Genomic DNA, 115343 nt, shown 5'->3' with positions numbered 1-115343 from the left:
GCCTGCTGGCCGGCGTCAGCATGGACAGCCTGACCGCGACCGGCCAGATTCTGTGGCGGTTGGGGATGCAGCCCGGCGGGCTCGGCGTCGTGCCGGGCATGAGCGTCTATCCGGTCATTCCATGGTTTGGCATCATGTGTCTGGGCTACGGACTGGGGCCGATTTTCGCTATGGAAGACTTGTCGCGCCGCCGCGCCATCACCCTGCTGGCGGCGGGGCTGATCCTGCTGTTCCTGATCCTGCGCCTGCCCAATCTCTATGGCGAGCCGCAAGCCTGGGCGTGGCAGGCCAATCCCGGCCTGATGCTGATGGATATTCTGAAAGTCTCGAAATATCCGCCGTCGCTCGATTACACCCTGATCACGCTGGGTCTGGCCATGTGCCTTCTGCTGGCCCTGACGCATCTGCCAAAGCTGTTTCAGGCACCGCTGCTGGCCTTCGGGCGCACGCCCTTTCTGACCTATCTGCTGCACATCTATATGGTGCATGTGGCGGCCATTCTGGTCGGTTTGGCGCAAGGCATACCGCCGGCGCATTTCACCAATTTCCTCGGTGATCCGTCGCGTCTGGCGGCCGATGCCTATGGCCTGACCCTGCCGGCGGTCTATGGCGTCTGGCTGGCCATTCTGGTGCTGCTCTATCCGATATCGAACGCCTATGCGCGTTACCGGATGCGTCACCGGAATTGGTGGCTGAGCTATCTCTGAGAAAAAAGCCACTTCCCAACCTTCTCCCTCTTAATCGAGTCGGAGAAGAAAGGAACTAAGCCTTCCATAAGGGAATTGTTGAGAAAAGTAGCTGTCAATTTGTTACTTCATCATAAAGGTAAAGTGTAACGGGACAAATTTGCTCATGCGCCCAGCTAGTAGCTTCACTTACGGATATGCTGTCACGGCTATCACACTGAACATAAGATTCTAATTGTTCATTGCCGACTTCAGCCTGATCAGAATTTGGGCACGCATTATCATGCCACACGGCTTCAATAACAGCTTGGACACTTTTCCAGCGATATTTCCGCATACGGTGATCTATAATATTGGCAATCACCGTCGAGTTATGGGTGCAGGGACTTGTCCCTGCGACTTATCCTTTGATAGCGTCGATGATCGAATTGACCACCGACTTGACCTGATCGGCGTCATCGCCTTCCGCCATGACGCGGATCAGGGGTTCGGTGCCGGAGGGGCGCACCAGCACGCGGCCGGTGCCTTTCAGGGCCTCTTCGCCGGCCTTGATCGCCTGTTTGACGCTGTCCAGTTCCATCGGGTTGGCGCCGGTATATTTCACATTTTTCAGAAGTTGCGGTACGGTGTCGAACTGCTTGCCGAGTTCGCTCATCGGCTTTTGCTGCTCGACCAGCACGGCCAGCACCTGCAGGGCCGCCATCAGGCCATCGCCGGTGGTGGCGTGATCGTGCAGGATGACGTGACCGGATTGTTCGCCGCCGAGATTGAAGCCGCCTTCGCGCATCTTTTCCATGACATAGCGATCGCCCACCTTGGCGCGTTCCAGCTTGAGGCCCTGCTTGTCCATGAAGCGCTCGAGGCCGAGGTTCGACATGACGGTGGCGACGAGGCCGCCGCCCTTGAGCAGGCCCTTCTTCGCCCAGTTACCGGCGATGATGGCCATGATCTGGTCGCCGTCGACGATGGTGCCGTTTTCGTCGCAGATCACAAGCCGGTCAGCGTCGCCATCGAGCGCGATGCCGATATCGGCGCGCAGTTCCTTAACCTTCTGCGCCATGGCGGCGGGCTGGGTGGAGCCGCACTTTTCATTGATGTTGATGCCATCGGGCGTGACGCCGATCGGGAAGACCTCGGCGCCCAGTTCGTATAGGGCCAGCGGGGCCACCTTGTAGGCGGCGCCATTGGCGCAATCGAGCACGATGCGCAGGCCGTTCAGGGTCAGGTGGCGGGGGAAGGTGGCCTTGGTGATTTCGACATAGCGCCACTGGGCGTCATCGACACGAGCGACGCGGCCGAGCTTGGCCGGATCGGCGACGCCGGACAGGATATTGCCATCCATGCGGGCTTCGATGGCCAGCTCGACGTCATCGGAGAGCTTGTAGCCATCGGGGCCGAAGAGTTTAATGCCATTGTCGGCGAAGGCGTTATGCGAGGCCGAGATCATGACGCCGAGGTCGGCGCGCATCGAGCGGGTCATCATCGCCACGCCGGGCGTCGGCAGGGGGCCGAACAGGCGCACATCCATGCCCACGCTCGTGAAGCCGGCCACCAGAGCCGGCTCGATCATATAGCCCGACAGGCGGGTGTCCTTGCCGATGACGACCAGATGGCGGCGGTCACTGTCCGACATGAACATCTTGCCGGCGGCCATGCCGACGCGGTAGGCGACCTCGGCGGTCATCGGGAAGGTGTTGGCCTGACCGCGGATGCCGTCGGTGCCGAAATATTTGCGGGTCTGGGTCATGGCGGACATGTGGGTGGCCATCTCTTCGTTGCGGTTGCGGATAGGGTTGTAGCCGTAAAGCGACATGGCCTGGCGGTAGTCGGCGATCTTTTGCGTGACGAGGGCGATAAAGGCGGCTTCCAGCTTATCGACGGTTTCCGGGCGCGGCGCCTTGGTGGAGCCGTTCATGGCGCGGAAAATGCTGCTCTGGGCGATGGAGGCGGCCTCCGCCACGTCCTTGATCGAAATGCCCGAGGCGTTGACCGCGCTCTGCAGTTTCTCCCATTTGCTCTCGATCATATCCGCTCCTTTTTCGCTCTGTCGCGTGTTCCATAGGCCGATGAAGGGCATTTTGCAATTAATTTATTGCATAATGCGACTGGCAATCATCTGTCGGCGTTAAAATTTTGCATCATTTGGTGCGCAAACTGTAAATATGATAGGTTAATGAGCGCTTTATGGCGAATTTGGCGCGTGTGACGGCAATTTTTAGTAATACCATTTTATAGCAATTCAATTTAAAACGTGCTATTTCAAAATCGCAAATTGCCGAAGCTGGCGAAAAGGAACCTGTCTCATGTGCGGAATCATCGGTATTATCGGCCGCGAACCTGTCGCCCCGCGTCTGTTGGAATCCTTGCGGCGCCTTGAGTATCGCGGTTACGATTCCGCCGGCATCGCCGTACAGACGGAGGCAGGGCCTGAGCGCCGCCGCGCCGCCGGCAAGATCCGCAATCTCGAAGCGGTCATCGCCGAGCAGCCGGTCGCGGGCACGACCGGCATCGGCCACACACGCTGGGCCACGCACGGCGCGCCGACCGTCGCCAACGCCCACCCGCACAGCTATGGCAAGGTGACGCTCGTCCATAACGGCATCATCGAGAACTATGCCGAACTGAAGGCCGGCCTGAAAGCGCAGGGGCAGGTGTTTGAATCCGACACCGATACCGAGGTCATCGCCCATCTGCTTGATAGCGCCCTGCAATCCGGCCTGAAACTGAAAGACGCCTTCAAGTCGGTGCTCTATCAGCTTCACGGCGCCTATGCCCTGGCGGTGCTGGTCAGCGGCGAATCTGACACTCTGCTCGGCGCCCGTCGTGGATCGCCGCTCGTTATTGGCTGGGGCGAGGATGAAATGTATCTCGGTTCCGACGCTCTAGCGGTCGGGCCTTTCACCCAGCGCGTCACCTATCTTGAAGAAGGTGACTGGGTGATCCTGCATAAGGCTTCGGCCGAGGTGCGCGATGCCGGCGGTTTTCTGGTCAATCGCCCCATCGTCACGGTTTCGGCCTCCGCCGCGCTCGTCGAAAAGGGGTCTTTCCGTCACTTCATGGAAAAGGAAGTGCATGAGCAGCCGGAAAGCTGCCAGCGCACTTTTTCCGCCTATCTCGATCCGGTGGCGCAATCGGTGCGCGCCGATATCAAGGCCGGTATCGATTTTTCCAAGATCACACGCCTCCAGATCATCGCCTGCGGCACCGCCTACTATGCCGGCTCGATCGCCCGCTATGCCTTTGAGAAGATCGCCGGCCTGCCGGTCGATGTCGAGGTCGCGTCAGAATTCCGTTATCGCACCCCGGCCATGACGCCGGGCACGCTGGCCATCGCCGTGTCGCAATCGGGCGAAACCGCCGATACCCTGGCGGCCTTGCGCTGGTGCAAGGATCAGGGCTTGATGACCGCCGCCGTGGTCAATGTCCACACCTCGACCATGGCGCGCGAGGCCGATCTTCTGTGGCCCACCCATGCCGGTCCGGAAATCGGCGTCGCCTCGACCAAGGCCTTCACCGCCCAGCTCTCGGCCCTGTTGTCACTGGTCGTTTGCGCGGCCGCCCAGCGCGGTCGCATCACGAAGGCGCAGGAAGCCCATTACGTCCAGACCCTGCTCGAATCCCCGGGCCTGATCGCCGAAGCCCTGGGCATGAACGCCGACATCGTGCGCATGACCTATGAGCTGTCGAAGGCGCGCGATGTCATCTATCTCGGCCGCGGCGACATGTACCCGCTGGCGCTCGAAGGCGCGCTTAAGCTCAAGGAGATCAGCTATATTCACGCCGAGGGCTATGCCGCCGGCGAACTGAAGCATGGTCCCATCGCCCTGATCGACGAAAAGACGCCGGTGGTGGTCATCGCCCCCGATGACGACCTGTTCGAAAAGACGGCCTCCAATGTGCAGGAAGTGGCGGCGCGCGGCGGCCGTGTCATCATGATCACCAATGTGCCGGGCAAGGTGCCGACCCTGTCCGGCGACGCGGCCAAGTCGCTGAAGGTGATCAAGGCGCCCGACTGTGATCCGTTTATCGCCGCGCTGGTTTATTCCGTGCCGATCCAGCTACTGGCCTATCATACCGCTGTCCATAAGGGCACCGATGTCGACCAGCCGCGCAATCTCGCCAAGTCGGTGACCGTAGAATAGGAAAGCCTTGCAGCCTATAGGGCGCGATGCCTTGAATTATGCCTGAAGTCGATGTACTCAGCCCCACGAAGTGGAGTTAACGGTTCATGGCCAGAGGGCGTGCCGAATGGAAGCAGGCTTTGGATATCAAGCCTCGCCTCGGAAAGATTTTCGGCGGGCTTGAGGCCAGAGCGCCGTCTTTGACGCGCGCTATCCGCTATTATTCCCTGACCGAAACCTTGCCGCCTGGGCAAAGCTTTGAGCATACAGGCCGACCGATGCGGCTCGATCAGCCGGTCTATGCGCCGACCTTCAAGACCTTGATGGTCAACAATGTCGAGAGCTACAATCCGGGTGTGGCGGCCGATGCCGTCATGCTCGACACGGCGATCCTGGAAAACGTCCGCCTGGTGGGCCATACCCTGTTTCCGATCCGCAGCGAGACAGCCCGGATTGTCAGCGACAAAGCCGACAGTATTCCCTGGGGTATCACCTATCCGTCGCTGTCTTTCAAACCGCCGGTGCCTGTGGCAGGGCTGGTGACGGCGATTCCACGGATCAAGAACTATTACCACCTGATGGTCGATTATGTGATGCCGGTCATGGCGGCCTTGCTGCGTCACCCTGACCGTCTTTCTGGCCCGGTTACCTTCGTGGTCAATCATGACTATCCCATGCTTGATGTCCTGATCGGAACCCTGCGCGAGCAAGGCATTGAAGCGCGGCTGATGAAGGTCGGCGATGGCGATACGGTGATGGCCGCGCGCTATCTATGGGCCAAGTCTAAGGCCTATCACACCGAACACGCCTATGCTTTCCGCGATGAACTGCGGCTGCTGTCGGAGGCCGTCGCGCGCAAGACCGCCCATATCAAGGTGCCGGACAAGGTGTTTATTCCCCGCTCCAGAACCCGCCTGCGCAATCTGCTCAATCAGTCGGAATTGCAGGCGGCGCTTGCGACCAGAGGCTTCGCGGCATGGGAGCTGGAATGGTCGCGCCCCCTGGAGCAGATTGCGCTTTTCCAGCGCGCCGGCCAGATCGTTTCGGTGCATGGCGCCGGCCTGACCAACCTGATGTGGGGTGAGGGAGGTCATATAGTTGAGATCTTCCCGAACGACGCACGCAAGACAACCTATCTGCACATGGCGTCGCAAAACGGCTGGACCTATGACTATGTTCTGGGATCGGATGAGGCCGCGCGGCAGAATTTCAGCGTAACCGTCGATGAGGTGCTGACGAAGATCGGTTAAGACGGCAGGACGCGCACGCGGTCGCTGCTAACCGGCATGGTGCGCGCCACGATATCGGTTTCCCTTATGAAGGTGCGGAATTCCAGACCGCGTTCGCGCAGGATACCGCCGAGGGCGCTGGCACTGAGGCATGGTCATCTTTCGGCGGGCGTAAAAACTCAGTAGCGGTCAGTTTACAAACGGTTGAGTTCGGAAATTTTCCGACATTTGTGCAAAATATTCCGAAAAAAATGGCCCTGATGGGATGACAAACGAAACGTGATGCGCCATATGACGCTTCCCATCCCTCCTGTCATAAGGCCCCTTGTTCGTCATGCGTGACTTTTACCGTATCCGCCGCCTGCCTCCCTATGTCTTCGAAGAAGTCAACAAGGTGAAGGCGCGTCTGCGAGCGGAAGGCGTCGACATCATCGACTTCGGCATGGGCAATCCTGACATGGCCACCGCGCCGCATATCGTCGATAAGCTGATCGAGACGGTCAAGAAGCCTAAGACGCATGGTTACAGCGTGTCGAAGGGCGTGCAGGGCCTGCGCAAGGCCATGGCCGGTTATTATGACCGCCGTTATGGCGTCAAGCTCAATCCGGATACCGAGGTGGTCGCCACCCTGGGCTCCAAGGAAGGCTTCGCCAATCTCGCCATGGCCATCACGGCGCCGGGTGACACGATCATCTGCCCCAATCCGGCCTATCCGATCCATGCCTTCGGCTTCCTGATGGCCGGCGGTGTTATCCGCCATGTGCCGGCGCTGTCCCCCGAACAATATCTTTCGGGCATCGAGAAGGCCGTCAAGCATTCGGTGCCGACTCCCTCGGTCATGATCGTCTCCTATCCGTCAAACCCGACGGCGCAATGGGTCGATCTTGATTTCTACAAGGAGGTCATCCGTATCGCCAAAAAGCACGACCTGATCGTGCTCAGCGATATCGCCTATTCGGAAATCTATTTTGAGGACAACCCGCCGCCGTCGATCCTTCAGGTCGAAGGCGCCATCGAACGCTCTGTCGAGATCAATTCGCTGTCAAAGACCTACGCCATGGCCGGCTGGCGCGTCGGCATGGTGGTCGGCAATGCCCAGATCTGCGCCGCGCTCGCCCGCGTGAAGTCCTATCTCGATTACGGCGGGTTTGCCCCCATCCAGGTGGCCGCCGCCGCCGCGCTCAATGGCCCGCAGGACAATGTTGCCGAGATCCGCGCCACCTACAAGTCACGTCGTGACGTGCTGATCGATTCCATGAAGCGCGCCGGCTGGGATATCCCCGCGCCGCCGGCTTCGATGTTTGCCTGGGCCAAGATCCCGCCGAAGTTCGAACACATGGGCTCGATCGAATTCGCCAAGTTGTTGATCGAGGAAGCCCACGTCGCCGTGGCGCCCGGTCTGGGATTCGGTGAATACGGTGAAGGCTATGTCCGCCTCGGACTGGTCGAAAATGAGAACCGTATCCGTCAGGCGGCGCGCAATGTGAAGAAGCTGCTCCTGCCGAACGCCAAACGCGTCAGCACGGCGGAATAGATTCGGCTGCCGCGCGAACCGTCCTTATAAAAATGTGATCGCAACCGGGGACAAGGCTGTCATCCTTGTTTTTAGCGACTTTGTGGTCACAAAGCGGCCATTACAGGTTAAGAATGTGTTTATAGGTTTTGACTCTGCCGCCGTAATGGGGTTCATTATATCCATTGTGCAATGCACATTTTTTGCAGAAGCCTGACATTGTGGCCGGGTTCTTGCATCGATTTCCGAAGACGGAATGCCTAGCTTAAGGGTCAGGCGTAACTTATGAGGTGCAGGCGTGGTCAGTTTAGAGTTTGATTTAAATACCGATTCCGAGCAGGATGCCTTCTTCGGTGCCTTTTTCAAATTTGTCGAAGCTGCCTCCATCGCCGATACCGATTCCATCTCCGTGCGTTCCGATCCCATGGGCGATCACCAGATCAAGGTGGTCACCTTCGAGGACGCCTCCCAGGCTGATCGGTTTCAATCCTACTGGTCGCAACGCCGCAAGTGGCTTGGACTGTAGCTTTCTGCCCTGAAAGCCGATAGGCTTTTAGCCTCTTCTCCATAGCGAATCGTTTGTCATGCTGGGCCTGAGGCACATCCCTTTAAAATATCGCCTGCCGCTTATTCATGGCTGGCTAAACGGGCTTTCCCGCCTGAAATCCTCGTGCTGGACCAAGGCTGCGGACAGTGCGCCCAAGTCGGGTGATTTCGTCGTCTCCGCTTTTTTCAATGAAACCATCGGCATCGCCCAGGGCGGCCGTTTGTCGGCGCAAGGTTTCAAGGCCGGCGGATACGATATCATCGAAGATGATCTGCGCGACTGTTTCGACCAGTTCGTCTTCGGCGGCGCCCCTTTGCCGGGCAAGGGCGGGGTGTGGTATATCCACGCCAATGCCCCCGAGGTTCTGGTCGCGCTGATGGCGCATGATTATGTCACCTGGGCCGATCGTTACCGCATCGCCTACTGGGCTTGGGAAACGCCCAAGGCGCCGGCAAGCTGGATCTTCGCCGCCGAGTATCTGCATGAAGTCTGGGTGCCGAGCCGTTTTGTGCAAGAGGCCATGATCGCCACCTTCACGGAAGCGAACCGTGCCGATCTCATTCCGCGCCTGCGCATCATGCCGCATCCTGTGCCCACGCCGCCCCCGATGCGTCATGAGATGGCGCGGCAGAGGTTTGGTCTGCAGGATGGGGTCTGCGAAGTGCTCAGCCTGTTCGACACCAAGTCGTCGGCCGTGCGCAAAAATCCGTGGGGTGTGCTCGAAGCGTGGCAGCAGGCCTTCCCCGAACCATCGGCCACGGCGCGCCTGACGCTGAAGGTCAGCGATCCCGTTAGCGATCGCAGCTCGGCCGATAAACTGCTGGCCCTGGTCTCGACGCGCAACGATATCCGCCTGACCAATGAGCGCCTCAATGAGCGCGACATGGAGGCCTTTATCGGCGCCTTCGATGTGCTGATATCCTTGCACCGCTCTGAGGGTTTCGGCCTGACCCTGGCAGAGGCCATGGCGGCGGGCGTGGCGGTCATCGCCACCGGCTGGTCGGGCAACTGCGATTTCATGACGGCGGAAAATTCAAGGCTCGTGCCCTCAACCCTGGTGCCGGTGTATGATCCGGAAGGGGGCTATACCCTCGTCAAGGGCGATCCGGCGCAGGTGTGGGCCGAACCCGACGCCCCTGCAGCGGCCTCCGATCTGCGTGATCTGGCGGCCGATCCGGATCTGCGCCGGAAACTCAGTGCGGCGGCGGTGCAGTCTGTCCGGGCCCTGCATATCCCCTGGCGCCGCGAGGCGCTGGCCGCATTGCCGTTCAACGCCTGGCTCTAGGCGGCCCGTACAGTTGTCAAAAAATCAAGCGCGGTCGCTTTCAGGGCCTGGGTCTGTTCTGACAGTTGCCTGACCTCGCTCAGCGCGTCCTGGGCCTGTTGCCCGGTCTGGCCCGCCGTGGCGCTGACCTCATCAACCGCGCCGCTGATATCGGATGTCGAGGTCGCAACCTCAGCGGTCGAGCGCGAAATCTCACCGACCGCGGCAGTCTGCTGTCCTACCGACTGCGAGATTGTACCGGAAATATCACGCAGTCCTATAACCATGCCGGCAATGGCCGTCATCGCTGCGGCGGCATGGTCGGTCGCCGCCTGAACCGCTTTTACCTGCTGGCGTATTTCTTCAGTCGCGTGGGCAGTCTGTTGCGCCAGTGCCTTAACTTCGGTCGCCACCACGCTGAAGCCTCGGCCCGCTTCGCCAGCCCGCGCGGCTTCTATCGTGGCGTTCAAGGCCAGGAGATTGGTTTGTGAGGTAATTCGGTTGATCAATTCGATGGTGGCGCCGATACGGCTGGCCGCACTATTCATTTCCGCGACGCAGGTGGTGGTTTCCTCGGCCTTGGCGGCGGCGGCTTCGGCGGCTTCGGCGGCGCGTTCGGCCTGGTCGGCTATGGCGCTGGAAGAGGTCGCCATTTCTTCGGTGGCGCCCGCGACAGACTGGACATTTCCGCTGGTCGTTTCCATCGCATGCGCCACGTCCTGGCTCCGGCTGCGCGTCTGTTCGGCCTGTACGCTCAGTTCGGCCGCCGTAGCGCCCAGGTTTTGCGTCGAGTGATTGAGGCCGTCGATAATCTTGAGCACGGACGTCTCGAAATGATTGGCCATATCAAGCATCGCTGCGCGGCGGGTGTTGATGCCGTCTTCCTCAAGGCGATGCTGCATCAGGCGCATCTCTTCGGTTTCGCTTAAATTGTTGCGGAAGGCGATGAGTGTTTGCACAATGATGCCTGTTTCATGGCGATCCGCCTGATAGGGAATGTCGCTGACCGGCTCGCCCTTGGCCAGCTTTTGCATCAGTCCTGACAGAATCGTCAGGCGGCGTGACAGGCCGGACGCTATGATGGTGGTCAAAGCAAGGGCTATGGCCAGTACGGCTATGGCTATGCCCAGCTCGGTCCACATCTTGTGCGTTTCCTTGGCTGCGCGCCGTTCGAGCATGGTCTCAAGGTCACTGTTTCCCAGTTTGAAAAACAGATTGGCGGCCTCCACGACATGACTGTAAGTGTCCGGGGCTGGCGAAGTCTGAAGCTGCTTTGAGGCCTGAATCAGGGCATCCAGGGCGGCTTGTGTTTTCGGCGCAAGCGTTTTCGCCTTGCCGTATGACCCTGATTTTTCCGCGGAGGCTTTCAGATCAGCGGTCGCGTTCATCAGCGTGATAAGAGACATGCTGTGCGCTGTATCTCCGGCGGCGGCGGCATGGGTAGCGAACACCTGGTGGGCATCAGACAGCAGAGCTGGCAATTTTACGACGACGGCGTCCATCATGTAAAAGCTGTCAAGATCCGGATCGAGGATCAGGCCGGATTGGTCACCAATTTTCCCAATAAGAACCTGTGTCTGCGCCAGTAACGGTGCGCCTTTGAGGCCAGAAAGGCTGTTTGTATCGGTGTCGCTGAGAAATTGAGGCTTTGCGGAGGCCAGATCATGGGGCATCGTGCCATCCATGTCCTCGTTTCTGGCGCCCGCCATGAAGACAGGCCAAAGCGAAGTCAGGTCGTGGGCGCCGCCTATTTCCGCCCGCGCAAAGTCAATCGTAGCCTGGTGGGTTCGGCAAAGCATGTAGCCGGTAAAGAGAACCGGCAAAACCATCAGCACGCTCACCATGCGCATGCGTCCGCTGATACTGATGCGCTGATTGATCACATCCCAAAATTGTCCGGCGTGCACAAACAACCCCATGTATTTATTGCGCTTTTAATGTATCTGCGTTACTGAAATGGGCCCCAACTCATTAATAGGCCATTAAAAATTAGCCGTGCGCCAGAATTTTCATATACTTTATCTATGGAATATTTTTTTTCAGAAACTCTCTGATGGGGCGCTGAATTGGCAAGTCGAAACCTGTGCCAACAGGCTATGGCTTGACTCTCACGGGCTTTTCCGTCAAAGAACCGCTCACATCCGCGCACCTCTTCGCGCCCTATCATGAAACCCTTCACCATCACGACCTTTCCTGACCAGGAATAACGAGGATGAGAAGGCTCCCCGACAGCGCGTGGCGCCCTCGGGGGTTTTTTGTTTTTGTGGTTTGGCCTGAAAATGCGCAGACTTAATGAAGGTTCTGGTTCATGTTCGACAGCTTAAACGACCGTCTTTCCGGTTTGTTTGACCGCCTCAGCGGCCGCGGCGTCCTTTCGGAAAAGGATGTCGACGAGGCCCTGCGCGAAGTGCGCGTCGCCTTGCTGGAAGCCGACGTGGCACTGCCGGTCGTCCGCCAGTTCATGACGCGCGCCAAGGAAATGGCCACCGGCGAAGCGGTCATCAAGGCCGTTCGTCCCGCCGACCAGGTGGTCAAGATCGTCTATGACGGCTTGATCGAGATGCTGGGTGGCGAAGAGCCGGAGCCGATCAATCTCGCCGCCGTGCCGCCCGTCGTCATCCTGATGGCCGGTCTGCAAGGCTCGGGCAAGACCACCACCTCGGCCAAGCTGGCCCTGCGCCTGACCAAGTTCGATCGCAAGAAGGTCATGATGGCCTCGCTCGATACGCGCCGTCCGGCCGCCATGGAGCAGCTCAAGTTGCTCGGCGAACAGGTCGATGTCGCCGTCCTGCCGATCGTCGCCGGCCAGAGCGCTGTCGAGATCGCACGCCGCGCGCTGCAATCGGCCAAGCTGCAGGGCTTCGACGTCCTGATCCTCGATACCGCCGGCCGCACCACGCTCGATGAAGCGATGATGGACGAAGCGGCCGAGATCGCCAAGCTCGCCAAGCCGACCGAAACCTTCCTCGTCGCCGACAGCCTCACCGGACAGGACGCCGTGCGCACCGCCAGCGCCTTCCATGAGCGCCTGCCGCTGACCGGCCTGATCCTGACCCGCGCCGATGGCGATGGTCGCGGCGGCGCCATGCTGTCGATGCGCGCCGTCACCGGCCTGCCGATCAAGTATCTCGGCGCCGGCGAAAAGGTTGATGCGCTCGATGTCTTCGATGCCCGCCGTATCGCCGGCCGTATCCTCGGTCAGGGCGATGTCGTCGCGCTGGTCGAAAAGGCGTCGCAGGAACTCGACGTCGCCAAGGCCGAGGCCATGGCGAAGAAGATGGCCAAGGGCCAGTTCGATCTCGACGATCTGGCCGATCAGTTGCGCCAGATGAAGAAGATGGGCGGCATGTCGGGCATTATGGGCCTGTTGCCGGGCGTCCAGAAGGTCAAGAAACAGATCGAGGAATCGAACCTGAACGACAAGGTGTTCGATCGCCAGGTGGCCATCATCACCTCGATGACCAAGCTGGAGCGCAAAAAGCCGGACCTGCTCAACGCTTCGCGTAAGCGCCGTATCGCCGCCGGTTCGGGCGTCGAGGTGCAGGAAATCAACCGTCTCCTGAAGCAGCATCGCCAGATGGCCGATACCTTCAAGATGATGTCGCGTTCCAATGGCCGTGGCCAGATGGGCGCGATGGCGAAAATGTTCGGGATGGGTGCTGGTGGCGCGCAGCCCAACATGGCCGAACTGGCCAAGAAGATGGGCGCCAATCCGCAGGCCGGCCCGGGTGGTAATCCGCTGGCGGGCCTCAACCCGGCGCTCGATCTCGAAAAACTGAAATCTCTTGGCGGCGGCAAATTGCCTAATTTAGGCGGTTCTGGCGCCACTCCTCCATCGGGCCTGTTCGGCGGCCTTCCCGGTTTACCGGGCGCAAAGCCGTTCGACCCCACAAAGAAATAACTCTTTTAACTCTAGGATACTGAAATGCTTAAGATTCGTCTGTCCCGCGGTGGCTCCAAGAAGCGCCCTTACTACACCATCGTCATCGCTGATGCGACCGCCGCCCGCGACGGCAAGTTCATCGAAAAGGTCGGCACCTACAATCCGATGCTGCCGAAGGACGCCCAGCGCGTTACGCTCAAGGTTGAGCGCATCGCCGAGTGGCTCAAGAAGGGCGCCCAGCCGACCGACCGCGTTGCGCGCTTCCTTAGCCAAGAAGGCCTCGTGAAGTGGGAACACGGCAACAACCCGCAAAAGGCTGTTCCGGGCAAGAAGGCGCAAGAGCGCGCCGCTGAACGCGCCCAGCGCGAACAGGACCGTATCGACGCCGAAGCCGCTGCCAAGGCTGAAGCTGAAGAAGCCAAGGCTGCCGCCAAGGCCGAAGCCGAAGCCGCCAAGAACGCGCCTGTGGCTGAAGAAGCCCCGGCTGAAGAGGCTCCGGCCGCTGAAGCGGCCGCCGAAGAGCAACCCGCTTCGGAATAAGGCGCGCGTTTTCGCAGACATGTTGAAGGGTCAGGATTTGCGTCCTGACCCTTTTTCTATATAGGAACGGATATGACCAAACCTGACCTGATCTTCGTTGCGCAAGTGAGCGCCGCCAATGGCCTTAACGGTGAGTTCAAGCTGCTGAGCTTTATGGACGATCCGTTCAGCGTGCTGGAATACAGCCCCCTGCTCAATGACAAGGGGGAGCCGGCCCTGGTCATCACCAAGGCACGCGAACAAAAGGGCGCGCTGATCGTCAAGGCCGAGGGCGTGCCCGATCGCACCGCCGCCGACAAGATCAAGGGGCTCAAGCTCTATATCGATCGCGCTGAACTGCCCGCGCCGGACGAGGACGAATATTACATCACCGACCTGATCGGCATGAAGGTCTTCGATCAGGCCGGAGCCGAAATCGGCCGCGTGATGAATGTCGATAATTTCGGCGCCGGCGACCTGCTCGATATCCACCCGCTCGAAGGACCGAACTTCTACCTCTTGTTCACCCTGGACAATGTGCCGGAAGTCCTCCTGGCCGAACGCCGGATGGTGGTGGATCTCACCGGCGTTTAGTTACGCATGCCAAATCAGGCATGAATCCCGCCTGAGAGTTCGATGCGCTGGCCATTGATCCAGCCGGCCTCATCCGATACCAGCATGGCCACCGCGCCGCCGATATCGTCCGGCAGACCTACGCGACCCAGCGGCGTTTGGCTGGCGATGGCGGCGTTGAGATGGGCGTCGTCACGCACGCGACCGCCGCCAAAATCGGTGGCGATGGCGCCCGGCGCGATCGAATTGACACGAATACGGCGTGCGCCCAGTTCCACCGCCTGATAGCGCGTCAGCACATCGATGGCGCCTTTCATGGCGGCGTAAGCCGAAGAGCCGGGATAGCTGAAGCGCGCCAGACCCGACGATACATTCAGGATCGCGCCTCCGTCATGGATCAGCGGCAGCAGTTTCTGCGTGAGGAAGAAGACGCCCTTGAAGTGCAGGTTCATCACCTCGTCGAACTGCGCCTCTGTCGTCTCAGCAAAGGGCGCATAAAGGCCCGTGCCGGCGTTGTTGATCAGGACGTCGAAGCGGTCGCGGCCCCAGGTGGTTTGCAGCGCTTCGCGCACCTGCCCGGTAAAGGCATCGAAGCCACCCGTGACGCCGGCATCGAGTTGCAGGGCCACGGCCTTGCGGCCCATAGGCTTCAGTTCATCGATCAGACTGTCGGCCTCGTCCTTGCGCGTGCGGTAGGCGAAGATAATGTCTGTGCCCCTCGCGGCGAGATGTTGGGCCATGTTGCGGCCGAGGCCGCGGCTGCCGCCGGTGATGAGTGCGATTTTCATAGGTATCTCCTTGTTTGATGGACACGGTTTACTGTTTTCCGAAAAGGCGATAAACATCGCAATGTGACCTGACTGTTCGGATAATGTGAACAATGAATCGCCTCGAAGCCATGACCGCCTTTGTCCGCGTCGCCGAACTGAGCAGCTTCACGGCGGCGGCGCAGTCGCTCGGCCTGCCGAAATCGAGCGCCTCGGCCGCGGTCAGCCAGCTTGAGGCGCATCTCAAAATCCAGCTTTTCCACCGCACCACGCGACGCGTTCAGCTTACCCAGGATGGGCAGGCCTATTATGAGCGTTGCCGCGAGGTTCTGGCCGAACTTGACGAACTGGGCGCCATGTTCGAGCGCACGCAAGGGACGCTGACGGGCACCTTGCGCGTCGATATGGTGGTCAGTATGGCACGCGATTTTCTGGTGCCGCGCCTGCCGGAATTCCTAGGTCAGCATCCGGGGATCGCGATCGAACTGTCGTGCACCGACCGGCGCGTCGATGTGGTGGCGGAAGGCTTCGACTGCGTCATCCGCGTCGGCGCCTTAAGCGATTCGGCCCTGATGTCGCGTCCGCTTGGCGTGATGCGTATGGGCAATTACGCCAGCTCGGCCTATCTGTCGCGCCATGGCGAACCGAAGACGCTCGATGATCTGAACGGCCATCACCTGATCCACTATGCCCAGACACTCGGTGCGCGGCCCTATGGTTTTGAGTACCGTAGCGGCGATGATTACCAGGTGGTGGATATGCCGGGGCGGATCACGGTGAACAATACCGAAGCCTTCAGCAGCGCCGCCCTGGCGGGCCTCGGCATTTTCCAGTCGCCGCGCACCGCCAACCGGCCCCATGTCGCTGAGGGGCGGCTGGTGGAGATCTTACCGGCCTATGAAGCCGAGCCCCTGCCGGTGTCGATGATCTATCCGCGCCGTCGCCATCAGGCGCGCCGCGTCCGCGCCTTCATGGACTGGGTGGTCGAGATCATGCGCGATTATCTGGACTGAGCCCGGCAAGAAAGTTGATCCACAGATTACACAGATTGCACAGATTTCATAGACATAAGCAGGGGCTGGAGGCATGGGTTTATAGAGGCGCGAAGCGCCATCTGTGCTTATCTGGCTTATCTGTGGGTAGCTTCTAAAACCTGCATATGGACTAAAGCCTTAGGCAGTGCGATGCTGGCGCAACCACTACAAAAAGCCACATGATGAAACGCCCCACCTCCTTCGATATCGCAGCGCTTGCCGGCGTCTCCCAGGCCACCGTGTCGCGGGCGCTTTCGGGCGCCGCCTCGGTCAGCGAAGCGGTGCGCCAGCGCGTTTTTGATGCCGCCACCCAGCTCAACTACACCGTCGATATCAATGCGCGAAAGCTGCGCTCCAAGAAGATCAACACCATCGCCGTGCTGGTCTCCGAAGACTTCGACCAATCCGACAACCGCATCAATCCCTTCTTCCTGCCGCTGATCGGCTCCATCCTCGACTACGCCAATTCCAAGGGCGTTGATGTGCTGATGTCGCTGCAAAAGGCCGATGCCGACTGGGGCGCCGACTATGGTTTTTCGCGCCGCGCCGATGGTATCATCTTCCTCGGTTATCGCGATTTCGAATCCTATCTGCGCCGGGTCGCCGTGCTGCAGCAGGTGGGTGAGCCGTGGGTGGTGTTCGGGCCGGTCATGCCGAAAACGCCGAACCTCTTCATCGGCTCACAAAATCAGGAGGGTGCCCATTCGGCGGTCGAGCACCTCATCAAACTGGGCCGCAAGCGCATCGTGTTTCTGGGCGAGGCCTCGGAGCATCATTCCGAGTTTTTCGAAAGGTTCAGAGGCTATCGGCGTGCGCATGTCGAGGCCGGCCTGACACCCGATCCGGCGCTCGCGATCGATTGCTTTATCTCACGCGAAGAAGGCGCTGCGGCGATCGAACGTCTGCTCGATGAAGGCGTTCAGTTCGACGCCGTTTTCGCGGTCACCGACCTCCTGGCCATCGGCGCGATCCAGAGCCTGCAAAAGCGCGGCCTGCATGTGCCGAAGGACGTGTCGGTGATGGGTTTCGACGACCTGTGGGCCTGCACCTGCATCAACCCCACGCTCTCGACCGTGCGGCAGGACACCACGACAGCGGCCCGGGTTCTGGTCGATACGCTCGCGGCCCTGATCGACAATGAGCCGGTGGAGATGACGCGCATACCGACGCAACTTGTCATCCGCGAATCCTGCGGGGGCTAGTACCAAACGTCATGAGTCAGAGGTCATGACGCTTGGCTAGGGCGCAGAAAGGGGAGCCCCTGTGAGGCTCCCCTTAAATGCGGCTGCCTAGAAGGTGTAGTGGCCGCCGACCGCCAGCACCATGGCGCTGGCATCGTTCAGCTCACCCTTGATCAGCACCGGCGTCTGGACGGGGGTGCCGGCATAGGCGGCGGTGGTGTAGTTGAGCTGGCTCTTGTCGAAGGCGACATAGGTCAGGGCGGCGTCGATGGCGAAGTTCGGCGTCATCTGGTAGGTGGTGCCGACAGCGTAATCGATGCGGTTGGCATCGGGCACGCGGGCGTCGCGGTGACCGTCGCGGGTCGGGGTCTGGTCATACTGGACACCGGCGCGGACCGTCCATTTCGGGTCGATGACATAATCACCGCCGACCGCGAAGCTGACCGTATCGCGGTAGTCTTCCGGAATGGCCTGCGAAACCGGCGCGCTGATCTTGATGGTGTCGAACTCGCTCCAGCCGAAGCTGATCGCCTGGGCATGGAGGGCCAGCTTGTCGGTGGCCTGAACCGTGACGCCGAGCATGGTCTGCGACGGCGTGCTGAAGGTGGCCGAAAGGCCATCAATCGTGGTGTTGGACGTCGCAATCGGGTCCAGCAGACCGGAGATCTTCAGGTTGCCGTTCAGTTCGTGCTTGATGGCGGATTTGTAGCTTAAGCCCACCGTAACGTTCTTGTGCTGCGCCTGAGCGCCCAGCGTATAGCCGTAGTCCCAGCCGTCGCCTTCGAGCACCTGCGCGCCATCGGGCAGGGCGGCGCTGAGGTTCGGCAGGGCATTGCCGAGTGTGGCCTTGGTGTATTCGGCATTGAGGCCGACGCCGACGCTCAGCCAGTCATTGACCTTGTAGGCGATGGTCGGCTGGATATCGACCGTGGTCAGGCGGGTCTTGTCGGCGTTGTAACGCGCCCAGCTATCGGCGTCGTAATTGGTCTCGAACGAGAATGGCGAGGTGACGGTGACGCCGATGGCGACGCGGTCATTGAGCGGCATCGAGAACGAGCCGCTGGGCAGGACGCCGTTGGCGATGGGATCTTTCGACACCGGATTGCCGCCGACCGCGGCGGGCGCCTGGCGGGGGCGCACGATGACCGAGCCGGTGTCATCGACGCTGCCCTTGGGCGCGATATAGGCGGCGCCGAAGCTCAGGTCCTTGGTGGTCGAGCCTGCGATGGCAGCCGGGTTCCACCACAGGGCGTCGGAGCCTTTGGCGGTGACGGCGCCGGAATAGGCGTTGCCGGCCTGCTTGGCCGAAAGGTCCTGGAGGTAGAAGCCAGCCGCCTGAGCGGAGGGGGTGAGGCCGGACATGAGGGCGAGCGCCGACGCAGCCGCAAGGGCTGTGATTTTGAGGGATTGCATATGCGTTACTCCTGTACGAATTCCACTGCTTACGATCTGGACGTGTCGCGGTGGGAATTCGGGGGGAGGAATTCCACGGCGCGTCCGGCGTTTCTATGACGCGGATTGAACGGTATTTTCTCACTTGCCTGACGGGCGCGTCAAGATATTTGTTGACGCGCATGTCAACTTTTCGTGTAGAAGTGTAAAATTGACATTCTTGTCAGGGCAAGGTTACGTAGACGTCAAATCCGGGCCGCGGGGCCTTTGTGCGCAAAAGCCAACAGACCCGCCGCCCGCAAGGCAACAAAGTGGAGGACGGCCATGATTCGTAAGATTTTACTGGTGAGCGCTGTGGCGCTATGGGCCGGTTCGGCGATCGCCGCCGAGCCGATCGAGGGTAACTGGAAGACCGAGGCCGGCGATACCGCCCGCATCGCGCCTTGCCCGGAAGGGTTTTGTATCACCCTGGTCAACGGCAAGTACGCCAACAAGCAGATCGGCCATATGAAGGGCAATGGGGGGCTTTATAACGGCCAGATCACCGATCCGAAGGACGACAAGACCTATGAGGGTTCGGCGGCGGTGAGCGGTGGCCAGCTCAAATTGCAAGGCTGCGTGCTGAAGGTGTTCTGCAAGTCGCAGGTCTGGACGCGCCTGTAGGCGGGGACGCGATCCCTGCACCCCTGTGTTGGACGTGCTTTTGGCCCCTGCCGCGATCTGCGGGAGGGGCTTTTTAGGTTTTGGGGTTTGGGATGTCTTATCCTCCCCTGACTTATCGGGGGAGGTGGCCAGCTTGTCCGGCCCGGAGGGGGCTCTGTTCTTACTACTGGGCTGCCCCCTCCGTCTCAACGCGCTACGCTTGCTCGACACCTCCTCCGATAAATCAGGGGAAGATTATGTTAAGATGGCTCTGTATCGGTTTCGGTGGCGCGGGCTTCGAGATAGGCCTGAAAAATATCATTGGCGCGCTTTTCGAGATCGAGCGCGGCGAGGGCTTCGGGCGACAGCCGTTAGGCCTCTTCCTCCGTCGCGTCGTCGATCTCTTCCTCGTCATAACTATAGACGAAAGGCACTTCATCCATGGCGGTTTGCGCGGGTTGCGGCATCGCTTGAGGCGGCCTGGCCATGCGCGCCTCGAAAGCGCTGATGGCGTCACGCAGAGGCTTGCTGGGCGTATAAACGACCGGGCTGGTCACCTGTGGCAGATGTGTAGATGTGGCGCTGACCTTGCTGTAAATCTGGACCAGCATCCGGTCGGCGGCCGTGATGGTGCGCAGGGTGCGCTCGCTGTCGACGGCATTTTTCGGCATAGGCAGTGCTTCGCCGGCTTCCAGCACGCGATCGGCAAAGGCGCGCAGACGCTCCCGGCGCTGTTCGAGCGGTGTCAGGCCGGCGGCGATGTCCTGTGACGTATCCATCCCACAATGATGCGGGCGTTTTTCGGCGCCAGAAAGAACGGTATCCACAGATGACACAGATATCCTTGATCATGTCACGCTACCGAAAGCGCAACGGTATCAACCGCTATGACGCTGCAAAGCAAGAAACCCCACCACCAACGCGCAAGCGCGTCGGTCCCCCTCCCCGGTAAGCGGGGAGGTACAAAGTGAGGCGGTGCCGCGCGCGTGGTCGCGTATCCGGGTCAAGGGTGCCTCGCACCCTTGCACCTTGGCCTTAAAAATTTTGGGGCCATTCCTCTTGCGACTTCGTACACATAACCCATATCGGCTACAGCTTTCAGGCATCCTTCTTACCAAGGGGGCTTGAAAAAGCATCCACTTTCATCTTAACGGGGATGGACATTCGCGGCGCTTGCCTCACATAAGGCCGCACCAGACCATTCGCCTTAACGGAGCAGACTTAAACCCATGGCTAAAATTATCGGTATCGACTTAGGCACGACCAACTCCTGCGTGGCCATCATGGACGGCAAGGCCCCCAAGGTCATCGAAAACGCCGAGGGCGTGCGCACCACGCCGTCCGTCGTCGCCATCGTTGACGACAGCGAGCGCCTGATCGGCCAGCCCGCCAAGCGTCAGGCTGTCACCAATCCCGGCAACACCCTTTTCGCCATCAAGCGCCTGATCGGCCGCAACTATACTGACCCGATGGTGCAGAAGGACAAGGGCATGGTCCCTTACGAAATCACCAAGGGTCCTTCGGGCGACGCCTGGGTCAAGGCCCACGGCAAGGATTACTCGCCGCAGCAGATCTCGGCCTTCATTCTCATGAAGATGAAGGAAGACGCCGAAGCCTATCTCGGTGAAACCGTTACCCAAGCCGTCATCACGGTGCCGGCCTACTTCAACGACGCCCAGCGTCAGGCCACCAAGGACGCCGGCAAGATCGCCGGTCTGGAAGTGCTGCGCATCATCAACGAGCCGACCGCGGCCGCTCTGGCCTACGGTTTGGACAAGAACGACGGCAAGAAGATCGCCGTGTACGATCTCGGCGGCGGTACGTTCGACGTCTCGGTTCTGGAAATCGGCGACGGCGTGTTTGAAGTGAAGTCGACCAACGGCGACACGTTCCTGGGCGGTGAAGACTTCGACATGCGCGTCGTGGATTACCTCGCCGACGAGTTCAAGAAGGAAAACGGCGTCGATCTGCGTTCCGACAAGCTGGCCCTGCAACGCCTCAAGGAAGAGGCGGAAAAGGCCAAGAAGGAACTGTCGACCGTCGCGCAATACGACCTGAACCTGCCGTTTATCTCGATGAACGCTTCGGGCCCGCTGCACCTGAACCTCAAGCTGACCCGCGCCAAGCTGGAAAGCCTCGTGGAAGACCTGATCGCCAAGACCATCGGGCCTTGCCAGCAGGCGCTGAAAGACGCCGGCCTGAAGGCCTCGGATATCGATGAAGTCATCCTGGTCGGCGGTATGACCCGCATGCCCAAGGTGGTCGACGCCGTGAAGACCTTCTTCGGCCGCGAACCCCACAAGGGCGTCAACCCTGACGAAGTCGTCGCACTCGGCGCCGCCATTCAGGCCGGCGTGCTGCAAGGCGACGTCAAGGACGTGCTGCTGCTCGACGTGACCCCGCTGACGCTCGGCATAGAAACGCTGGGTGGCGTGTTCACCCCGCTGATCGAGCGCAACACCACGATCCCTACCAAGAAGTCGCAGACCTTCTCGACCGCCGACGACAACCAGTCGGCCGTGACGATCCGCGTCTTCCAGGGCGAGCGCCCGATGGCCGCCGATAACAAGACCCTGGGCCAGTTCGACCTGGTTGGCATCCCGCCCGCGCCGCGCGGCGTGCCGCAGATCGAAGTGACCTTCGACATCGACGCCAACGGTATCGTCAACGTCCACGCCAAAGACAAGGCGACCAACAAGGAGCACTCGATCCGCATTCAGGCCAATGGCGGCCTGTCGGATGCCGATATCGAGGAAATGATCAAGACCGCCGAAGCCAACAAGGGCGAAGACGAGAAGCGTAAGCAACTCATCGAAGCCCGTAACCAGGCCGACGCCCTGATCCACTCGACGGAAAAGGCGCTGAAGGACTTTGGCGCCAAGGTGGGTGCGGAAGACAAGACGGCGATCGAGACGGCTCTGGCCGATCTCAAGACCGCCAAGGACGGCGAAGACGCCGACGACATCAAGGCGAAGCACCAGACCCTGCTGACCGCCTCGATGAAGCTCGGTGAAGCCATGTACGCCCAGCAGGGCGAAGAGGGCGGCGAAGAGCCGACCGGCACGGCTGAAGACGACGGTGTGGTCGATGCCGACTTCGAGGAAGTCGACGGCGACGACCACAAGCGGGGCTAAGACCCTGTATGCGCGCGCCATGGCCATCTGATGATTGCCCAAAGGATAGCATGGCGCCGCGCCTCACGGACGAAGAGGCGGCAAGGTTTGACTCCTTGCCGCCTTTCGGCCACAAAACCTTCCTGACATTGACAGATGAGGCCGCCACGCCGCGAGAGCGATGCGTTATGGGCCTGCCATCGGGGCGAGTTGTATGAGCAAGCGTGACTATTACGAAGTGCTGGGCGTTGAGCGCACGGTCGATGAGGTTATCCTCAAATCGGCTTTCCGCAAGAAGGCCATGGAGCACCATCCCGATCGCAATCAGGGCGACAGCGGGGCCGAAGCGCGTTTCAAGGAAGTCAATGAAGCCTATAGCGTGCTGTCGGACGCCCAGAAGCGCGCCGCCTATGACCGCTTTGGCCACGAGGGCGTAAACGGTCAGCAGGGCGGCTTTGGCGGCGGATTCGGCGGCGGGGCGCAAGGGTTCTCGAACGTCGAGGACATCTTCTCCGAAATGTTTGGCGATATCTTCGGCCAGCAGCAGCGCCGTGGGCCGCAGGGCGCGCAGCGCGGGCCCGATGTACGCGCCGATTATGAAATCACGCTGGAGCAGGCCTATAAGGGCGCGGATGTCGAGCTCGATATCCCCACCACCATGACCTGCGAAGTCTGCCATGGCGCAGGCGCCAAGCCCGGCACCAAGCCCGTCACATGCTCGACCTGCGGCGGTCAGGGCCGTGTGCGCGCCTCGAACGGCTTCTTCGCCGTGGAGCGCACCTGCCCGACCTGTAACGGTCAGGGTCAGATGATCAAGGATCCCTGCACCAACTGTAACGGTCATGGTCAGGTGCGTCAGAACAAAACCCTCAAGGTCCGCATCCCGGCCGGCGTCGATGACGGCGCGCGCATCCTGCTCAAGGGTGAGGGTCAGGCCGGCCATAAGGGCGGTCCCAAGGGCGACCTCTATATCTTCCTCACCGTGGCCGATCACGAGATCTTCGAGCGCGATGGCGCCGATCTGCACTGCTCGATCCCGGTGCCGATGACCAAGGCCATTCTTGGTGGTGATCTCGAAGTGCCCTGCCTGATGGGCGGCGAAAACTGCGATGGCCAGTGCAAGCTGCAGATCGCGGTGCCCGAAGGCGCGCAGACCGGCCATAAGGTCAAGCTCAAGGGCCGCGGCATGCCGGTGCTCAATTCCAAGCACAAGGGCGATCTGATCGTTGAGCTGTTCATCGAGACGCCAAAGCACCTGACGGCCCGCCAGAAGGAGCTGATGAAGGAATTCGCCACCCTGGCCGAAGAGCAGTCCTATGCCCAGTCGCAAGGCTTTATGCATAAGGCCAAGCGTTTCTGGGAAGATATCACCGGCGCCAACGCCTAAGGGTGCGAGGCACCCTTAACCCGGAATCGCGGTAGAGTTTGGAAGTCCCGTCGGCGTTCAACTGGCGGGATTTTCTATTTTATACCTCCCTGGCTACGCCGTTGTCTTTTCTCGACGGGGTGAACTGTCTTCGCTTCCCCTCTCCCCTCTCCCCTCTCCCGGCTCCCGTCCTCTCCCCATGGTCATGGGGAGAGGGGAAGATTGAGAGCATTTCGCTAGGGCCTTGGTTAGCAATTCGGCGGTTGACCTCACGCAGCCTTATGCCTATTCGGGAAAGACCTCCTTCACGCACAAGGCCTGCTCATGTCCGCGACTACACGTTTTGCCATCAATGGCGCCAAAGGCCGCATGGGTCAGGCCGTCGGGCGTGTGCTGGATGAAACCGGGCAGACCGTGTCCGCGCGTTTCGAGCAGGGCGACATGTTCGACCTCACCCGCTCGGACGTGGTGATCGACTTCTCGACGCCGGAAGCGTCGCTGGCGCTGTGCGAGGCCTGCGCCAGCGAGGGCCTCAGCCGTCCGCGCCCCATCGTGCAGGTCATCGGTTCGACCGGGTTCACGCCGGAGCAGCAGGATCGGCTGGCGCTCTATGCCGACGAGGTGGTCATGATCCAGTCCGGCAATTTCTCGCTGGGCGTCAACCTGATGATCGGTTTGCTCAAGCAGGCCAGCGCCCGCCTGAACGCCAAAGACTGGGACATCGAAGTCCTTGAAGGCCACCACAAGCGCAAGGTCGATGCGCCTTCGGGCACGGCCCTGATGCTCGGCGAGGCCACGGCCTACGGGCGCGGCGTCAATCTGAAGGACGTCAAGGTGGCGGCGCGCGATGGCATTATCGGTGCGCGCAAGGACGGTGATATCGGTTTCTCGGTCATTCGTGGCGGCGGCATTGTCGGGGAGCACTCTGTGCTGTTCGCCTCGGAAGACGAGATCATCACCTTCTCGCACAGCGCCCGCGACCGCACGCTGTTCGCGCGCGGCGCGGTGCAGGCCGCCCAGTGGGGCCGCAAGCAGAAGCCCGGCATTTATGATATGCAGGATGTGCTTGGGTTTTAAGCGTCTGGCCTACAAGCCAGAATCATTGTCGCCAGAGGCTTAGACAGTGACGCCCCAGTAAACTGGGGCGGTCTAAGGGGATGATTAATGGGCGCCTTTAGCGGCGCCGAGCTTCATGGCCGCTTTCAGGCTGCCGAGCACGCCGATCATGCCGTAGGCGAAGACATAGAGCAGAAACATCTGCGCCACGGCGCCGATATGGCGGAAATCGGGGTAGTTCGGCTGGCTGCCATTGATCAGCGGCAGGAAGATGTTGAAAGCCATCACGATCAGCAGGGCCAGAGCCGCTTTCAGCGCATAGCGATCGGATTTGGGCTGCAGCAGACCGATCAGGATGGCCACGATCAGGATGGGCAAGGGGTTGACGTCGGCCAGGGCTTCACGAAAACCATCGCTCACGCCAACCAGAAACTGCCAGATATCGTTCATAGGGTATCCTTCATCTTAACAATAAGGGTACGCACTCCGCCGGGAATGGCGATACTGACGCCTAGAATGGTTAACTGAATATCAAAAAACCATGTGGTTTTGGCGCGCGATATGGCCCGTCACACCGGTTTGTGGCCATTTGGCCTGGGCAGGGCCAGCGAAAGGGTCAGCTTGATCAGGCCCATAGCGCGGATCACCACATAGCTGAGTGCGAACAGCATCACCAACTGCATTTCGACCTCGAGCTGGCTGAGGTCGGGCCAGATCGCCTGATAACCCAGCGCCATCGGCAAAAGCGCGGTCACGATGACGGCCGGTATCAGTGCCACGAACGCAAGATGAAACGCCGAGCTTCGTCTGGGCTGGATCATGCCAAGGACGAGGCTGATGAGGAGCACAGGCAGCGGATTGAGGCCGATCATCGCCGCTTGGCCCGCGTCCCACATCGCCCAGAGAAACTGTGTAAAATCACCCATCGGTGTCACCTTTGCAAAAGTATCGTTCAGCTCGGTTCCATTAAAGGCTTGAAGTCTGAACCTCTTTTGAGGTTTCCGTTCACGTCCGGTTCAGGCGTGGTCATTCCGTGTACGTTTGCAAGCACGGTGCAGCGCTTCGCGTTTCTCGCAAAGTGGAAATGTGTCTCTGGGGATCACAGATGTGTGTTTTCAGGCGAGTGTCGCTCGCCTGATGCGGTAGTCCCGAGCGCAATCCGATAAAGTGTGCAGCACTTTTCGGAATAATTGCGCGTCAAACAAAAAGCGAGAGCGCCGATCTGATACAATCAGATCGGAACACGCTCTAGCGCCCGGTGGAGCCGAAGCCGCCTTCGCCGCGCGCCGTGGTCTCCAGGGCGTCCGGCGTCTCCCACACGATGCGGGCGTGTTGCGCCACGATCATCTGGGCGATGCGGTCGCCGCGGCGGATGACGAAATCTTCCGAACCCAGATTGACCAGAATGACGCCGACCTCGCCGCGATAATCGCTGTCGACGGTGCCGGGTGAATTGAGGCAGGTGATGCCGAACTTCAGCGCCAGACCCGAACGCGGCCGTACCTGCACCTCATAGCCCTGTGGCACCGACATCGTCAGGCCGGTCGGCACAAGCGCGCGGCCCATCGGCTTCAGCGTGATCTCGTCGCCTTCGGGGATAGCGGCGCGCAGGTCGAGACCGGCCGAGCCTTCGGTTTCATAGGCGGGCAGGGCCAGGCCCACGGCGTGCGGGAGTTGGAGAACGTGGGCGGTAACGGTCATGAGATGCGCTTTTGAATATAGGTGCTGAGGAAATCGGCGATATCGGCCTTGGTCTGACCGGCGATCGGGGTGAATCCGTCGAGATCGACGAGGGTGGCGGCGTTGCTGTTGCTGCCAAAGACGCCGGTGGAGACATCATTGGCCACGATGGCGTCGCAGCCCTTGGAAGCCAGCTTGGCCTTGGCGTAGTCTTCCAGCTTCTGCGTTTCGGCGGCGAAACCGATGACGAGACGCGGGCGCAGATCGAGATGCTTCGACACGGCTTCGAGGATGTCGGGGTTCTTGACGAAGGTGATCGACAGCTCGTTGTCGGTGGTCTTCTTCTGCTTTTCCGAGGCGATATCCTTGGCGCGCCAGTCGGCCACCGCCGCCACGCCCACGAACACATCACAGGGAAGCTGGGCGTGGACGGCGTCGAACATGTCCTGCGCCGTATCGACATCGAGGCGCGTCACGCCGACCGGCGTCGGCAGCGCCACTGGGCCGGAGATCAGGGTGACGTCGGCACCATCGCGCACCAGCTTCTCGGCGATGGCATAGCCCTGCCTGCCGGAGGAACGATTGGTTAGGCCGCGCACCGGATCGAGCGGTTCAAAGGTAGGGCCGGCGGTGATGACCACCTTTTTGCCAGCCAAAGGCCCATCGACCCCGCCGGTGATATGGAACTGGATGGCGGCCAGGATCGCTTCCGGCTCGCTCATGCGGCCAAGGCCAAATTCGCCGCACGCCATGTCGCCTTCATTGGGGCCGGTGAAGAGGACGCCGTCACCTTTGAGGGTTTCCAGATTACGCTGGGTGGCGGCGTGGTGCCACATGCGCACATTCATGGCCGGGGCCAGCAGGACGCGCTTGTCGGTGGCGAGGAGCAGGGTTGAGGCCAGATCGCTGGCGAGGCCTTGCGCCTGCTTGGCCATCATGTCGGCGGTGGCGGGGGCCACGACGACCAGATCGGCCTGACGCGACAGCATGATATGACCCATTTCGGTCTCGTCGGTGAGATCGAACAGGTCGGTATAGACCTTGTCGCCGGAAAGGGCGGCGGCGGTCAGGGGCGTGATAAATTCGTGCGCCGCTTTTGTGAGTACGACGCGCACATTGAGACCGGCCTTCTTGATCAGGCGGATCAGTTCGAGCGATTTATAGGCCCCGATGCCCCCGCCGATGATCAGTAATATGCGCTTCATGACAAATCTCCGATTTGCCAAAAACCGAATTTTATGCGCTCAGAAGCCGCGCGGGCTCGCCGCGACGGCGGCGGCGGGCAGTCGCCCTTGCCAAAGCACAAAGACGCAGAGTCTTTATGCTTTGGAAGCAAATACAAGCGCATGGCAAATCCTTTAAACTCAGTTGGCCTTGTGCCATAGGTAAGCGGCGCGAAGCAAGGGGACAAGGTGTGCGGGGGATAAGACTTCTACTCGGTTTGCTGGGACTGATCGGGCTTGTGGCCTGCGATGCCGGTCCGTCGGCGGTTTTGCCCGATGGCGCCGGCAAGGCCCCCGCCGAGCGGGTGCAGACGGGTAAAAAGCCGGTCTGGGCGGGCGCCGATAAGTCGGTTGAGCAGGCCTCGATGCCGATGGTCGATGATTCGGCGCCGGTGGTGGGCGCGGCCCTGCCGATCGCCGCGGATCGCGCCCGGATCACGGACAGCCACTATGGCGACTGGCCGTTATGGTCGAAGAACCGCAAATATTCGGCCGACGAAAACGCCCATTATCATTTCGAGAAGCATGGCCCGGAGTTTTCGGCCAAGTCCTATCCGGATTACATGGCCATGGTGCATGGCTTCATCCATAGCCCGCCGCCGGGCACACAGACTCTGAAGCGGACCAATGGCGATACCTTGTTTTACGAGCCGAAGGGCAATGTCTTTGCGGTGATGACGAAGCAAGGCGCGCCGCGCACCCTGTTCAGGCCGGATAACGGCGCGGCCTATTGGCAGAAGCAGAAACAGATCGAAAGCGAGCGCCGCACACCGAGGCGTGACGGGTATTAAGTGTCGGAACCAACAATTTCCCCCTCTCCCCTCGTGAGGGGAGAGGACGGGAGCCGAGCAAGGCGAAGGCGACCGGGTGAGGGCTTTCCCATGCAAGCCCCTCACCCCGGCATTCTGCGGCTTCGCCTTGCCTGCCGCCCTCTCCCCATAGGCATGGGGAGAGGGGAAGAAAGTCATACGGTTCAGGTTTTTGGCGATAGCGGTAGCGTGATTAACCTGAATGTCGGTGTCATCTGTGGATCAACTCACGGACCTTCGCGTGCGTTCTGACGTCGGAAGGAAGGTATCCACAGATGACACAGATGTTCTTGGACGCTTCACGCTACCGCTATCGCCAGAGACTGGTTCGGGCTGAATTTTTATGCCGCTCCGCTAAAGGGAGGGATAAGAAAAAGTCTAGCGCACGGCCAGCCAGATGATCACCGCCAGCGAGATCACCGAGACGACCAGTGCGATCAGACCGAAGGTGCGCCCCTGCGCGGCCACCATTTTCAGCGCCGCCAGTTCCACGGCTTCGCGGTTGGCAGGCGCGTTGTACTCGTCGTCATCGGTGCGCAGGCGGCTGATCAGCTTTTCAACGATACGGCGGGTCTGGACCACCGGCGACAGTTCGCGCGAAATCCAGTCCTTGACCACCGGACGGGCGGCTTCCCACAGATCGTGTTCGGGATAGATTCGGCGCGCCACACCCTCGACCGACACCATGGTCTTTTGCAGCAACACCAGTTCGGGGCGCAGGTGCATATCAAACTGCGCCGTGATTTCGAACAACTGGGTCAGCAGGCGGCCCATCGAGACCTCGGTGGCCTTCTGGCCCAGCACCGGCTCCCCGACGGCGCGCAGGGCCTGCGCGAAACTATCGACATTGTGGTGGCGCGGCACATAACCGGCCTCGAAATGGACCTCGGCGACGCGCTTGTAGTCGCGGCGCAGGAAGCCCCACAGCATTTCCGCCAGATATCGGCGCTCCTTGGGGCGCAGACGGCCGATGATGCCGAAATCGATGGCGGTGATCTGTGCCGGCGCGCTGACGAACAGATTGCCTTCGTGCAGATCGGCGTGGAAGGCGCCGTGATCGAGGGCCTGACTGAGGAAGGCGCGGATCAGGTTGTCGGCCAGTTCCTTGTGGGCGAGGCCGGGCAGGGTCAGGGCTTCGGGACGGCTGAGTGGCGTGCCCTGCGCCCACTCGGTGACCAGAACGCGACGCGACACCTGATGCCACACCACCTTCGGCGCGCTCATCCAGGGCTCGGTATTGATGATCTTGCCGATCTCGTCGCAGGCCGAAGCTTCGAGACGCAGGTCGAGTTCGAGCAGCAGCGACTGCGCCACGGTATCGACGAAAGCGACCGGTTCCAGCCGGCGCGTCGACGGGAAGAAGAAGACGACCATGCTGGCGGCCAGCACCATCATGTCGATGTCGGAGGCGATGACCGTCTCGATATCGGGGCGCAGGATCTTGACCGCGACCTTGCGGCCATCGAGCAGAACCGCTTCGTGCGCCTGGGCGATCGAGGCCGAACCCAGCACATCGCCGAAATGGCTGAAAATGGCGTCGACCGGCTTGCCGAGCGATTCGACCACGCTGGCCTCCGCCACCGATTGCGGGAAGGGGGGCAGGTTGTCCTTCAGGTGGGCCAGATCGATGATGAACTGCTGTCCGAAGATATCGCCGCGCGTCGAAAGCACCTGGCCGAGCTTGATAAAGGCGGGCCCCAACTGCTGCAGGGCGATGGCGTAGCGCTCACCGGGGCGAAGGTTGGTTTTTCTGGCGAACATAGACCGCAATAGACCGGCGAAGGCGCGCGGCACAGGCGGCAGCAGGTGCGCCGTTTCCTTCGGTAACAGGGCGTCATAACGCAGCAGGACAAGGCCCGTGCGGAACATGCGCAGCCATGAGTTCAGACCCGACAAGCTGTTATGCCCAGCCTTCATGCAGGGCGCAGACCCCGCCGGAGAAGTTGGTATAGCGGGTGGCGCGGAAACCGGCCTTGTCCATCAGGCCCTTGAAGGTATCCTGATCGGGGAAGCGCTGGATCGACTCGACGAGGTACTGGTAGCTGTCGCGGTCCTTCGCCACCAGTTCGCCCATGAAGGGGATGACCTTGAACGAATAGGTTTCGTAGATTTTCGATATCACCGACGAGGTCGGGTGCGAGAATTCGAGGCAGAAGAAGCGGCCGCCCGGCTTGAGGACGCGTTTGGCTTCATTGAGCGCGACCTGCACATCGGCGACGTTACGGATGCCGAACGAGATGATGTAGGCGTCGATCGTATTGTCATCGATCGCAAGGTTCATGGCGTCACCGACCGACCACGAGATTTCCGGCTCATCGAGGTGTTGCTTCGCCGACTTTTCACGGCCGGCCATGATCATGGCCTCGTTATAGTCGATGATGCGGATCTCGGCGTCCTTGGCCGCATAGCCGCGTGACAGACGACGGGCCTTGGCGGCGCGCGCCAGTTTGGCGAGGCGGCGGGCGATATCGCCGGTGCCGCCGGCGCAATCGATGATGACCTCACCCGGTTGCGGATTGAGACGGGCGCAGGCCGCGTCCTTCCACAGGTGGTGGACCCCGCCCGACATGACGTCGTTCATCAGGTCGTAGCTTGAGGCGACATTTTTGAAAACATCATGGACCATCGCCACCTTTTCGCGGGCGTCGACATCCTTGAAACCAAAGGGGGAGGTGGCGTGTTGGGTCATGACGGGCTTTGTAGCCCGAAAAGGATAAATTTGCGAAGGGGAAAAGTGTTTAAGCCGCGGGCAAAATGTCGCGTTGCGAAATGAATTTGCGCTGTCGAGTTAGGGGTGAAGGGGCGGTGCCCCTTCAAATTTTCCCATCGGCCTTGTCGGCGACGCGGCGGAACGGACCCTTGTAGTTCGGATTGGCCCGGCGGCGGCGGTCGGGGCCGACATAGTTGGCCGATTTCACCCAGCCGCGCTCGTTATTGATCACGCTGCGCATCCGGTCGATCAGGGCGCGCGCGGTCAGGGGTTTGGCCACGAACTCGTTGACGCCGGCATCGCGCGCCTCGATCACGCGGCGGCGGTCGGTGTGGCCGGTCATCATGATAATGGGGACGTAGGGGTTGGGGCTGTCGGTGCCGCGGCGCACCAGCTTGGTGAATTCGATGCCGTCGAGCTGTTCCATCATCAGGTCGAGGATGATGACGTCGGGTCGCCAGTCGCGCACGATTTCCAGCGCGTCAATACCATCGGAGGCTTCACGGATCTGGGTGATGCCTATCGACCGCAGCATGGTGCCGACAATAACCCGCATGTAGTGGTTGTCGTCAACCACAAGCACCATTACGCGTGCAAATTGGCTCAAGGCTCATACTCTCCAGCGGGCATGGCTTACCAGTATGCGGTATTGGATATAGATATCGCCCCCGCCGGTAAGCATCTCTTATACAGAATCACTATCCTTATTTGTGCAATTCACAAAACTAAAGATTGATCTTTGCCGCAATCTGCTCTTGATTCGCCGCTGATGAAGATGAGCAGGGTCGCGATACCCTAATAGCAGGCGGGGAATATTTTCCATGATCGACTGGCACAACCGGACCCTCATCGCGGGCGCCGCAGCGGTATTGATTGCCGGTTTCGGCATCGGCTTCCTGACCGATCATGCGCTCAGCAGCAATGCCAAGCACAAGGCCGAGGCGGCGGCCTCCGGCGAGGTCGGCAAGCCGGCCACCGGCCTGTTCGGCAAGCTGCGCGACAAAAACGCCCCGCGCGCCGGTGATGCGCGCCCGGCCGGCTTTGCCGTCTGGCACCAGAACCTGGACACCAGCGGCCCGTCGCCCAAGGCCTGCGTCGAATTCTCAAAGCCGCTCGATCCGGCCAAGCCCTATGGCGACTATGTCGTTGTCTCGCCCGCCCTGCCCAACGCGCCGGCCGTTTCGGTGAAGGACGCCACTCTGTGCGTTTCCGGTCTTGATTTCGTCGATCGCCGCATCACCCTGCTGAAGGGCCTGCCCGGCAAGGGCAATGACGAACTGAAAGCCAATGCCGATCTCGATTTCAGCTTCGGCGAGAAGCCGCCCTATGTCGGCTTTGCCGGCAATGGCGTTATCCTGCCGCGTGAGGAAGCCGATGGCGTGGCGGTCGAAACCGTCAATGTGTCGGCCCTGGCGTTCGAGGTCTGGCATGTATCTGACCGCAACTTGGTGAGAAAGTCGGTCTCCGCCCCCGATCCGGTGGCCGAGGGCGAATACGATTATGCCTATGGTGACGATGCCGCCGACGATATCGGCGTCAAGATCTGGACCGGCAAGGTGGCGGTGAAGACCGGCAATGGCGAACGCGTCACGACCGTGTTCCCGCTCGGCGCGGTGCTGAAAACACTGAACGCCGGCGCCTATGTCATCAAGGTGCGCGACGCTTCGGGTGGCCGCGACAAGAAGAGCGACGATGAGCCGGCGCAGGCCCGTCGCTGGGTGCTCTATACCGACATGGCCCTGACCACGTACAAGGGGCAAAATGGCCTTGACGTCGTGGTGCGCTCGCTGAAAACGGCCAAGCCGCTGTCGGGCGTCAAGGTCGATCTCGTGGCCACCAACGGCGATACGCTCGGCGAAGTGCGCTCCGGCGTCGATGGTCGTGCCAGCTTCAACGGCGCTTTGCTCAAGGGCAAGGACGCCCTGACGCCCAAGATGATCATGGCCTATGGCGGTGCCGATGATTTTACCGCCGTCGATCTCGACCGTTCGCCGATGGACCTGACCTCGCACGGCGTCGGCGGGCGCAGTGAAGCGGGCGAAACCGGCACCGGCCGCGCCAACGCCACCGGCGTCGATTCCTACATGTACAGCGACCGCGGCATCTATCGCCCCGGCGAAACCGTGCGCCTGGTCGCCATGGTGCGCGATCCGGAAGGCAAGGCGATCAAGGACCGCAAGGGCTTTATCGTCGTCACCCGGCCTTCGGGCGTGGAAGCCTTCCGTTTCAGCTTCGAGAAGACGCCGCTCGGCTTTGCCAGCGTCAATGTCAACCTGCCGAAATCGGCGCCGCGCGGCCAGTGGGCGGCGCGTGTCGAACTGGTCGGCATGGACGAACCGGCGGGCTCGACGAGCTTCGCGGTCGAGGATTTCGCGCCGCAGCGTCTGGGCGTTGATATCAAGGCCGACGCCACCAAACCTTTGCTCTCGGCCGGCGAAACCCGTCCGGTGACCGTGGCGGCGCGCTATCTCTATGGCGCCATCGGTTCCGGCCTGCAGGTGACCGGCGAGGCGCGCATCCGCGCTGACGGCAACCCGTTCCCGAAATTTACCGATTACAGCTTCGGTGACGAAACCAAGCCCTACGAAGAGAAATATGTCGATCTGCCGGCCACCACGACCGATGGCCAGGGCAATGCGCTCTTCCCGTTCGATGCGGCCTTGGCGGGTGATACCACCGAGCCCCTGACCGTGCTCCTGACCGCGTCGGTCTTTGAGCCCGGCGGGCGTCCGGTGCGCGAAAGCCAGACCCTGCGCATCAAGACCGCGCCGCTCTATCTCGGCGTCAAGGTCGATCAGAAGGACGGCTCGTGGAAGGATGCGCCGCGCATGGCCTTCAACATCATCGGCCTGACGCCGCAGGGCGACAAGCGCGCCGTCAAGGGCGCCACCGTCAAGCTGATTTCGGAAATCTGGGATTACGACTGGTATATTTCCGATGGCAAATGGAACTGGCGCTCGACCCACCGCGACGTGGTGGTCTCGACCAAGGCCTATGATCTCAACGCCAATACCGGCGCGTCGTTTGAGCGCAATCTCGACTGGGGCGATTACCGCCTTGAGGTCGAGGTGCCGGGACAGGCCAAGACGGTCACGCGCTTCTCGTCGGGCTGGGGCTCGACGCAGAAGGGCACGGATGCGCCCGATTTTGTCCGCATCACCACGGGCAACAAGAGCTATAATCAGGGCGATACGGTCGAGGTGACGCTGAAGGGCCCCTATAAGGGTGAGGCGCAGATCGCCGTCGCCACCGATCATCTGATCGATCTCAAGACGGTCTCCATCGGTGAGAACGGCACGACGGTGCGGCTGAAAACCTCGGCGGCTTGGGGTGGCGGGGCCTATGTCATGGTCAGTGTCATGCAGCCGCGCGATCCGGTGACGGCCTCCAAGCCGCGCCGCGCCATCGGGCTCGTCTATGTGCCGCTCGATCCGAAATCGCGCAAGCTCGGCCTCAAGGTGCTGGCCAGCGATCAGCCGCAACGCCCGCAAACTGACAAAAATGGCCGCAACTTCATCGATGTGCCGGTGCAGGTCTCCGGTGTGAAGCTGGGCGATCGCGCCCGCGTCAGCGTCGCGGTGGTCGATCAGGGCATCCTCAACCTGACCAAGTTCAAGTCGCCCGATCCGGTCGGCTGGTATTTCGGCAAGCGCGCGCTCGGCGTCGATTATAACGACGATTACGGCCGCTTGCTCGATCCGAACCTGGGCGCTGCCGCGCCGACCTATGGCGGTGACCAGTTGGGTGGCGAAGGCTTGACCACGACGCCGATCCGCACCATCGCCCTGTGGTCGGGCGTGGTCCAGACCGGCCTTGACGGCAAGGCCTATGTCCGCCTGCCGATCGAGAAGTTCAACGGCGAACTGCGCGTCATGGCCGTGGCCTGGACCGACGATGCTGTGGGCTCGGTCGACAGCCGCATGATCATCCGCGAGCCGGTGGTGGCCGATCTCGCCCTGCCGCGCTTCCTGGCGCCGGGCGACAAGGCCTTCGCCACGCTGGAACTCGACAATACCGACGGCAAGCCGGGCCTCTACACCGCCATCGTCAAGGGCCTGCAAGGTCTGGTCGTGGCGTTCGAGAAGGCGTTCAACCTCAACAAGGGCCAGCGCGTCATCGAATCCATCGCCATCAACGCGCCGAACCGCACCGGTGTCTCGTCTGTGCAGATCGGGCTGAACGGGCAGGGCTACGCCTTCAACGACAGCTTCAATCTCCAGACCCGCAACGGCTGGGGACCGCAGACCCGTGTCGCCACGGCGTCGCAGGCGGTCAATATGGTGTGGACGCCGCCGGCTGATCTGCTGGCCGGCCTGCAACCGGGTTCGGCCACGGTCGAGGTGTCGTATTCGCCGTTCCGCAATATCGACCCCGCGCCTCTGGCGGCCAATCTCGCCAAGTATCCTTACGGCTGCACCGAACAGGTGACCTCGGCGGCGATGCCGTGGCTGTTCGTCTCGGAATCTCTGGTCGGCAAGACGGCGGCGAAACCCGGCAATGCGGCGCTGAAAGTGGCGGTCGACAAGATCCTCGATCGTCAGTCGGAAGACGGCGCGTTTGGTTTGTGGCGTCCGGGTGATGGCAATGCCGATGGCTTTATCGGCGCCTATGCCACCGACTTCCTGCTCGAAGCCAAGGCGCGCGGTGTCTACGTGCCGCAGGAGGCCATCGACAAGTCGCTGAACGCCATGCGTCAGATGGCGCGTCCCGATGGCTATGCCAATGTCAATTATCGCCTGAGCGTGCCGTCGAGCTGGAACTGGTTCGGCGTCTCCGGTGAGAAGCTGACCAAGCAGATGCGGTCACGCGCCTCGGCCTATTCGCTCTATGTGCTGGCCAAGGCGCATAGCGGTGATCTGGCCCGCCTGCGCTGGTATCACGATGTCCAGTTCAAGGAAGAGCAATCGCCGCTGGCCCGGGCTCAGGTGGCCGCCGGTCTGGCCATGATGGGCGATCGCGCCCGCGCCCGCCAGAGCTTCCGCGAGGCGATCAAGTCGCTGGGTTATACCGATCCGAACGACTGGTATCAGACGCCCTTGCGCGATCTGGCCGGTGTTATCGCGCTGGCCTATGAGGCCGGTGAGGATGATATCGCCCGTTCGCTGACCGCGCGTCTGGAAAACGCGATGAAGAGCCCGTCGCAGATGAACACCATCGAGAGCGCCTATGTGCTCAAGGCGGCGTCCTATATGCTGAAAGCCGCGGGTCCGGTGAAGATCCAGCCGCAGGGCGTCAAGGCCCTGCCGGGTGGTCTCAATGTCCAGCGCTTTGGTATCGGCGCGCTGGCCTCGGCGAAGCTGAAAAACACCGGCGCCGGCGCGATCTGGCGCACGGTCACGGTAATCGGTACGCCGCTGTCCGCGCCGGGGGCGGAGAGCCATGGCATCAGTCTGGTCAAGACCTATTACGCGCTTGACGGGTCGCGCCTCGATCCCTCGAACATCACTCAGGGTCAGAAGATTCTGGTGGTGATCGCCGGCCGTTCCGATCGCGCCGAGTTGCGGCCCATCGTGGTCGATGATGCCTTGCCGGCGGGTTTCGAGATCGAATCGACGCTTACCAACGAGGACGCGCAAAACGGACCGTTCCGCTTTGTCGGGGAACTGACGGCGCTCAAGGTCTCGGAGGCGCGCGATGATCGCTTTATCGCCGCACTCGACGTGTCGTCGTCGAACAGCTTCACCCTGGCCTATATCGCGCGGGCGGTGACGCAAGGCGACTTCTACCTGCCGGGCGCTGAGGCCAAGGACTTCTACCGTCCGGAAACCTTTGGCCGCACAGCCGGTGGCCGCACGGTGATTTCAGCACGCTAAGCAGGGGCTCAGCCCCTGCACCCATAACTCGACAGTGCGTGTCCTTAATAAACCCTTCTCCCTGCTCGCGGGGAGAAGGTGGCCCAACGGGCCGGATGAGGGGCTAGCCCATGCGTCCGCAAGCCCCTCACCCCGACCCTCTCTCCGTAAACGGGGCGAGGGGGAAGATTGTTGCTTTGTTCAGGCTTAAACCTTTCAATCCCGAAACCCTGATCCCGCCGCTGGTCAAAACCCTGATCGGCGTGCTGGGGTTTCAGTGTGTTATCGCCGCCGTCAACCTGATCTTTCCGCCGGATATGTCACGCGCCCAAACCGCCTCGGCCGTGGCGCTGGACCGCAATGGCGCCTGGCTGCGCGCCCTGCCGGTCGATAACGGCCGCTGGCGTATCCGCGCCGATCTCAAGCGTACCGACCCGACCTTTGTGCGCAACCTGCTGAAGGTCGAGGACGAGCGTTTCTATCTCCACCCCGGCGTCGATGCGACCTCGATCCTGCGGGCACTGTTGTCCAATCTGCACGCCGGCAATATCGTTTCCGGTGGCTCGACCATCACCATGCAGACGGCGCGCCTGCTCAATCCGCACCCGCGCAACTATGGCAACAAGCTGATCGAAGCCTTGCGCGCCGTGCAGCTTGAAATGCGCTATTCCAAGCGCGAAATCCTGGCGCTCTATCTGACGCTCGCCCCCTATGGCGGCAATCTCGAAGGGGTGCGCGCCGCCTCGCTCTCCTATTTCGGCCACGAACCGGAAAGCCTGACGCTCGGCGAACAGGCCCTGCTGATCTCGCTGCCGCAGGCACCCGAAGCGCGCCGCCCCGATCGCCGGCCGGAGACGGCGCTCAAGGCGCGCAACCTGATCCTGACGCGCATGGCGGCGCAGAACATCATCGGCGCCTCGCAGGCCCATGAGGCGATGAACGAGCCGATGGTGACGTCTCGCTTCGTCTTTCCGGCGCTGGCCTGGCATACGGCGGGGCGTTTGGCGCGCAACGTCAAAGGCTTGCAGGCGACGGTGGTGACGACGATCGACGCCAATCTGCAAACGCGGCTGGAGGCCATGGCGGCGGCCACGGCGAAAGAGCAGGGCCCCAATTCCTCGGTCGCCATTCTTGTGATCGACATCAAGACGCGCGGCGTGCGCGCCAGTGTCGGTGGCGGCGGACTGGATCGGCCGGGTGGCTGGATGGACATGACGCGCGCGATCCGGTCGCCGGGCTCGGCGCTCAAGCCCTTCATCTACGGCTTCGCTTTTGAGGATGGCGTGGTGGCGCCCGATACCCGCCTTATGGATTCGCCGACGCGTTTTGGCGATTACCAGCCGGAGGATTTCGACCGCGTGTTCCACGGCGAGGTGTCGGTCAAGGAAGCCCTGATCAACTCGCTCAATGTGCCGGCGGTGGCGGTGCTCAATCGCATCGGACCCGAGGCTTTTCAGGGGCGCATCGAATCGGTTGGGGTGCCGCTGGTGGTGCCGAAATCGGGGCTCAAACAATCCGGTCTGGCGCTGGCGCTCGGTGGCGAAGGCATCCGCATCAGTGATCTGGCCCTCCTCTATGCAGCTCTTGGCGATCATGGTCTGGCGCGGCCTCTGGCCTATACCCTGACCGATGAAAAGGCCTCCGGAGGGCACCGCCTGATGCGCGCCGAGGCCGCCGATCGCGTCGTTTCCATATTACGGGAAACCCCGCCACCTGAGGGCCGCCTGCCGGGGCCGCTGATGAAGAACGCCAACCGCCCCGCCTTCAAGACCGGCACCTCTTATGGCTACCGCGATGCGCTGGCGGTGGGTGTGGCCGGCGGCTATGCGGTGCTGGTGTGGACCGGCCGTCCCGATGGGGGGGCGCGGGCCGATCAGACCGGACGTGAGGCCTCGGCACCCCTGCTGTTTGACGTCTTCGATCAACTCCAGGCGCCCAGCCAGTTGCCGCAGGCGATTGATCCCAACAACGCGCCGCAGGGTCTCAAGATGATGACCGGTGCGGGCGTGGTGCGGGCGTCGATCCTGTTCCCGCCGAACAATGCCACGGTCTATGTGGAAGTGAAGGGGGCGGGTGAAAAGCTCGATGCCGTGCGACCGCTGAAACTGTCGGCGCGGGGCGTCCGGCCGGTCGAATGGTTTATCGACGGCCAGCCGCTGAAGCTGGATGATAACGGCGAATGGAGCTGGACGCCGCCGGCCGAGGGTTTCTACGATCTGAAGGTGATCGATGCGCAGGGCCACGAAGACCGCAGCCATGTCCGCGTCAGGGCCATCCATGCGGATACGCGTTAGAGGCCGGAAAACAGAGCGGGAAGGGCTCAAAATTGGTCTTATATTGGCATCTCAAAAGTGCCAGATAGGTCTTGTTCGGCGATTGACAAGCGGGTGGTCCTGCGCCACCTTGGTTCTCTACGCAGGCTTTAAAGCCTGCAGCCCCGCACCCCGATGCAACGGACGGGATAAGAAAGACGAGGAAGCCATGTCTCACCTGTTTCGTAACGGTCTTTTGGGTGCTGCCGCCTTGCTGGCGACCACCGCACTGGTGCCGGCGTTTCCCGCTTACGCGACGACGCAAGGACAGCTCGACAGCTTCGCCAACGCCTTTGGTTACAAGCTGACCGTCGTGCCCGATGCGGCTGGCACAAGCTTCGACACCCGCCTTGACCTGACCCTGCCGAAGACCTTGCCCGATAGCGGCTGGGCGCTCTATTTCGGCTCGGTTGCCGCCATCGATGTCAGAAAGGTGGTCAGCGGCCCGTTCGACCTCACCCACGTCAACGGCGACAATTACCGCCTGACGCCCAAGGCCGGTGCGGCGCTGAAAGGCGGGGCCACCTACGCCGTGGTGATGGCAGGGGCTTCGCGTTCCGAATATCTGGCCATGCCCAATGCCTATATTGCCGTCGAGGGCCTGACGCCGCGCATCATCGCCGCCACGCGCCCCGTTTTTGATCCGGCGAGCAAGCTGGAAGCCCTGCCCTTCGTCACGCCCTTCACCGATGAGAAAACCGCCAAGTCCGGACCGGCCGACGCCACCGAATGGCTGACGCCGGAACGCGCCTTCGTGCTCAATGCCTCGCGCGCGGTGACGCAAGCCAGGCCCGAGATCGTCATTCTGCCGACGCCGGTTTCGGCGAAGCATCTGGAAGGTAAGGTGCTCAATCTGGCGGCCGGCATCAGGCTCAGCCTGACCGGCCTGACGCCAGCCGATATCACAGTGGCGCTTGCGGCCTCGCACCTGCGTCAGGCGGCCGGCGGTGTGCCGGTCAGCATCACGGTCAATGGCAAAGGCGCTGCCGAATCCTATCATCTGCTCGCGCAGGACGACAAGATTGTCATCACCGCCGCCGATGCCGCCGGTGCGGCCTATGCGCTGGAAAGCCTGTCGCAGCAGGCGGCTTTTGAGCATAATCGCCTCAAGCCGATCGAGATCACCGATGCGCCGCGCTTTGGTTTCCGCGGCCTGCATATCGATGTGGCGCGTAATTTCCACTCCAAGGCCTTCATTCTCAGCACGCTCGACCGCATGGCCGAGTACAAGCTCAACCGTCTGCACCTGCATCTGGGTGATGACGAGGGCTGGCGTCTGGCCATCAAGGGTCTGCCGGAACTGACCGATATCGGCGGTCATCGCTGTCACGATCTCAAAGAAGACACCTGTCTCATGCCGCAACTGGGCGCGGGGCCGCAGGGCAATCCGACGGTCGATGGCTATCTGACGCGCGCCGACTATATCGAGATCGTCAGGGCGGCGACGGCGCGCCATATCGAGGTGATCCCGTCGTTCGACATGCCGGGGCATTCCCGTGCCGCCGTGCGTTCGATGGAGGCGCGCTATCGCCGCCTGATGGCCGAAGGCAAGCCTGAAGCCGCCAATGAATTCCGCCTGCAGGACCCGGACGACACCACGGTCTACGATTCGATCCAGCACTATAACGACAACACGCTGAACGTCTGCATCCCCTCGACCTACCACTTCATCGAGACGGTGATCGACGATATCCGCGCCATGCACGACGAGGCCGGCACGCCGCTGAAAATCTACCATATCGGCGCCGATGAAACCGCGGGCGCCTGGACCAACTCACCCGCCTGTCAGGCGCTGGTGAAGGCCAAGGGGCTCGATCCGGCGCACATGACGCCCTATTTCATCACCGAGGTGTCGCAGATCCTCGGCAGGAAGGGTCTTGAACCGGCCGGCTGGAGCGATGGCATGGGCCACGTCAAGCCGGAAGAGATGCCCAAGGCGGTGCAATCCAATAGCTGGGGCGGGTTGTTCGCCGGCGGTGTGGCCGAGGCCTATCGCCACGCCAATCGCGGGTGGGATGTGGTGATGTCAACGCCGGAAGTGCTCTATTTCGACATGCCCTATGCGCCCGACCCGAAGGAACGCGGCATGGACTGGGCGTCACGCGGCATCGATGTCTTCAAGGTCTTCGCCTTCATGCCGGAAAACCTGCCGGCCAACGCCACCGTGATGACCGATATTCAGAACCATGGCCGTACCATTGCCGACAGCGAACCACTGGCCGCCGGCCGCCGCATCACCGGCATGCAGGCGCAACTGTGGAGCGAAGGCGTCCGCACTGACGGCATTGCCGAATATCTGTTCTATCCGCGTGTGCTGGCTATGGCCGAGCGTGCCTGGCACACTGGCGCCTGGGAGCCTGCTTATGTCTCCGGCAAGAGCTACACCTATGGCGACGGTCAGGTGAACGACGCGCAACTGCGGGCCGACTGGCAAGGCTTCAGCGATCGCCTGACGCCGCGCCTGGCCGAGCTCGATCGCGACGGCGTTCAGTATCGCCTGCCGGCACCGGGCGCGCGCATCACCGGCGGCATCTTCGAGGCCAATCTGGCCTATGCCGACCTGGCCATCCAGTATCGCCCCAAGGGCGGCAAGTGGACGACCTATACGGGCGCGGTCGAGGTCAGGGGGCCGGTCGACACCCGTTCGGTGGCGCCGGATGGCCGACGCTACAGCCGTATCGTGACCGTCAGGTAAGGCGTCTCTTCACCAAAGCGTTACGGCTAAAGCGCCGCCTGAGCTTTATCAAAAGTCGTAGCTCCGCAGCGGCCGCAAGCCATCGCATCCTTACACTGCACGGTTCATGCTTGTCCCTCAATTAGAGGAGAGACTCATGGACACGTTGTATGGCGCGCAGGCGCGCGACAAGATCTGGTCATTGATTAAGGATATCAAGGTGGCGCTGATGGCGACCTTTGATGAGGAAGGGCACATCTTCCATGCCCGCCCGATGATGGCGCAGAACATGAAGGCGGATTTCGACGGCACGCTGTGGTTTTTCACCGGGGCTGATACGCGCAAGGCCCGCGAGATCGCCCATACGTCACGCTCGCTCCTGACCTATGCTGAGCCGGGCCACCAGGCCTATGTGTCGATTTCCGGTCATGCCCGGATCGTGCGCGATCAGGCGAAGATTGATGAATACTGGAATGATTTTAACAAGGCGTGGTTTCCCGAAGGCAAGGACGATCCTAACCTCGTGCTGATCCGCTTTGACGCCGAGGATGCCGAATTCTGGGATGCGCCCGGGCCGGTGGTGACGGGGCTGGCCTATATCAAGGCCTTTGTCGCCGGCGAAAGACCGCGCGTCGGTCAGGTCGGTAAGGTCAATCTCTCGCACTAAAATAAAAAAGGCCGGTTCGTGAGAACCGGCCTTTTCAATAGGAATGTGGGGCCTTTAAGCCTGCATGGTCCAGTTTTCGACACCCATGGCCGCCTGCCTGACCGCTTCCGAACGGGTCGGGTGCGGGTGGCAGGTGCGGGCCAGGTCTTCCGATGCGCCGCCAAAGGCCATCAGCACGCAGACTTCGCCGACCATTTCACCGACCTGCGGGCCGATCATGTGGACGCCCAGAACCTTGTCGGTCTTGGCATCGGCGATGAACTTCACGAAGCCATCGGTCTCGTGGTTGATCTTGGCGCGGCTATTGGCCATGAAGGGGAACTTGCCGGTCTTGTAAGCGACGCCTGAGGCCTTGACCTGCTCTTCGGTCTGGCCGACCCACGCCACTTCGGGGAATGTGTAGACGACCGACGGCACCAGATTGTAATCGACGTGACCGGCCTTGCCGGCGATCAGTTCGATACAGGCGACGGCGTCTTCTTCGGCCTTGTGCGCCAGCATGGGCCCAAGGATCACATCGCCGATCGCCCAGACGCCAGGCGCCTGGGTCTTGAAATGGCTGGTTGGGATGAAGCCGCGCGGATCGGTGGCGATGCCGACCGACTCCAGGCCGAGGCCCTTGGTGTAGGGGCGTCGACCGATAGCGACCAGTACCACATCGGCGGTCAGTTTTTCCTGCGCGCCACCGGCGGCGGGCTCCAGCGTCAGCTCTACGCCCTTGGCGCCAGGCTTGGCGGCCGTCACCTTGGTGCCGAGCTTGAAGGCGAAGCCTTGCTTGGTCAGGGTCTTCTGGAAGGCGGTGGCGGTTTCGGTGTCCATGCCCGGCGTGATGCGGTCAAGGAACTCGACCACGGTCACCTGAGCGCCCAGACGACGCCAGACGGAGCCGAGTTCGAGGCCGATGATGCCGGCGCCGACGACGACCATCGACTTCGGCACGGCGGACAGCGACAGGGCGCCGGTGGAATCAACGATCTGCTTCTGATCGACGTCGACGCCCGGCAGCGGGGTCGGCTCGGAGCCGGTGGCGATGACGATGTTTTTGGCGGAAAGCGTCTGCACGGCGCCGTCATTGCCGGTCACGGTGACCTTTCCGGCGCCGGCGATGGTGCCGCGGCCGACGAAATAGGTCACCTTGTTCTTCTTCATCAGGAACTCGACGCCCTTGGTCAGGGCGGTGACGCTGTCCTGCTTGGCCTTCATCATCTGGACGAGGTTGAGCTTGGGCGCGGGGACTTCGATACCGATATTGGCGAACTCATGACCGGCGGTTTCGAACAGTTCGGAAGCGTGGAGCAGGGCCTTCGACGGCATACAGCCGACATTGAGGCAGGTGCCGCCGAGCACGCCGCGCGATTCGACGATGGCGGTTTTCAGGCCAAGCTGGCCGGCGCGCACGGCGGCATTATAGCCACCGGGTCCGCCACCGATGATGACCACGTCGAAAATGCTGTCCTCAGCCATGCGAAAGCCCTCTCCAATAAGGTAAATCTGCTGCCTGTTAGCTAGGAGCCCAGCCCCCTCGGGTCAAGTCAATTACGCAGACTTTTCGGACTTTTTTGCCAGACGGCTTTCAGGCCTCAGGCGGAAAGCGCGCCGGACAGTTTCTTGACCGGCCGGAAGCGCGACATATAGACGAAGAAGCCCAGCACCATGGCGACGAGGGTCAGCACATAGCGCGGGTCCCAGCCTGAAAGGACCGTATAGAGCTTGTCGACCAGCCCCAGGCTCTTGTCGCCATTGGTCAGGTAGGTCAGGATCAGGTCGGCGATGAAGCCCAGCCCGTAGATGAGGGCGGCGCGGATATTGCCGTTGGCGTGCAGGAAGGCGGCCAGCAGATAGAGGCTGATCACCGCGCCCCACAGCCACACCACGGGCTTGTTGTCGGTGACGATGGCCTCGACCGCCGTATCGCCCTGGATCGAGGTCGTCACCGGTTCGGCGACATCGGGATTCATCGGGGTGTTGAAGCCGCCAGAATAATCGCTCTGGTCCATGGAACGTGAACTGATGGTGGGGCCGTAATCCGGCGCCGGCACTAGGAACGCCTTGACGACGGGAAAGGCGATCCAGCCGACATAGGCGAGCACCACCGCCACGATGAGCCAACGCAGAAACTTCATGCCGATACCCCGTCCGTCCAGTTATGGTTAACCGGAGCTTAACGCAAAGTTTGGCGGTTGGCTACCGGCTGTGACCGCGTACTTCGCTGGGGGCGAAACCGAAGCGCTTGCGAAAGCGCACGGCGAAGCGCGAGGCCGATTCGTAGCCGACATCGAGCGCGATGCGGTTGATCGGCTGATCGGTGCATTGCAGCAAGGTCAGGGCCAGCGACATGCGCGTATCGATCAGGATATCAGAGAAGGTCTTGCCGTCCGCCGCCAGCCGCCGGCGCAAAGTGGCCTGACCGATCGCCAGCCGGTCGGCGACCTCAGACAGGGTCCAGTCATGGTCGGGCTGACCGGCGAGCAGGTGACCGAGGCGGGTTATCAGCGACGGCGTTGTGCGGGCCTCGAAGGCGATGCCTTTCTCACACAGCCACCATAACACCTCTTCCATGCGGTGCCGGGCGATGGCGGCCGGAATATCGTCGCGCATCAGGCCCTGTCGCGCGTTGAGCAGGGCTGCGTAAAAGTCAGGCTCGATATGCAGGAGGTGTTGCGGGCAGGCTGGTTTGATGGTGGGCGTTCGCGTGGCGAAAGCGGTGATATGGCTATGGTCCCAGGCCAGCCAGAAGGCTTCGTACAGGCCGTCCGCGGCTGGCCGGTTGATGATGTCATAGGTGCCGTGATCGAGAACGATGGCCTGACCAGCTTCCACGGCGGTTGTCATCGCCTGATGTTGCAGTGTCTTTTCGCCTTTGACGATGACGATGATCGAGGGTTGCGACACGGACAGGTGGGCGAAGCGCAGACGCGAGCGCTGTTGCACCGAGGCGGTAGCGCCGATGTCCGGCCGCATGTCGATGCGTCGTTCATAGTCCGCCGAGCGGATACTGGTCAGCAGGCTTGTGTCCATCAGGTCTCCGTTTGCGCAGATCAGCACGAAATATGCGCTCGTAAGCGCCACAAAGCACTGATATATGTGCCAAAATCATCTCCTTACCACAAGGAGATTGATAATGCGCTCATTCCTATTCGCGTTCGTGGCCGGCATGGCCCTGGCCACAGGTGCTCAGGCGGAGGATTTTAGCCTGTCGAGCCCCGATATTCAGGACGGCAAGGCGCCGGAAAGCATGGTGTTGGCGAGGGCCTATGGCTTCGGCTGCGACGGTGCCAATATCGCCCCGGCCCTGATCTGGAGTCATGCGCCGGTGGGCACCAAAAGCTTCGTGCTGACGCTCTATGACAAGGACGCGCCGACGGGCATAGGCTTCATGCACTGGGTGGTGGTCAATATCCCGGCCGATCAGACGGCGATCGCGGCTTCCGGCGTCTTGCCGACGAAGGCTTTGCAGACGCGCAGCGATATCGGTGTGCCGGGGTTCCTCGGTGTCTGTCCGCCGGCGGGGGAGGCGCATACCTACGTCTTCACCCTGTCGGCCTTGAAGGTCGACGCCCTGCCGGTCGATGCCAATGCCACGCCGGCCCTGGTCGGTTTCATGACGCGTGCCAACCTACTCGGTCAAGCGACACTGACCTTTAGTTACAGGCGCTAGAGAGATCTAGTTTTCGATCTTGACCTCGCCCAACGTCGCCACCACGGCGTTGGGGTTGTCCTTCATCGCGCCGAGATGGCCGAGATTGCGGCTGGAAAAATCGACCACGGTGTTGAAATAATCACGATCACCGCAGGCCATCTGGCCCTCGGCATAGGCAAAGCGGTAGGCCTTGACGGCCGCTGTCTGAACCGTGGCGAACTGTTCCGGCGTTAGCTTGGTTTCCGTGATATCGACGGTCTGGGCCTTGCGCATACGGGCGAAGGCGAAGGCGGACTGCGCGCAGGTGGTGGCGGCATTGACGACACTGAACTTGAGGATCAGGTCGGTGTTCAGGTTGAATTCCTTGTCCTGATCGGAATCGTCCGGCACGAAGGCCAGGCCGCCCACGCCATTGGGGGACATCGGGTCCACCTGCTGGCTAAGCTGAGCCTGACGCGGCTTGGGGCGGCCGACGTGCTTGGCGAGATAGATCCAGAATTCGGACTGATCGAGCATAGCGTCTTCATCGAACGTGATATCGAACTTATCGCTCTTGTTGAGATAGAGATCGAGCATGGTGCGGAAACCACGTTTCAGCTTTTCGCGGTCGTCCTTGCTCATGTTTTTCGAGACCGACGGCCGGCCCAGATCGAGCGCCAGACCATATTCGAGCATGATCTCCGGATGCTGGACATCGGCCTTGCTCAACAGATCCATCATCGGCGCGGTCATGGCGGCGTTGACATAGGCCTGACCTTTCACCGCATCGGCGGCAGTGAAGGTTTCCTTGTTGCTGAGTTCGCGTTTCTTGCTGGCGGCCTGGGCGGCGCTGCCGATCACGAGCGGCAGGCACACGGCTGCCAATCCCAATAATTTTAAGGTTTTCATGCCCCAGATCCCTGTTTTATATTAATTATTTTAAAGAGACTAATTCATGCACCATCGTTATGCCAGTGCTTTACACGCTGGCCCGACGTTAGATCAGCGCAGTGTGGCTTATTTATCCGTCCAGTTTTGCGCCGACAGGCCGATGGCATAGCCCTTGTCGAACACCTTGTTCATGCTCTGCGTATCAAAGGCCAGCATCCCGCCCTCGACGAAATCATCCGGCATGGCGGTGACCGACATGCTGAGATCGTTGCGTTCGGCAAAGCCGCGCAAGGCCACCAGGGTGAGGCGCGCCTGTGCTTTGGTGATGGTTTCCAGACTGCGGGCGGCGATGGTGACGGCGTTGTTCTTCGTCACGGCATAGGCCGCATTGATCTTGCCATTGACGAGTACATAGACGTGGCCGCCACGACGCAGGTCGGTGGGCACGGTCCAGTCGAGCATCGATTCCGGCAGGATAAAGAAGGGCAGGGTCACGCTGCCGTCGACGTGCATTTCCTGCAGGGGATGGCCTTTTGGGCCTAGCGCTTCCGGGTTCTGGTCACCCACCGTGTCGGTTTCGATCATCACCGGCGCGAAGGCGCCCGGCACGCTGGCCGAGGCGACCAGCACCTTGCAGATCAGGTCACGCGCCGCCGCCCGCTTGTAAGGGTGGGTCTTCGCCTCCAGGGCGATGGCGCCGATATCCCAGACCACGCCTTCCTGGCTGTCGAGATTGGTGGTGGCGACGAACAGGCGTCGCCCTTTGAGTTGTTCGCGCGCGATGGCCTCGATCAGGTCATCATCGATATAGCGCGCCACCAAATTGCGCAGTTCGCCCGCCTGGAAGATGCCGGGCGTGAAGGCGGCATAGAGGCCGCGCTTGCGTGTCAGGCCAGCCGCGACACCGCTGGTATAGGCTTCGCGCAACTTGGCGTCATAGTCGGGCCCTAAGAAGGCGAAAGGGGCGATCAGGGCGCCGGTCGAGACGCCGGTCACCATGCTGAACTGCGGGCGATCGCCGCGCTTGGTCCAGCCGATCAGCACGCCGGCACCATAGGCTCCGTCGGCACCGCCGCCGGAGAGTGCCAGAATCTGGTAAGGGCCGGTGGAGAGGTGCTTGGCGATGGTGGCGCGCATGTCTTTCTCAAGCCGCGCCGACAGGGTGGGGTCATCGGCATTGAAACGGGCGTTGAGGAATTGCGGCACGATCGCCGCCGCTGCTTCATTGGTCACGGTGGCGTCACGCGGCACGGTCAGGCAACCGCCGAGCGACAGCATGGCCAGCGCCGCAAGGGCGAAACGGAAGACAGGTAGCGACATGGGGGCCTCTTTTCGCCAGTCATAGCATAGCCCTGTTAAAGAAAAAGCCGCCCCGTGAGGAGCGGCTTTTCTTTTTTTACTCAAACGTCGCGAGGCGCCTCGCAACCGCGCTCCTCAAGCCTAGACGTCGAGGATGAAGCGTTGCGGATCTTCGAGGCCTTCCTTGATGCGAACGAGGAAGGTCACGGCTTCCTTGCCATCGACGATGCGGTGATCGTAAGAGAGGGCGAGGTACATCATCGGGCGGGCGACGATCTGGCCATTGACCACCATCGGGCGCTGCACGATGTTGTGCATGCCGAGGATGCCGACCTGCGGCATGTTGAGGATCGGCGTCGACATCAGCGAGCCGTAGATGCCGCCGTTGGTGATGGTGAAGGTGCCGCCTTGCAACTGGTCGATGCTGAGCGTGCCGTCACGGGCCTGTTTGCCAAGCGCGGCGATGCCCTTTTCGATGCCGGCGAGCGACAGGGTGTCGACATCGCGCAGAACCGGAACGACCAGACCCTTTTCGGTGCCGACAGCGACGCCGAGGTCATAGTGGTTCTTGTAGATGATGTCGGTGCCGTCGATCTCGGCGTTGACGGCCGGAATGTCCTTCAGCGCGGCGACAACGGCCTTGGCGAAGAAGGACATGAAGCCCAGCTTCACGCCGTGGCGCTTTTCAAAGGCGTCCTTGTAGGTGGCGCGCAGGGCCATGACCGTGGTCATGTCGACTTCGTTGAAGGTCGTGAGCTGGGCGGCGGTGGATTGCGATTCCTTGAGGCGGCGGGCGATGGTCTGGCGCAGGCGCGTCATTTTCACGCGCTCTTCACGAGGGCCGATGGCGCGAGGGGCGGCAGGTGCGGGGGCAACCGGCACGGTGGCGACAGGAGCCGGCGCGGACAGGGCGGCGAGGGCGTCGCCCTTGGTGATGCGGCCGTCCTTGCCGGTGCCATCGACCTTGTTCGGGTCAAGGCCGGTTTCGGTGACGATGCGCTGAACCGAAGGCGACAGCGGTTTGTCGGTGGCCGGAGCGGCAGCGACGGGCGCGGCCACAGGGGCAGGCGCGGCCGCAGGTGCCGAGGCGGCAACCGAGCCATCGGTCGAGATGCGGGCGATGACCTGGCCCGGCGTTACCGTGGCGCCATCGGCGGCCAGGATATCGGCCAGCGTGCCATCGGCCGGCGAAGCGACCTCAACGGCGACCTTGTCGGTTTCGATTTCGACGAGGATTTCGTCCTTCTTGACCGCGTCGCCCTTCTTCTTGCGCCAGGTCGAGATGGCGCCTTCGGCGACCGATTCACCCATGACCGGAGTCTTGACGTCGAGCAGGGTGCCAGAAGCTGAGGGAGCGGCCGCGGGAGCAGCAGCAGGAGCCGCCACAGGTGCGGGCGCCGCGGCAGGGGTGGCGGCCGGTGCGGCCACAGCGGCGGGCGATACAGAAGAACCGGCGCCACCGACGGTGCCGAGCACGACGCCCGGCGTTACGGTTTCGCCTTCACCGACGAGGATGGTCAGAACGCCATCGGACGGCGAGGCCACTTCGAGCGAAACCTTATCGGTTTCCAGCTCGACGAGCACTTCGTCCTTCTTGACGGTTTCGCCGGACTTTTTCGTCCACTTGGCGATCGAGGCTTCGGTTACGGATTCTCCCAGAACGGGAACGAGGATGTCAGCCATGGGGTCAGGCTCCAATTTTGATTTTTGTGTGCTGTTCAGCGAAGGATTTGAGAAAGACGTTCCGAAGAAGCTTCGCCGTTAGGCGAAGGCTTCATTCAAAAACGTTTCGAGTTCTTTGAGGTGGCGGCTCATCGTGCCGGCGGCGGTCGAGGCCGAGGCCGGACGGCCGACATAACGGGCGCGCTTGGCCTTGATGGAGAGGCGGGCGAGCGTCAGTTCAAGCCACGGCTCGACAAACGTCCAGCCGCCCATGTTCTTCGGTTCTTCCTGGCACCATACCAGCTCGGCGTTCTTGAAGCGGCCCAGTTCGGTCATCAGCGACTTCATCGGCCACGGATAGAACTGCTCAAGGCGCATCAGGTAGACGTCCTTGATCTGCTTCTTTTCGCGGTCTTCGAGCAGGTCGTAATAGACCTTGCCGGAGCACAGCACGACGCGGCGGATCTTGTCGTCCGACGCGATCTTGATGCCGGAAACCTCGGGACGGCGCTCGGCGTCATCGTGCAGCACGCGGTGGAACGACGAACCTTCGGAGATTTCCGACAGCGACGACACGGCCTTCTTGTGACGCAGAAGCGATTTCGGCGTCATCAGGATCAGCGGCTTGCGGAACGGACGGTGGATCTGACGGCGCAGGATGTGGAAGTAGTTCGACGGCGTCGTGCAGTTGGCGACCTGCATATTGTCTTCGGCGCACTGTTGCAGGAAGCGCTCAAGGCGTGCCGAGGAGTGCTCGGGGCCCTGACCTTCGTAACCGTGCGGCAGCAGCATGACGAGACCCGACATGCGCAGCCACTTGCGCTCACCGCTACTGATGAACTGGTCGATGATGACCTGGGCGCCGTTGACGAAGTCGCCGAACTGGCCTTCCCACAGGGTCAGCGTGTTCGGATCGGCCAGCGAGTAGCCGTATTCGTAACCCAGAACCGCCTCTTCCGACAGGGCCGAGTCGATGCCTTCGTAGAGGGCCTGACCGTCGCGGATGTGGTTGAACGGGAAGTAGCGGTTTTCCGTGCGTTGATCGACGAAGGCCGAGTGGCGCTGCGAGAAGGTGCCGCGGATCGAATCCTGACCCGACAGGCGGACAGGGAAGCCCTCATCGAGCAGTGAGGTGAAGGCCAGCGATTCGGCGGTGGCCCAATCGAGGTTCTCACCGGTTTCGATCATCTGGCGGCGGGCGTCGATAACACGGCGCAGGGTCTTGTGGGCATCGACCTCGTTCGGGATCATGGTGATCTTGGTGCCGAGTTCGACGAGCTTGGCGCGCGGCACGGAGGTCGAGCCACGGCGTTCGTCTTCTTCCGGCAGGCCGAGGCCTTGCCACTTGCCGTCCAGCCAGTCGGCCTTGGTGGCCTTGTAGACCTTGCCGGCTTCGAATTCAGCATCGAGGAAAGCGTCGAACTCAGCAATGAAGCCATCGGCTTCGGCTTGCGTCAGCACACCTTCCTTGATCAGGCGCGCCGAGTACAGTTCGCGCGTCGACGGATGGTCCTTGATCTTGGCGTACATGATCGGCTGTGTGAACGTGGGATCGTCGCCTTCGTTGTGACCGAAGCGGCGATAGCAGAACATATCGACGACCACGTCCTTGGCGAACTTCTGGCGGAACTCGGTCGCCATCTTGGCGGCGAAGACCACGGCTTCCGGATCGTCACCGTTACAATGCAGGATCGGCGCCTGCGCCATCAGCGCCACGTCCGACGGATAGGGCGACGAGCGCGAGAAGCGCGGCGCGGTGGTGAAACCGATCTGGTTGTTGATCACGAAGTGCATCGTGCCGCCGGTCTTGTAGCCCTTGAGGCCCATCAGCGCGAGGCATTCCATGCCGACGCCCTGGCCCGCGAAGGCGGCGTCACCGTGGATCAGCAGGCCCATGGCCATGCCGCGATCCGGACCGTTTTCGGTGTTCAGTTCCGGGTTGTTTTTCAGATGGAAGGCCTGCTTGGCGCGCGTCTTGCCGAGCACGACCGGATTGACGATCTCAAGGTGCGACGGGTTGGCGGTCAGCGACAGGTGGACCTTATTGCCGTCGAACTCACGGTCCGACGAGGCGCCCATGTGATACTTGACGTCCGACGAGCCTTCGATATCCGAAGGCAGCGAGGTGCCGCCCTGGAATTCGTGGAAGATGGCGCGATAGGGCTTGCCCATGACGCCGGCCAGCGTATTCAGGCGGCCACGGTGGGCCATGCCGAAGATGATGTCCTTCACGCCGAGCGCGCCACCGCGCTTGATGATTTGTTCCAGCGCCGGGATCATGGCTTCGCCGCCATCGAGGCCGAAGCGCTTGGTGCCGGGGAAGCGACGGTGACAGAAGCGCTCGAAGCCTTCGGTTTCGATCAGCTTCTTGAGGATGGCGATCTTGCCTTCCTTGGTGAAGCTGATTTCCTTGTCGCGGCCTTCGATGCGTTCCTGCACCCAGGCCTTTTCGACCGGGTCGGCGATGTGCATGTACTGCACGCCGATATTGCCGCAATAGGTGCGGCGCACGATGGCGATAATTTCCTTGAGGGTGGCCGATTCCAGACCCAGCACGCCATCGATGAAGATCGAACGATCCTGGTCGGCGGCGGTGAAGCCCCAGTATTCCGGCGTCAGTTCAGGGTTCTGGTGAACCGGCTCAAGACCCAGCGGGTCGAGGTTCGATTGCAGGTGACCGCGGATACGGAAGGCGCGGATCAGCATCAGGGCGCGGATCGAGTCACGCGAGGCAGCCTGAAGATCGGCGGGGGAGGCACCGGGGTTCTTGGTGGCGATGGTCTTTTCGACCTTGGCCTGCACGGCCGGCCACACGCCATCCATGGCGGAGGTCAGGTCATCGCGCGGGACATTGACCGGTTGTGCCCAGCCGCCGACATTGGCGTTGGCGCTGACCGTTTCGGGTCTGTCCATGAGGGAATCGAAGAAGGCGCGCCATTCGGGGGAAACCGAAGTGGGGTCCTGCGCCCAGCGTTCCTGCATCTGCTCGATGAAGATCGCGTTGGTGCCGTACAGAAACGAAGTTTCCGCGAACACCTGATTAAGCCGACCGCTGTCGTCTGCCATGTGCTTCCTGTTCAGACGGCCAACTACGACACCGCCTGCCTTTCGAAATATGCTTGTTGTCCAACCACCCTTAGGGCTTGAGGACGGATTTGGACCATGGCCAATAACGACACCACACGTCCGGTTCTTTAGTTTTGCCCGGCAAGCCGTGCAGTTTTCACTCTTTACACGAAATTATGCCCCAGGGCCATAAGGCTCTGGGGCATAAATCAGACTATTTAAAGACCCTTTAAGACGCTCAGAAGCGTTTCGCCAAGAGCGGCGGGGGAAGGGGCGACTTTGATGCCCGCTGCCTCCATGGCCGCGATCTTGTCTTCCGCGCCGCCCTTGCCACCGGAGATGATGGCGCCGGCGTGGCCCATGCGACGGCCCGGAGGCGCCGTGCGGCCAGCGATGAAGCCGGCCATGGGCTTCTTGCGGCCGCGCTTGGCTTCATCACGGATGAACTGCGCGGCGTCTTCTTCGGCCGAACCGCCGATTTCGCCGATCATGATGATCGACTTGGTTTCTTCATCGGCGAGGAACATTTCCAGGATGTCGATGAACTCGGTGCCCTTGACCGGATCGCCGCCGATACCGACAGCGGTGGTCTGGCCGAGGCCGGCGTTCGTGGTCTGGAACACGGCTTCATAGGTGAGCGTGCCGGAACGCGACACAACACCGACCGAACCGGCCGAGAAGATGTTGCCCGGCATGATGCCGATCTTGCACTGGTTGGGGGTCAGAACGCCGGGGCAGTTCGGGCCGATGAGGCGCGACTTCGAGCCCGACAGCGCGCGCTTGATCTTGACCATGTCCAGCACCGGAATGCCTTCGGTGATGCAGACGATCAGTTCCATTTCGGCCTCGATGGCCTCCAGAATCGAGTCGGCGGCGAAGGGAGGCGGCACATAGATGGCGGTGGCGGTGGCGCCAGTGCGCTCACGCGCTTCGGCCACGGTGTCATAAACCGGCAGGTTAAGGTGCGTCTGACCGCCCTTGCCGGGGGTGACGCCGCCAACGACCTGCGTACCGTAGGCGATGGCTTGTTCGGAGTGGAAGGTGCCTTGCGCGCCGGTGAAACCCTGCGTGATGACCTTGGTGTTGCGATCGATAAGAACTGACATTGATACTTAACCCTTCACGGCCTTGACGATCTTGGCGGCCGCATCGGCCAGATCGTTGGCGGCGATTACGTTCAGGCCGCTCTCATTGATGATTTTCTTGCCGAGTTCGACATTGGTGCCTTCGAGGCGAACCACGAGCGGCACCTTCAGGCCGACTTCCTTCACGGCGGCGATGACGCCTTCCGCGATGATGTCGCACTTCATGATGCCACCGAAGATGTTGACCAGGATGCCCTTGACCTTCGGATCGGAGGTGATGATCTTGAACGCCGCCGTCACCTTTTCCGTGGTGGCGCCGCCGCCGACGTCGAGGAAGTTGGCGGGCTCGGAACCGTAGAGCTTGATGATGTCGAGCGTGGCCATGGCCAGACCGGCGCCATTGACCATGCAGCCGATTTCACCGTCGAGGGCGATGTAGCTGAGGTCGTACTTCGAGGCTTCGATTTCCTTCTGGTCTTCTTCCGTTTCGTCGCGCAGGGCGAAGATATCCGGATGGCGGAACAGCGAGTTCGAATCGAACGACACCTTGGCGTCGAGCACGATCAGCTTGTCGTCACCCGTGATGATCAGCGGGTTGATTTCCAGCATGTCCATGTCCTTGGCGTTGAACGCCGCGTACAGTTGGCCGAGCAGCTTGGCGCCTTGCTTGGCGACGTCGCCCTTCAGGCCGAGCGCCTTGGCCAGGGTGCGGCCGTGGGTCGGGAAAACGCCGGTGGCCGGATCGATGGTGAAGGTGTGGATTTTTTCAGGCGTGTTGTGCGCCACGTCTTCGATGTCCATGCCGCCTTCGGTCGAGGCGACGACCGAGACGCGCGACGAGACGCGATCGACCAGCAAGGACAGGTAGAGTTCCTTGGCGATGTCGGCGCCTTCTTCGATATAGAGACGGTTGACTTGCTTGCCGGCAGGGCCGGTCTGGTGCGTGACGAGCACGCGGCCGAGCATTTCGTCGGCGTTGGACTTGACGTCCTCAGGAGAAAAGACGACGCGGACGCCGCCCTTGGCGTCGGCGCCGAGGCCTTCGAACTTGCCCTTGCCGCGACCGCCAGCGTGGATCTGCGACTTGACGACGAAGACTTTCGTGCCCGTGTCCTTGGCCAGATCCTTGGCGGCCTTCAGGGCCTCATCGGGGGAATATACAGCGAATCCGCGCGGAACGGCGACGCCGAACTCTTTGAGGACGGCCTTAGCTTGATGCTCGTGAATGTTCATGAAACCGGTCTTGTGATGCTTGCCAGAGGCAAAGAGGTGCTAGGTACGGATCATCGCGCCCGTCCTTCGAACGGACGCTTTATAGAGAGGCGCGTGCCTGTGTGCAACCGCTCACAGATATAAATTTGAGAAATCCGGGCATTGGGGTCGGTAAGGTTTCCCTTTTGTGACAAGAATGTTAGCGCTACCTCAAGGCGCCACAGGGCGACAACGCTGTCAGGGTATAATTGCTGTGTTGCAAAAAAGTATACGATTTCACCTTTCAGCCAAACAGCATCTGCCACATCAGGCGGCCAGGCAGGAAGGTAAACAGGCCGGCGATCAGCAAGGCGCCGGTATAGAGGCGGGTGGCGTATTTCCGGTGCGCCTTGATGTCCTTCTTGCGCGCGGCATAGACGATCATCGGTGCGGCGATCAGGGTGGCGCCCGACAGGATATGGATAAAGCTGAAACTGCCGTGATTGATGATCTTGATGAAGAAGGACGATCCCGCCACCACCATCATGAAGATGATCCACGTCCAGCCGAGGATGCGGTGCATGCCCGTGCCCTTGGGGCCAAAAATCTGTACCGCGCCGATCACAAACGCAGCCACAGCGGCCAGCAGGTGAATCTGGATCACCGGCGACACCTCGCCGATCAGGGCCAGGTTCGGCAGGTGCGGATGGGCGTAGGCGGAGAGAAATGAGGCGTGGGTCGACATGCTGGGCTTCCTTTGAAGGCGTGATTGCCCCATAAAGGCGCAAACCCTTTTGGATGCCCGGACGCATGCGTGAAACGCCCGACCTTCTTCGTGAAAAGACAGCCCCTGCCACTGGCGCTTCGCGGATGACAGACCTGATCGCCACCCTCGTGGGGCCGCACTGGCTGCGCACCTATGGCATCGCGCTCGGCATGGCCCTGCTTCTGACCTTTACCGCCGCCAACGGCACGGACGGCATCCCGCTTCTGACGCGCTTTGCTTACTGGGTGGTGGTGTTGGTACTGGGGACGCTGGCGGCGCAGGTCACTGGTCGTGCGCTCGATCGCTTCGCCAATTTCAATCTGTGGCAGACCCTTGTGGCGATGATCGCCATCACTACGCCGCTGATCTGCGTCATGGTGTGGCTGGTGACCGCCGGTTTCAGCACCGACCACAGCCTGCATCCGGCCCGCCTGATTTACCTCTTTGGGCCGGTGCTGGTGATCACCCTGGCCATGGCGGCGCTGCACGTTCTGATCAGCGGCACGCCGGCGCAAAGCCACGCCTTCAAGGGCGAAGACAAAACCGAACCGGGTGCCGTTTTCCGCGAACGCCTGCCGTTCAAATATCGCCACGCCGAGATCTATGCGCTGGAAGCCGAGGACCATTATCTGCGCGTCCATACCTCGGCCGGCGACACCCTGATCCTGATGCGGCTCTATGATGCCATCCGCGAACTTGACGGTATCGAGGGCTCTCAGACCCATCGCTCGTGGTGGGTGGCGCGTGAGGCGGTGACCGACACGAACCGTTCGAACGGCCGTGTCGGCTTTACACTCAAGGGCGATGTGACCGCGCCGGTCAGCCGCAGCTTTCACAAGGCGCTGCGCCACGACGGCTGGTTTTAGACCGTCTTCGCCAGCACAGCATCGAGCTTGTTGAAGCTGCCGCTCCAGCCAACCGCGCTGCCAAGCCTGACGTGGGCGTCGCGCATCGTGGCCATGGTGAAGGTCTGGCGCACGGTGACCTTCGTGCCCTCGCCGTCGTCCTCGAACGTGACGCGGGTCTCGATCGGGTCGGCATTGTAGTCTTCGGGCTTGCCGCCAGCCTCGATAAAGCCGGCCTTGACCGCCTCATGCCAGCCTTCCGAGTGGCGGCTGGCGTCCAGGATCATGACCAGAACCTCATTGGGCAGGATCTCGCCGAAATGGCCGCCGATCGGATAGGCTTCGCCTTCCGGGCTGAGCATGGTCAGCGACAACGCGCCGCCCTCGCGGACATCCGCCTCGACCGTGGCGGTGAAGCCTTCCGGTCCCCACCACGCGGTCAGCATGACCGGATCGACCCAGGCCATGAAGGCCAGCGGACGCGGCGCATCGAAGTGGCGGACAAGGACGATATCGTTCGCCTCGGTGGTCAGGTCGGTTAGGTGGCTCATGCCGGCGCTCCTGCTTCGAGACTGATCATCCACGGTGTGCCGAAACGATCGGTGACCATGCCGAACAGCGGCGTCCAGAAGGTTTCCTGAAGCTCCATCTTCACCTCGCCGCCTTCGGCGAAGGCGGCATAGATCCGCCTGGCGTGATCCGGATCGGTCGGGTTGATCGTCACCATGAAGCCGGCGGGCTTGGCGAACATTTGCAGGGGCGCGTCCGAGCCGGAGATTTCATGGTCACCCACCAGAAGCGTGGCGTGCATCACCTTGTCCTGCCAGTCGGGGCCGACCATGTCCTTCATCGGGCTATCGCCATGGGTTTGCAGGAAGGTGATCTCGCCTTGAAGCGTTTCTGCATAAAACTTAAAGGCCTCGGCGCAGGTGCCGGGGAAGTTGAGATAGGGTGTGATCTTCATGGTCAAACCTCCTTAGCTGGCCTTGAGCGCGGGACCGGACATTTCGGTCTCGATGCGGAAATCGACGGCATCGCTAACACCCATGGTGGTGCCGGGGGCGGGGATGCCATAGGCGATGCCGAAATCGGAGCGCTTGAGCGAGCCTGTAGCCGAGAAGCCGATGCGGGCGTTCGGATCATAACCCGCCATGCCGGCATAGCCGCCGTTGAAGGTGACATCGAGCGTGACGGGTTTGGTGACGCCGTGCAGGGTCAGATTACCGGTGACCTTCGCGGTGTTGGCACCGGTCGTTTCTATTTTATTGGAAATGAAGGTGATCTTCGGGAAGGCCTTGGCGTCGAACCACGCCTTGCCCATCAGCTCGTCATGGAAGCCCTTGGGCGGTGCCGGCAGATCGAGCGACAGCGGGTCGATCTCGACCGTCAGGGACGCCTGTTCGGGATGCGCCGGATCGAGTTTCAGGCGCGCGTCGATCGTGTTGAACTGCGCCGTGTAGTGCGAATAGCCGAGGTGATTGACAGTGAAGGTCAGGGCGGTGTGGGTCGGATCGGTCTTGTAATCGCCCGCCGGTATACCTTCAATGGACGGGACGGCGCTGGCCGAAGCAGAGACCGGTTCCGCGGCGGGCGGCGTGGCCTTGGGGGTGGGCGAGCAGGCGCAAAGTGTCAGGGCTGCGCAGGTCATGAGCAGGCGTTTCATCATAATCTCCTTGTTGTTATCGTCGCTTAAGCGGCTTTTTCACTGAGGGCCTTGAGATTGGCCAGGCCGCGCTCGAAGTCCTTGCCGATCAGGTCGTCCATGTTCATCAGGCTGCCCATGAGTTTCGACATGAAGGGCGAGGGTCCGAACATGGCCCAGGTCACCACGGTGCTGTCACCGCCCGAACCTGAAGCCGGCTGGAGCAGAAATTCGGCGCTGTTGGTGGCCGGAAAAGGCTTGATGAAGTCGAGATTGATCAGCAGGCGGTGGCCGGGCGTCGCCTCGCGGATGGTCATGCGGCCCTGACCGGCCTTGCCGTTCCCTGCCCAGTCATAGACCGCGCCGATGCCGGAAGGCGCGCCGCTATAGGTGCGCGTGAGGTCCGGATCGAGCTGTTCCCATGGCGACCAGGTCTGCCACTTATGGAAATCGTTTATCTGGGCGTAGATGACCTCGGCCGGGGCGTTGATGGTCAGCGAACGCTGCATGCGGAAATTGTTCGGCTTGCTGACGACGACAAGCAGGAAGGTGACGAGCGCCGCCACAATCAGGATGATAATGAGCGCCATCATTTCTGTTTTTCCGGAAGTGTGTCGAGGTGGGCGTTAAGCGAGTCGAGCATGCCTTGCGTGCCGCTGATACGGTCTTCGAGGTGATCGACGCCATCGATGAACAGGATTTGCTCGGTCAGCCTGATGTGAGAGCCCTGACCTTTAGAGGCAAATTCCAGCACCTGCTGCGACACAGTGAACAGCTTGCCGTCCATGGTCATGGTGTACTGATGGATGATGCGTTCATCCGGCAGGATATCGAGATAAAACCCGTCATTGGTCATCCACGGCGCATCGCCATGGGGGCGGCCGCGCCATTTTTCCCAGCCGCCGACCGTTAAGTCGAGCGTGTGGTGCGTGACCTCCCATTTCGGCTTGCCACCATACCACATCTGCTTGGCTTCCAGATCGGTGAAGGCCCAGAAGACAAGCGAGACGGGATGGTCGTAATCGCGTTCGACCGTAAAGGTTTCGGGCTTGGCGGCCCGGATCAGAACGGGTTGGGTCATTTGAGTTTGGCCAGGTACAGTTCGAGCTGCGCGAAGGTGCCGCCGAAGCCCATCTGCATACTGGCATGGCCCGCCTTGAAGATGGCGCGTTCTTCCGATGTGGCGTTGATCGGGAAGGAACGGCTCTCGTAAATCGTCTTACCATCTTTTTCGGTGAGGGTCTGGATCGCCAGCACTTCCAGCGGCCACAGCGGCGCCATCGGGTGACGCACCGGCTGGCCAGCTTCGTTACAGAAGGAGACGACATAAGCTATCTTGTCCGGCGCGCTGATCTCGCGGAACACCCACTTGCCCCACATGGTCACGCCCGTGGGCATCTGCATGCCATAGAGGAAGGTGCCGTCGACCTTGAGATCCAGCGATTTGACGATCAGTTTCATGCCGGCGGGGCCAAACCAGTTGGCCAGATGTTCGGCCTTGGTCACCACGTCCCACAACAGGGCTTTCGGGGCATCGAAGGTGCGGGCAAGCTTGAAGACCTCGTCTTCGGCGGCGGGTGTTTCCAGAGTCATGATGTAAGTCCTCAGAGGCTGTTCAAATGGGCTTCAAGCCGGTCAAAATTCTGTTCGTTGGCGGCGTGGAGAAAGGTGGCGAGACCGTCATCCTGGCCGGGTGCGAAGTCCATGATCCAGGTCAGGTCGGTGGTTTCGTCAGGGCCGGGCTGGAAGGTGATGGTCATAACGAAGTCGTGCATCGGCTGGATGTGCTTCATGATGATGCGCTGCGGCGTCACCTCGATGAATTCCTTCACGATCGGGAATTCGCGGTCGTTTTCGTTGATCATGGTGAACAGCCAGCTTCCGCCGACGCGCAGATCGAAGGTCTCGAAGCGGTTGGTGAAGCCTTCCGGCCCCCACCAGATCTGCAACTGCTCCGGATCTTTGAAAGCCTGAAACACCTGCGCCGGCGAAAAGGATAAGCGGCGCGTGTTGATCACCTCGAAGGCGGGGGTGTCGGTTATCTCGGTCACGTGTCTCGTCCCTTTTCCTGTAGGGTTTTCAGATAGATCGCCAGGCGATCGAAGCGGGCTTGCCAGAGTGCCTTTTAGTCTTGCCACCACATGGCGGTCGCCTCAATTCACTTTGCGGTTAGCTGGGCATCAGTTGGTGGGGCCATCGTGTTTGAGCGTCTTGAGATAGGCGTCGAGGCGGTCGAAACGGGCTTCCCACATCTTGCGGTACTCGCCGATCCAGGCATCCACCTCTTTCAGCGGTTCCGGTTCCAGCTTGCATGGCCGCCACTGAGCCTCACGACCGCGCGAGATCAGCCCGGCCTTTTCCAGCACCTTGAGATGCTTTGAAACCGCCGGCAGGCTCATGGCGAAGGGTTCGGCCAGTTCGGTGACCGTGGTTTCGCCAAGCGACAGACGGGCCAGTATGGCGCGTCGCGTCGGATCGGCAAGCGCGGTCAGGGTCTGGGACAGGCGGTCAGGGGGCATACGCAAACTCTATTTAACCGAATTGTTAAATAACTTATCGGTTAAATGGGGCGTGGAGTCAAGCGTGATCTCGCAGGAAAATTTTAAGCCTTGTTATTCAGCAACTTCTCACGATTAACCCGCCATTCGGCGCGGGTCTGGCCCCAGATATCGACGACCATATTAGCATAGGGATCGGGCAGGCGGGCCTGACGCATGACAGAGGAGCCGAGCGCTTTCGCCAGCGCCGCCGAGGGCGCATTGCCGGGGTCGATGCTATGGATGATCACGTCCCAGTCCAGCCTGTCCGCGGCGAAATCCATGCAGGCGATGGCGGCTTCCTTGGCATAGCCCTTGCCTTGCGCTGTGCTGAGTAAACCCCAGCCGACCTCGCGGTCCGGCCAGCCATGCGGATGCAGCGGGCCAATGCGGCCGATCCAGTCACCGGAGCTTTTCTTGATAACGCTGAACATGCCGAAGCCATCGAGCGCCCACGAACCGGCGATGGTGCGCATGATGCGCCAGACCACGGGGGGCGAGGACAGGCCGCCGAGAAAGGTCATGGCCTTGTCATCGGCATGGAAGGCGCAGAAACCGGTGAAATCGGCATCGACCGGCGGTCGCAGGATCAGGCGTTCGGTTTCAAGTGTCGGGCCCAGAGGAGAGGTGTGCGGAAGCTTTGTCATGCTTCCGGTTTACCTTTTGGCGCGCCGGCGTCAAGTCAGCGTTGCTCGACATCGAGCGTGCGGCCGCTGCGGCGATCGATATAGACATAGCGCGTGACGGTCGAGGCACCGCCGCCCCAGGCACTCAAGCCGATCAGGAAGCCGAAATCGTACCAGCGGCCGATATTGGGGAAGGCGTACATGCGGACGGTATCGGAAAACAGGCTGAGCACGAAGGAGATCGGCGCAAAAAGGCCGTCGATGATGCCGCGCACCAGCGCCGGATCGTTCGGGCCGCCCATTGGCCGCTCGGCGCAGGCGGTGAGCAGCAACAGCCCGGCCAATACACAGAAGGTGGTCATCTTTTTCATTGTTTTTGCTCCGTACAGGTCATCATGACCGAACCGGGCGCGGTCCACATCGTCTCGTCGCCCTTGGTCCAGAATTCGTAATCGCCTTCCGGCAGGGTGATGGCGTAGCGCGCGCCCGAAGCGCTCAGGCTTTGCGTCACCACCGCGCTCTTATCCGCCCATTTGACATAGGCCATGGAGGTTTCGCCATTGATGAAGGTGGTCGAAAGATCGCTGGCGCCGGGGCAGCGCCAGGCTATGGGGCCGATGCTGACCGCGGTATCGCTGCGCGCCACCGGATAGCCGGCGCGCAGGTCGCTGATGCGACCGGCATAGACATTGAGCAGGCAGGTTTCGATGTTGTCGGTGGTGGCGCAGGTGTTGCGCTTGTTGAGCCAGATCCCCTTCTGGCGTTGCAGCGCGGCGCGATCGACACCGGGCGCCTTGCCGATCAGGTCGTAGAGGCGCGTGACCTCGACATCGAGCTGCGCCAGACGCGGATCGGCGCAAACAGCGGTTTCGGCCTTGAGCGTCGCCTTCGCGCAATCAAAGCTGGGTGTGGCGGCTGCCGCCTGAGCCAGGGGTGCTATGGCAGCGCTGGCCTGATCGGAAGCGGCCGCGCTGGCGGAATTTTGCGCCTCGGCCTTCTGGCTGGGGGCGCAGGCGGTCATCAGGGTGGCGACCGCGAGGATCGGTATGAGTGGTTTGAACATGGCAGAACTCCTCAGATGCCGAGCTTAGCATATTTGGGCCTAACATATCCGGACATAAAAAAGCCGCCCGTTTTGTGTGGGCGCATTTTCCATTCAGAGAAGAATCGTGGCACAGACCTACCTATGGGATACTGGCCTTTATTGATTGTTTCCGGGGAAGCAAAAGATTTATCGCACCTCGAACCTTTCGAGTTTCAATGCCTGCCGCGTGACCATGCGCAGCCGATAACGCTCAATGTCCGTTTTAACGATCATTGTTTCACAACGGGGTTCGCCCCTGCCAAACATGATCCGTCGGATATCATGCCGACAAGGCTGGTTTCAAAAACGGAGGTGCGCGTCTTTTGTAGGGAGCGCTACAAACTGAGTTTTCGACTGCCGGAGCTGATCAAAGCTTTTGGCGGTAAGCGTATTGCCTCAACACGGGACGGCAATCTTGTCCGCGTCGAAAGCCCGGACGGCCAGACCTACGCTATTTTCTTCACTATGCGAAAGCAGAGCGCGACAAGGGTGAACCTGTTTGTCGTCAGCGCTTATCCGGTTGGAAAGGGCAAAAAGGTCGCTGATACCGGCGAGATGAAATTCGATATCGCCCTTGCGAAAATCCTGCGTGGTAAGAAGGCCCGGTTTCCGAACCGATAAAAACGAAAAAGGGCTCCCGAAGGAACCCTTTTAAGTATCTGGCAACCGCTTGGATATCTCGCATTGCGCGTGGACCTGCTTAAGCCGAGGCTTACACAGGCGGGGGAAGTTATCTCAGCCAGTCAACTTTCCGCATTCCACTTTATATTTGAAAATATGGCAAAAGTCAAGAAAATCGGAACTTAAGTATATAATTTCCGATTACGCCAGCGACGGATCGATCGTCTTACAGGCGGCGATCAGCCCCTGCACGCTTTCGACCGACTTGGCGAACATCGCCTTTTCTTCGTCATTGGTCGAGAACTCGATGATGCGTTCGGCGCCGTCCTTGCCGATGACGGCCGGAACGCCGACGTAGAGACCGCGCAGGCCGTATTCACCGTTCAGATACACGGCGCACGGCAGGACGCGCTTCTTGTCGAGCAGGTAGGACTTGGCCATGGCGATGGCCGATTCCGCCGGGGCGTAGAAGGCCGAACCGGTCTTCAGCAGGGCGACGATTTCGCCGCCACCGCCGCGGGTGCGCTTCACGATGGCGTCGAGTTCTTCCTGGGTGAAGAAGCCCTGCGTCACACATTCCGGCAACGGCAGGCCACCGATCGTGGAGTGGCGCACCATCGGCACCATGTCGTCGCCGTGACCGCCCAGGGTCCAGGCGTGAATGTCTTCGACCGACACGCCGGTCTTTTCAGCCAGGAAGTAGGCGAAGCGGCCCGAATCGAGCACGCCGGCCATACCGATGACCTTCTTGTGCGGCAGGCCCGAAAATTCGCGCAGCGCCCAGACCATGGCGTCCAGCGGGTTGGTGATGCAGATGACGAAGGCGTTCGGGGCATATTGCTTGATGCCTTCGCCGACGGCCTTCATCACTTTCAGGTTGATGCCCAGCAGGTCATCGCGGCTCATGCCCGGCTTGCGCGGCACGCCGGCGGTGACGATGCAGACGTCGGCATCGGCGATGCCGGCATAGTCGTTGGCGCCCTTCAGGGTGACGTCCTTGCCGAAAACGGCGGTGGCTTCGGCGATATCCAGCGCCTTGCCTTGCGGCGTACCTTCCATGATATCGAAGAGGACGATGTCGCCCAGTTCTTCACGGGCGGCGATGTGGGCCAGCGTGCCCCCGATCATACCCGAACCAATCAGAGCAATCTTTGCGCGTGCCATGGGAACTCCCTATAAAAATGCCGCAGGTCAAGAAATCTGCCTGCGTCCTAGTCCTGTTAAGCCCTGTGCGCAAGTCCCTCTCAGGTGGATTGCTGCACAGCAACCAAAAAAGTGATATCCCTATACCGGACGCGCATTTAAATGGGATTAACTGCACGCTTTGGTGTCTGAGGGGGGAGTATGTGGAATTGGCTAAAACTGAGGTGACTGCTGCTCGGCGATAGCGCCGGTTTAATTCTGGCCATTCCCGCAGCGACCTTGTTCGGCGGACTGCTCGTATGGATCTTGCCTCAAACCAAAGACGTGGGATGGAATCATTACCGCCTGACGGCAACATTCGATGTTGATGGTCGTTTGGTAAAAGCATCTCAAGTCTATGCTTATAAATGCAATAGTCAGAGTGAACGCTTTCCTTAAGCAACCTGCCGCCTTCGTGGCGAGGCCATGGCTGTCGACCTTGGACAGCCAGGCAAAGTATTTTTCGTTATGAATCAATGGAACGCAGATCGAACATCTCTAGCAGGAAGAGATTATATGATCTCCCGGTTAAATCTGGCGGCAATGGCCGATGGACGACCAACATGGAGCAACCTTCCTGCTCTGGTTCGTTTTGCCGATCTGAAAAACCCGGAAACCGCTGAATTTCTCGATCCTCAGCATCTTGAAAGTGTTTTTAATGAGGGTGTTGTTCTCAAGAGGTTTGAGATTTCAGAAGCTACAGATGCGGAAACAACGGGCGCAATCAAGCAGATATTGCCATGGTTGGATCAGTTGAAAAGCCGCTCATTAGGCGACGGAGACGCCGCTCGCCTTCATGCGTTCGATTTCAAGTGGCCTCCGAACTAAACCAGGCAACAAAAAAGCCCCGCTGATCCAGCGGGGCTTTTTCTTTGGAGTTTCGTCAGACCTTACGGCTGCACGTCGATCGTGGTGCATCGGTTCAGCGGCTCTTCAACGCCATCGGCGGTCGGGTCGGTTGGCTGGGCTGCGACTGGCGCCGGCATTGGGGCTTTAACCGTGTTCTTAAACGTATCGCCTGAAGCTTTCCTTAAAGCTTGGCCTCGAACCGGAGGTCACCCTTGAACAGGGCCTTCAGCAGGTCGGAGTTTTTCAGTCCGACGATCGGCATCTTGTTGTCGTACAGCTCTTCCTCGATGATGCCCGCCGCCTCGCACTGATCGAGCACATGGGTGAGCAGGTCAGCGTCATAATCGCGGGCGATGCCGAAGGTCTTGATGCGCGTGGTGTAATCGGCGCCGGTCGATTTGCCCAGGACGTGCTCGATCAGCTTCTTGCGGCCGCGCGGGCCGTTCAGGCGATAGAGCGCCGACATCAGCATCTGCGCAGGCTCGGTGACATCGCGTAATTTACCACGGCTCAGGCAGTTGTCGCAGGTGCGGCAGGGCTCGGTCGCCGCCTCGCCGAAATACTGGCGGATCGCGTTTTTGCGGCAATCGGTGCCGAGCACCATCTGGAAGAAATCGCGCGCCTTCTGCTTTTGCACCGATTGATCCGCCGCGCCCTCATTCTCACGCAACCCCAACCGTCGGATCGCCCAGCCGAGATCGCCGGGGTTATGGAAACAGATACCGGCGGCTGGCTGGCCGTCACGGCCGGCGCGGCCGACCTCCTGCCAGTAGGCCTCGGTCGAGGACGGCGGATCGGCGTGGATGACGAAGCGGACATCGGTCTTGTTGATGCCCATGCCAAAGGCGATGGTGGCGACCATGATTTTCGACTTGCCGGCCATGAAGGCTTTGAGGCGGTCTTCGCGCACCTGGGCCGACAGGCCGGCATGGTAGGCCGAGGCAGAAAAGCCTTCCTTGGTCAGGTTTTGCGCCAGTTTTTCGGTGCCATCGCGTGAGCCGCAATAGATGATGCCGGCGGCGCCTTTTTGACGCTTAAGGATATCGACGATCGATTTCAGCACCGCGCCCTTGCGGCGGACAAAGCGCAGCGAAAGATTGGGGCGATCGAAACCGGCGACGATTTCGGTGGCGTCATCGATATGCAGGGCGGCCCTGATATCGGCGCGGGTGTGGGCATCGGCGGTGGCGGTGAGTGCCAGGGTCGGCACATCGGGCAACAGCGATTTAAGCTGGCCGAGCGCGCGATATTCCGGCCGGAAATCGTGGCCCCACTGGCTGATACAGTGGGCTTCGTCGATGGCCATGATCGAGGGTTTGAGCTTGACCAGACGATCAAGCACGAAAGGGGCGAGCGCTTCCGGCGACAGGTAGAGCAGGTCGAGCTTGCCGGAAAAGGCGTCGTCCCAGAGTTGGTTGCGCGCCTCCATCGATTGCGAGGAATCGAGCCGTTCGGCGCGGACGCCGTGCGCCTTCAGCGCCGTCACCTGATCGCTCATCAGGGCGATGAGCGGCGAAATGACGATGCCGATGCGACCGCTCAGGATGGCGGGGATCTGGTAACACAGGCTCTTGCCGCCGCCGGTCGGCAGCACGGCCAGGGTATCGCGACCCGCCAGGATCGAGGCGATAACCTCGGCCTGCTTGCCGCGAAACGACTCGTAGCCGAAGGTTGTGCGCAGGATATCTTCGGCGCGCGCCATCTGGTCGGCGTGGGGGCGGTCAAGGGTCGCGGATAAGGGCATGGCGGCAGAATTACGGTGCTTTGGCGTAATGGCCAAGACAAATCACGGCTGTATGAACGGAAACCTTCACGCTTACACCCTTCACACAGACTTAAGGGTCCAGGGTCCGCGACCCTGGCCTTGCTTTTGCCCAAATACGGCGCTTTACTCTGTGCAGATGGCAACGGGGGGCGAATCCGAAGCAATCTGGTGGCGCTGAAAGCGCGGTTTGACGGCATGGATTTCATGCCGGCGCTGTGCTGCGTGGTGACCGCTTGGCTAAAGTATGTTTAACGCGACATCCTGATCAGAGTTGGCTATACAGACGCCGGGCACCCCCGCGCGGGCCCCGCTGCAGGATCTATGAGTGAGGAAGTTTGATGGCGAACGGTCATGGCCCCGATAACGGTTCTGGCGGCAGCTCAGGTGGCGGCAGGCGCCCTGGCCGGCATTCTGGTCAGCGCTCGCCCTTGCAGGCCATCTTCTATTGGCTGACCATTGCCTTTATCTGGATTGCTTTCTTCGGCGTGGCCTTTATCGGCTTTATGGCCATCGACCTGCCGGATATTTCATCGCTCGATCAGCCCAACAAGCAGCCGTCGATCACGTATCTCGATCGCTCCGGCGCGCTCGTCGCCGTGCGCGGCGGCAGCCAGGCTTCGGCGCCGGTCAAGATCGAAGAGCTACCCGATTATGTGCCGCTGGCCTTCGTGGCCATCGAAGACCGCCGCTTCTTCACCCACCCCGGTTTCGATCCGGTCGGCATGGGCCGCGCGGTGATGAGAAACCTGACCAAGCGCAAGGGCGCCAACCTGGCCGGTGGCTCGACCATCACCCAGCAACTGGCGCGCAATCTCTTCCTCAGCGCCAACCAGAACTACAAGCGCAAGGTTCAGGAACTGATGATCGCGGTGTGGCTTGAGCACAAGTACACCAAGAAGGAAATCCTTGAACTCTACCTCAACCGCGTCTATTTCGGCGCCGGCGCCTATGGTATCGAGGCCGCGTCGCAACGCTATTTCAACAAGCCGGCCAAGAACTTAAGCGTCGGCGAGGCCGCCATGCTGGCCGGTCTGATGAAGGCGCCCAACTCCTATTCGCCGCTGTCCGATCAGGAACGAGCCGGTCGCCGCGCGCTCATCGTGCTCAATGAAATGGTCCAGTCCAAGGTCATCACCGCCGAGCAGCGTGACGAGGCCCTGAAGCAGCCGATCAGCGTATCGAAGACCCTGGCCTCGGCGCATGCGCAATATTTCATCGACTGGCTCGACAAGGATATCCGCTCGCTGGTCGATCCGAAAAATACTGAAGACCTGATCGTTGAGACCACGCTCGACCTGCCGATCCAGACCGACGCCGAACGCGCGGTTAAGACGATCATGGAGCGTGACGTCAAGAAGGGCGTGCAACAGGCTGCGGTCGTCTCGGTCGATGGCGAAGGCCGCATCCGCGCCATGATCGGTGGCGTTTCCTACGGCGAGTCGCAGTTCAATCGCGCCACCGAAGCCCACCGCCAGACCGGCTCTTCGTTCAAGCCGTTCGTCTACCTGACCGCCATGGAAGCCGGTTATCAGCCGACCACCCCGGTGGTGGATGAGCCCTATTCGATCGGTGACTGGTCGCCGGAAAACTACACCAAGCGCTATATGGGCCTGATCGACCTGCAAACCGCCCTGGCGCAATCGATCAACACCGTGGCGGCGCGTCTCGCCAACGATGTCGGCCGCGATAATGTCGCCAATACGGCCCGTCGCATGGGCCTGACCGCCAAGATCAATACCGATCCGGCCATGGCGCTTGGCACCTCCGAAGCCACGCCGCTTGAAATGGCGCAGGCCTATATCCCCTTCTCCAACGGCGGCTATCGCGCCACGGTGCACGGCGTTATCCGCATCCGCACCGAAACAGGCAAGGTGCTGTATCAGTACCGCGATCCGGGCGAGGATGGCGGCCGCGTGCGCGTCGTTAATAATCCTGCGCTGTCGAATATGAACCTGATGATGCGCGGCGTTATGGCCCATGGTTCCGGCGCCGGCGCCAATATTGCTGGTTACGACATCGCCGGCAAGACCGGCACCACCAGCGATTACCGTGACGCCTGGTTCGATGGCTTTACCGGCGGTTTCGTCACCATCGTCTGGGTCGGCCGCGACGACAACACGCCCATGAAGGGCAAGGTTACCGGCGGGGGCACGCCGGCCGCCATCTGGAAAACCTATATGACCTCGGCGCTCAAGCGCATTCAGGTCAACGCCATTCCCGAAGGCGCGCCGCCCAGCGGCACCCTGACCCCGGTCGCCGAAAGCGCCCTGCAGGGCCTGCTCGGCACCCAGGCCGGGATGGTGCAGGCGTCGCAAGCGGCGAATGACAACGGTCAGAATGGGGGTGAAGCGCCGCCGATCGTCACCATGCAGCCCATCCCTAATCCGGAAGAAAAGCCGAAAAAGGCCGATGCCGTCGATGAGCTGTTCTCGGAAGCGCAGAAGAAAAACCAATAGCAGGGTCGCAAAGACACTTTTGGCCCTGCACCCGAAATCGCTACAGAGCCCCGGTCGCAAGGCCGGGGCTTTTTTTCTGGAAAACGCTGAATATCGCGCCGCGCAGCCAGCGGTGTCCGGCATCGGCGTCCATGCGCGGATGCCATATCTGTGAGACTGTGATCTGCGGTGTGGGTACAGGCAGCGGGAAGGTCATAACCGCGGCAGTGTTGCCGGCCTCGCAAAAGGACTGCGGCACCTGTCCGATCAGGTCCGAAGTCGCCACGATCGCCAGGAGGGCAGGAAAGCTCGGCACGACGACCTGAACGTTACGCGACAGCCCCAGAGTGCTCAGCGCGGCATCGACTGGCCCGCTAAACTGGCCACACCGTGACGTCACAACATGCCCATAGGCGGCAAAGCGTTTGGGGGTGATCTCTTGGGCCAGCAGGGGGTGATCTGTGCGTGTGATGCCGACAAAGGCATCATGATAGAGCGTCTGTGCGCGAAGCTCAGCGCCATCACCGGAAATAACCCCGATGTCGAGATCGACTGTCCCGTCCCGTAAGGCGCGAATATCTTTATCGGGCTTGGGGGCGAAACACAGCTTCACGTCCGGCGCGACCTCGGCCGCCGCCGCCGTCAGCCGGGCGCCATGGATAATGACGAAGGCTTCATTGGCCCGGAGGGTAAAAATGCGCTTCAAGGTGCGGATATCCGCCGTGGCGGCGGGTTGCAGGACAGAGCGAATCTCGGCGTTCAGCGCCCGCACCTGGCTGGCGACGGCTTCGGCACGCGGCGTCGGCACCATGGCGCGGCCCGCCGGCACCAATACCGGATCGCCCATCGCCTCGCGCAGACGTGATAATTGACGGCTCATAGCCGAGGTGCTGAGTTTCAGTTTGCGCGCCGCTGCCGTCACGCTGCGTTCGCTGAGCAGGGCATGAAGGGCGACAAGCAGGTTCAGATCGAGATCGGCCATAAGCCGATATATTCATCTATGGCGTTCTATGCAATCCTGATTTGAATTGATTGCGTCTGGCGCAACTCGTTGATTGCCTTATATCGGACTCATCATACCGAGGTGACCTATGTCCGATATATCTGTTGCCGATGGCCTTCCGGCCCCCCGCCGTTACCTGGCCGTCGCCGTCCTGCTGATGAGCCTGGTGCTGGTCGTGCTTGATGGCGCCATCGCCAATATCGCCTTGCCCTCCATGGCCAGGTCGCTGCACGCCAGCGCCGCCGATACGGTGTGGGTCGTTTCCAGTTACCAACTCGCGGTCCTGCTCGCCTTGCTGCCCTGTGGGGCGCTGGGTGAAATATTCGGCCCACGCCGAGTCTTCCTTATCGGCATAGTCGTCTTCGTTATCGCCTCACTGGTTTGCGCCCTGTCCGTCAGCCTGCCCATGCTGGTGGCGGCGCGCTTCATTCAGGGCCTGGGTGGCGGCGCCATTATGGCGCTCGCCGTCATGAACCTGCGTTTTGCTGTGCCGCAACGCCTGCTCGGAACGATTATCGGCATAAATGCCATGACCATCGCCATCTCATCGGCGGCGGGACCCGGTGTGGCCGGGGCCATCCTGGCCGTGGCGACGTGGCCATGGCTGTTCGCCGTTAATCTTCCCATAGGTGTCCTTATCCTTTTTTGTGGCGGCTTTCTGGCTCATACCTCCGGCGTTGCCCGCCGGCTGGATGCCGGCGCTTTGGCCCTGAACTCCCTGATGTTTCTTTTGCTTTTCATGGGCGCTGATCGTCTGGGTAAGGCACCCGTTAGCGGCACGGTTCTGATGGTCGCCGCTGGCCTGTGCCTGGTTGGTCTTTTGCGCCTGGAACGCAATAGCCGGACACCGCTGGTGCCGATCGATCTGTTCGCCGATCCGGCCTTCCGCGTGGCGATCGTCGCCTCGGTCTGTTGCTTCACGGGGCAGATGCTGAGCTACGTCGCCTTGCCATTTTACCTGCAAGAGACGGTTCACATGACACCGACGCAGGCCGGACTTTACATGATGCCCTGGCCGGCGGCCGTGGCGGTCGTAGCCCCCATAGCCGGCCGGCTGGCTAATCGCGTGCCGACCGCCTTGTTGTGCGCGGCGGGGGCGGCTCTCATGAGCCTGGGTCTGCTGATCGTTGCCGTAGGGCCGTCTGATTCGCGTCATCTCAGCTTCCTGATCGGCACCGTTATTGCGGGCATGGGTTTTGGGCTGTTTCAAACACCTAACAACCGTATCCTGCTCCTGTCGGCGCCAAAGTCACGCAGCGGTGCGGCCGGCGCCATGCAGGGGACGGCGCGTCTGACCGGCCAGACCTTTGGCGCCATCGTCATGTCGATTATCTTCGGGTTTGCATCGCTGGCGTCTGCCTCAAATATCGCCCTGATTCTGGCGGGTGGCTTTGCCGTCTTGGCCAGTATGGTCAGTCTGTCCAGGGCCCGCTATGAACGGCTCTAGCTGCTATACCGAAACAGGGTGTGCCCCTCGGTCTTGAGCCATTTGCGCGCCGGTTTGTAATCGCCGAACATTGCCGTCACCTCGTTCCAGAAGCGCTCCGAATGATCGGGATGGCGCAGGTGGGCGCATTCGTGCGCCACCAGATATTCCAGCACCTGCTGCGGCGCCAGAATGACCCGCCAGCTATAGCGGATGGTCTTGCGCGACGGGGTGCACGATCCCCAGCGCCCCTTGGCGTCGAACAGCGAAATCTTCACGCCGGATACATCGAGCATGGCGGCGTAACGATCGGTCTCGGTCTGGAGAGCTTTCAGCGCCTGCTGACGCAGGTAACGCTCGATGCGGCGGGCAAACAGCGTTGCGTCACCGCTGGTCACCAGTTGCCATGAGCCATCCTCCCCTTGCAGGGGGCGCGCCGTGATGACGCCGGCTTTTTCCGCCAGAACCACGCTGTGACCGCGAATCTGGATCGTCATGCCGGGGGTGAAACGCTCGGCCTGCGGCTGGGCGCGGCGATGCTCAATGATCCAGTCATGGCGGCTTTTAGCAAAAGCGACGGCGTCCTTGAGGTGCTTAGGCCGCGGCGCCGTCACCACGGCCTCGCCGGTCTTGGCGTCGAGGCGCAGGCTGATGCGGCGTGCGCGGGCATTGACCTTGAGGCGCAGGATATAGTCACCAAAATCAATGGCCTGCCCCGCCGTATAGGCCGGCTCGGAAGGTCGCAGCAGCGCTTTAAGCGACGCTATCATTTTGGGCGATGAAGTCGCGGATGCGCGGATAGATCTCGTCGCGGAAGCGGCGGCCGTTGAAGACGCCATAGTGGCCGGCGCCCTTCTGGACATAAAGCAGCTTCTTGTCGGCGGGGATATTGGTGCACATGGCGTGGGCGGCCTGGGTCTGGCCGACGCCGGAGATATCGTCCTTTTCGCCCTCGACCGTCATCAAAGCGATGTCGGTGATGGCCTTGGTATCGACCACGCGGCCGTTATGTACCAGTTCACCCTTGGGCAGGGCGAATTTCTGGAACACCAGATCGATGGTCTGGAGGTAGAATTCCTCGGTCAGATCGAGCACCGACAGATATTCGTCATAAAATTCAAGGTGCTTGGTCTCGGCGTCACCGTCATTATCGACCAGCGAATGGAAGTATTCCCAGTGCGCATCCTTGTGGCGTTCCTCGTTCATGCTCATGAAGCTGTAGAGCTGGACGAAGCCCGGATAGACGCGGCGACCAAGGCCCGGATAGGGCGGCGGCACGGTGTGGACCATGTTCGACTTGAACCAAGTGAAGGGCTTTTCCTGCGCAAGGTCGTTGGTGACAGTGGGGTTGAAGCGCGCGTCGATCGGCGAGCCCATAAAGGTCATCGAGGCCGGACGGCACGGATCGTTGTCTTCGCTCATCAGGCAGGCCGTAGCCAGCACCGGCGGTCCCGGCTGGCAGACGGCCACGACATGGACGCGGCTGCCGATGGCGGTCAGCATGTCGCGGATGGTGTCCATGTAAGAGTAGAAGTCGAAACGGCCTTCGAGCACCGGCACCAGACGGGCATTCATCCAGTCGGTGATGTAGACGTCGTGGTCGATCAGGAATTCCTGCACCGTGCCACGCAGCAGGGTGGCGTAGTGGCCGGAGAGCGGCGCCACGATCAGGACGGCCGGGGCGGGCTTCTTCTGGCCGGCGCGGCGCAGATCGGAGACATCGCGCTGGAAGCGTAGCAGCCGGCACCACGGGCTTGACCAGTCTTCGATAATGCTGACGCGGACATCATGGCCATTGATGGCGATGGTGTTGATGCCCCATTCGGGCTTGCCGTAGCGTTTGGTGACGTTGCTGAACAATTCGGCGGAGGCGAAAAGCGTGCGGCCGACGGCGGTATCTGAGGCCGGATTGAGCTTCGAGCCCCAGAAATCCCGTGTCATCTGCGCCATCGCCCGCATCGGGGCGGCGGTGTAATAGGCATATTCGTGCAACGCATAGAGCATGGGATTTTCAACTCGGGTTACCGTTATGGTTAGCTAACACTAACACGGCAACCCTGCCAATTGATTACGAACGCCGGAAAATAAAAATATTGTGCGGCGCGGCAATTCTCCAGGGCGCCCTGCAGCGTTTGAGCTGAAAAATGCTACCGCCCCTTCATGGCGTCTGTAATCTGCTCGGCGCTTTGCTGCGGGGTCAGGTCGCTCATCAGCGGCGAATGGAAATGCCCCTGCGGGTCCATTAGATAGACCAGGGAGGTGTGGTTGTAGGTGTAGGTATCGCCTTCACCCACCTTGGCGGCGCTGATGCGATAGGCGCGCTCGACCGCGGTGATCTGCTCCGGCGTGCCGGTCAGGCCGATGACACCCGGCGGAAAGCCGCCGCTGGCGAGATAGGCCTTCATATTGGCTGGGGTGTCACGCGCGGGATCGACCGTGATAAAGACGATCTGGAGCTTGTCAGCATTTTTTCCCCCAATACTTTTCTCCAGTGCGGCCTTGGTGCGCGCCAGCGATTGCAGGGTGAGGGGGCAGACATCCGGGCAATAGGTGTAGCCAAAGAAAACCGCCGTCCACTTGCCGTTCAGGATCGTCTGGTCGACCGCCTTGCCGTCCTGATCGGTCAGGGTGAAATTGCCGCCGATACGCACCGCCGGATCGACCTGTGACGTCGTGACGTTTGATCTGGGATGCAGGCTGCTGTACCAGTTGTAGCCGGCGAGGCCGATCAGCAAGGCGAAGGCGGTGGCGATAATGGCCAATCGGAATTTCGTCATAGATAGAGCAGGACTTTCTTGCCAGGATTTCAATGCCAGGATTCACATGTTTGTCAGTAAGACCCTAACCCATATCTCTGCCTTTTTAAACGGTTCGGATGTCGCACCGCTGACAATCGTTTCGGCGGGGGGCGAAAAGGACAATCTGCGCCTGCGCACCCTGATCATGCTGCGCTGGCTGGCCATTCTGGGCCAGACCGCCATGGTGCTGTTGATCGCCTATGGCTTTAATTATGAAATCCGCCTGTGGCTTTGCCTCAGTATCATCATGGGCAGCGCCTGGCTGAACGTCATTCTCAGCCTCGGGCGGCCGTCTACCCAGAGGGCGCGCGGCTGGGAGGCCGCTTTGCAACTGAGCTTCGACGCCATCCAGCTTGCCCTGCTGCTTGGTGTCACCGGCGGGCTCAACAATCCGTTTTGCCTCATGCTGATCGCGCCGCCGACGGTGGCGGCCGCCAACCTGCCAACGCGGCATGGCCTCGCGGTCGTGGCCGTTTCCATGGCCGCCAGCGTGGCCCTGGCCTTCTGGTCGCTCAATCTGCCGTGGCATGTGGGCGAGGCTTTCGTTTTGCCGCAGATGTATCGCCTGGGCTTTCTTGGGGCCATTCTGGTCGGGATCATGTTTACTGCGGGCTATACCTGGCAGGCGGCGCTGGAATCGGCGCGCATGGAGCAGGCCCTAGCCGCCACGCAGGCCGTGCTGGAAAAAGAAACCCGCCTGAGCGCGCTGGGCGGTCTGGCGGCGGCGGCGGCGCACGAACTCGGCACGCCGCTTGGCACCATTCAGGTGGTGGCGCGCGAAATGCTGCATAGCCTGAAACCCACCGATCCGCTCTATGAAGACGCCGAACTGCTGGTGTCGCAGAGCCAGCGCTGCCGCGATATCCTGAAGGCGCTCTCCGCCAAGCCGGAAACCCACGACACGGTGTATGACCAGATACCCTTGCTGGTTTTCCTTGGCAGCGCCGCCGAGCCTTACCAGAGCGCCCGCGTCGCCATCCGCATCGCTGTCGAGGTGCCGGGTTCCGATGATCCCGAAGCCGGCAAGGCGATCATGATCCGGCGGCGCCCCGAATGGCTTCACGCCTTTTCGGCCTTTATCGAAAACGCCGTCGATTTTGCCCGTTCCGAGGTCAGTGTCGTGGCCGAGGTGACGAAAGGCTTTGTCAGCCTGACCTTTCTGGATGATGGCCCCGGAATCGCGCCGGACATATTGTCGCGTCTGGGCGAACCCTATATTTCCTCGCGTTACGACAATGACGACGTGGCCAAGGTGGGTAAAAACCTAGGCGCGCAAAGCCACTCGGGTATGGGGCTTGGCTTTTTCATCGCCAAGACCCTTCTGGAGCATACCGGCGCCAATGTGACCTTCGGTAACCGCGATGAAGGCGGCGCCTACGTTCGGGCCTTGTGGCAGCGCGATCAAATGGATATCCTGACACCCGACGCATAGAGGTTCCCAATGGATATCGTAACCGACCCGCATGAAGCGCTGAAAAGCGCCATCGCCGCCCTGGCGGACAAGACGCTTTTGCTGATGGACGACGACGCGCCGTTCCGCAATCGCCTAGCAAGGGCGCTGGAGACGCGCGGCTTCACCGTGGTGGTGGCCGAGGGCGTACAGCAGGCGCTGGAGATGATTGAGGCCAACCCGCCTGCCTTCGCGGTGATGGACATGCGCCTGGAAGACGGCAACGGTCTTCAGGCGGTCGAGGCCCTGCACAAGAAACGCGCTGACGCCCGCGCCATCATGCTGACCGGCTATGGCAATATTGCCACGGCGGTGGCGGCGGTGAAATCGGGCGCCATCGACTATCTGTCGAAGCCGGCTGATGCCGATGATGTGGTCAAGGCGCTGCTGGCGGTTGCGGATCATGCCCCACCGCCACCGGAAAATCCGATGTCGGCCGATCGCGTGCGCTGGGAGCATATCCAGCGCATTTACGAGCTGTGCGGTCAGAATGTCTCGGAAACCGCCCGCCGGCTTAATATGCACCGCCGGACCTTGCAGCGCATCCTCGCCAAACGCGCGCCGAAATAGGCACTGTGCCGGTGGCGCACCTTGCCAGCAAAAGGCCCCGCCAATCGCTTGACGGGGCCTTCACTCATATTCGACGCGAGGATGTGTCCCTGCTTTAGGCGTCAACCTCAGCATTCAGGGCATTGTCCTGAATGAACTCGCGGCGCGGTTCAACCAGATCCCCCATCAGCTTCGAGAACATCTCGTCGGCCTCATCGGCGTGGTTGACCTTGACCTGCAGCAGGGTGCGGACGTCCTTGTCGAGCGTGGTTTCCCACAGTTGCTCAGGGTTCATCTCACCCAGGCCTTTATAGCGCTGGATGGTCATGCCCTTGCGGCCGGCGTCGAGAATGGCGTTGACCAGATCGAGCGGGCCGCGGATATCGATCGATTTTTCCTTGCGGGTGAAGACACCAACGGCGTTATAGAGATCACCCAGGGCATCGGCGCGTTCACCGAGACGGCGGGCGTCCTGGCTGTGCATCAGGGCTTCGTCGAGCACGATCTTCTCGCTTACGCCACGACGGACGCGTTCGAAAACATAGCCGCCGAGTTCGCCGACGCGGACATCCCACGGGCCGTCACCATCCTGATTGAGACGGGTCAGCGCGGTGGCCACGCGGCTGAGATCCGGGTGGCCGCTGAACAGGCCGCCGAGTGCTGCTTGCTCAAGTGCGAAGGCCGGCGCGCGCATGGCAAGGCGGTCGACCGTGCCCTTGAAGGCTTTGGCGGCGCGCATCTGGGCTTCGAGATCGTTACCGGTGATGCGTTCGCCCGTCGGCAGGCTGAGCACCGCGTCGCTGACGCCTTCCTCGATCAGGAAGTTGTCGAGATCGGGATCGTCCTTGATGTAACGGGATGACTTGCCCTTGGCGACCTTATAGAGCGGCGGCTGGGCGATATAGAGATAGCCCTTCTCGATGATCTCCGGCATCTGGCGATAGAAGAAGGTCAGCAGCAGGGTGCGGATGTGGGCGCCATCGACGTCAGCATCGGTCATGATGATGATCTTGTGGTAGCGCACCTTTTCGATGTTGAAATCGTCACGGCCGATGCCGGCGCCGAGCGCCACGATCAGGGTGCCGATCTGCTCGGAGGAGAGCATCTTGTCGAAACGGGCGCGCTCGACGTTCAGCACCTTGCCGCGCAGGGGCAGGATGGCCTGATTTTCACGGTTACGCGCCTGCTTGGCCGAGCCGCCGGCGGAATCACCCTCGACGATGAAGATTTCGGACTTAGCCGGATCGCGTTCCTGACAATCGGCCAGCTTGCCGGGCAGGCTGGAAATATCGAGTGCGGTCTTGCGGCGGGTCAGGTCGCGCGCCTTGCGGGCGGCTTCGCGGGCGGAGGCGGCTTCGATGATCTTGGAGACGATCTGCTTGGCCTCGACCGGGTTTTCTTCGAACCACTGGGTCAGCTTGTCATAGACCAGACCTTCAACGGCGGGGCGGACTTCCGACGACACCAGCTTGTCCTTCGTCTGCGACGAGAACTTGGGGTCGGGCACTTTGACTGACAGCACGCACGTCAGGCCTTCGCGGGCGTCTTCGCCGGTGACGGTGACCTTTTCTTTCTTTGCCGCGCCGGAGCTTTCCATATAGGCGGTCATGACGCGGGTCAGGGCGCCGCGGAAGGCTGCCAGGTGAGTGCCGCCGTCGCGCTGCGGAATGTTGTTGGTGAAGCACAGCATGGTCTCGTGGTAGCTGTCGTTCCACTGCAGTGCCAGATCGACCTCGACCTTGTCGCGCGCGCCGCGCACATCGATCGGCGCCTTCAGGATGGCGGTCTTGGCCTTGTCGAGGTGCTTGACGAATTCGACGATACCGCCGTCGTAGTGCAGGATGGTCTCATAGGGCTCGGCCTCGCGCAGGTCGGCGAAGCGGATATGGACGCCCGAATTGAGGAAGGCCAGTTCGCGCAGGCGGTGTTCCAGCGTTTTGCGGTCGAAATCGATGAAGGCGAAGGTGGTCAGCGACGGGAAGAAGCGCACCTCGGTGCCGGTGTAATCCTTACCGTTTTCGCGCAGATACGTATCGCCCACCACCTTGAGCGGGCTGACCGTATCGCCGCGCTCGAAGCGGACTTCGTGTTTCTTGCCCTGACGATAGATGGTCAGTTCGAGATAGTCGGACAGGGCGTTGACGACCGAGACGCCGACGCCGTGCAGTCCGCCGGACACCTTGTAGGAATTCTGGTCGAACTTGCCGCCGGCGTGCAGCTCGGTCATGATGACCTCGGCCGCCGAAACGCCTTCGCCTTCGTGGATATCGACCGGTACGCCGCGACCGTCATCGGTGACCGTGCAGGAGCCGTCGGGATTGAGGATGACCTCGACGCGCGTGGCGTGGCCCGCCAGCACTTCATCGATGGCGTTATCGACCACTTCGTAGACCATGTGGTGCAGACCGGAGCCGTCATCGGTGTCGCCGATATACATGCCGGGGCGTTTGCGGACGGCGTCGAGACCCTTCAGAACCTTGATCGAATCAGCGCCATATTCGGACTGTCCGTTGGCATCGAGGTTGCCTGGGGTGACTTCGGGTGCGTCAGTCATGAATGGCCTTCAGTTTAATCAACAAAATCAATGAATTGACCGGCCTCAATGCGCACGCCGAGCGCGCGATTCTTGAGGCCGTCGAACAGGACCAAATCAGTCCCTGTAAAGAAGGTTTGTAGCCCCAAAGCATGGGTCTCGTCAAACAATGCGTGCCTGCGCAAGGGGTCGAGATGGGCCGCCACCTCATCAAGCAAAAGTATAGGACGGGAAAGGGTTTGGGTGGATGCCAGACGCGCCCCCTGCCCCAGGATGATATTGAGCAAAAGCGCCTTCTGCTCGCCGGTCGAACAGTCGGCGGCGGGGCGGTTTTTCTCGCGGTGGAGCACGGCCAGATCCATGCGGTGCGGGCCGAACAGCGAGCGTCCGGCGGCGCCATCGCGGCCACGGGCGCGGCGGTAGCCTTCCAGCAGATCATCGGGCGGGATATCGCCGGTAAAGCTGAGATCGGCCTTGGGGAAGGCCCCTTGGTGTGCCTCGATCTCGGCCTGCAGGGCATCGCGCGCCTCATGACGGGCGGCCATCATCTGCGCACCGGTCTCGGCCAGTTTCTGCTCCAGCAAACCGAGCCACGCGTCATCCGGCGTTATGTCGCGCGCGTAGGCGTCGGTCAGCAGCCGCAGGCGTTCACGCAGGGCCTTCTCGTAGGCGCTGACGACCGAGGCGTGGGATGGCACGGAGGCATAGACCAGGCGGTCGAAAAAACGCAGGCGTTCGGTGCGGGCCTCAACGAACAGGCGGTCCTGCGCCGGGGTCAGCCAGATCAGCCGGACATGTTCGAGCAGGCGGGCGGCGGTGACGCTTTCGCCATCGAGCCGGACAAGGCGTTTGGTAATATCGCGCGGATCGGAGCCGGTGCCGAGGTGGACCTCATCCTCGCCGCTGTGAAAACGGGCGGCGACGCCCCAGGCGCGGCCTTTGGCTTCATCGGGCAGGCGGCGACCGAGATCGGCAAACGCTGCCCCGCGCAGGCCGCGGCCGGGATTGAGCACGCTGATGGCTTCGAGCAGGTTAGTCTTGCCGGCGCCGTTGGGGCCATAGAGATAGACCGACTGTCCGCCCACAGCGAAATCCAGCCGCTCGTAGGACCGGAATTCGGTCAGGGAGAGGTGCTGGAGCGCGTGATTATCGGGCGTCACTAGACCCGCAGCGGCATCAGAACGTACTGCACGCCGTTATCGACCGGATCGAGCACGAGCGTCGGTGACGAGGCGTCCGAGAAGCGCAGTTCCACCGTATCGCCGCCGATCTGGCCCATGACGTCCATGATGTAGCGGGCATTGAAGCCGATATCGAGTGTCTCGTTGTCGTAATCGATCTCGGCTTCTTCGACGGCCTGACCGGCCTCGATGTTGCGCACCGACAGGGTCAGGCGGCCGGTCTCGATCGTCATCTTCACCGAGCGCGACTTTTCCGCCGAAATGGTCGAGACGCGATCGACGGCCTTGGACAGGATGCCGGCAGAGACGGTCATCACCTTGTCATTACCCTTGGGAATGACGCGGCCATAATCGGGGAACGAACCGTCGATGATCTTGGAGGTCAGCGAGGCATTGCCGAACTGGAAGCGGATCTTGGCGGGCGACACGGTTAGGTCGACATAGCCGGTGCCGTCATCGAGCAGGCGGCGGGCCTGATCGATCGTCTTGCGCGGAATGATGACGCCGGCGCCGCCCATGGCGCCTTCCGGCGCGGGCATTTCGGCGAGCGCCAGGCGGTGACCATCGGTCGCCACGGCGCGCAGATAGTTCGAACCGTCTTCCGACAGGCAGTGCAGGAACAGGCCGTTGAGATAGTAGCGGGTTTCTTCGGTCGAGACGGCGAAGCGCGTCTTGTCGATCAGGCGCTTCAGATCGTCACGCAGGATCTGGTAGGAGACGCCTTCGTGATCGTTCGACATGATCGGGAAATCACCGGCGGGCAGTACCGGCAGGGCGAAGCGCGAACGGCCGGCCGAGACCGACAGGCGGGGATCGTCACCGGCGGCGAATTTCAGCTCGACGTCGGCGCCATCGGGCAGCTTGCGCACAATTTCATAAAGGGTATGGGCGGGGGCCGTGATCTGGCCCGGCACCTGTACGCTGGCATCGGCGGTATCGACAATTTCCATATCGAGATCGGTGGCCGAAAAGGACACCTGACCACGTTCGGCGGACAGCAGCACATTGGACAGGATAGGGATGGTGTTGCGGCGTTCGACAACATTCTGGACGTGGCCCAGGGCCTTGAGCAGCGCGCCACGTTCGATGGTAAATTGCATCTGGTTATCCTACCAACTTCAAATGGGGTTTGGGGCCTCGGCCCCATGCCTTTAATTCCTTGTCTTTTCTTCGCCTCAAGGCGAGGAAAAGGCAAGGAAAAAGATGTGGGGTCAAGACCCCACGCCCCTTAAACGTTACGGAGTTTACGGGTGAGCGCCTCGACGTCGCGGGCGATCTGATCGTCGGCCTGCAGCAGTTCCTCAACCTTCTTAACCGCATGAAGAACGGTCGTGTGGTCACGACCGCCGAAACGACGGCCGATATCGGGATAGGAGCGCGTGGTGTGCTGCTTGCACAGCCACATGGCGACCTGGCGCGGACGGGCGATGGCGCGGGTGCGACGCTCCGACAGGAGATCGGCTTGCTTCAGGCCAAAGTGATCAGAGACCAGCTTCTGGATCTCATCCACGGTGACGCGGCGCTCGACGGCCACCTTCAAATTCGGCTGCAACAAAGCCATAGCTTCTTCCAAAGTCAAACTCCCAAGACGCGGCCCAGCGGACGCCACCAGGGTATTGACCGCACCTTCAAGTTCACGGATCGACCCCGGCACACGCTCGGCCAGAAAATGTAAAACGTCGGAACGCGGGTTCTGAGCAGCCCCCAGACGTTGCGACAACTGTTCGAGCTTGCGCTCGATAATGCCCATGCGCAGGCTTTGATCGGCCACATCCAGCGCACACACCAGCCCGGAGGACAGGTGCGAACGCAGGCGCGCTTCGATTTCAGTCAGTTGCGAGGGCGGACGATCGGCCGTGAAAACGACACGACGATTGTTTTCGATCAGCGAGGTGAGCGTGTGGAACAGCTCTTCCTGGCTGGAGGTCTTGCCGCCGATGAAATGCACATCATCGACCAGCAGAAGATCCGCACCGCGGATTTCATCCTTGAACGCCGAGGTCGACTTGTCCATCAGCGCCTTGACGAAGGTGGAGGTGAACTTTTCGGCCGTCAGATAGACGATTTTCGCGTCGGGGCGGCGCGTCTGCGCTTCCCAGCCGATGGCGTTCAGAAGGTGGGTCTTGCCGTAGCCGTAGGGGCCATGGAAAAATACCGGATTGAAATGCCCGTCGGCCCAGCTCGCCACCTGGCGCGACATCTGGAAGGCGAATTCATTGCCGCGACCGGCCACGAAACTGTCAAAGGTCAGGCGTTCCTGCAAACCGCCGATGCGGTTGGGCGCGGCCACCTCGATGATCGGCATGACGGGCTCAGGGCGGGCAGGGGCGGTTTCGGTCGCCGGCGCCACCGCAGGCGCTGCTACGGCGCCACGGGTCGCGTCTTCATATTCAACACGCGACTTGATATCGAGCACCCGCGAATCCGGATCGTGCTGGGTCCATAATTCCTGCGCACGGCGGGCGGCGTTGCGGGCGATCCAGTCACGCGCATAGGCCGTCGGCGTTACCAGAACCGGATCGCCGTAAGGGCCGGGGCGCACGTTCGACGGCGCCACATAGGAATTATACGGACCTTCGCCCAGCTCGCGCCGGAGGACTGTCGCTACTTTTGACCATACCGTTTCAGGTAAAATCGGTGACCAGCTTGTCATGCTTGGCATTCTTTTATCGCCCCGATCATTTGCCTTAACCCACACATCTCGCGTTACTCATAGCCACCCCCGTCACGAATGAGGCCCATCATGCCTCGCCGGACGGTCGATGACCGTTGCTCTGGTCACGCCCCGCGCCCATGCCGCTTAACGACATCAGCGCCGACCGATCACCTTAACGGACGCACCCAATAAAGGTTTACCGTTGTCCAGATACCACCTCTCAAGCCTTTTTCAACCTTGAGTGGTTGTCCCTGTTGAGTCTTTCTGGGCTTGCGCGCAGGCCGCGAATTTCGGCCGCGAGCAACTCCAAATTTCTCCCCTTACGCGAAGGGAAACGTGTCGGTTTAGCGGCAACCGCCTAGCATCCGGCGTCGCGCAGAGCGCGGCTCCAGTTAGCGGAAGTACAAATCCCGGACACCACAGGAAGGTTCCCGTTTGTCCGAAAAGTTCGGCTAAACCGTCACTTGGCCTGCGCAGGGATAGATCGACCTTAGTGGGTCACTTTTCCTTGCGGCATAAGCCTTTGAGCAAGGACGACGCCCTCCGGAAAACCAGTGAGACGGCTGACTTTGCTCCATACGTCCGACCTTTCGTCGGGCGCCGCAGAAATCCTCCGTATCAGGATGAGTTCTGCGTGAGAGGGCCAAATTAACGCTCTGGAGCGTCGGGTCAATGACCTAATTTATCAACAGGTGCTGATATTTTTATTGACTCCGCTAACCTGTTCGCGCGCAACGAGAAATTAAGACTAAATTAGGCAATTATTTTTTGCCGCTGCTCTTTTCGGCGCAACGCGAAAAAGAGCTGTGAAGGCGACAAAAAACAGCCCTCGCCCGCCGAAGCGTGCGTGGGATGAAAAGCTTTATATTGTAGGAAATTCTAAAGTGGAGCCGGTGGTGTTCCACCTGCAGGCTCCGCTTCTCGCAACGCTGCATGCACAACGCCGGCAGGGTCATGGCCGCGGGCGCTAAGGCCCGCGTCAATAACAGATTTAGGCGGTGGCCAGCTTCTTGAGCTGAGCGGCCAGACGGGACACTTTACGCGAACCGGTATTCTTGTGAACCACACCCTTGGAGACAGCGCGCATCAGCTCGGATTGCGCCTCGACGAAGGCGGCCTTGGCGACATCAGCGTTACCGCCGGTCAGGGCTTCTTCAAACTTGCGCACGAAGGTACGGACGCGCGAACGACGCGCCTTGTTGACTTCGGTACGGGCAGCGATCTTACGGATCGCTTTGCGGGCGCCGGGGTTATTGGCCATTCATCACCTTAAAGGACGAGATAGTTAAGTAAAAAAGTCGCCGCAGAAACCTGCGAAGACGTGAATTTCAAGGGGGCGGGGTATAACTGATGAACTTCCCCCGGTCAATGCACCCCGGTGCGCTTTTCTCATGCAAGGCATAAAATTTATGCACACCTGTGGTCGACGGCCCTAAAACAGGCGATCTTGCGCCTTTTTAAGTTCCGGAATACGCTTACAACCTGTTTCGGGGGGAGTCCAAGTCTTATGTCATCAATCGATCGCCGCGTCCTGCTGGGCGCAGGCTTAACAACTGTCGGCGCCAGCCTGTTTCCGACGCTTGCGGAAGCCAGGGCCGCTATCGGTAAGCCGGCGCCGAAATTCACCCTCACCACCTTCGACCGCCGCAAGGTCACCTCGGCCGAACTGGCCGGCAAGGTCATCGTGCTCAACTACTGGGCCGTCTGGTGCGGCCCGTGCAAGCAGGAACTGCCGGAGATCGACCGCTATGTTCGCAAGAAGGGCGGCGATGATCTCAAGGTCTTCGCCGTGACCGTGGATGACGCCGTCTCCGACAGCCAGCTCAAGCCGCTGGCCGGCGTCCTGTCCTTTCCGCTGGTGACACGGATCAGCGGCAGCGGTTATGGCGCCATCGGCGGAGCCATTCCCACAAATTACGTTATCGACCGTTCCGGCGTCCTGCGCTACGCCAAGGCCGACGCCTTCAGTTATCAGACCTTCGATAGCCTGATCACACCTCTGCTGGCGGAAAAAGCGCCTGCGCCGGCACCGATCGTACAAACCTAAGCCGGTCTGTTTCCGGACAGGCTATGTCTGGCAGACGGGGCAGAAGAAGCTCGACCGTCCCTGATGCACCTTGCGCTCGATGACGCCGCCATCGTTACGAGGGCAGGGCTGTCCTTTACGATCATAGACGCAGAAGCGGTGCTGGAAATAACCCAGCTCCCCCGAAGCGGCGGCGAAATCGCTGATGGATGAGCCGCCCGAGGCCACGGCCTCTTCCAGCACGGTCTTGATACCTTCGATGAGCGACGCCGCCTCTTTGGGCTTCAAAGCCGACGCCTTGTGGTCAGGGCTCAGGCGTGCCCGCCACAGCGCCTCGCAGACATAGATGTTTCCGAGCCCCGCGATGCCGCCTTTTGGCCCTCCTTGGGCCATCAGCAGCGCCTTAAGATTGACATTGCGGCCGTGCGCCATCTCCAGCAGGTGTGCCGGCGTCAGTTCGTCCGAGAGGGGCTCGACGCCAAGGCCCTTGAACCACTTGCTTTCGTAGAGTTCATCGGGCTTGAGCAGCAGCATGAAGCCGAAGCGGCGCGGGTCGTAATAGTCGATCCGGCTGACGCCGCCCTCCGGCAGGGTGGCGAGGCACTGGAAATGCAGATGTTTCTCGTCGGGCGCGGCCGCATGATAATAACGCGCCAGGTCTTCCGGGCTGTCATTCACCTGAAAGCGGCCGGTCATGCCCAGATGTGTCACCCAGACATCCTGCGTATCGAGATAGAACAAAAGATATTTGGCGCGGCGTTCCAGCCGCAACACCTCGGCGCCGTCCAGACGTTGTGCGAAATGCTCCGGAAACGGATAGCGCAGGTTGGGCCTATGCAGCCGGACCTCACTCAGTTTCGCGCCCTGCATATGCGGTTCAAGCCCGCGCCGGACGGTTTCGACTTCGGGCAGTTCGGGCATGGCGGGGGCTCCGGGGGGTTAAGCGCAGGGGACATAGTTCCCTGCACCCCATAACACAGGGCTGGGTCTTTACGCGACCCGCACCAGACGGCGTGTCGCCTGTTCACCCAGATCGGCGAACCATTGTTTCGGATCGAGCGCCACATCATCGCTGAGCGCCATGGCGTCGTAATTGATGCGCGGGGGTTTACGTTCGGAGGCCGCCACGATGGCGCGCAGTTCGGCGGCCGAAGTGACCCCGACCATGACGGTGGAGACGCCTTCGAGATTGAGCGCAAAGCTCAAGGCCGCGTGCAGCGGGTCGGCGCCGCTTTCGGCCATGATGCGACGGACGCGCGACAGGTGCGGACCAATGGGGATCAGGTTGGCCGGCAGGGCTTCGCGCGGCAGGAACAGCAGGCCCTGCAGGAAGACCGAGCGAATCTGGACCTCGACGCCAAGTTCGGCAAGGGTTTTGATGGCGCCGTTGCGCACCAGGCGCTGATCGAGGATCGAGGCCGGCACCTGCATGATGTCGGGCTTGAAGCGTTGGGCCAGCAGCACCGGCTGGTCGGCGGCGGTGGCGCTGATGCCGATCTTGCTGATCAGGCCGTCGGCCTTCAGCTTTTCCAGACGCGTCCACAGGGCGTCGCCCTCCGGCCCGGTCAGGTCTTCGGCGGCATCGACCAGCGCGGCGTGGGCGCGCACCAGGCCCATATGGTCAACCGAGCGGCGCAGGCGCGATTCCAGCCAGTCGAGGCCTTTTTCAAGGCGCAGGGTACGGATCTGGGGTTTGAAAGGCGAGGGGAAGGGCCAGTTGCGGCCTAAAATGCGTTCGACATCGCCGTCATGGTGCGAGGCATCGATGTTCAGGATGCGGCAATCGGCGGCCAGCTCAAGGATCTGGCGCACGTCTTCCTCACCCACGCGACCGCGGGTGTTGGATATGCCGTAGTCACCGCCAAATTGCGCTGAACCGAGACCGAGGTTTGCCGCCATGAATGCGCACTGTCCAAAATCATTTAACCAGATTCCTTAACCAAGAAAGGAATGGGTCGAATGTGGACGGTAAACCATAAACAAGCTCTTTACAGGAAATAAAAAACCCATGCGCTATGGGCGCTTTTTTCATAAAGATTATGGTTAATAAGGACTTAATTTTCGTATTTTGGCTTAAAGTTCAAATTATTGCCGGTGTACCATGCACAGGTTTGTTAAGTTGTGCACAGACTGTCAACAAGCGTTACAGACCTTAAATATCGAAAATTCTCTGGCGATCTTCCAGCGAACCGACGCTTACGCCCTGATCGGTGACCAGACCATTGGCGATCGAATAAACCCAGCCGTGTATGGTAATGGGCTGCTGCTCGCGCCACGCCTTGGCCACGATCGGCGTCAGGGCGACGCTGCGCACCTGGGAAATGACGTTCAGTTCGCACAGGCGATCCAGACGCGCGACATCATTACCGATGGCGTCGAGCTCGTGCTGATGGCTGTGCGCCACTTCGCGGATCGGGGCCAGCCAGTGATCGATCAGGCTGTCGCCCTGGGATTCGACGGCGGCGCGGACACCACCGCAGCCATAGTGGCCCACCACCAGAATGTGCTTCACCTTGAGCACCTGTACGGCATATTGCAGAACGCTGAGATAGTTGGCGTCCTGCGACGGCGCGAGGTTGGCGACATTGCGGTGGACGAACAGTTCGCCTGGATCAAGATCGACGATTTCATTGGCTGGCACGCGCGAATCCGCGCAGCCGATCCAGAAATATTCCGGTGATTGCTGGGCGACGAGGCGTTTGAAAAATTCGGGATCGATTTCGGTTTTCTGGTGTGCCCAGATGCGGTTTTTCTCGATCAGTCGATCCAGCATGGTCTGTACCCTTAGATAAACCCCGCCGGGGTTATAGACACAGAACCAGACAGATCAAGCGTTTTTAACGATGCGGGATCAGCTTTTCGAAGCTGTTCGTGACGTTGCCGAGCGTCTGGTCGATGATCAGGCCGGCCTTTTCAAACGAGCCGGCGCGGATAACGAGAATCAGTACCACCACCCCGAGCAGACCCAGCAGGCCTTCGAGAATATTGAGCGCCACCGACCACGGCCGGATGCGATTGACCCTGGCATAGGAGGTCAAACCTTCGGCAGACTGGACCGGACTGGAAAATTTCATCACACACCCCCACACGATGAGCCTTGAACCTACCTTAACCGCAAAATCACCCCGACGCCAAGGCTTGTTATAGGGCCCTTGTGAGTGGGGCCTTGTCATCCGCTCAGCTTTCGTTCAAATGCCATAAGAAGAGGCCCGGAACGGGCAGATGGGGAAACGCATGTCGGATCAGACAGCAAAGACGGCGACGCGCGACCTGCGCACAATCGTGATCGCTTCGGCGGCGGGCACCACGTTTGAGTGGTATGATTTCTTCATCTTCGGCACCCTGACGGCCACCATCGCCCATAATTTCTACGCCGGCCTGTCCGACACCCTGGCCACCATGGCGGCACTGGCCACCTTCGCGGTCGGCTTTATCGCGCGCCCGGTGGGGGCGCTGGTCTTTGGTCATATTGGCGACAAGAAGGGCCGCAAGGGCACCTTCCTCTACACCATCCTCGTCATGGGACTGGCCACCATCGCCATCGGCCTGCTGCCGACCTTCAAACAGATCGGCATTGTGGCGCCCATATTGCTGGTGGCCTTGCGCATCGTGCAGGGCTTTGCCCTTGGCGGCGAATATGGCGGCGCGGCGATTTACGTGGCCGAACACGCGCCTTCCAACAAGCGCGGCGCTTTCACGAGCTGGATTCAAAGCTCGGCCGCTTTCGGCCTGATCGCCGCCCTGCTGGTCATTCTGGCGACGCGCACCATGATGAGCAAGGCGGCGTTCGAAGACTGGGGCTGGCGCATCCCGTTCATCGTCTCGGCCGGCCTGCTGGTCGTGTCGGTCTATATTCGCGCCAAAACGGCTGAAAGCCCGGCCTTCAAGGCGCTGCACGAGCAGGGGCAACTGGCCAAGTCGCCGCTCAGCGAAATCTTTACGCGCTGGAAGAACCTGAAAGGCATGCTGATCGCCCTGTTCGGTTTCATGACGGCGCAGGGCGTGGTGTGGTACACCACCTTCTTCTATACGCAGGTGTTCCTGACCTCGATGGTCAAGATCGATCCGGCCGATATGAACACCCTGGTCATGGGCATGACGCTGGTATCGGCGCCGCTCTATGTCGTGTTCGCCACCGTGTCGGACAAGATCGGCCGCAAGCCGGTGATGATCTTCGGCATCCTTCTGGCGGTCTTGAGCTTCTTCCCCGGCTATCAGGGTCTGATGAAGTTCGGCAATCCTGATCTCGAAGCGGCGCAGAGCACAAATCCGGTCTATATTGTCGCCAATCCGGCACAATGCAGCTTCCAGTTCGATCTCTTCAATACGGCGCAGTTCACCACGCCGTGCGATCTGGCCAAGAGCGTCGTCACCGGCATCGGCACGCCCTACGTCAACCGTCCGGACGCGGCGGCCAAAGATACGGCCAGCATTCGGATCGGTACGCAGGTCATCGCCATGCCATCCGGTGCCGGGCTCGACAAGGCCGCCATCAAGGCGCTGAAAGCCAGGGCGACCGGCGAGGTCAAGGCCGCGCTGAAAGCCGCCGGCTACCCTGAAAAGGCTGATCGCGCCAAGTCCAATATGTGGGCGATGTTCGGCATCATGTGCGTCTTCGCCGTGGCCTGTACGGCGCTCTATGGCCCGATGGCGTCGCTGCTGGTCGAGATGTTCCCGACCCGTGTGCGCTACACCGCCATGAGTCTGCCCTACAATATCGGCACGGGCTGGTTTGGCGGGCTCCAGCCGGTCTTGTCGTTCGCCATGGTGGCGGCCTCGGGCAATATCTATTTCGGCCTGTGGTATCCGGTCGCCACCGGTCTGCTGGCGGTGCTGGTATCGCTCCTGTTCCTCAAGGAAACGCACGGCCGCGATCTTGGCTCCATAGACTAGGCTTATATTTTACGCCCTGAACGCGCATGTCATCCTTACCTGTGCGTCCATAGGCTGCTCCCCAGACATAATCATTGGGAGGCCGCCATGTCCTTGGGCACGATCCTGATCATCATTCTGGTTCTGCTGCTCATCGGCGCCCTGCCGACCTGGGGACACAGCCGTAGCTGGGGGTATGTCCCCAGCGGCGGCTTGGGCCTTGTCGCCGTCATCATCATTATTCTGGTTCTGATGGGCCGAATATAAGACTCTATCTTTTTGTTTTTACGCGCTTTTTAGTCCTAAAAGTGCGTCATGCTTTCAGGAATGCGCTCAATGAAAAATCGCAGCATCTATATCATCTGCGGCATCGCGGTCGTCGTTATCCTCGCCATCTTCTTGCTCAACATGCCGGATAACCGCAGCGGACCGGAGCGCGTCGGCGACGCGGTCACAGCCTTGCCCAATGGCGTGGATAAGGCCGGCGATCAGCTCAAGGATCGCAATCCGGTCGAAAAAGCCGGCGATGCCATCGAGAAGAAGGTCGACTAGACGAGCGTGTGACCGTGCATCACCTGCGCAACCCATACCGTACCGCCCATACCCTAACGCTTTGGCTTCGCGCATGGACAGGTCGGGAAAAGCCCTATAAAACCGGCTTATAAACCGAACGGGACAATGGGAAGCGGGCGCATTTTATGATCCACAGCACAGCGCGAGACGTTCTGATCATCGGCGGCGGCGCGGCTGGCTGGATGACGGCGGCCTATCTGGCCAAGCATCTGGGCACGGATCGTAACGGCGGCCCGAAGATCACTGTGATGGAATCGGCCGAGATCGGTATTATCGGCGTGGGCGAGGGCACCTTCCCGACCATCCGAAATATCCTGCGCGCCCTCGGTATCGATGAAGCCGAATTCATGCGCGAGAGCCACGCCACCTTTAAGCAGGGCATCCGTTTTGACGACTGGGAAGTGACGCCCTCGGACGGCCGGCACAGCCACTACTTTCATCCCTTCGAGTCGCCCTACTGGTCGCGCGAAGAGCTGAATCTTGTGCCCTACTGGCTCTTGCAGGACAAGGCGACGCGCCTGCCCTTCGCCGAGGCCGTCACCTTCCAGAAGAAGGTGGCCGACGCGAAGATGGCGCCCAAGCGCATCCATCAGGGCAATTACCAGGGACCGCTCAACTACGCCTACCATTTCGACGCCCATCGCTTCGCTGGCGTGCTGGCGAAATACGCCAAAGGGCTGGGCGTGCATCACCTGACCGGCACACTCAGCGATGTGCCGCTGACGGCGGACGGCGCCATCGATTGTGTGGTCTCAAAAGAGCACGGCGAGATGCGCGCTGATCTTTATGTGGACTGTACCGGTTTCCGTGCCGAGCTGATCGGCAAGGCGTTGAAGGCGCCCTTCAAGCCGATCGACGATATCCTGTTCACCGATCGCGCCATCACCACGCAGGTGCCTTACACGCAACCCGATGGCCCGCTCGAAAGCTACACCATCTCGACGGCGCATGAGGCCGGCTGGACCTGGGATATCGCGCTCAGCAACCGCCGCGGCATCGGTTACGTTTATGCGTCGTCATACACCAGCGATGAACGCGCCGAAGAGGTGTTGCGCGCCTATGTCGCCAAAAGCGGTTCCGAAGCGGGCGAGACGCGCCGCATCAGCTTTGAAGCCGGTTATCGCACGCAGCAATGGGTCAAAAACTGCGTCGCGGTTGGTTTATCGGCGGGTTTTCTTGAGCCGCTGGAATCGACCGGCATGGTGCTGATCGAATCGGCGGTCAACAAGATCGTCGAATTCTTCCCGTATCACGGCCCCATCGACGCCTCGGCGGCGATCTTCAACGATCTCATGGTCCGTCGCTATGACACCATCATCGGCTTCATCAAGCTACACTATGCCCTGAGCAAGCGCACAGAGCCCTTCTGGGTCGATAACGCCCGGCCGGACTCGATCCCGCAACACCTGCGCGATCTGCTGGATATCTGGAAGCATCGCCCGCCGTCACGCTTCGATTTCGTGCTCGACCACGAGAGTTTCGCCTTCTTCAGCTATCAGTACATCCTCTACGGCATGAACTTCGACACCCGGTTCGATGCCGCGCGCGGTTCGTTGCAACAGCAGGCGCTGGCCGATCAGCTTTTCGCCCGCATCGCCCATTTCGGCGAACAGGCGCAGAAGGATCTGGTCACCCACCGCCATCTGATCAATGCGGTCTATAAGAACGGCTTTGTCGAGCGTCCGCCCGCCAGTCCGCTGGCGATGGCAAAGTAGCAGGGTTTGGCGTTTTATCCTTTGGGATGCGCCGCGGCATAGGCGCTGAGCAGTTTCTCGGTGTCGACCTGAGTGTATTTCTGCGTGGTCGAGAGCGACACGTGGCCGAGCAGTTCCTGAATGGAGCGCAGGTCGGCGCCGGAACCGAGCAGGTGGGTGGCGAAGGAATGGCGCAGGGCGTGCGGCGTGGCGCGATCGCTCAGGCCCAGCCGCGAGCGCAGGTGCTGGACACTGGCCTGAACATGGCGCGGTGACAGTTCGCCGCCGCGTTTGGCGCGAAACAGCTTGTCTTCTGGCTGGAGCGTAAAGGGCTGCTGCGCGCGATAGGCCTCAATGGCGTCACGCACGGCGGCCAGAACCGGCAGGGCACGCATCTTGTTGCCCTTGCCGACGATGCGCAGGGTATCACCAAGCGGTGCGTCCTTTACCTGTAGCGAGAGCGCTTCGGAAATGCGCAGGCCCAGACCATAGAGCAGCATATAGACGGCCTCGTCGCGGGCGTTTTCCCAGTCGTCACGGTCCGAGTCCATCTGATTTTCGTGGAGCAGGCCAAGGGTCTGATCCTGGGTGAGCGGACGCGGCAGGGTAGCTTTCAGGCGCGGGCCGCGCATCAGCGCCACCTGTGCGTTGGGCATGTCGAAATGCAGGTCGAGGAAGCTGTGAAACGACTTGATGGCCGAGAGGTGTTGCGCCAGGGATCGCGCCGACAAAGGCTCATCCTTGCCCCGCAGATGGGCCATCCAGCCACGAATATCACCGGAGGAGACGGTCACGACATCTTCCAGCGTCAGATCGGTGCGCAGGGAGGTGCTCAAATGATCGAAATAGTAGCGCAGGGCGTGGGCATAGGCTTCCAGCGTGCGCGCCGAACAGCGCTTCTGGTCCTTGAGCCAGCTTATCCAGCGGATCTGGGCATCGAAAAGGGAGGGGGTCACAAGAACATCCCCCCTGCGCCGGGGTGGCCACCCTCCCCATCCTTACGGAAGGGCAGGAGTGGTGAGAGGGCTATCTCCACGCCAAACCTTGGGGGGGCGTTGAGGAGGGGGGCCTCATAGGCGCAGGGGGGCATCCTTGAAACCTTAATATAGGTGGGCATGTGGATAATTTTAAGGCCAAATCCTAAGGATTTGTTTATCGCCGAGGCCAGGTTCGAAAAGGTTTTGATAAGATTGGCTTTTAGGAGAGAACCGGCCAGCGATCCGCCACGCGCTCGACCACGCGCGCCACGAAGGCGACCAGTTCGGCGCCCATGTCCGGCGAGAAGCCGTCAAAATCGCTCGATCCGAAAGCGACGAGGCCGGGGCGGCCTTCGCGCCACAGGGCGATGCGCAGCACGGCGGCTGATTTGATGCGCTTGACGTCGTCATCGAACAGCACGCGGCAGACGGCGTCGGGGCCGAGCAGCGACAGGCCGTTTTCGCCGACGATATAGTCAACCCCGCCGTAATCTAGCGTTTTCCAGCCCAGCGGTACCGGCGCGGTGTCTTCGAGCGCGATGGTGGCGGCGACGAGACCGAAGCGGTTGCGGGCTTCATCATTGAGGCGGCGGGCCAGATCGGAATGGTTGCGCGCCTCCATCAGGTTCAGCGTCATGCCGTGGGTCTGGCTCTGGGCGTCGAAATTGGCCTTGGCGGTCATTTCCAACTGCCGGCGCACATCGAAATCCTTCATGGCGCGGGCTTCCAGGCGCGACAGCGCGGCGGGGCCGAAATCGATCAGATGACGCGATTTGGGCTGGAGGCCGAGCGCTTCAAGCAGCGCCTTGTCGCGGGCGATTTCCGGGGCGAATTCGGACGCATTATGAACGAGATGGCGGCGCAGGGCCTGCCAGTCGTCGAGATCAAGGGAGGTCAGGCCACCGTCGGAGCTCATAAAATGCGTCTCTACCGTCAATTACTGCGCTTACCTTAAAGCGGCTTTGTGCGTCTGTGAAGCGCTTTCCGCATCCGGCTATGACAAAGCCGGGGATTTCGTGCTAGACGCTAAAACCATGAGTCCGGCCCCTCCCGATCCCCTTTTCAATGAAAAATTAACCACGATCGTTAAGGTCGTTGTGCTGGCGCCGATGGCCGAGGCGCTGGATTACGCCCTGCCGGTCGGTATGTCCTTAGCGGCCGGTGAGCATGTGATCGTGCCGCTGGGCCATGCCAAGGTGCGCGGTCTGGTGATCGGCTTCGAGACGCCGGAAGCCCATGAGGATCTGTCGCGCATCAAGGGGGTGCTGGCGAAGCTCGATGATCCGATCGTGCCGGAAGCGAGCCTCACTTTCTGGCTGTGGGCCGCCGGCTGGACCCTGACCCCGCCCGGTATCTTCCTCAATGGCTGCCTGCGCGCGCTGAAAATCCCGCGTGCCGCCCCGAAGCAGGGCTATGTGCTGACCGATGAACAGCCGGCTCGCCAAAAAATTAGAATGACCAAGGCGCGGCAAGCCGTGCTCGATACGGCGCTGGTGCCGATGGGGCTTTGCGATCTGGCCATGGCCGCCGGTGTCTCGACCGGCGTGGTGTCGGCGCTGGAAAAGGAAGGCGTGCTGCACAAGGTCGATCTGGCGCGCGAAGAGGTGTGGCCGCAGCCCAATCCTGATTTTGCGCCAGCCCGTCTCAATGACTCGCAAGGCGCAGCGCATCAGCTTTTGCGCATGGAACAGGACAAGCACGCCTTCGCGCCGGTCCTGCTCGATGGCGTTACCGGATCGGGCAAGACCGAGGTTTATCTCGAATCCGTCGCCGATCTGCTGCGCTCTGATCCGGACGCACAGGTGCTGATCCTGCTGCCGGAAATTGCCCTGACGCAGGCCGTGCTGGGGCGGCTTGAGGCGCGCTTCGGCGTCGAGGTGGCGCAATGGCACGCCAATATCTCCAATGGTAACCGCAGGCGCATCTGGGAAGGCGTGGCCAAGGGGCATGTGCGGCTGGTGGTCGGCGCGCGCTCGGCGCTGTTCCTGCCCTATCAGCGCCTGGGCCTGATCGTGGTCGATGAAGAACATGACGGCTCCTACAAGCAGGAGGAAGGCGCGCGTTACCATGCCCGCGATCTGGCGGTGTTCCGTGCGCGGCTCGATGGCGCCATGGTCATCCTCGCCTCGGCGACGCCGTCGCTGGAGACCCTGACGAATGCCGAAAAGGGCCGCTACGCCTGGATACGGCTGGAGCAGCGCCACGGCACCGCGCAACTGCCCGATATATCCCTGATCGACATGAAGGTGCACACACCGGCCAAGGGCGGACGCGGCGAGCAGATGTGGCTGTCCGACACGTTGGTGGGCGAGATCATCGCCACCCTGCGCCGGCAGGAGCAGGTGCTTTTGTTCCTCAACCGTCGCGGCTATGCGCCACTGGTGCTGTGCAAGGCGTGCGGCGAGAAGATGACCTCGCCCAATACCGATAGCTGGCTGGTCGAGCACCGCGCCTCGGGGCGGCTGGTCTGTCACCTGACCGGCTTTTCTATGCGCAAGCCCAAAACCTGTCCGCATTGTGGGGCACAGGATAGTCTGATCTCGGTCGGGCCGGGGGTGGAGCGGATTCTGGAAGAGGTGCACGCGCGTTTTCCGGAGGCACGCGCCGAGGTGTTCTCGTCCGACACCACGCCGGATGCCGCCTCTTCGGCCTCGCTGATCAAGCGGATCGAAGACAACGAGATCGATATCATTATCGCTACTCAGGCCGCCGCCAAGGGGCATAACTTCCCTAACCTGACGCTGGTCGGGATTGTTGATGCCGATCTGGGGCTGAAAGGCGGGGACTTGCGCGCCGCCGAGCGCACTTTCCAGCTATTGGCGCAGGCCACCGGACGGGCGGGCCGCAAGCTCAAGCCGGGCAAGGCGGTCCTGCAAACCTATACGCCGGAACATCCGGTGATGCAGGCCTTAGCGCATCAAGACCGCGATGCTTTCTATGCCTATGAGTCGATGTCGCGCGAGATCGCGAAGTTCCCGCCGTTCGGGCGGCTGGCGGCGCTGATCCTCTCTGCCAAGGATCAGAACCTGCTCAATCGCTTTTCGCGTGAACTGGCGCTGTTTATTCCCAATACCGAAGGGGTCGATGTTTACGGCCCGGCGGACGCGCCGCTGGCCCTGGTGCGCGGGCAATGGCGCAAGCGTTTCCTTGTGCGGGCTGACCGTAACCGCGATTTGCAGGCCTTTGTGAACCACTGGCTGGCGGCGATCAAACGCCCCAACGCCATCCGGCTGGTCGTCGATATCGACCCCTATAGTTTTCTGTGATATTTTCTTCTTCTCAATTCCATGAACCTGAGAACGACCATGGCAGAAGACGATCAACTGGACGAGGTTCAGTTAGCGAAACTTGAAGCCCTGCGCGCCGCATTTATTGCCGGGGAGGAGAGCGGTCCCTCGACAGAGTTTGATTTCGACGCATTCTTGCTGAAATGCGCGACAAGCATTCTATTTAGCGCTTAGCAGCCGGTCATTTGACAATGCAAATAGACCTGCAATTGACGCAGGTGGTATCCCCAGTGGATGCGATAGCTTTCGACAAATGCATATTGTCCTGCGGCCTCCCCATACTTCTCTGATACGGCGATGACTGCAGCTAAATCGACAGCTATATCCGCCAAATCATCTAGCGGATCTGCAGCGGCCAAGTTGTCGTCCTTGACCGCATCATTAATGTCGAGAACGGCGCTATAATAACTATAATCGGGAAAGTGCTGCGTCAGGCTTTTGTATGTGTCCTGATAATCCAGCCGCACTACGTCCTCCCCTTCATTCTCGGGGATAATGCCTGATTTATCATGAGTGCGAATAGCCAACTGGTCGAGAATATGCATCGGGGCATCAGTCTTCACGCCGCCATCTTCACCTATCCGTTCTGGTAACAGGATGAAGCCAAGATAGTGCTCAATGAGCTGCGTTAAGTTTTGTTGTTCGGACAGTGTAGGTTTTCTTTGAAAATCAGGCCATCCGTCCAAGCCGGATCGCTTCCTGTCGCAGATCGTGTTGCGCGGGGAAGAAGCCGCCATCATTGGCGCCATCGCAATTGTACAAAACAGCCAGGGTCAGGCGTTGTGTCGGCAGGGTCAGGAGCTGGCCGGTAAAGCCGTTGATGCGGCCGCTGTGGGTAAAGAACGGCGTGCCGTCGATAAAGCCGAGCCGCATGCCGAGGCCATAACCCGGTGCGCGGGTGTTTTCGCGGTCGAGCGCGAAGCTGTCGTCCTTCAGGCGCGTTGGGGTCAGCATGGCGGCAAGGCTGGAGGCTTTGAGAATCTTCCCCGTCAGCAAGGCCGCGTGCCAGCGGCACAGGTCGGCGCTGGTCGAGCGTACGCCGCCCGAGCCGCCGGCAAAGCTGGGCGACACCGGCCATACCTGCCCGAAACCGTCGCGCAAAGATCGATTGGCGCGATGGCCTTCGCACAGGTCGGGCGCGGAGAGGGTTACAGGGTCAATCCCCGTGCGGCTCATGCCGGCGGGGATGAACAGGCGCTGCCGGCAGAATTCCGCCAGAGACAGGCCGCTCAGACGTTCGACCACGATGCCAAGCAGGGCGAAGCCGGTATTGCTGTAGACCCACTTCATCCCCGGCGGGCAGCGGAACAAAGGATCGCTGGTCTTGATCGCTTCGAGAAGGCCCTGCTGTGTATAGTCGTGGGTCTGCGCGGCGGTCAGGATATCGGCGTGGCGGCCGCTGAGATAGTCATCGAGGCCGGCGGTGTGGCTAAGGAGCTGCCGCAGGGTCATGACATCGGCGCGCGGGAAATCCGGGATAAAGCGCGCCAGAGGATCGCCGAGCGATAGCTTGCCGGCTTCGGCCAGCAACAGGATGGCGGCGGCGGTGAACTGCTTGCTGATCGAGGCGATACGAAAGCCGGTGTGCGGCGTCACATCGTGCGAAGGCGCCAGTTGCGAACGGCCATAACCGGCGGAATAGAGCAGGTGGCCGTCGCGCATGACGCTTAAGGACAGCCCCGGCGTCACCTTGCGCTCGATCATGCGCTGCGCCACGGCGTCGAGCGTCGGCCAGTCTTTGAGCGGAGGTTCGGGGGCAGGCGCCGGTTCGGCGGGGGCTGAGGTGCCAGGCAGACGGATCGCGGCTTTGGGCAGGTAGGTGGCGCCGGCCCAGAGGGTCAGGCCGCCCGCTGTCAGGCCGCCCGCCACGCCAGCCAGGACATCACGGCGCATCAAAAGAGAACGGGGCGGCTGATCGTTGGTCATTCTGACTCCACTGGAGCCCGATTGATCGCCGATTTCAGCCGCCCCGTAAAGGCATGGCTAAGGGAAAATTAGTGTTCCCCGCCCATCGTCTTGTTCGAGCGGCCGCGCGCGAACATCTGCAGGGCCTCGATGAAGCCGGCGAAGGCCATGGCGGCGTAGATGTAGCCCTTCTCGATATGAGCGCCGAAACCTTCGGCGATCAGCACCATACCGATCATCAGCAGGAAGCCGAGGGCCAGCATGACGATGGAGGGGTGACGGTTGATGAAGGACGAGATCGGGCCCGAGGCGACGAACATCAGGAAGACAGCGACCAGAACCGAGACGATCATGATCGGCAGGTGATCGGTCATGCCGACGGCGGTCAGGATCGAATCGATGGAGAAGACGAGGTCGAGCAGCAGGATCTGAGCGATGGCGGCCGCGAAGCCGATCTTGACCTGCGGCTTTTTGTCACCCTCTTCGTCCTTGTGCTCGGTCGAGTGGTTGATCTCGCTCGTCGCCTTGTAAACCAGGAACAGGCCGCCGCCGAGCAGGATCATGTCGCGCCACGAGAAGCCATGGCCGAACAGGGTGACGACGACATCTTTCATGCCGGCCAGATGCGACAGGGTGAAGAGAAGCGCTATCCGCATGAGCAGCGCGCCGCTCAGGCCAATGGCGCGGGCCTTGGGGCGCATCGCTTCCGGCAGCTTGTTGGTCAGGATCGAGATAAAGATCAGGTTGTCGATGCCAAGCACGACCTCCATAACGATAAGGGTCAGCAGGGCGGCCCAGGCGGCTGGATCGGTCGCAAGGGCGGTAAGGGCGTCCATGGGGATGTCTCTCGGTCTGGCGGATAACGGGAATATCATTCACTTAGATAAAATAAATACCTTAAATCTCAAGGCGTCCGGATCAACATTTCGGTGTGGCGTTTCACTTTGATCTGATAAGTCGCTTTTGGGCAAGAATCTGGCGGGCATTGGTTGCGATGCTAAAATCCCTATGCTAAGGAGCCCGCGGCTCAGGTAAGACAGAGGCGCTGTGTTTGCGCCCGTGAGCTTGTGCCCATGCGTCGGGAGCTTTTTTAAGCCCCTGAAAACATTTGTATTCACTCTAGCTCGGGATTTGGTGTGCCAGGCTCTTTAAGCGACAATCAGCAATTTCGGGAAACGGAAGCCGGCGAGCGTTACGCCAAGGCGACCTTTGAACTCGCCGAGGACAATAAGGTGCTCGACGTCGTGCATGGCGACATCGTGGCCCTGAAGGCGCTCCTGCTTTCCAGCGCCGAACTGCGCACCTTCGTGGGCTCTCAGGTCTATAAGTCGGACGTGAAGCTGAGCGGCCTGCTGGCCGTGGCGGCGAGCCTGAACCTCAACGACCTGACACGTAAGGCGCTCGGTGTTCTGGCTTCAAATGGCCGCATGGATCACCTGTTCCCCTTCATCACCGCCTTTAACAAGCTGTACGACGCCAAAAAAGGCATTGTCAGCGCTGAAGTGACCTCGGCTGTAGCGCTTTCCGATGCGCAGCTGGACGACCTCAAAAAGGCCCTCGCCAAGACGCTGGGGCAATCCGCCGAGATCAGCACCCGTGTTGATCCGGCCCTCCTGGGCGGGCTTAAGGTCCGCGTAGGTTCGCGTCTCTTCGACGCTTCGCTCAAGACCAAACTTGATTCCCTCAAATTCGCCCTTAAGAGAGCGTAATACCCATGGACATTCGTGCAGCCGAAATCTCGGCCATCCTCAAAGCTCAAATCGCAGGTTTCGGTGAAGAAGCCGATGTGTCGGACGTAGGTTCCGTCCTCAGCGTCGGTGACGGTATCGCCCGCGTTTACGGTCTCGACAAGGTTCAGGCCGGTGAAATGGTCGTGTTCCCGAAAGCCGGCGTCAAGGGCATGGCCCTCAACCTGGAAAAGGACAATGTCGGCGTCGTTATCTTCGGCGAAGACCGTGAAATCTCGGAAGGCGACGAATGCCGCCGCCTCGGCGAAATCGTCGACGTGCCGGTCGGCAAGGGCCTGCTCGGCCGCGTCGTCAACCCGCTCGGTGAGCCGATCGACGGCAAGGGCCCGATCGTTTCGACCGAACGCCGTCGTACCGACCTGAAGGCCCCTGGTATCATCCCGCGCAAGTCGGTGCATGAGCCTGTCCAAACCGGCATCAAGGCCATCGACACCCTGATCCCCGTTGGCCGTGGCCAGCGCGAACTGATCATCGGTGACCGTCAGACCGGCAAGACCGCCGTCGCCATCGACGCCATCCTGAATCAGAAGGCCGCCAACGAAGGCACCGACGAGAACGCCAAGCTCTATTGCGTTTACGTCGCCATCGGCCAGAAGCGTTCGACCGTCGCCCAGATCGTGAAAGCGCTCGAAGAAAACGGCGCCCTCGAATACACCATCGTCGTCGTCGCTTCGGCCTCCGAGCCGGCCCCGCTGCAATACTTGGCCCCGTTCGCCGGTTGCGCCATGGGCGAATACTTCCGCGACAACGGCATGCACTCGCTGATCATCTATGACGATCTGTCGAAGCAGGCCGTGGCCTATCGTCAGATGTCCCTGCTGCTGCGCCGTCCGCCGGGCCGCGAAGCCTATCCGGGCGACGTTTTCTACCTCCACTCCCGCCTGCTCGAACGCGCTGCCAAGCTGAACGAAGACAACGGCTCCGGCTCGATGACCGCCCTGCCGATCATCGAAACGCAAGCCAATGACGTGTCGGCCTACATCCCGACCAACGTGATCTCGATCACCGACGGTCAGATCTTCCTCGAAACCGACCTGTTCTATCAGGGCATCCGTCCGGCCGTGAACGTCGGTCTGTCGGTGTCGCGCGTCGGCTCGTCGGCCCAGATCAAGGCGATGAAGCAAGTAGCCGGCGCCATCAAGGGCGACCTGGCCCAGTATCGTGAAATGGCCGCCTTCGCCAAGTTCGGTTCCGATCTCGACGCCGCTACCCAGCGTCTGCTGGCCCGTGGCGCCCGTCTGACCGAGCTTCTGAAGCAGCCGCAATACTCGCCGCTGAAGGTTGAAGAGCAGGTCTGCGTGATCTACGCCGGTACGCGCGGTTATCTCGACACCATCGCCGTGGGCGATGTCGGCCGCTACGAAAAGGACCTGCTGTCCTCGCTTCGCACCCGCCACACCGATCTTCTGACCGCGATCCGCGAAAAGAAGGCCCTGTCGGCTGAGCTTGAAGAGCAGTTGAAGACGATCGTCGCCGATTTCACCTCCAACTTCGCCTAAATCCGGAAAGTTAGACCAAAACAATGGCAAGCTTAAAGGACATGCGCACTCAGATCGGAAGCGTGAAAGCCACGCAGAAGATCACGAAAGCGATGCAGATGGTGGCGGCCGCCAAGCTCAAGCGCGCGCAGGACTCGGCGGAAAACGCCCGGCCCTACGCCCGGCGCATGGCAGCGGTCATCGCCAATCTGGCGAAGAGCATCACGGGCGATTCCGCGCCCGCCATGCTGGCCGGCAATGGCTCGCAGACCAACCAGCTTGTGGTCGTGGCCACGGCTGACCGCGGTCTGGCCGGCGGGTTCAATTCGAACATCGTCCGCGCCGCGCGCGAATTCATCGCCCAGCAAACCGCCGCCGGCAACAAGGTTCGCCTCATCACCATCGGCCGTAAAGGCCGTGACCAGTTGAAGCGCACTCACGGTGACAAGATCGTCGAAAGCTTCGACTTGTCGGGCACCAAGGTGCTGACGATCGACGTGGTGACCCCGATCGCCGACCTGATCGCGCGTGAATTTTCCGAAGGCCGCGCCGATGTCGTGACCCTCTTCTATTCGCGCTTCCAGTCGGTCATCGCTCAGGTGCCTACGCCTAAGCGCCTTATCCCGGCCGAAGTCGATCTGTCCGCCGCTGCCGATACCGGTGGTGTGCAGCCGGTCTATGAGTATGAGCCCTCCGAGGAAGAGATCCTTGAGACGCTCCTGCCGCGTAACCTGTCGGTGCAGATCCTCTCCAGCCTGCTGGAAAACAACGCTGGCTTCTACGCCTCGCAGATGAGCGCCATGGATAACGCCACGCGCAATGCCGGCGAAATGATCAAAGCGATGAACTTGAAATATAACCGTAAACGCCAGGCCCAGATCACGACCGAACTGATCGAGATCATCGCCGGCGCCGAAGCCCTGTAAGGATACGAACCCATGTCCGCTCAACAAAAGATCACTGCCGCCAAAGGCAAGATCACCCAGATCATCGGCGCCGTCGTCGACGTTTCGTTTGAAGGTGGCATGCCCGCCATCCTGAACGCCCTGGAAACCACCAACACCGCCACCGGCGCACGTCTGGTTCTGGAAGTCGCGCAGCACCTTGGTGAAAACACCGTCCGCACCATCGCCATGGACGCCACCGAAGGCCTCGTTCGCGGTCAGGACGTCACCGACCTCGGCACCCCGATCACCGTGCCGGTCGGCCCGGCCACGCTCGGCCGCATCATGAACGTCATCGGCGAGCCGATCGACGAAGCCGGCCCGATCGAAACCAAGTTCTTCAACCCGATCCACGCCGATGCGCCTTCGTTCGCGGATCAGGCCACCTCGGCTGAAATCCTGGTCACGGGCATCAAGGTTATCGACCTGATCTGCCCCTATTCGAAGGGCGGCAAGATCGGCCTGTTCGGCGGCGCCGGCGTTGGCAAGACCGTGACCATTCAGGAACTGATCAACAACATCGCCAAGGCCTACGGCGGCTACTCGGTGTTCGCCGGCGTGGGTGAGCGTACCCGCGAAGGCAACGATCTTTATCACGAAATGATCGAATCCAAGGTGAACGAGCACGGCGGCGGGGGCACCTCGCGCTGTACGCTGGTTTACGGCCAAATGAACGAGCCTCCTGGTGCGCGTGCTCGCGTCGCCCTGACCGGTCTGGCCCAGGCTGAATATTTCCGTGACGTCGAAGGCAAGGACGTTCTGTTCTTCGTCGACAACATCTTCCGCTTCACCCAAGCCGGTTCCGAAGTGTCCGCTCTGCTGGGCCGTATTCCTTCGGCCGTGGGTTATCAGCCGACGCTCGCTACCGAAATGGGCCGTCTGCAAGAGCGCATCACCTCGACCAACAAGGGCTCGATCACCTCGGTTCAGGCCGTGTACGTTCCCGCCGACGACTTGACCGACCCGGCGCCTGCCGCTTCGTTCGCCCACCTGGACGCCACCACCGTTCTGTCGCGCTCGATCGCCGAACAGGGTATCTACCCGGCCGTCGATCCGCTCGACTCGACCTCGCGTATTCTGGATCCGCGCGTTGTTGGTCAGGAACACTACGAAACCGCCACGCGCGTTCAGGAAATCCTCCAGCAGTACAAGGCGCTGAAGGACATCATCGCCATCCTCGGCATGGACGAGCTGTCGGAAGAAGACAAGGCGACCGTCGCCCGCGCCCGCAAGATCCAGCGCTTCATGTCGCAGCCTTTCCACGTCGCCGAAATCTTCACCGGTACGCCGGGCGTGCTGATGTCGATCGAAGACACCATCAAGGGCTTCAAGGGCATCTGCAACGGTGACTACGATCACCTGCCGGAAGCCGCCTTCTACATGGTCGGCACCATCGAAGACGCTATTGCCAAGGCTGAAAAGCTGGCTGGCGAAGGCAAGTAATCATGGCCGATACGGATAAGCTGCACGTTTCCCTGGTCACCCCCGAACGCGAACTGTTCGCGGGCGAGGTCGATCAGGTCGTGGCGCCGGGTGTCGAAGGTGAATTCGGCGTCTTGGCGCACCACGCGCCCTTCATGACCACGCTGGCCGAAGGGGATGTCACCATTCTCGACGGTACGACGAAGCGCGTCTTCCAGGTGCGCGGCGGCTTTGCCGACGTCAACGAAGACGGCATGACCATCCTGGCCGAACACGCCAACGAATACGGCGAGAACGTTCAGTAAAGTTTAGCTCAAGCGCCCCATAGCTGAGGCTTTTTGAAGCTAAAGTGATGACAATAGAAAGCCCGCCGAGTTCGCTCGGCGGGCTTTTTATTTGTTATGTTTCATGTCATCCTTTGGGATATAAAAAGGGATGCAGGATGTCATGTGTCGCCTGACGCCTAACCTTTATTTAACAGGGTAAAGCCGCCATAGATCAGACGTTTGCCATCGAAGGGCATGTCGTCCTCCATCTGCATGCGCGGGTCAGCCATAACCTTCTCGTTGCCGGCGTCACGGGCCTCTTTTGATGGCCAGGTGACCCAGGAAAAGACGACCACTTCGTCGGGTTCCAGTTTCACCGCCAGCGGGAAGGAAGTGAGCTTGCCATCGGGCACATCGTCGCCCCAGCATTCGACGATATCGATGGCGCCGTGATCTTTCCAGACCTCGGCGGCCATTTGGGCCATCTTGAGATAGGCGTCTTTATTGTCCTTGCGGACCGGGATGAGAAAGCCGTCGATATAGCCGTATTCGGACATGGTGCGCTCCTGTGTAAGGGTGGCGTATTGTCCGCTCTTTTCGCGTCAGAAAAAGGCAGGATGTCGTGCCGGACTGACACAAGCGCGTGATGGCGTCAGACCAGCGCCTTGAACTCCGCGATCACCTTGCGGTAGCTGTCGCGCTTGAAGTGAACGACGCGGTCGATCACCTTGTCGATGGCGCACCATTCCCAGCGCGAGAATTCCTGCTCGTGATGGGCCTTCAGGTCGATCTCGGACTCATCGCCGACAAAGCGATAGGCGAACCAGATCTGCTTCTGACCCTTGAAATTCTTGCCGATCTTCTTGTTGGTCAGCACTTCGGGCGGGAAATCGTAGACGATCCAGTTCTTTGTCCGGCCCATGGGCTCGACGGATTTGATGCCGGTTTCTTCCCACAGCTCGCGCAAGGCGGCGGCTTCGAGGTCCTCGCCCTCATCGACCCCGCCCTGGGGGAACTGCCAGGCATGGTCACCGTTCACGCCATAGCGATGCCCGATCCAGACCTGACCGGCGGCATTGAACACGACAAGCCCGACATTGGGGCGATATCCGACAGGCCCTGCGCTCATTGGTGGGCAATCGCGGAAGCGGGCGCGAGCTGGATGCCCTTGGCCTCAAGCTGTTGCGTCCATTTTTGCGCCACGGCCAGGGTGACCGGATAGGAGAAGCCGGTGCCGAGCGCTGCCCCGCGGCTCTTGGCCGTGGCTTCCAGCCCGCCGAGCTGCGCGGAGATGGCGGTGGCGTTGATCTGGTTGTCGATGATGCGGTCAGCCGAGGCGCGTGCCCAGGCGCCATCCAGCCCCTTGGCGGAGCCATCGTCGATAAAGGCGACACCGCGCGATTTCAGGTTCTGCATCAGGGTCGAGACACCGGACTTGTCCTTGAAGAATGCACCGCCCTGATAGTTCGATACGGCGAAGAACCCCGTGGCGCGCGAAAGCGCCCAGTTCAGCTTGCTGATCACATCGTCGGTGCGGGCATTGGCCATCAGGGTCTGCGGTCCGGGGTCGTTATCGGGGAAATTGACGGGCTGCATCGGCACCTCGATCATGACCTCATGACCATTGGCGCGCGCCAGATCGATCCAGTTTTGCAGACCGGCGGCATAGGGCACGAAGGACAGCGTCACCTGCGGCGGCAGATTGGTGATCGCCTCTTTGGTGGTGGCCGGATTGAGGCCAAGACCGCCGACAACCAGTGCCACCATGGGCCGGCCATCGCTCTTGAAGGGGCGGGCATAGGCAGCGGCCGGCGTCAGGCCGTTGGGGCCGATCACCGGCAGCGGGCCGGTGTCGGTGGTCTTGACAAGCCCGCTGATCGGTGCGGGCGTCAGGGGGGAGGTGGTGAATTTGGGTGCGGCGCCGGCGCCCACGCCGTTATCGCCCGGCATGGTGATCACCGCCGTGCCCTGGACGGGCGCGGCATTGGGGTCGTTGAGATTGAAGCCATCGACCGGCGTGTCTGAGAACAGGCCGAGCGAATCGAGGGTGAAGGACTGCATGCCGGACTGACTGTCGTCCGGTTTGGCGTGCGGATCGGCCGCGGCGGCCGCGGGCTTGTTCAGGGTGACGCGCACGCTCGGCGAGGCGGCATCGGGGTCGCCCGCGAGGCTCAGAAAGGTAAAGACGGCGGTGGCGAAGAGGCAAAGCGCCGCCACGGGGGCGACATAGGGCCTCCTGAAGGTCTCGACAAGGCGCGCCCCCACTATGCCAGGTAATTCGCGCAGGTTCGGCCTGGCGCCGCGCGGCGGATCGAAGCGCGGGCGTCCTGGCAGGTCTGACGAGGCTTTGGGTTTGGCGAACATGAATTTCGGCGATGTATCGGAAAAGCTAAGCCCTGAGTGTGACGGATCAGGGTTAACAAAGACTAACGAAAGCTGAAGACCGTGCGGTAAAATGCAAAAACCCCGATGCGGGGGCACCGGGGTTTTGTCTTGAGCCCTTTCAGGCTGTTTACTTCTTTTCGACCGAAGAGGCCGAGCTGGACGACGCAGCGCTGGCGGAAGACGAAGATGATGACGAGGCGGCGGAGGACGCCGTGCCGGCCTTCTTGGCGTCCGGTCCGGCCAGCTTGGCCTTGGCGTCGAACTTGACGCCCGGCTTATCGACCAGATCGCTGTCGGCCAGCTTGGCGCCGCGCGGATGGGCCGCGGCCAGCTTGACGTCGCCATTGTATTTCAGCACGTCGAGCGCGCGGGTCAGTTCGAAATCGCCGGTCTTGGTGTCGAAATCTTCCGGCGGCACTTCCTGAACGGCGTGGGCCGAGCGGCGCGCCTTGCCTTCGTCGGCATCCAGCGCATTGCCGTAGGCGGCTTCGGTATATTGCATGGCCGAGGTGGCGATGTATTTCGCCTGTTCCTTCGTTTGCGCCACTTCAAGATCGGGCTCGATGCCGGTCTTCTGGATCGACTGGCCGGACGGCGTGTAATAACGCGCGGTGGTCAGCTTGACGGCGCGGTTCTGACCGAGGTCGATCACGCTCTGGACCGAACCCTTGCCGAAGCTGGTCAGGCCGACAATGCTGGCGCGGTGCTGATCTTTCAGGGCGCCCGAAACGATTTCCGCCGCCGAGGCCGTGCCCGGATTGATCAGCACCACGATGGGCTTGCCGTTCAGCATGTCGCCCTTCTTGGCCTGATAGCGGATGATATCCTTAGGGTCGCGGCCGCGTTGGCTGACGATTTCGCCGCCATCGAGGAACAGATCGGCCACGCCGACCGATTGTTCCAAAAGGCCGCCCGGATTGTTGCGCAGATCGAGCACGAGGCCCTTCATGTTCGGATTCTTGGCGATCAGATCGGCCAGTTGTGTCTTGGCGTCATTGGCGGTGGTTTCCGAGAAGCTGGCGATACGCAGATAGCCGAAATCGCCTTCCATGCGCGTCTTGACCGACTTTACGGTGATGATTTCGCGTGTCAGCGGCACATCGAACGGCTCAGTTTTCCCGACGCGCACGATGGTGACGATCAGCTTGGTGTTGGGCTCGCCCTTCATCTTGGTGATGGCGTCATTGAGCGGCAGGCCAATGATGCTGGTGCCATCGATGGCGGTGATGTAGTCGCCCGATTCGATTCCGGCCTTTTGGGCGGGGGTGTCGTCGATCGGCGTCACCACCTTGACCGCGCCATCCTCGCTGGAGACCTCAAGACCAATGCCGCCGTAGGAGCCGCGCGTCTTTTCCTTTAAATCCGTATAGTCGTCGTCGGACAGATAGTTGGAATGTGGATCGAGGCTGGCCAGCATGCCTTCGAGGGCTGCGTTGATCAGCTTCTTCGAATCGACCGGCACGACGTAATCCTGCTGAACCAGGGCCAGCACATTGCCGAACAGCTCAAGCTGCTGGTAGGTGTCCGAACGCGGCGAAAACACCGGCTGATTGGCATAGGCCACGGCCCCGATGCTCAGGGCGATAACGGCGACACCACCTAGGTACAGATTCTTCATAAAGGTCCTCAAAGGGAAAGCTACTCAACCTACATATAAGAGTGTGAGTGTGGCGTAAACGGGGCGTTGTTATTTAAGTTGGAACGCGGCTTTCAGGTTGCAGCCAGCCCCATTTTTTTAACGGCTGGAAACTTGTAATTGTGTGGCGGGATTGACCGGATCTTCACCGCGGCGGAGTTCCATATAGAGCAGGGTCTTCTTCTCCGACAGGTTCGGCATCCGGCCTAGCGGCTCCTGCCGGCCGACCGTCTGGCCCTTGTCGACATAGATCCGCCCGATGCCGGTGATGACGACGCGGTAATTGTTCCCGATATTGAGAATGATGACCTGGCCGTAGGAGTCGAGCGGGCCGGCGAACTCGACCTCGCCCTCGGCCGGCGAGGTGACCTGAGCGCCCGGCAGAGCGGCGTAGGTGGTGCCGCGATTGGACGGGCCGGTGCCATCGGCTTGCGCGAAAGCGCGGGTGATGTCACCGACCACCGGCTGCATCAGATGCGTGTTATCGGTGGGTGCGATACCAAGCATTTTCAGCGGGATATCGCCGCGCAGGCGGGCCTCCTTCGCCTTCAATTCGGTAGCGCGGGCGTCCATCTGATCGGCCTGGCCCAGAAGCTGGTCTTCCAGCCCCATCTTCTGGCTGATCAGGCGTTCGATCTCGTCGCGCTGATCGGAAATGTCACTTTCCGACACGAACAGGGCGTCATTTTGCGCTGCGGCCTGACGGCGCAGATTGACCAGATCGTTGTTCTGCTTGACCAGTCCGTTGGTGCGCTTTTGCAGCTCAGGCGTGATGGCGCGCATGATGATGGCGGCCAGCACGGCATCATTGGCCTTGCGGGGGGTGACAAAAAGCGCCGGCGGGGGATTGCGCGAATAGATTTGCAGGGCGCTGAGCAGGCGGGCCTGCTTGGCGCGCTCAATGCTCAGCTTGCGCGTGATGTCGATTTCCTGCTGGTTGAGGGTTTCGAGACGGGCGCGGAAGATGGCTGAGCGCGTTTCACCGGTGCCCTGCTTCTTGGAGATGTCGATGATCTGCTGGCGCAGGGCTTCTATTTCCTGCGCGATCTGACGGGCATTGCGGCGCTGGGTGTCGCTCTTGCGTTCTTCGGCGCGGCGCTGGGTGGAGAGATTATCAAGCGCCGCGCGATCGGCGGCGTTGAGGTCTTTCAGGCGCGTCTGCGCATCCGTCTGCATCGCCCCGAGCAGGGCGAAGACGGCAAGGCCGCTTAGCAGCAAATGGCGCGAAGACGCGAGCATGGTCTTGAGATAAGACGGTTCGCCTGAATTCTCAAGACGTGGTTTGATCAGGCCGCCAGGCGGATATAGCCGTCGCTGCCGATATGCGGGATGAGATCACGATAGGCCGGGATTTGCGGATGCGCGCTGGCCAGGGGGGGGTGGTGCGTTTCGGTGATGACAACGACGCGCGCGCCGGCGGCGTGGCCGGCTTCGATCCCGACGGCGGCGTCCTCGAACACCAGACAATCGGCGATATCGACGCCCAGCTTTTGCGCCGCCAGACGATAGCCCTGCGGATCGGGCTTGCCGGCGCTCACGTCTTCGGCGGTGATAAGCAGGGGCGGAGCGGGCAGACCGGCTGCCTTGATGCGGGCTTCGGCCAAGGCGCGCGGCGCGGAGGTGACGACGGCCCAGCGATCGGCGGGCAGGGCGCTCAGAAATTTATGGGCGCCGGAAATTTCCACGATTCCGTCGGCGGTTTTAATCTCATCCTGCGTAATGCCATGCGCCTCGACCGCCGGATCAAGGCCCGGAATTTTCAGGGCTGCGATCGTATCAACCGAGCGGGCACCGTGAATGGTGGGCAGGAAGGTTTCAACATCGAGCCCCTGGCGTTTCGCCCAGGCGCCCCATACGCGCTCGGCCGAGGCCATGGAATTCAACAACGTACCGTCCATATCAAACAGAAAAGCGCGGTAACGACCTTCCAGCAACGCATTTACACTTATCACGACACCCAACTCCACACCAAGTTTTACCGCACTCAGATATAAATGGTGCAGTGCAAAATGTCATGGGGGTAACGCAATTTAATCGCGGTGATAGGGCAATCCGGCCAAAATGGTGGTAGCGCGGTACATCTGCTCGGCCAGCATCACACGCACAAGGGCGTGCGGCCAGGTCTGCGGCCCGAAGGCAAGCGAAAAGGCCGAGGCTTTCAGTAGGGCCGGGTCAAGACCATCGGCCCCGCCGATCAGAAAGGTGACGCGACGCTCGCCGCGATCCTTGTAGGTATTCAGGCGCGTGGCGATCTGGCGCGAGGTCAGTGGCTCGCCATGTTCATCGCAGGTGATGAGGATGCCACCATCACTGAGTGTGCTCTTGATCGCCTCCATCTCCTGCGCTTTCAGCAGCGCTGAGGTGGCGGCCTTGGCGCCTTTTTTGGCTTCGACCTCAAGCAGGTCCACAGGCGAAATGCCTAAACCGCGCCCGGTTAAGGTGGCGCGGTTCAGATAGTCTTTCACGAGTGTGTTTTCGACGGTCGCGCCCAGTTTCCCTACGGCGCAGAGCGTGAGGCGCATCAGGCCTGGCCTAGGCTTGAATCGTGTGGCCCGTGCCGTCAGCCGACAGCGACCAGATCTTTTCGATATTGTAGAAGGCGCGGACTTCCGGACGGAAGATGTGCACAACAACATCGCCGACATCGATCAGAACCCAATCGCAAGCCGGGAGGCCTTCGATCTTGGCCTTGCCGAAGCCTTTTTCCTTGAGGGCGCGCACGACGTGATCGGCCAGCGCGCCGACATGGCGGTGCGAACGGCCGGACGCGATGATCAGGGTGTCGGCGACCGAGGACTTGCCTTTGAGATCGATACACACGATGTCCTGAGCCTTGTCATCGTCGAGACGTTCGACGATCAGGGTTTCCAGCGGCAGCATATCTTCGGTCGAGGGAGCTTCGTGGGAAGCGTTGACAACAGCTTCGGGAGCCTCAAACTGAGGGGCTTCGGGCGCAGTTTGCGCGGGTTGACGAGACAGGGCTTGGGTTCCTTTATGATCCACTATGCAAGCGCATTCCAAAAAAGTGTCAACACTTTTTGGATCAAAATGCGCGTCTTGAAGAGAGTACAATAGCACAAACTGCGCCAGAGGTCACCCTTTCATCGGGATTATCGTGTTTTAGCGTTTTGCCTTCAATTTCAGGCGTAAAGCCGTCGATGAATGGCTGTGTAACGGACCTTTGATATAGGTCCAGGCGGGAGGGCGGCGCAAGGCCAGGGTCGAGGCGGCGCGTTCATCGATCCGGTAGTGACCGAAACGCTGCGCCGCGGGGGAGAAGCGCGCCTTCATCAAGGCGCCGGGACGCGATACCACCGCGATCGGCACCATATGGACGATCTGGGTCCATCCGCGCCACTTGTGGAATTGCGCCAGGCTGTCGCCCCCCATGATCCAGACAAAATGAACGCCGGGATAGCGGGCCTTGAGGGCGCGCAGGGTATCGAGCGTATAGGTGGCGTGGATGCGCGTCTCGAAGTCGGAGATGATATCCATTGGGCCGATGAAGGGCTTTATCTGCGCGATGCGCGTGCTTAAGGGCGCGGTCTCCGCCTTCGACTTCAGCGGATTCTGCGGTGACACCAGCCAGATGATGCGGTCGAGCCCCAGCTTTTCACGCGCTGTGGCGGCGACGTGGCGATGCCCCTCGTGCGCCGGATTGAACGATCCGCCGAACAGGCCGATCTTCATGCCGGGTTCGAGATGAAAACCGCTGCGCAATCCCCCGGAGGAGACGGCAGGCCGCATCGGGGCAAGGCCAGCGCGAAACACGCTTTTAGGTGTCCATCGGGTTATAGGGCGCCGGCACGTCCGGCGTCGGATGCGCCTCTTCCAGCTTCTCGCCGGTTATGGTTTCCAGTGCCGCAAACAGCAGATCGCGCACGCCTTCGCCGGTGACGCCGGAGATCAGGAACGGGTTCTGGCCGCTGACCTTCTTGATCTTGGCGGCCAGCTTCTTGCGGGCGTCCTTGTCGAGCGCGTCACACTTGTTGATGGCCACCAGCTCGGTCTTGGAGCCGAGGATTTCGTCGTAGGCGTTCAGTTCCTTGCGGATCACCTTGTACGATCCCACCGGATCGTCCTGAGTGCCGTCGATCAGGTGTATCAGCACTTTGGTGCGCTCGACGTGGCCGAGGAACTTGGTGCCGAGGCCGGCGCCTTCCGAAGCGCCCTCGATCAGGCCGGGAATATCGGCCATGACGAAGCGCTGCTCAGGGCCAAGATCGATGACGCCGAGATTGGGCACCAGCGTGGTGAAGGGATAGTCGGCGATCTTGGGCTTGGCGGCGCTGGAGGCGGCCAGGAAGGTCGACTTGCCGGCATTGGGCAGGCCCACGAGACCGGCGTCGGCGATCAGCTTGAGGCGCAGCCAGATCCAACGCTCTTCGCCATCCTGACCGGGCAGGGCGAATTTCGGCGCCTGATTGATCGGCCCCTTGAAGCGCGTATTGCCCCAGCCGCCATTGCCGCCCTTGGCGAGCATATAGGTCTTGCCCTCGACATCGAGATCGACGATCAGGGTTTCGTGGTCTTCTTCGAAGACTTCGGTGCCGACGGGCACATACATCACGATGTCTTCGGCGTTGGCGCCGTGCATCTGACGTCCCATGCCGTGGGTGCCGGTCTTGGCCTTGAAGTGCTGCTGATAGCGGTAATCGATCAGGGTGTTGAGGCCTTCCTTGGCCACGATCCACACATCGCCGCCCTTGCCGCCATCGCCGCCGTCGGGGCCGCCATTGGGGATGAATTTTTCACGGCGAAACGAAACGGCGCCGGCGCCGCCGTTACCGGAACGGATATAGATTTTACACTGATCGAGGAATTTCATTGGGGTTCTTTGAAGCAAAACGTTTGAAAAAGCAAGAAACCCCACCACCACGCCGATAAATCGACGCGCTGATGGGGAGACGTTTCTTGCTCGGTGCGTTTTACAGTATGCGGATCATATGGAGCGCGAGGTGTTCGCCTTCGCGCGCCAATGAGGTTTCCAGCGTCTTGCGGCCGGTATAGAGGAAGTCGGCGCTGATCAGGGCGCGGGCCGAAGGCTCGTTATCGGCAAAGTGCGCCGCATGGACGATGCGGTGAACCTTGCGCTTCTTGCACCAGCGCAGCAGGCCGTCCGTCGCCTCGATCGCATAGCCCTGCCCCTGATAGGCGGGTGCGATAAAGACGCTGAGGTTTGGGCCAAACGCATGGATGCCGCCGGAGGTGCCGCAGGCCGATTTGGTCAGGCTGATGACGCCGATCAGGCGGTCATCCTCCAGTCGGATCGCCCAGTGACTCAAAAGATTGGGGCTGACGGGCGTCGCCGACATCTTGGCCAGCAGGGCCTCGGCCTCGTTTCGGTTCAGCGGGTGCGGAATGGCATGGGTCATGCGCGCCGAGTTCTTGTCGGCGAATACGGCCATGAAGGTGTCGAGGTCCGTCTTTCGCAAAGGCGTCAGGCTGAGGCGCGTGGTTTCGATGCTGCGGCCGCCATGCGGGGCTGCGGCTTTTTCGTGATCGGGCCGGATGTGTTCGTTGCGCATGATCATCTCTCTCACTCCGTAGCCCCGGCGCTGGTATAGCCGCAGGCTGAGGTCTATTTAGGGTCAAACTGTGTCAGTTCCACCACAGGTCTCGAAGAGCGGGATCACATTCAGTTGTTTCTAATTTGGCCGTTGCTTCCAAATTCGGCACAACTGAAAACGAAAAACGGGAGCCCGGTAAAATCCGGACTCCCGCTCTAAACTCGGTCCGGATCGGCTTAAAAACTTAAGCACGATCCGAAATATCGAAGGCGTGCTTATTCAGCGGCCGCAGCCACCGGCAGGATCGACACGTAACAACGGTCGTCGCGCTTTGTAGTGAACTTCACATTGCCTGTCGCCGTGGCGAAGAGGGTGTGATCGCGGCCGAGGCCGACATTGTCACCAGCGAAGAACTTGGTGCCGCGCTGACGAACCAAGATGTTGCCGGCGAGAACGAGTTCGCCGCCGTACTTCTTGACGCCAAGACGCTTGGACTGTGAGTCGCGGCCGTTACGTGACGAGCCGCCAGATTTTTTGTGGGCCATGGGAGGGTGTCCTCTTAAACTTTAATCTTACGCTTCGCCAGAATCGTCGGCTGCGGTGGTTTCGGTCTTCTTCTTGGCGGGGGCCTTCTTGGGCTTTTCAGCCGCAACAGGGGCCTCAGCTTCGACAGCCGGGGTTGCGATGGCGGCGGCCAGGTTGCGCGGAGCCAGGTTACGGGCGCGGGCGTCGAGTTCGGCCTTCGTGGTCAGCGAAACGGTGCCTTCCCACTTTGCCGACTTGCCGGCGCCGAGGATCGAGGTGATGCGCAGAACCGACTGCAGTTGGCGATGGCCGCGGGTACGGCGATAGCCCTGACGACGGGTCTTCTTGAAGATGCGAACCTTCTCGCCCTTGCGGGTTTCGATCAGGGTGGCTTCGACAACGCCGCCGTCAACCAGCGGGGCGCCGACGACTGCACCGGCTTCATCGCCGAGCATCAGCACTTCGTTGAACTTAACAGCCGCGCCGGCTTCGCCTTCGAGCTTTTCGACAACGATCAGATCGCCAGCCGATACACGGTATTGCTTACCGCCTGTTTTGATGACCGCGTACATGGTCAAGAA

Annotated in this window: 107 protein-coding genes (1 of these 107 cut by a window edge); 41 read left to right on the top strand and 66 right to left on the bottom strand. The window is 61.0% G+C overall.

Annotated elements, in window-relative coordinates:
- Positions 1-707, top strand: the 3' portion of a protein-coding gene (locus B060_RS0104750) for an acetyltransferase domain-containing protein (RefSeq protein ID WP_155847752.1). The gene continues 499 nt to the left of window position 1, outside the view; the window shows 707 of its 1206 coding nt (coding positions 500-1206); its start codon lies off the left edge, out of view; its stop codon occupies positions 705-707.
- A 379-nt stretch (positions 708-1086) separates the two neighbouring features.
- Here B060_RS0104750 and glmM read toward each other — a convergent pair whose 3' ends face one another.
- Positions 1087-2712 carry a phosphoglucosamine mutase gene (gene glmM, locus B060_RS0104745; RefSeq protein WP_018080613.1) on the bottom strand — a complete coding sequence of 542 codons (1626 nt, stop codon included), beginning with the start codon at positions 2710-2712 and terminating at the stop codon, positions 1087-1089.
- A gap of 277 nt (positions 2713-2989) precedes the next feature.
- Here glmM and glmS point away from each other — a divergent pair, with 277 nt between their 5' ends.
- From glmS to B060_RS0104715, 5 genes are all read left to right on the top strand, one after another.
- Entirely contained in the window at positions 2990-4828 is a 1839-nt protein-coding gene (gene glmS, locus B060_RS0104740) for a glutamine--fructose-6-phosphate transaminase (isomerizing) (RefSeq protein WP_018080612.1), read from the top strand.
- 86 nt (positions 4829-4914) lie between these two features.
- A complete protein-coding gene (locus tag B060_RS0104735) occupies positions 4915-6057 on the top strand; it encodes a glycosyltransferase family 61 protein (RefSeq protein ID WP_018080611.1) in 1143 nt (380 codons plus the stop codon).
- Positions 6058-6370: 313 nt separating this feature from the next.
- Positions 6371-7570 (top strand): LL-diaminopimelate aminotransferase, encoded by a 1200-nt coding sequence (locus B060_RS0104730; protein WP_018080610.1) that lies wholly within the window; start codon positions 6371-6373, stop codon positions 7568-7570.
- Between the two features lie 277 nt (positions 7571-7847).
- The gene (locus B060_RS0104720) at positions 7848-8075 is read left to right on the top strand and encodes a hypothetical protein (RefSeq protein ID WP_018080608.1); all 228 of its coding nucleotides are present in this window, start codon (positions 7848-7850) and stop codon (positions 8073-8075) included.
- A gap of 58 nt (positions 8076-8133) precedes the next feature.
- Entirely contained in the window at positions 8134-9381 is a 1248-nt protein-coding gene (locus B060_RS0104715) for a glycosyltransferase (protein ID WP_018080607.1), read from the top strand.
- Here B060_RS0104715 and B060_RS0104710 read toward each other — a convergent pair.
- Positions 9378-11033, bottom strand: a complete 1656-nt coding sequence (locus B060_RS0104710; protein ID WP_236621610.1) for a methyl-accepting chemotaxis protein — start codon at positions 11031-11033, stop codon at positions 9378-9380. The genes B060_RS0104715 and B060_RS0104710 overlap by 4 nt on opposite strands.
- On the opposite strand from B060_RS0104710, the gene B060_RS27945 reads away from it, so the two are divergent.
- From B060_RS27945 to rimM, 4 genes are all read left to right on the top strand, one after another.
- Positions 11025-11315 (top strand): hypothetical protein, encoded by a 291-nt coding sequence (locus tag B060_RS27945; protein ID WP_236621611.1) that lies wholly within the window; start codon positions 11025-11027, stop codon positions 11313-11315. The two genes, B060_RS0104710 and B060_RS27945, sit on opposite strands and share 9 nt — an antisense overlap.
- A 353-nt stretch (positions 11316-11668) precedes the next feature.
- Complete coding sequence (gene ffh, locus B060_RS0104705) at positions 11669-13261, top strand: signal recognition particle protein (RefSeq protein ID WP_018080605.1); 1593 nt, start codon at positions 11669-11671, stop codon at positions 13259-13261.
- 24 nt (positions 13262-13285) lie between these two features.
- Positions 13286-13783 (top strand): 30S ribosomal protein S16, encoded by a 498-nt coding sequence (gene rpsP, locus B060_RS0104700; RefSeq protein ID WP_018080604.1) that lies wholly within the window; start codon positions 13286-13288, stop codon positions 13781-13783.
- 72 nt (positions 13784-13855) lie between these two features.
- Positions 13856-14356: a ribosome maturation factor RimM gene (rimM, locus tag B060_RS0104695; protein WP_018080603.1), complete on the top strand. Its 501-nt coding sequence runs from the start codon at positions 13856-13858 to the stop codon at positions 14354-14356.
- A gap of 14 nt (positions 14357-14370) precedes the next feature.
- On the opposite strand, the gene B060_RS0104690 is transcribed toward rimM, so the two are convergent.
- Positions 14371-15123, bottom strand: a complete 753-nt coding sequence (locus tag B060_RS0104690) for an SDR family NAD(P)-dependent oxidoreductase (protein WP_018080602.1) — start codon at positions 15121-15123, stop codon at positions 14371-14373.
- A 92-nt stretch (positions 15124-15215) separates the two neighbouring features.
- Between B060_RS0104690 and B060_RS0104685 the strand changes: the two genes are divergently transcribed.
- Both B060_RS0104685 and B060_RS0104680 read left to right on the top strand, forming a co-directional pair.
- Positions 15216-16115, top strand: a complete 900-nt coding sequence (locus B060_RS0104685; protein ID WP_018080601.1) for a LysR family transcriptional regulator — start codon at positions 15216-15218, stop codon at positions 16113-16115.
- A gap of 200 nt (positions 16116-16315) precedes the next feature.
- Positions 16316-17338, top strand: coding sequence for a LacI family DNA-binding transcriptional regulator (locus B060_RS0104680; protein ID WP_018080600.1), 1023 nt, complete (start codon positions 16316-16318; stop codon positions 17336-17338).
- 87 nt (positions 17339-17425) lie between these two features.
- On the opposite strand, the gene B060_RS0104675 is transcribed toward B060_RS0104680, so the two are convergent.
- Complete coding sequence (locus B060_RS0104675; RefSeq protein WP_018080599.1) at positions 17426-18730, bottom strand: OmpP1/FadL family transporter; 1305 nt, start codon at positions 18728-18730, stop codon at positions 17426-17428.
- 303 nt (positions 18731-19033) lie between these two features.
- Between B060_RS0104675 and B060_RS0104670 the strand changes: the two genes are divergently transcribed.
- Positions 19034-19372 carry a DUF2147 domain-containing protein gene (locus B060_RS0104670; protein ID WP_018080598.1) on the top strand — a complete coding sequence of 113 codons (339 nt, stop codon included), beginning with the start codon at positions 19034-19036 and terminating at the stop codon, positions 19370-19372.
- A 350-nt stretch (positions 19373-19722) separates the two neighbouring features.
- Here B060_RS0104670 and B060_RS0104665 read toward each other — a convergent pair whose 3' ends face one another.
- Positions 19723-20130: a hypothetical protein gene (locus tag B060_RS0104665; protein WP_018080597.1), complete on the bottom strand. Its 408-nt coding sequence runs from the start codon at positions 20128-20130 to the stop codon at positions 19723-19725.
- Between the two features lie 450 nt (positions 20131-20580).
- Between B060_RS0104665 and dnaK the strand changes: the two genes are divergently transcribed.
- The 3 genes from dnaK (at position 20581) to dapB (ending at position 24907) form a co-directional block, all read left to right on the top strand.
- The gene (dnaK, locus tag B060_RS0104660; protein WP_018080596.1) at positions 20581-22485 is read left to right on the top strand and encodes a molecular chaperone DnaK; all 1905 of its coding nucleotides are present in this window, start codon (positions 20581-20583) and stop codon (positions 22483-22485) included.
- Between the two features lie 193 nt (positions 22486-22678).
- Positions 22679-23851, top strand: a complete 1173-nt coding sequence (gene dnaJ, locus B060_RS0104655; RefSeq protein WP_018080595.1) for a molecular chaperone DnaJ — start codon at positions 22679-22681, stop codon at positions 23849-23851.
- Positions 23852-24154: 303 nt separating this feature from the next.
- Complete coding sequence (gene dapB / locus B060_RS0104650) at positions 24155-24907, top strand: 4-hydroxy-tetrahydrodipicolinate reductase (RefSeq protein WP_018080594.1); 753 nt, start codon at positions 24155-24157, stop codon at positions 24905-24907.
- Positions 24908-24991: 84 nt separating this feature from the next.
- Here the strand turns inward: dapB and B060_RS0104645 are convergent, their stop codons facing one another.
- From B060_RS0104645 to coaBC, 4 genes are all read right to left on the bottom strand, one after another.
- The gene (locus B060_RS0104645; RefSeq protein ID WP_018080593.1) at positions 24992-25336 is read right to left on the bottom strand and encodes a hypothetical protein; all 345 of its coding nucleotides are present in this window, start codon (positions 25334-25336) and stop codon (positions 24992-24994) included.
- A 119-nt stretch (positions 25337-25455) separates the two neighbouring features.
- Entirely contained in the window at positions 25456-25812 is a 357-nt protein-coding gene (locus tag B060_RS0104640) for a hypothetical protein (RefSeq protein WP_018080592.1), read from the bottom strand.
- A 322-nt stretch (positions 25813-26134) separates the two neighbouring features.
- Positions 26135-26587 (bottom strand): dUTP diphosphatase, encoded by a 453-nt coding sequence (dut, locus tag B060_RS0104635; protein ID WP_018080591.1) that lies wholly within the window; start codon positions 26585-26587, stop codon positions 26135-26137.
- Positions 26584-27771 (bottom strand): bifunctional phosphopantothenoylcysteine decarboxylase/phosphopantothenate--cysteine ligase CoaBC, encoded by a 1188-nt coding sequence (gene coaBC / locus B060_RS0104630; protein ID WP_018080590.1) that lies wholly within the window; start codon positions 27769-27771, stop codon positions 26584-26586. The genes dut and coaBC overlap by 4 nt, the downstream gene beginning before the upstream one ends.
- A gap of 209 nt (positions 27772-27980) precedes the next feature.
- On the opposite strand from coaBC, the gene B060_RS0104625 reads away from it, so the two are divergent.
- On the top strand, positions 27981-28580 hold the full coding sequence (locus B060_RS0104625; RefSeq protein ID WP_031220738.1) for a hypothetical protein: 600 nt from the start codon (positions 27981-27983) through the stop codon (positions 28578-28580).
- Positions 28581-28976: 396 nt separating this feature from the next.
- Here the strand turns inward: B060_RS0104625 and ubiB are convergent, their stop codons facing one another.
- From ubiB to B060_RS0104610, 3 genes are all read right to left on the bottom strand, one after another.
- Positions 28977-30515 (bottom strand): 2-polyprenylphenol 6-hydroxylase, encoded by a 1539-nt coding sequence (gene ubiB / locus B060_RS0104620; protein WP_018080588.1) that lies wholly within the window; start codon positions 30513-30515, stop codon positions 28977-28979.
- Positions 30499-31287, bottom strand: coding sequence for a class I SAM-dependent methyltransferase (locus B060_RS0104615; RefSeq protein ID WP_018080587.1), 789 nt, complete (start codon positions 31285-31287; stop codon positions 30499-30501). The genes ubiB and B060_RS0104615 overlap by 17 nt, the downstream gene beginning before the upstream one ends.
- Before the next feature lie 124 nt (positions 31288-31411).
- On the bottom strand, positions 31412-31915 hold the full coding sequence (locus B060_RS0104610) for a response regulator (protein WP_026172601.1): 504 nt from the start codon (positions 31913-31915) through the stop codon (positions 31412-31414).
- A 214-nt stretch (positions 31916-32129) separates the two neighbouring features.
- On the opposite strand from B060_RS0104610, the gene B060_RS0104605 reads away from it, so the two are divergent.
- The 4 genes from B060_RS0104605 to B060_RS0104590 all read left to right on the top strand — a co-directional run bounded on the left by B060_RS0104605 (position 32130) and on the right by B060_RS0104590 (position 42753).
- Positions 32130-37121, top strand: coding sequence for an alpha-2-macroglobulin family protein (locus tag B060_RS0104605; RefSeq protein WP_018080585.1), 4992 nt, complete (start codon positions 32130-32132; stop codon positions 37119-37121).
- 176 nt (positions 37122-37297) lie between these two features.
- A complete protein-coding gene (pbpC, locus tag B060_RS0104600) occupies positions 37298-39394 on the top strand; it encodes a penicillin-binding protein 1C (protein WP_018080584.1) in 2097 nt (698 codons plus the stop codon).
- 187 nt (positions 39395-39581) lie between these two features.
- The gene (locus B060_RS0104595; RefSeq protein ID WP_018080583.1) at positions 39582-42107 is read left to right on the top strand and encodes a family 20 glycosylhydrolase; all 2526 of its coding nucleotides are present in this window, start codon (positions 39582-39584) and stop codon (positions 42105-42107) included.
- A 136-nt stretch (positions 42108-42243) separates the two neighbouring features.
- The gene (locus B060_RS0104590; RefSeq protein WP_018080582.1) at positions 42244-42753 is read left to right on the top strand and encodes a pyridoxamine 5'-phosphate oxidase family protein; all 510 of its coding nucleotides are present in this window, start codon (positions 42244-42246) and stop codon (positions 42751-42753) included.
- Positions 42754-42807: 54 nt separating this feature from the next.
- Here the strand turns inward: B060_RS0104590 and lpdA are convergent, their stop codons facing one another.
- The 3 genes from lpdA to B060_RS0104575 form a co-directional block, all read right to left on the bottom strand.
- Positions 42808-44217: a dihydrolipoyl dehydrogenase gene (gene lpdA / locus B060_RS0104585; RefSeq protein ID WP_018080581.1), complete on the bottom strand. Its 1410-nt coding sequence runs from the start codon at positions 44215-44217 to the stop codon at positions 42808-42810.
- Positions 44218-44333: 116 nt separating this feature from the next.
- Entirely contained in the window at positions 44334-44876 is a 543-nt protein-coding gene (locus tag B060_RS0104580; RefSeq protein ID WP_018080580.1) for a hypothetical protein, read from the bottom strand.
- Positions 44877-44937: 61 nt separating this feature from the next.
- Positions 44938-45771 carry a helix-turn-helix transcriptional regulator gene (locus B060_RS0104575; RefSeq protein WP_051081012.1) on the bottom strand — a complete coding sequence of 278 codons (834 nt, stop codon included), beginning with the start codon at positions 45769-45771 and terminating at the stop codon, positions 44938-44940.
- 103 nt (positions 45772-45874) lie between these two features.
- Between B060_RS0104575 and B060_RS0104570 the strand changes: the two genes are divergently transcribed.
- Positions 45875-46411 carry a YbhB/YbcL family Raf kinase inhibitor-like protein gene (locus B060_RS0104570; RefSeq protein ID WP_018080578.1) on the top strand — a complete coding sequence of 179 codons (537 nt, stop codon included), beginning with the start codon at positions 45875-45877 and terminating at the stop codon, positions 46409-46411.
- A gap of 6 nt (positions 46412-46417) precedes the next feature.
- Here B060_RS0104570 and B060_RS0104565 read toward each other — a convergent pair whose 3' ends face one another.
- The 7 genes from B060_RS0104565 to B060_RS0104535 all read right to left on the bottom strand — a co-directional run bounded on the left by B060_RS0104565 (position 46418) and on the right by B060_RS0104535 (position 56311).
- Entirely contained in the window at positions 46418-47281 is an 864-nt protein-coding gene (locus B060_RS0104565) for a hypothetical protein (RefSeq protein WP_026172599.1), read from the bottom strand.
- A 108-nt stretch (positions 47282-47389) separates the two neighbouring features.
- Entirely contained in the window at positions 47390-48583 is a 1194-nt protein-coding gene (locus tag B060_RS0104560) for a patatin-like phospholipase family protein (protein ID WP_018080576.1), read from the bottom strand.
- Between the two features lie 120 nt (positions 48584-48703).
- Positions 48704-50245, bottom strand: a complete 1542-nt coding sequence (gene odhB / locus B060_RS0104555; RefSeq protein ID WP_018080575.1) for a 2-oxoglutarate dehydrogenase complex dihydrolipoyllysine-residue succinyltransferase — start codon at positions 50243-50245, stop codon at positions 48704-48706.
- Between the two features lie 78 nt (positions 50246-50323).
- Positions 50324-53290 carry a 2-oxoglutarate dehydrogenase E1 component gene (locus B060_RS0104550; RefSeq protein WP_018080574.1) on the bottom strand — a complete coding sequence of 989 codons (2967 nt, stop codon included), beginning with the start codon at positions 53288-53290 and terminating at the stop codon, positions 50324-50326.
- Between the two features lie 218 nt (positions 53291-53508).
- Entirely contained in the window at positions 53509-54396 is an 888-nt protein-coding gene (sucD, locus tag B060_RS0104545) for a succinate--CoA ligase subunit alpha (protein WP_018080573.1), read from the bottom strand.
- 6 nt (positions 54397-54402) lie between these two features.
- A complete protein-coding gene (sucC, locus tag B060_RS0104540) occupies positions 54403-55608 on the bottom strand; it encodes an ADP-forming succinate--CoA ligase subunit beta (RefSeq protein ID WP_018080572.1) in 1206 nt (401 codons plus the stop codon).
- Between the two features lie 262 nt (positions 55609-55870).
- A complete protein-coding gene (locus B060_RS0104535; RefSeq protein WP_018080571.1) occupies positions 55871-56311 on the bottom strand; it encodes a DUF2306 domain-containing protein in 441 nt (146 codons plus the stop codon).
- A 65-nt stretch (positions 56312-56376) separates the two neighbouring features.
- Between B060_RS0104535 and B060_RS0104530 the strand changes: the two genes are divergently transcribed.
- Complete coding sequence (locus B060_RS0104530) at positions 56377-57198, top strand: LytTR family DNA-binding domain-containing protein (protein WP_018080570.1); 822 nt, start codon at positions 56377-56379, stop codon at positions 57196-57198.
- Here B060_RS0104530 and B060_RS0104525 read toward each other — a convergent pair.
- The 11 genes from B060_RS0104525 to B060_RS25995 all read right to left on the bottom strand — a co-directional run bounded on the left by B060_RS0104525 (position 57195) and on the right by B060_RS25995 (position 63045).
- Positions 57195-57728: an SRPBCC family protein gene (locus tag B060_RS0104525; protein ID WP_018080569.1), complete on the bottom strand. Its 534-nt coding sequence runs from the start codon at positions 57726-57728 to the stop codon at positions 57195-57197. The two genes, B060_RS0104530 and B060_RS0104525, sit on opposite strands and share 4 nt — an antisense overlap.
- A complete protein-coding gene (locus B060_RS0104520) occupies positions 57725-58141 on the bottom strand; it encodes a VOC family protein (RefSeq protein ID WP_018080568.1) in 417 nt (138 codons plus the stop codon). The genes B060_RS0104525 and B060_RS0104520 overlap by 4 nt, the downstream gene beginning before the upstream one ends.
- A gap of 12 nt (positions 58142-58153) precedes the next feature.
- Positions 58154-58840, bottom strand: coding sequence for a YceI family protein (locus B060_RS0104515; RefSeq protein ID WP_026172598.1), 687 nt, complete (start codon positions 58838-58840; stop codon positions 58154-58156).
- A 26-nt stretch (positions 58841-58866) separates the two neighbouring features.
- Positions 58867-59412 (bottom strand): SRPBCC family protein, encoded by a 546-nt coding sequence (locus B060_RS0104510; RefSeq protein WP_018080566.1) that lies wholly within the window; start codon positions 59410-59412, stop codon positions 58867-58869.
- Positions 59409-59900, bottom strand: a complete 492-nt coding sequence (locus tag B060_RS0104505) for an SRPBCC domain-containing protein (protein WP_018080565.1) — start codon at positions 59898-59900, stop codon at positions 59409-59411. The genes B060_RS0104510 and B060_RS0104505 overlap by 4 nt, the downstream gene beginning before the upstream one ends.
- Complete coding sequence (locus tag B060_RS0104500) at positions 59897-60412, bottom strand: SRPBCC family protein (protein WP_018080564.1); 516 nt, start codon at positions 60410-60412, stop codon at positions 59897-59899. Before B060_RS0104500 ends, B060_RS0104505 begins: the two co-directional genes overlap by 4 nt.
- An 11-nt stretch (positions 60413-60423) precedes the next feature.
- Positions 60424-60870, bottom strand: a complete 447-nt coding sequence (locus tag B060_RS0104495; protein WP_018080563.1) for an SRPBCC domain-containing protein — start codon at positions 60868-60870, stop codon at positions 60424-60426.
- Between the two features lie 129 nt (positions 60871-60999).
- Positions 61000-61338, bottom strand: a complete 339-nt coding sequence (locus B060_RS0104490; RefSeq protein WP_018080562.1) for an ArsR/SmtB family transcription factor — start codon at positions 61336-61338, stop codon at positions 61000-61002.
- 83 nt (positions 61339-61421) lie between these two features.
- The gene (locus B060_RS0104485; RefSeq protein WP_018080561.1) at positions 61422-62003 is read right to left on the bottom strand and encodes a GNAT family N-acetyltransferase; all 582 of its coding nucleotides are present in this window, start codon (positions 62001-62003) and stop codon (positions 61422-61424) included.
- Between the two features lie 35 nt (positions 62004-62038).
- A complete protein-coding gene (locus B060_RS23865; protein ID WP_018080560.1) occupies positions 62039-62353 on the bottom strand; it encodes a hypothetical protein in 315 nt (104 codons plus the stop codon).
- Complete coding sequence (locus B060_RS25995; protein WP_018080559.1) at positions 62350-63045, bottom strand: MliC family protein; 696 nt, start codon at positions 63043-63045, stop codon at positions 62350-62352. Before B060_RS25995 ends, B060_RS23865 begins: the two co-directional genes overlap by 4 nt.
- Positions 63046-63168: 123 nt before the next feature.
- Here B060_RS25995 and B060_RS0104470 point away from each other — a divergent pair, with 123 nt between their 5' ends.
- Positions 63169-63687 carry a hypothetical protein gene (locus B060_RS0104470; protein ID WP_018080558.1) on the top strand — a complete coding sequence of 173 codons (519 nt, stop codon included), beginning with the start codon at positions 63169-63171 and terminating at the stop codon, positions 63685-63687.
- Between the two features lie 201 nt (positions 63688-63888).
- On the opposite strand, the gene mdh is transcribed toward B060_RS0104470, so the two are convergent.
- Positions 63889-64851: a malate dehydrogenase gene (mdh, locus tag B060_RS0104465; RefSeq protein ID WP_018080557.1), complete on the bottom strand. Its 963-nt coding sequence runs from the start codon at positions 64849-64851 to the stop codon at positions 63889-63891.
- A gap of 444 nt (positions 64852-65295) precedes the next feature.
- Here mdh and B060_RS0104460 point away from each other — a divergent pair, with 444 nt between their 5' ends.
- On the top strand, positions 65296-65697 hold the full coding sequence (locus tag B060_RS0104460; protein WP_155847617.1) for a hypothetical protein: 402 nt from the start codon (positions 65296-65298) through the stop codon (positions 65695-65697).
- A gap of 202 nt (positions 65698-65899) precedes the next feature.
- Here the strand turns inward: B060_RS0104460 and B060_RS0104450 are convergent, their stop codons facing one another.
- On the bottom strand, positions 65900-67462 hold the full coding sequence (locus tag B060_RS0104450; RefSeq protein WP_035422973.1) for a RecQ family ATP-dependent DNA helicase: 1563 nt from the start codon (positions 67460-67462) through the stop codon (positions 65900-65902).
- A gap of 359 nt (positions 67463-67821) precedes the next feature.
- Between B060_RS0104450 and B060_RS0104445 the strand changes: the two genes are divergently transcribed.
- Positions 67822-69939 carry a transglycosylase domain-containing protein gene (locus tag B060_RS0104445; RefSeq protein ID WP_018080553.1) on the top strand — a complete coding sequence of 706 codons (2118 nt, stop codon included), beginning with the start codon at positions 67822-67824 and terminating at the stop codon, positions 69937-69939.
- A gap of 40 nt (positions 69940-69979) precedes the next feature.
- Here the strand turns inward: B060_RS0104445 and B060_RS0104440 are convergent, their stop codons facing one another.
- Complete coding sequence (locus B060_RS0104440) at positions 69980-70900, bottom strand: LysR family transcriptional regulator (protein WP_018080552.1); 921 nt, start codon at positions 70898-70900, stop codon at positions 69980-69982.
- 109 nt (positions 70901-71009) lie between these two features.
- Here B060_RS0104440 and B060_RS0104435 point away from each other — a divergent pair, with 109 nt between their 5' ends.
- The gene (locus B060_RS0104435) at positions 71010-72368 is read left to right on the top strand and encodes an MFS transporter (protein WP_018080551.1); all 1359 of its coding nucleotides are present in this window, start codon (positions 71010-71012) and stop codon (positions 72366-72368) included.
- Here B060_RS0104435 and B060_RS0104430 read toward each other — a convergent pair.
- The 3 genes from B060_RS0104430 to B060_RS0104420 all read right to left on the bottom strand — a co-directional run bounded on the left by B060_RS0104430 (position 72365) and on the right by B060_RS0104420 (position 75124).
- Complete coding sequence (locus B060_RS0104430) at positions 72365-73117, bottom strand: M48 family metallopeptidase (RefSeq protein WP_018080550.1); 753 nt, start codon at positions 73115-73117, stop codon at positions 72365-72367. The genes B060_RS0104435 and B060_RS0104430 overlap by 4 nt on opposite strands.
- Complete coding sequence (locus tag B060_RS0104425) at positions 73101-74351, bottom strand: polyhydroxyalkanoate depolymerase (protein ID WP_018080549.1); 1251 nt, start codon at positions 74349-74351, stop codon at positions 73101-73103. Before B060_RS0104425 ends, B060_RS0104430 begins: the two co-directional genes overlap by 17 nt.
- A gap of 143 nt (positions 74352-74494) precedes the next feature.
- Complete coding sequence (locus B060_RS0104420; RefSeq protein WP_023447283.1) at positions 74495-75124, bottom strand: SCO family protein; 630 nt, start codon at positions 75122-75124, stop codon at positions 74495-74497.
- A gap of 46 nt (positions 75125-75170) precedes the next feature.
- Here B060_RS0104420 and B060_RS0104415 point away from each other — a divergent pair, with 46 nt between their 5' ends.
- On the top strand, positions 75171-76577 hold the full coding sequence (locus B060_RS0104415) for an ActS/PrrB/RegB family redox-sensitive histidine kinase (RefSeq protein WP_018080547.1): 1407 nt from the start codon (positions 75171-75173) through the stop codon (positions 76575-76577).
- 9 nt (positions 76578-76586) lie between these two features.
- Positions 76587-77165, top strand: a complete 579-nt coding sequence (locus B060_RS0104410; RefSeq protein WP_018080546.1) for an ActR/PrrA/RegA family redox response regulator transcription factor — start codon at positions 76587-76589, stop codon at positions 77163-77165.
- Between the two features lie 94 nt (positions 77166-77259).
- Here the strand turns inward: B060_RS0104410 and gyrB are convergent, their stop codons facing one another.
- From gyrB to rpsT, 5 genes are all read right to left on the bottom strand, one after another.
- Positions 77260-79698 carry a DNA topoisomerase (ATP-hydrolyzing) subunit B gene (gyrB, locus tag B060_RS0104405; RefSeq protein ID WP_018080545.1) on the bottom strand — a complete coding sequence of 813 codons (2439 nt, stop codon included), beginning with the start codon at positions 79696-79698 and terminating at the stop codon, positions 77260-77262.
- A gap of 14 nt (positions 79699-79712) precedes the next feature.
- Complete coding sequence (recF, locus tag B060_RS0104400; RefSeq protein WP_018080544.1) at positions 79713-80837, bottom strand: DNA replication/repair protein RecF; 1125 nt, start codon at positions 80835-80837, stop codon at positions 79713-79715.
- Entirely contained in the window at positions 80837-81958 is a 1122-nt protein-coding gene (dnaN, locus tag B060_RS0104395) for a DNA polymerase III subunit beta (RefSeq protein WP_018080543.1), read from the bottom strand. The genes recF and dnaN overlap by 1 nt, the downstream gene beginning before the upstream one ends.
- A gap of 128 nt (positions 81959-82086) precedes the next feature.
- A complete protein-coding gene (gene dnaA / locus B060_RS0104390; protein ID WP_018080542.1) occupies positions 82087-83511 on the bottom strand; it encodes a chromosomal replication initiator protein DnaA in 1425 nt (474 codons plus the stop codon).
- A 994-nt stretch (positions 83512-84505) separates the two neighbouring features.
- Positions 84506-84775, bottom strand: coding sequence for a 30S ribosomal protein S20 (gene rpsT, locus B060_RS0104385; protein ID WP_018080541.1), 270 nt, complete (start codon positions 84773-84775; stop codon positions 84506-84508).
- Between the two features lie 246 nt (positions 84776-85021).
- Here rpsT and B060_RS0104380 point away from each other — a divergent pair, with 246 nt between their 5' ends.
- Entirely contained in the window at positions 85022-85561 is a 540-nt protein-coding gene (locus B060_RS0104380; protein ID WP_018080540.1) for a TlpA family protein disulfide reductase, read from the top strand.
- Between the two features lie 21 nt (positions 85562-85582).
- Here B060_RS0104380 and mutM read toward each other — a convergent pair whose 3' ends face one another.
- The 4 genes from mutM to B060_RS0104360 form a co-directional block, all read right to left on the bottom strand.
- Positions 85583-86461 (bottom strand): bifunctional DNA-formamidopyrimidine glycosylase/DNA-(apurinic or apyrimidinic site) lyase, encoded by an 879-nt coding sequence (gene mutM, locus B060_RS0104375; RefSeq protein ID WP_018080539.1) that lies wholly within the window; start codon positions 86459-86461, stop codon positions 85583-85585.
- Between the two features lie 69 nt (positions 86462-86530).
- A complete protein-coding gene (locus tag B060_RS0104370) occupies positions 86531-87439 on the bottom strand; it encodes an aldo/keto reductase (protein WP_018080538.1) in 909 nt (302 codons plus the stop codon).
- Between the two features lie 253 nt (positions 87440-87692).
- On the bottom strand, positions 87693-88313 hold the full coding sequence (locus B060_RS0104365) for a carbonic anhydrase (RefSeq protein ID WP_018080537.1): 621 nt from the start codon (positions 88311-88313) through the stop codon (positions 87693-87695).
- Positions 88314-88377: 64 nt separating this feature from the next.
- Positions 88378-88614, bottom strand: coding sequence for a hypothetical protein (locus B060_RS0104360; protein ID WP_018080536.1), 237 nt, complete (start codon positions 88612-88614; stop codon positions 88378-88380).
- 160 nt (positions 88615-88774) lie between these two features.
- Here B060_RS0104360 and B060_RS0104355 point away from each other — a divergent pair, with 160 nt between their 5' ends.
- From B060_RS0104355 to B060_RS0104340, 4 genes are all read left to right on the top strand, one after another.
- Entirely contained in the window at positions 88775-90433 is a 1659-nt protein-coding gene (locus B060_RS0104355) for an MFS transporter (RefSeq protein ID WP_018080535.1), read from the top strand.
- Between the two features lie 87 nt (positions 90434-90520).
- Positions 90521-90679, top strand: a complete 159-nt coding sequence (locus B060_RS26430; protein ID WP_018080534.1) for a DUF3309 domain-containing protein — start codon at positions 90521-90523, stop codon at positions 90677-90679.
- Between the two features lie 69 nt (positions 90680-90748).
- Complete coding sequence (locus tag B060_RS0104345; RefSeq protein WP_018080533.1) at positions 90749-90964, top strand: hypothetical protein; 216 nt, start codon at positions 90749-90751, stop codon at positions 90962-90964.
- A gap of 146 nt (positions 90965-91110) precedes the next feature.
- Positions 91111-92700: a tryptophan halogenase family protein gene (locus tag B060_RS0104340; protein WP_018080532.1), complete on the top strand. Its 1590-nt coding sequence runs from the start codon at positions 91111-91113 to the stop codon at positions 92698-92700.
- A 14-nt stretch (positions 92701-92714) separates the two neighbouring features.
- Here the strand turns inward: B060_RS0104340 and B060_RS0104335 are convergent, their stop codons facing one another.
- Entirely contained in the window at positions 92715-93635 is a 921-nt protein-coding gene (locus B060_RS0104335; protein ID WP_018080531.1) for a tyrosine recombinase XerC, read from the bottom strand.
- A 241-nt stretch (positions 93636-93876) separates the two neighbouring features.
- Positions 93877-94572, bottom strand: coding sequence for a DUF484 family protein (locus B060_RS0104325; RefSeq protein ID WP_018080529.1), 696 nt, complete (start codon positions 94570-94572; stop codon positions 93877-93879).
- A gap of 118 nt (positions 94573-94690) precedes the next feature.
- Here B060_RS0104325 and B060_RS0104320 point away from each other — a divergent pair, with 118 nt between their 5' ends.
- On the top strand, positions 94691-96922 hold the full coding sequence (locus tag B060_RS0104320; RefSeq protein ID WP_018080528.1) for a primosomal protein N': 2232 nt from the start codon (positions 94691-94693) through the stop codon (positions 96920-96922).
- Positions 96923-96961: 39 nt separating this feature from the next.
- The gene (locus tag B060_RS26425) at positions 96962-97117 is read left to right on the top strand and encodes a type II toxin-antitoxin system ParD family antitoxin (RefSeq protein ID WP_018080527.1); all 156 of its coding nucleotides are present in this window, start codon (positions 96962-96964) and stop codon (positions 97115-97117) included.
- Here B060_RS26425 and B060_RS0104310 read toward each other — a convergent pair.
- The 3 genes from B060_RS0104310 to B060_RS0104300 form a co-directional block, all read right to left on the bottom strand.
- Positions 97114-97629, bottom strand: a complete 516-nt coding sequence (locus B060_RS0104310; protein ID WP_018080526.1) for a DUF5063 domain-containing protein — start codon at positions 97627-97629, stop codon at positions 97114-97116. The genes B060_RS26425 and B060_RS0104310 overlap by 4 nt on opposite strands.
- The gene (locus tag B060_RS0104305) at positions 97613-98869 is read right to left on the bottom strand and encodes a serine hydrolase domain-containing protein (RefSeq protein WP_155847619.1); all 1257 of its coding nucleotides are present in this window, start codon (positions 98867-98869) and stop codon (positions 97613-97615) included. Before B060_RS0104305 ends, B060_RS0104310 begins: the two co-directional genes overlap by 17 nt.
- Positions 98870-98937: 68 nt before the next feature.
- Positions 98938-99684 (bottom strand): TerC family protein, encoded by a 747-nt coding sequence (locus B060_RS0104300; RefSeq protein WP_018080524.1) that lies wholly within the window; start codon positions 99682-99684, stop codon positions 98938-98940.
- Positions 99685-99984: 300 nt separating this feature from the next.
- Between B060_RS0104300 and atpH the strand changes: the two genes are divergently transcribed.
- The 5 genes from atpH to B060_RS0104275 are packed head-to-tail and all read left to right on the top strand — an operon-like array spanning position 99985 to position 104745.
- Positions 99985-100557, top strand: coding sequence for an ATP synthase F1 subunit delta (atpH, locus tag B060_RS0104295; RefSeq protein ID WP_018080523.1), 573 nt, complete (start codon positions 99985-99987; stop codon positions 100555-100557).
- Positions 100558-100562: 5 nt separating this feature from the next.
- Positions 100563-102095: a F0F1 ATP synthase subunit alpha gene (gene atpA / locus B060_RS0104290; protein WP_018080522.1), complete on the top strand. Its 1533-nt coding sequence runs from the start codon at positions 100563-100565 to the stop codon at positions 102093-102095.
- 23 nt (positions 102096-102118) lie between these two features.
- Positions 102119-103000, top strand: coding sequence for a F0F1 ATP synthase subunit gamma (locus B060_RS0104285; protein ID WP_026172592.1), 882 nt, complete (start codon positions 102119-102121; stop codon positions 102998-103000).
- A gap of 12 nt (positions 103001-103012) precedes the next feature.
- Complete coding sequence (gene atpD / locus B060_RS0104280; protein WP_018080520.1) at positions 103013-104461, top strand: F0F1 ATP synthase subunit beta; 1449 nt, start codon at positions 103013-103015, stop codon at positions 104459-104461.
- Between the two features lie 2 nt (positions 104462-104463).
- Positions 104464-104745, top strand: coding sequence for an ATP synthase F1 subunit epsilon (locus B060_RS0104275; protein ID WP_018080519.1), 282 nt, complete (start codon positions 104464-104466; stop codon positions 104743-104745).
- 158 nt (positions 104746-104903) lie between these two features.
- On the opposite strand, the gene B060_RS0104270 is transcribed toward B060_RS0104275, so the two are convergent.
- From B060_RS0104270 to rplU, 13 genes are all read right to left on the bottom strand, one after another.
- Positions 104904-105263: a DUF1428 domain-containing protein gene (locus B060_RS0104270; protein WP_018080518.1), complete on the bottom strand. Its 360-nt coding sequence runs from the start codon at positions 105261-105263 to the stop codon at positions 104904-104906.
- A gap of 95 nt (positions 105264-105358) precedes the next feature.
- Positions 105359-105835, bottom strand: coding sequence for an RNA pyrophosphohydrolase (locus B060_RS0104265; RefSeq protein WP_018080517.1), 477 nt, complete (start codon positions 105833-105835; stop codon positions 105359-105361).
- Positions 105832-107070 carry a divergent polysaccharide deacetylase family protein gene (locus B060_RS0104260; RefSeq protein WP_018080516.1) on the bottom strand — a complete coding sequence of 413 codons (1239 nt, stop codon included), beginning with the start codon at positions 107068-107070 and terminating at the stop codon, positions 105832-105834. The genes B060_RS0104265 and B060_RS0104260 overlap by 4 nt, the downstream gene beginning before the upstream one ends.
- Before the next feature lie 148 nt (positions 107071-107218).
- Entirely contained in the window at positions 107219-108709 is a 1491-nt protein-coding gene (locus B060_RS0104255; RefSeq protein WP_018080515.1) for a S41 family peptidase, read from the bottom strand.
- A gap of 117 nt (positions 108710-108826) precedes the next feature.
- The gene (locus B060_RS0104250) at positions 108827-109966 is read right to left on the bottom strand and encodes a murein hydrolase activator EnvC family protein (RefSeq protein WP_018080514.1); all 1140 of its coding nucleotides are present in this window, start codon (positions 109964-109966) and stop codon (positions 108827-108829) included.
- 47 nt (positions 109967-110013) lie between these two features.
- Positions 110014-110679, bottom strand: a complete 666-nt coding sequence (locus B060_RS0104245; protein ID WP_026172591.1) for an HAD family hydrolase — start codon at positions 110677-110679, stop codon at positions 110014-110016.
- 78 nt (positions 110680-110757) lie between these two features.
- Complete coding sequence (gene rlmH, locus B060_RS0104240) at positions 110758-111249, bottom strand: 23S rRNA (pseudouridine(1915)-N(3))-methyltransferase RlmH (RefSeq protein ID WP_018080512.1); 492 nt, start codon at positions 111247-111249, stop codon at positions 110758-110760.
- A gap of 10 nt (positions 111250-111259) precedes the next feature.
- On the bottom strand, positions 111260-111730 hold the full coding sequence (gene rsfS / locus B060_RS23855) for a ribosome silencing factor (protein ID WP_026172590.1): 471 nt from the start codon (positions 111728-111730) through the stop codon (positions 111260-111262).
- A 117-nt stretch (positions 111731-111847) separates the two neighbouring features.
- Positions 111848-112498, bottom strand: coding sequence for a nicotinate-nucleotide adenylyltransferase (locus B060_RS0104230; protein WP_026172589.1), 651 nt, complete (start codon positions 112496-112498; stop codon positions 111848-111850).
- Positions 112499-112502: 4 nt separating this feature from the next.
- Entirely contained in the window at positions 112503-113555 is a 1053-nt protein-coding gene (gene obgE / locus B060_RS0104225; protein ID WP_018080509.1) for a GTPase ObgE, read from the bottom strand.
- 100 nt (positions 113556-113655) lie between these two features.
- Complete coding sequence (locus B060_RS0104220; RefSeq protein WP_236621561.1) at positions 113656-114255, bottom strand: GNAT family N-acetyltransferase; 600 nt, start codon at positions 114253-114255, stop codon at positions 113656-113658.
- A gap of 257 nt (positions 114256-114512) precedes the next feature.
- Positions 114513-114782 (bottom strand): 50S ribosomal protein L27, encoded by a 270-nt coding sequence (gene rpmA, locus B060_RS0104215; protein ID WP_018080507.1) that lies wholly within the window; start codon positions 114780-114782, stop codon positions 114513-114515.
- 27 nt (positions 114783-114809) lie between these two features.
- Positions 114810-115334, bottom strand: coding sequence for a 50S ribosomal protein L21 (gene rplU / locus B060_RS0104210; RefSeq protein WP_018080506.1), 525 nt, complete (start codon positions 115332-115334; stop codon positions 114810-114812).
- Positions 115335-115343: the final 9 nt, after the last annotated feature.

Origin of the sequence: Asticcacaulis benevestitus DSM 16100 = ATCC BAA-896, assembly GCF_000376105.1 — a bacterium.
GTDB classification, from domain to species: domain Bacteria; phylum Pseudomonadota; class Alphaproteobacteria; order Caulobacterales; family Caulobacteraceae; genus Asticcacaulis; species Asticcacaulis benevestitus.
This window is presented reverse-complemented; position numbering and strand designations above follow the sequence as displayed.

Bases quoted from the DNA above. Each gene is read 5' to 3' on its own strand.
- glmM (WP_018080613.1), bottom strand. From the start codon at position 2,712: ATGATCGAGAGCAAATGGGAGAAACTGCAGAGCGCGGTCAACGCCTCG.
- glmS (WP_018080612.1), top strand. From the start codon at position 2,990: ATGTGCGGAATCATCGGTATTATCGGCCGCGAACCTGTCGCCCCGCGT.
- B060_RS0104735 (WP_018080611.1), top strand. From the start codon at position 4,915: ATGGCCAGAGGGCGTGCCGAATGGAAGCAGGCTTTGGATATCAAGCCT.
- B060_RS0104730 (WP_018080610.1), top strand. From the start codon at position 6,371: ATGCGTGACTTTTACCGTATCCGCCGCCTGCCTCCCTATGTCTTCGAA.
- B060_RS0104715 (WP_018080607.1), top strand. From the start codon at position 8,134: ATGCTGGGCCTGAGGCACATCCCTTTAAAATATCGCCTGCCGCTTATT.
- B060_RS27945 (WP_236621611.1), top strand. From the start codon at position 11,025: ATGGGGCATCGTGCCATCCATGTCCTCGTTTCTGGCGCCCGCCATGAA.
- B060_RS0104710 (WP_236621610.1), bottom strand. From the start codon at position 11,033: ATGCCCCATGATCTGGCCTCCGCAAAGCCTCAATTTCTCAGCGACACC.
- ffh (WP_018080605.1), top strand. From the start codon at position 11,669: ATGTTCGACAGCTTAAACGACCGTCTTTCCGGTTTGTTTGACCGCCTC.
- rpsP (WP_018080604.1), top strand. From the start codon at position 13,286: ATGCTTAAGATTCGTCTGTCCCGCGGTGGCTCCAAGAAGCGCCCTTAC.
- rimM (WP_018080603.1), top strand. From the start codon at position 13,856: ATGACCAAACCTGACCTGATCTTCGTTGCGCAAGTGAGCGCCGCCAAT.
- B060_RS0104690 (WP_018080602.1), bottom strand. From the start codon at position 15,123: ATGAAAATCGCACTCATCACCGGCGGCAGCCGCGGCCTCGGCCGCAAC.
- B060_RS0104685 (WP_018080601.1), top strand. From the start codon at position 15,216: ATGAATCGCCTCGAAGCCATGACCGCCTTTGTCCGCGTCGCCGAACTG.
- B060_RS0104680 (WP_018080600.1), top strand. From the start codon at position 16,316: ATGATGAAACGCCCCACCTCCTTCGATATCGCAGCGCTTGCCGGCGTC.
- B060_RS0104675 (WP_018080599.1), bottom strand. From the start codon at position 18,730: ATGCAATCCCTCAAAATCACAGCCCTTGCGGCTGCGTCGGCGCTCGCC.
- B060_RS0104670 (WP_018080598.1), top strand. From the start codon at position 19,034: ATGATTCGTAAGATTTTACTGGTGAGCGCTGTGGCGCTATGGGCCGGT.
- B060_RS0104665 (WP_018080597.1), bottom strand. From the start codon at position 20,130: ATGGATACGTCACAGGACATCGCCGCCGGCCTGACACCGCTCGAACAG.
- dnaK (WP_018080596.1), top strand. From the start codon at position 20,581: ATGGCTAAAATTATCGGTATCGACTTAGGCACGACCAACTCCTGCGTG.
- dnaJ (WP_018080595.1), top strand. From the start codon at position 22,679: ATGAGCAAGCGTGACTATTACGAAGTGCTGGGCGTTGAGCGCACGGTC.
- dapB (WP_018080594.1), top strand. From the start codon at position 24,155: ATGTCCGCGACTACACGTTTTGCCATCAATGGCGCCAAAGGCCGCATG.
- B060_RS0104645 (WP_018080593.1), bottom strand. From the start codon at position 25,336: ATGAACGATATCTGGCAGTTTCTGGTTGGCGTGAGCGATGGTTTTCGT.
- B060_RS0104640 (WP_018080592.1), bottom strand. From the start codon at position 25,812: ATGGGTGATTTTACACAGTTTCTCTGGGCGATGTGGGACGCGGGCCAA.
- dut (WP_018080591.1), bottom strand. From the start codon at position 26,587: ATGACCGTTACCGCCCACGTTCTCCAACTCCCGCACGCCGTGGGCCTG.
- coaBC (WP_018080590.1), bottom strand. From the start codon at position 27,771: ATGAAGCGCATATTACTGATCATCGGCGGGGGCATCGGGGCCTATAAA.
- ubiB (WP_018080588.1), bottom strand. From the start codon at position 30,515: ATGAAGGCTGGGCATAACAGCTTGTCGGGTCTGAACTCATGGCTGCGC.
- B060_RS0104615 (WP_018080587.1), bottom strand. From the start codon at position 31,287: ATGACCCAACACGCCACCTCCCCCTTTGGTTTCAAGGATGTCGACGCC.
- B060_RS0104605 (WP_018080585.1), top strand. From the start codon at position 32,130: ATGATCGACTGGCACAACCGGACCCTCATCGCGGGCGCCGCAGCGGTA.
- B060_RS0104595 (WP_018080583.1), top strand. From the start codon at position 39,582: ATGTCTCACCTGTTTCGTAACGGTCTTTTGGGTGCTGCCGCCTTGCTG.
- B060_RS0104590 (WP_018080582.1), top strand. From the start codon at position 42,244: ATGGACACGTTGTATGGCGCGCAGGCGCGCGACAAGATCTGGTCATTG.
- lpdA (WP_018080581.1), bottom strand. From the start codon at position 44,217: ATGGCTGAGGACAGCATTTTCGACGTGGTCATCATCGGTGGCGGACCC.
- B060_RS0104580 (WP_018080580.1), bottom strand. From the start codon at position 44,876: ATGAAGTTTCTGCGTTGGCTCATCGTGGCGGTGGTGCTCGCCTATGTC.
- B060_RS0104575 (WP_051081012.1), bottom strand. From the start codon at position 45,771: ATGGACACAAGCCTGCTGACCAGTATCCGCTCGGCGGACTATGAACGA.
- B060_RS0104570 (WP_018080578.1), top strand. From the start codon at position 45,875: ATGCGCTCATTCCTATTCGCGTTCGTGGCCGGCATGGCCCTGGCCACA.
- B060_RS0104565 (WP_026172599.1), bottom strand. From the start codon at position 47,281: ATGAAAACCTTAAAATTATTGGGATTGGCAGCCGTGTGCCTGCCGCTC.
- B060_RS0104560 (WP_018080576.1), bottom strand. From the start codon at position 48,583: ATGTCGCTACCTGTCTTCCGTTTCGCCCTTGCGGCGCTGGCCATGCTG.
- odhB (WP_018080575.1), bottom strand. From the start codon at position 50,245: ATGGCTGACATCCTCGTTCCCGTTCTGGGAGAATCCGTAACCGAAGCC.
- B060_RS0104550 (WP_018080574.1), bottom strand. From the start codon at position 53,290: ATGGCAGACGACAGCGGTCGGCTTAATCAGGTGTTCGCGGAAACTTCG.
- sucD (WP_018080573.1), bottom strand. From the start codon at position 54,396: ATGTCAGTTCTTATCGATCGCAACACCAAGGTCATCACGCAGGGTTTC.
- sucC (WP_018080572.1), bottom strand. From the start codon at position 55,608: ATGAACATTCACGAGCATCAAGCTAAGGCCGTCCTCAAAGAGTTCGGC.
- B060_RS0104535 (WP_018080571.1), bottom strand. From the start codon at position 56,311: ATGTCGACCCACGCCTCATTTCTCTCCGCCTACGCCCATCCGCACCTG.
- B060_RS0104530 (WP_018080570.1), top strand. From the start codon at position 56,377: ATGCGTGAAACGCCCGACCTTCTTCGTGAAAAGACAGCCCCTGCCACT.
- B060_RS0104525 (WP_018080569.1), bottom strand. From the start codon at position 57,728: ATGAGCCACCTAACCGACCTGACCACCGAGGCGAACGATATCGTCCTT.
- B060_RS0104520 (WP_018080568.1), bottom strand. From the start codon at position 58,141: ATGAAGATCACACCCTATCTCAACTTCCCCGGCACCTGCGCCGAGGCC.
- B060_RS0104515 (WP_026172598.1), bottom strand. From the start codon at position 58,840: ATGAAACGCCTGCTCATGACCTGCGCAGCCCTGACACTTTGCGCCTGC.
- B060_RS0104510 (WP_018080566.1), bottom strand. From the start codon at position 59,412: ATGATGGCGCTCATTATCATCCTGATTGTGGCGGCGCTCGTCACCTTC.
- B060_RS0104505 (WP_018080565.1), bottom strand. From the start codon at position 59,900: ATGACCCAACCCGTTCTGATCCGGGCCGCCAAGCCCGAAACCTTTACG.
- B060_RS0104500 (WP_018080564.1), bottom strand. From the start codon at position 60,412: ATGACTCTGGAAACACCCGCCGCCGAAGACGAGGTCTTCAAGCTTGCC.
- B060_RS0104490 (WP_018080562.1), bottom strand. From the start codon at position 61,338: ATGCCCCCTGACCGCCTGTCCCAGACCCTGACCGCGCTTGCCGATCCG.
- B060_RS0104485 (WP_018080561.1), bottom strand. From the start codon at position 62,003: ATGACAAAGCTTCCGCACACCTCTCCTCTGGGCCCGACACTTGAAACC.
- B060_RS23865 (WP_018080560.1), bottom strand. From the start codon at position 62,353: ATGAAAAAGATGACCACCTTCTGTGTATTGGCCGGGCTGTTGCTGCTC.
- B060_RS25995 (WP_018080559.1), bottom strand. From the start codon at position 63,045: ATGTTCAAACCACTCATACCGATCCTCGCGGTCGCCACCCTGATGACC.
- B060_RS0104470 (WP_018080558.1), top strand. From the start codon at position 63,169: ATGGGATACTGGCCTTTATTGATTGTTTCCGGGGAAGCAAAAGATTTA.
- mdh (WP_018080557.1), bottom strand. From the start codon at position 64,851: ATGGCACGCGCAAAGATTGCTCTGATTGGTTCGGGTATGATCGGGGGC.
- B060_RS0104460 (WP_155847617.1), top strand. From the start codon at position 65,296: ATGGCTGTCGACCTTGGACAGCCAGGCAAAGTATTTTTCGTTATGAAT.
- B060_RS0104450 (WP_035422973.1), bottom strand. From the start codon at position 67,462: ATGCCCTTATCCGCGACCCTTGACCGCCCCCACGCCGACCAGATGGCG.
- B060_RS0104445 (WP_018080553.1), top strand. From the start codon at position 67,822: ATGGCGAACGGTCATGGCCCCGATAACGGTTCTGGCGGCAGCTCAGGT.
- B060_RS0104440 (WP_018080552.1), bottom strand. From the start codon at position 70,900: ATGGCCGATCTCGATCTGAACCTGCTTGTCGCCCTTCATGCCCTGCTC.
- B060_RS0104435 (WP_018080551.1), top strand. From the start codon at position 71,010: ATGTCCGATATATCTGTTGCCGATGGCCTTCCGGCCCCCCGCCGTTAC.
- B060_RS0104430 (WP_018080550.1), bottom strand. From the start codon at position 73,117: ATGATAGCGTCGCTTAAAGCGCTGCTGCGACCTTCCGAGCCGGCCTAT.
- B060_RS0104425 (WP_018080549.1), bottom strand. From the start codon at position 74,351: ATGCTCTATGCGTTGCACGAATATGCCTATTACACCGCCGCCCCGATG.
- B060_RS0104420 (WP_023447283.1), bottom strand. From the start codon at position 75,124: ATGACGAAATTCCGATTGGCCATTATCGCCACCGCCTTCGCCTTGCTG.
- B060_RS0104415 (WP_018080547.1), top strand. From the start codon at position 75,171: ATGTTTGTCAGTAAGACCCTAACCCATATCTCTGCCTTTTTAAACGGT.
- B060_RS0104410 (WP_018080546.1), top strand. From the start codon at position 76,587: ATGGATATCGTAACCGACCCGCATGAAGCGCTGAAAAGCGCCATCGCC.
- gyrB (WP_018080545.1), bottom strand. From the start codon at position 79,698: ATGACTGACGCACCCGAAGTCACCCCAGGCAACCTCGATGCCAACGGA.
- dnaN (WP_018080543.1), bottom strand. From the start codon at position 81,958: ATGCAATTTACCATCGAACGTGGCGCGCTGCTCAAGGCCCTGGGCCAC.
- dnaA (WP_018080542.1), bottom strand. From the start codon at position 83,511: ATGACAAGCTGGTCACCGATTTTACCTGAAACGGTATGGTCAAAAGTA.
- rpsT (WP_018080541.1), bottom strand. From the start codon at position 84,775: ATGGCCAATAACCCCGGCGCCCGCAAAGCGATCCGTAAGATCGCTGCC.
- B060_RS0104380 (WP_018080540.1), top strand. From the start codon at position 85,022: ATGTCATCAATCGATCGCCGCGTCCTGCTGGGCGCAGGCTTAACAACT.
- mutM (WP_018080539.1), bottom strand. From the start codon at position 86,461: ATGCCCGAACTGCCCGAAGTCGAAACCGTCCGGCGCGGGCTTGAACCG.
- B060_RS0104370 (WP_018080538.1), bottom strand. From the start codon at position 87,439: ATGGCGGCAAACCTCGGTCTCGGTTCAGCGCAATTTGGCGGTGACTAC.
- B060_RS0104365 (WP_018080537.1), bottom strand. From the start codon at position 88,313: ATGCTGGATCGACTGATCGAGAAAAACCGCATCTGGGCACACCAGAAA.
- B060_RS0104360 (WP_018080536.1), bottom strand. From the start codon at position 88,614: ATGAAATTTTCCAGTCCGGTCCAGTCTGCCGAAGGTTTGACCTCCTAT.
- B060_RS0104355 (WP_018080535.1), top strand. From the start codon at position 88,775: ATGTCGGATCAGACAGCAAAGACGGCGACGCGCGACCTGCGCACAATC.
- B060_RS26430 (WP_018080534.1), top strand. From the start codon at position 90,521: ATGTCCTTGGGCACGATCCTGATCATCATTCTGGTTCTGCTGCTCATC.
- B060_RS0104345 (WP_018080533.1), top strand. From the start codon at position 90,749: ATGAAAAATCGCAGCATCTATATCATCTGCGGCATCGCGGTCGTCGTT.
- B060_RS0104340 (WP_018080532.1), top strand. From the start codon at position 91,111: ATGATCCACAGCACAGCGCGAGACGTTCTGATCATCGGCGGCGGCGCG.
- B060_RS0104325 (WP_018080529.1), bottom strand. From the start codon at position 94,572: ATGAGCTCCGACGGTGGCCTGACCTCCCTTGATCTCGACGACTGGCAG.
- B060_RS0104320 (WP_018080528.1), top strand. From the start codon at position 94,691: ATGAGTCCGGCCCCTCCCGATCCCCTTTTCAATGAAAAATTAACCACG.
- B060_RS26425 (WP_018080527.1), top strand. From the start codon at position 96,962: ATGGCAGAAGACGATCAACTGGACGAGGTTCAGTTAGCGAAACTTGAA.
- B060_RS0104305 (WP_155847619.1), bottom strand. From the start codon at position 98,869: ATGACCAACGATCAGCCGCCCCGTTCTCTTTTGATGCGCCGTGATGTC.
- B060_RS0104300 (WP_018080524.1), bottom strand. From the start codon at position 99,684: ATGGACGCCCTTACCGCCCTTGCGACCGATCCAGCCGCCTGGGCCGCC.
- atpA (WP_018080522.1), top strand. From the start codon at position 100,563: ATGGACATTCGTGCAGCCGAAATCTCGGCCATCCTCAAAGCTCAAATC.
- B060_RS0104285 (WP_026172592.1), top strand. From the start codon at position 102,119: ATGGCAAGCTTAAAGGACATGCGCACTCAGATCGGAAGCGTGAAAGCC.
- atpD (WP_018080520.1), top strand. From the start codon at position 103,013: ATGTCCGCTCAACAAAAGATCACTGCCGCCAAAGGCAAGATCACCCAG.
- B060_RS0104275 (WP_018080519.1), top strand. From the start codon at position 104,464: ATGGCCGATACGGATAAGCTGCACGTTTCCCTGGTCACCCCCGAACGC.
- B060_RS0104270 (WP_018080518.1), bottom strand. From the start codon at position 105,263: ATGTCCGAATACGGCTATATCGACGGCTTTCTCATCCCGGTCCGCAAG.
- B060_RS0104265 (WP_018080517.1), bottom strand. From the start codon at position 105,835: ATGAGCGCAGGGCCTGTCGGATATCGCCCCAATGTCGGGCTTGTCGTG.
- B060_RS0104260 (WP_018080516.1), bottom strand. From the start codon at position 107,070: ATGTTCGCCAAACCCAAAGCCTCGTCAGACCTGCCAGGACGCCCGCGC.
- B060_RS0104255 (WP_018080515.1), bottom strand. From the start codon at position 108,709: ATGAAGAATCTGTACCTAGGTGGTGTCGCCGTTATCGCCCTGAGCATC.
- B060_RS0104250 (WP_018080514.1), bottom strand. From the start codon at position 109,966: ATGCTCGCGTCTTCGCGCCATTTGCTGCTAAGCGGCCTTGCCGTCTTC.
- rlmH (WP_018080512.1), bottom strand. From the start codon at position 111,249: ATGCGCCTCACGCTCTGCGCCGTAGGGAAACTGGGCGCGACCGTCGAA.
- obgE (WP_018080509.1), bottom strand. From the start codon at position 113,555: ATGAAATTCCTCGATCAGTGTAAAATCTATATCCGTTCCGGTAACGGC.
- B060_RS0104220 (WP_236621561.1), bottom strand. From the start codon at position 114,255: ATGCGCAACGAACACATCCGGCCCGATCACGAAAAAGCCGCAGCCCCG.
- rpmA (WP_018080507.1), bottom strand. From the start codon at position 114,782: ATGGCCCACAAAAAATCTGGCGGCTCGTCACGTAACGGCCGCGACTCA.
- rplU (WP_018080506.1), bottom strand. From the start codon at position 115,334: ATGTACGCGGTCATCAAAACAGGCGGTAAGCAATACCGTGTATCGGCT.